The sequence below is a fragment of the Streptomyces sp. ISL-43 genome (assembly GCF_018614195.1).
Taxonomy (GTDB): Bacteria; Actinomycetota; Actinomycetes; order Streptomycetales; family Streptomycetaceae; genus Streptomyces.
Map to the genome: position 1 here is coordinate 1 of NZ_JAGGOT010000023.1, position 114,264 is coordinate 114,264.

Consider the following 114,264-nt stretch of genomic DNA (forward strand, 5'->3'; position numbering starts at 1 on the left):
CTGTGCGGGCATGGACATCAGCAAGAAGGACGCGAAGGTGTGCGTGCGCACCCCCAGCACGCGGCGCCGGGGCACCTTCACCACCAGCACGACCACCTGGGGTGCCACCACGAACGCGGTCCTGGAACTGCGCGAGCATCTGCTCGCCGCGGACGTCACGCTGGTGGTGATGGAAGCGACATCGGACTATTGGAAGCCGTTCTACTACCTGCTGTCCGAGGGCTTGAACGTGATCCTGGTCAACGCCCGGCAGGCCAAGAACCTCCCCGACCGCAAGACCGACGTCTCCGACGCGGCCTGGCTGGCCCAACTGGGCGCCCACGGACTGCTGCGGGCCTCCTTCGTGCCTCCCGAACCGGTCCGGGAACTACGCGACCTCACCCGGACCCGCACAACCGCCACCCGCCAGCGCGGCCAGGTCGTCCAGCGCCTGGAGAAGCTGCTGGAGGACACCGGCATCAAACTCTCCTCGGTGGCCTCCGACATCATGGGCGTCTCCGGCCGGGCCATGCTGGAGGCCCTGATCGCCGGCGAGCACGTCCCACAGGTCCTGGCCGAGCTCGCCAAACGCAAGCTTCGCAACAAGATCCCCGAACTCACCGAGGCCCTCACCGGACGCTTCCGTGAACATCACGCCTTCCTGACCCGGCTCCACCTGGACCATTACGACCAGCTCACCGTCATGATCGACCAGCTCACAGAGCGGATCGACGAGGCGATGGCGCCCTTTCGTCCCGCACTGGCCCTCCTCGACACCATCCCCGGAATCAACCGGGCCGTCGCCGAGGTGATCATCGCGGAGACCGGAGGCGACATGAGCCGGTTCGACTCCGCCAAGCATCTCGCCTCCTGGGCCGGGGTCTGCCCCGGTCACCACGAGTCCGCCGGCCGCACCAAGAACACCAAAGTCCGCCCCGGCAACCCGTATCTCAAAGGCGCCCTCGGTCTGGCCGCCCTCGGTGCCGCCCGCACCAAGGACACCTATCTGTGGGCCCGCTACAAACGCCTGACCGCCCGCCGCGGCCCCATGAGGGCACTGGTCGCCGTCGAACACTCAATCATCACCGCGATCTGGCACATGCTCACCGACCACAAGCCCTACAACGACCTCGGCGGAACCTACTTCACCCAACGCGACCCCGAACGGGCCACCCGCCGCGCGATCACCCAGCTCAACCAGCTCGGCTACACCGTCACCCTCAACCCGATGGAAACCGCGGCCTGACCCCGAACCGGACACCCGGCAGCCACCAACGGCCACCGGGGACCCAGCCATGCCCACACCCACCCTGACCTGCTGCTATTTACGCGTCAGAAGGGGTTGGACTCTGGCGAGTCCGACCCCTTCTGCCTTCCCTGCTGACTTGGTGCTGACTTTTCAGCTGCTTCGTGGCGGTGTGAGTTTGTCGAGGTCAAGGCTGATCTCGAAGGGCACCGGACGTTGGAGGGTGCCCCGGAAGATGCCGGCGGGCGCGTAGACGCCGGTCGGTTCGTCGAGCTCGTAGACGTGCACGACGGGTGCCCCGCCCTCGTCCTCGATGCACCAGTAGTGTGCAATGCCGGCCTCTGCGTACTTGCGAAGTTTTACTGTGCGATCGCGGTGGGCGGACTCGGGGGATACGGCCTCCACGACGAGCTTTACGTCCTCCGGGGCGTACCAGGTGCGGTCGGGGTCATAGGGCAGGTCCGTCAGCAAAAGGTCCGGCTCGGGGCGGTTGCGGGCATCGAGGCGGATCGTCATCTCCCGCTCGACCTCGAAGCCGGTCGGCGCCTGCGCCATGAGCGTGGTGGTCAGGGCGGTGACGAGGCGGCCGTGCCAGGACCGCTGTGGCGACATCATGAAGACGAGGGCTCCGTCGATGAGCTCGGTGTGGCGGGGTGCCTCGGGGAGGCGGTCCAGGTCCTCCGCGAACCAGCCTTCCGCGCGCGGCGGGCGCATCCAGTCGGGCAGTGCGGTCATGGCTTCACGGTAGCGGCTACGGCCGCGTCGCGTGGGTACAGGTCAGAAGGGGTCGGACTCTGTCGAGTTCGACCCCTTCCGCATTCCCGTGCCGACTCAGGCGTGGGGGACCGCCGTGGCGAGGACCACCTCGAATTCCTCGAGGCTGCGGGTGGCCACGCGGGCCTTGGCCGTGACCTCTCCGCGGACCGCCGCGACGGCGCCACGCGATGCCACAAGTGCGTCGCGGTCGGTGTAAAGCGCGCCGACAGCGGCTCTGCCCCGGTCGCGGTCGATGAGCAGGGAGATGCCGGCCAGTCCGGGGATCTTCTGGACCTTGGGTAGTGAGGTGTGGCGGAACGTGTCCACCAGCAGGTCGATGTCGGTCGGCTCGACGTCCATGCGGACCAGCCGGAACCCCGCGCCGGGCCCGAGGGCCTCTGCGCGCCGGGCGACCGCCGCTTCCCAGTTGTCGACCGTCATGGTCTGCGCGAAGGGCGCCATCAGCTCGGCCCGCCGCTTGCTCAGGTTCTCGTAGCTGGCCTGCCGGGAGGCTTCGTCCTCCCACCACGATCCCACCAGGAGCTTGCCGAGCTCGCGGTCGGCGAACAGCCCCATCCCGCGAAAACCCGGCTGCGCCGACAGCAGCTCGCGCCCCTCGGTTCGGAGCGCCTCGGCAACCCCGTCGAGCTTGGCTGGATCACCCGTTGCATAGATGCTGCGAACGTACATAGCGCCCTTTCCTGCCTTCCGGTGGCCCCTTGCGGGCTCGTGTTCCCCACTTCATGCGATGGCCGGGGCGGATGGGGGGCAACGTGGCAGGGGCATTCAGGTGAAGAGGCGGGCCGTCGCTGGGCGCTCGTGGCTTCCTGTGGAGCCACTGGGCGACGAGTCGGAATCTTCGTGAGACGGTCTCTGTGACGGTGCTGATTCTGTGCTGACTTGGAGCGGTGGGGAGCGCGTTTCCGCAGGTGGGAGCGCTGTTGTGAACATTCCGCTTCAACATCTGACGATCCATCAAGAAATGTGCCCGGCCCGCTTGTTGATGGGTCGGGCACAGGAGTCTGTCCGCGTGGAGTCCTCGTCCCGCGAAGCGCTGAGGCGGTGGTGACGGGTCTGGTCGGTACGACTGTGGCCGGCGTTCAGACCTTGACGACCTCTACGGCGGGGCCGCACAGGAGCGTCAGGTCCTCGGGATCGGAGGTCAGGACGGTGACCGGCTGGGGCGCGGTGCGGGCGATGACGGCGACGGCGGCGGCGATGGCGTACTTGTGGCCGTGGAGACGGTGGGTACGCAGGAGGACCGCGGCCTGGTCGGTGATCTCCTTGGTGACGTCGTGAACGTCGACGCGGGAGAGAATCCACTTGATGCGGGCGGGGTGGCTGCGCTCGCAGTCGGCCTCGAGGGTGGTCATGGCGCTTGTGGCCACGCGGACGCCCTCCTCTGATGCCGCTTGGACCAGGGCCACGACGGCGCGGTCCTTGCGGTAGAGCTTCGAGAGGCCTGCGCTGTCGAGCAGTAGGGTGCCAGGCATCAGGCGGCGGCCCCGCCGACCTGTCGGTGGTCATGGCTACTGCTCATGGTGCCGATGACTTTTTCAGCTGCTTCGGGGCGGCGTGAGCTTGTCGAGGTCCAAGCTGATCTCGAAGGGCACCGGGCGCTGGAGGGCGCCCCGGAAGATACCGGCGGGCGCGTAGGTGCCGGTCGGTACGTCGAGCTCGTAGACGTGCACGACCGGCGCCCCGTCCTCGTCCTCGATGCACCAGTAGTGCGGGATGCCGGCCTCCGCGTACTTGCGAAGTTTCACGGTCCGGTCGCGGTGGGCGGACTCAGGGGAGACGACCTCGATGACGAGCTGGACGTCCTCCGGTGCGAACCAGGTGCGGTCAGCGTCGAACTCGGCCGTCGTCACCAGCAGGTCCGGCTCGGGGCGGTTGCGCGGGTCGAGCTTGATCGTCATCTCGCGGCCGACTCTGGTGTCGGCGGGGACCTGCTCCATGAGTGCGACTGTCAGCATGGTGACGAGGTGGCCGTGCCACCAGCGCTGGGGCGACATCATGAAGACGAGGGCTCCGTCGATCAGCTCGGTGTGGCGCGGCGCTTCCGGGAGGCGGTCCAGGTCCTCCGCGAACCAGCCTTCCGCGCGCGGCGGGCGCATCCAGTCGGGCAGTGCGGTCATGAGCCAACCCTAGCGATTGCGGCCGTCAAGAGGGCGCGTTGTGCCGCTGATCCATAATCGGCGCATGGATGTCGCCGGGATACTCGAGGCCGCCTCGCTGCTGGTGCCCGAAGGGGTGGCCACCGACAACGACATCACCGTTTCCGATGTCTGGGACTACCTCGCGCACGACGAGTGGGAAGTGGCGCTCGACCTGCTCCAGGAGCTGGGTCGCGGATGGACCGCGCCGACGGGTTTCTGGGAGGAGCTGGAGCTCGCGGCCGGAATACCGGGGCTCGAACGGAGCCGGGAATGGTGCTCGTGGCGGGGTGCTGAGGTGCGCGTGGGTGTCATCCGGGCCGAACTGGCCCTCTGCCCGGCCGGTGAGACGTTCCGGCGTACGCCGATTCCCGGAGCCGGGGTGCTACGGCCGATGTGGGACATCGGCAACCGGACGGACGACGGAGCGCGTGAACTGGACATCGCCCGGCTGTGGGTCGAGTTCGCTGGTGACCTCGCACCCGGCGCTCGGGCTCCGGTGCGGCTCCTGCCCCTGACCGCGGCGCGGTGGAGGCATCTCGGCCCGGGCGACCGGATCACGTTGTACGAGACCGCGGTGGCGGGCGGGACGGCGATGATCTTGGAGGTCCAGCCTCCGTCGGCGTGCGAGGAGCGCGCGGCGACGTGCTGATCCTGTGCTGACCTGGACGCCTCAAAGTCGCGTCTCCGCAGGTGGGAGCGTTGTCGTGCGCGTTCCGCTCCTCCGGGAGTCGGCCCCTTGTTGATTCCCGTGCCGGGATGGCGCTGGGGATGTCCGGCCGTCCATCAGTCATTCGGCCGGCCGGGAGGGCGCGAGGAGTGGTACGTTATCAGGTACCACTTGAGGGAAGAGGTCAGGTCATGTCCATAACTGCGAGCGAAGCCCGCAAGGCTCTCTTTCCGTTGATCAAGAAGGTCAACGACGACCACGAGGCCATCGAGATCGTCTCCAAGCACGGCAATGCCGTACTCGTCTCGGCCGAGGACTATGCGGCGCTGCGCGAAGGCTCCTACCTGCTGCGTTCTCCGGCGAACGCCCGCCGGCTGCTCAAGGCGTACGAGAACGCCCTGGCCAACATCAACGTGTCGGAGCGCGAGCTGATCGATCCGGACTCGGCGGATGCTGGTGCGGGTGCCGCGTGAGGCTCGTCTTCGAGGATCAGGGCTGGGAGGACTACACGTCCTGGCTCAAGAAGGACCGCAAGACGCTCGCCCGGATCAACAAGCTCGTCGAGGACGTCAAGCGTGACCCGTTCTCGGGAATCGGCAAGCCCGAGCCGCTGAAGTATCACCTGCCGGGCGCCTGGTCGCGGCGGATCGACGATGAGCACCGCCTCGTCTATCTGGTCACGGACAAGGAGATCGTCATCCTCGCGGCCCGGTACCACTACTGACCGCTGAGCGTTCGGGGGCGGCGCTCCTATGCTGGTGGAAGGGGCGTGAAGGGAGTCGCCCGTGGGTGAGTGGAGCGGGGTCGCGCTCGGCCGGGCCAGGGAGGCCGTCTCCCAGGAGGCGTGGGGTGACGCCTATCGGGCCTTGGACGCCCTCGACCACGGCCGGCTGGACGCCGACGATTACGCCGCGCTCGCCGACGCCGCCTGGTGGACCAGCCGCATCGAGGAGTCCGTCGCCGCCCGGACGAAGGCGTACGCCGGCTATGCGGCCAGGGGCGACGCGCGGCAGGCCGGGTACAGCGCCTGGATGCTGTTCTACGAGCACCGGCTGGCCGGGCGTACCGCCTCGGCCGCCGGATGGCTGCACCGGGCCCGCGAGCAGCTCGGCGTCGAGCCGGAATGCGTCGAGCAGTGTTACATCGCCTGGGCCGACGCCGAGGAGGCGCAGGAGCGTGGGGACTTCGGTGCGGCGACGGACCACGCGCGCGGGATGGGAGAGATCGCGGAGCGCTGCGGCAGCGCCGATCTGCTCGCCCTGAGCAGGCTCGCCCGGGCGGGCGTACTGGTGGCCGGGGGCCGGGTCGCCGAAGGGCTCGAACTGCTCGACGAAGCGATCTGCGCGGCCACCGCGGGTGAGCTCAGCGCCTTCTTCACCGGCTGGACCTACTGCCTCGGCCTGATGAGGTGCATGGCCTGCGCCGACTTCGCGCGGGCCGCCGAATGGACCGACGCGGCCATGGCGTGGTGCGCCGCGATGCCGCAGGAGAACAACTTCCGGGGACTGTGCCGCGTCCACCGGGTGGAGGTGCTGGAGCTGCGCGGCGGGTGGGCGCGGGCCGCCACCGAGGCCGTCCGGACCTGCGAGGAGCTGCTGCCGCAGGACGCGTCGATCGCGGCGGGCGCGGTGTACCTCGTGGGGGAGATCCAGCGCAGGCGCGGAGAGTTCGCGGCCGCCGAGACCTCCTATGCCCGGGCCCACGGGCTCGGCCTGGATCCGCAGCCGGGCCGCGCGCTGCTCCTGCTGGCCCAGGGCAGGGCCGCGGCCGCCGAGGCCGCGGTGGACGTCGCCCTGGCGTCCGGTACGGAGGGCCGAAGCGTCCTCGGCCGCGTACGGCTGCTCGCGGCTCAGACGGAGATCTCCCTCGCCCTGGGGCGGCTCGACCGGGCCGGGGCGGCGGCGGACGAGCTGACGGGCCTCGCGCAAGAGTGGCGGCGGCGCCGCCGGTCCGACCGCACCCCGGTGCACGCGGCCGCGGCCGCCGCGGCCGGGGCGGTCGCCTTCGCCCGGGGCGACCCCGGGCGGGCGCTGCCACTGCTGCACCGCGCGCTGGAACTCTGGCTGGAACTCGGGGTTCCGTACGAGGTCGCGCAGGTCCGCATGACCCTGGCCGCCGCGGAGCGGGTGGCCGGCGACGAGGAGAGCGCCCGGCTGGAGCTGCGGGCCGCCCACGCGGCGTTCGAGAAGCTGGGCGCGGTGCCCGACGCCCGCAGGGCGGCTGCTCTGCTCCGGCTGCCGGGGCAGCTCACCGCCCGGGAGGTCGACGTGCTGCGCCTGGTCGCGGCGGGGCGGAGCAACCGGGCCATCGCCGCCGAGCTCACCATCAGCGAGCACACCGTGGGCCGCCATCTCAACAACATCTTCGCCAAGATCGACGTGTCGTCCCGGGCCGCCGCCACCGCGTACGCGTACACCCACGGACTGATGTGAGGGGAGGGGCGGACGGGCCGGCCGGAGGGCGGATGGGCTGTTCGGCCCATCCGGGATTCGGCGAAATGGGTTCTTTCGGCGATGAGGGTCCACCTTGCCTCCGCCTACAAAGGGATGGAGACCCGCAGGGAAGGCGGTGGGAGCCATGAACACCTTCACACCCACCTTGGACGGCGCACTCGTGCGGCAGCTGCGCGAGGCCGTGCACGGCGAGATCCTCCAGCCCGGCGACCCCGGCTACGACGAGGCGCGCAAGGTCTACAACGCGATGCACGACATGTCGTCACGGCCGACGGAACCTTCCTGACCTGTACGGAGGAGCGGAATGCGGACCTCTTCTGGGCGCTGCGCGGCGGAGGCGGCAACTTCGGAGTCGTCACCTCCTTCTCCTACCGGCTGCACCCCGTGGCCGACATCCTGGGCGGGCCCACGTTCTACCCGCTCGACGGCGATGTCCTGCGCCGCTACCGGGACCTGGTCGCCGAGTCCGGGGAACGGCTCGGCCTGCTGGGCTACGTGGGGCTGGGTCCGCCGGTCCCGTTCCTGCCGGAACGCTGGCACGGACGGCCCCTGTTCGGCGTGGTCGCCTGCTGGACCGGCCCCGAGGCGGAGGACGACGCGGTGCGCGCCCGCCTCGACCGCCTCGGCCCGGTCATCGGCCGGCACATGGGGCGCATGCCGTACCCCGTGATCAACACCCTCTTCGACGAACTGCTGCCGGCGGGCCTCTTCCACTACTGGAAAGGCACGTTCAGCAAGGGACTGTCGGACGGGGCCGTCGACGCGTACGTCGAGTACGGTGCCGCGACCCCCTCCATCCAGAGCGCGACCGTGATCTTCCCGATCGACGGCGCCTGCCACCGGGTGGCACCGGAGGCGACCGCGTTCGCCTACCGTGACGCCGATTTCGCGACCGCCCTCAGTCCGACCCTCACCACGCGTGCCGAGTGCGAGGCGAACAAGGACTGGGTGCGCAGGTTCGTCGCGGCGCTGGAGCCCCATTGCCTGGCGGGCGGCTACGTCAACTTCATGGACCACGACGACCAGGGCCAGGACCGGGTCCGGGCCAACTACCGGCAGAACTACGACCGTCTGGCGGCGGTCAAGCGGCGCTACGACCCGGGCAACCTGTTCCGCCTCAACCACAACATCCCCCCGACCCCGACCCCGACGGTCAGTGGTGATCAGGTCTCGTAGATGCGTGGAGCGGTGCCGGCGCCTCCAGGGATCGCGGGTCGGGGGGCGGTTGTACCCCGACCATGGATTTCCGTGTCAGGGCGTCGGCGCCGTGGTGGGGCGGCGGAGGGTGTGGGCTGCCGGGAGGAGGGTGCAGAGGGTGGCCAGGGTGGTGCAGACGGCGGCCACCGCCGCCATCGGGAGCCAGGGGACCACGATCGGCGAGTCGACTCCGAGGACGGCCAGGGCGGCGCGCATGCCGGCCAGGTTGAGCGCCGTGACGGCCGTGCCGAGGAGGGCGCCGACCACGGCCGTCAGGAGGGACTCGGCGGTCGTCACGGCGAGCACCTGGGAGCGGGTGGCGCCGGCCAGGCGGAGCAGGCGCAGTTCGCCGGCCCGGTCGGAGGTCGCCATCAGCAGGGTGTTGGCCAGTGCGATCGCCGTGTAGACCAGCGCGATGCCGAGGACCAGGACGAAGCCGAGGACGGTGAAGCGGTTGGTGCGGGGGTGCGTCGCCGTCACCCAGTCGGCCTTCGTGCGCACCGCGGAGTCCCAGCGGGCCGCCGCCTCGCGGACCGAGGCGGCCGCGGCCGCCGGGCCCGCCGATGCCTTGACCTCGATGCGGGAGACCTGCGCGCCCGGGGCGTTGCGCGGGGTGACGTAGGCGCCGTTGTTGCCCGTGCCGGTCCGCATCACGGCCACGATGCGCAGATGCGTGGCCGTGCCGTCCGCCAGCCACAGGGGGACGGAGTCCCCGACCGTGTGCTGCCACCACTCCTCGGTCACCACGATGCCGCCGTCGTCCAGGTCCGCGACCGACCCGGCCACCACCGGCAGCCGGGAGACCTCCGCCAGCGCCGCCGGATCGACCGCCGAAGCCTCCGTCGGGACCTTCACGTAGCCCTCCTCCAGCACCGTCAGCTCGGTGTCGGCCACGGACAGGGCGGCCGCGCCGGGGATGTCCGGGTGCTGCGGCAGCCGCCCGCCGGTCAGCACCCAGTCCGCGCCCGTCCGGGTCCGGGTCTCCACCGTCTTCGCCTCGCCCAGGGTCAGGGCCGAGCCCATCAGCGACCCGGTCAGCGCGACCATCACCAGCACCGGCGACGCCACCGCCGCCGTCCGGCGGATCCCGGCCGAGGCGTTCGCCCGCACCAGCCGGCCCGCGTAGGAGGTCAGCCGGACCGGGAGCCACATCAGCAGCCGTATGACGGGCCGTACGAGCACGGGCGCCAGCAGACCGCACGCGGAGATCAGCAGCATCGGCTGCCAGGTGTACGTCTTGCGCTTGAGCAGGCTGCCCGGGTCGGAGCCGAGGCGCCACCCGACGAAGGCGACCGCGAACAGCAGCAGCCCGGCCCCGGCCGCCCACCGGCCCGGGGTCATCGGCCGCTCGTCCGTCGCGGCCTCGCGCAGCGCCTCCAGCGGACCGACCCGGCCGGCCCGGCGGGAGGCGGCGTACGCCCCCGACAGCGCGACCAGCAGTCCGGTCCAGAACGCCGCGTGCAGCGGCCAGGTCTGGTCCCCGATCACGTACGAGGCGGGCGCCAGCCCCTTGGACACCGTCCACCGCGCCATCAGCGGCGCACCCGCCCTGCCCAGTACGAGACCCAGCGCGGCCCCGGCCAGGCCGACGGCCGCCGCCTCCGCCATCACGAGGCGCCGAAGCTGCCCGGGCGTCGACCCCGCCAGCCGCAGCAGCCCCAGCTCGCGCCGCCGCTGTGCCACGGCGTACGAGAACGTCGACGCGACCACGAACACCGAGACGAACGAGCTGACCCCGCCCGCCGTGCCCAGCATCGAATTGACGCCCGCCACCTCGACGCCCGTCGGCAGCGACGCCGACGCCGCGAGCCCCAGCCCCATGACGGTCATCAGCGCGACCCCGAGGGACACCGCCACGAACGTTCCCACCTGTGTCACCCAGCGCCGCCGCAGCGACCTCAACGCGATTTTCAGCATGGCCCCAGCCAACCGCCGCCCCCGCGCCCGGTCAGCGGGGCAGGGGCGAGTCCCGAAGGTAGGGCCAGCACTACCGCGCGGCGCCCGGCCCGCCGCCTACCGTGGCCGCATGCCGCCATGCCTCCTCGTCCCCGACCCGGGCCGGTACCTGCGCTCCGCCCGACCCTGGCGCGCCGCCGCCTACCTGCTCGGCGGCGGCCTCAGCGGCGCCCTCACGTTCACCGTGCTGCTGCTGCTCGCCGTCTTCGGGACGGTCCTGTCCGTCGTCCTCGTCGGGCTGCCGCTGCTGGCCGGGCTCGCACTGGCCGGAGTGCCCTTCGCGGCCCTGGAGCGCCGCCGGCTGCGGCTGGTCGATCCCGTGCCCGTACCCGACCCGCACCGCGATCCGGACCGTACGGGGCTCACGGCGTGGGCGCGCACCCGCTTCCGCGAGCCGGCGACCTGGCGGGAACTGGGCTACGCGCTGCTCGCCGCCACGGTCCTTTGGCCGTTGGAGCTGCTCGCCGTCGGCGGCGCCCTCTTCGTGCCCGCGAACCTCATCGCCACCCCCGTCCTGCTCGCCCTCGACGGGGAACAGGTCAACCCCCTCGCCTTCCACGGCATCACCAGCTACGCGGTGGCCCTGCTCTGCGCCGCCGCCGGACTGCTGCTGCTCCCCCTCCTCCTCTACGGGCTCGGCGTGCTGGCGAGCGCCCGCGCCGCCCTGGCCCGGCTGATGCTCAGCCCCGGCCGGTCCGATCTCGCCGTCAAGGTCACCGAGCTGACCAGCTCCCGGGCCCGGCTGGCGGCCGCCTTCGACGCCGAGCGCCGGCGCATCGAGCGGGACCTGCACGACGGCGCCCAGCAGCGGCTCGTCGCGCTCTCCATGACCCTCGGCCTGGCCCGCCTCGACGTGCCGCCCGGCAGCCCGCTCGCCGGACAGCTCGCCGCCGCGCACGCCGAGGCCGGGCAGGTGCTGACCTCGCTGCGCGAGCTCATCCACGGCATCCACCCGCAGGTCCTCACCGACCGGGGGCTGCCCGACGCCGTCGCCGACGTCGCCGACCGCTCACCGGTCCCCGTCGACACCGACTTCGACCTCCCCGGCCGGCTGCCCGAACAGGCCGAGGCCGCCGGGTACTTCTTCGTCAGCGAGGCCCTCGCCAACGCGGCCCGGCACAGCGGGGCGAAGCGGATCACCGTCACCGGCCGCCACGACGGGACGCGCCTCACCGTGGAGGTCGCGGACGACGGCCGCGGCGGCGCGGACGCGGCGCGGGGGAGCGGACTGACCGGACTGGCCGACCGGGTGTCGGTCGTGGACGGCAGACTGACCCTGACCAGTCCTCCCGGAGGCCCGACCCTGCTGCGTGTGGAGATCCCTTGCATCCCGAGCGTTCCGGTGGAACCGAAGCTCCCGTAGCGGCCGGCGGCCCCGGCCGTACGTCGCTGCGCGTCGTCCTCGCCGAGGACTCCGTCCTGCTCCGCGAGGGCCTCGTCGGCCTGCTCACCCGCTTCGGGCACCGCACGGTGGCCGCCGTCGGCGACGCGGACGAGCTGGAGGCGGCCGTCGCCGAGCACCGGCCGGACATCGTCGTCACCGACGTGCGGATGCCCCCGGACCACACCGACGAGGGGCTGCGCGCGGCCGTGCGGCTGCGCGGGATCCGGCCGGACCTGCCCGTCCTCGTCCTCTCCCAGTACGTGCAGCGCTCGTACGCCGCCGAGCTGCTCGACTCCGGCGACGGGACGGCCGTCGGGTACCTGCTCAAGGACAGGGTCGGGCAGGTCGAGGAGTTCCTCGAAGCGGTCGCCCGGGTGGCGGCCGGCGGGACGGTGGTCGACCCCGAGGTCGTACGCCGGCTCATCAGCCGCCGGCGCGATCCGCTGGAGCGGCTGACGGCCCGGGAGGGGGAGGTCCTCGCGCTGATCGCCGAGGGCCACTCCAACGCCGAGGTGTCGCGCCGGCTCACCGTCTCCGAGGCGGCGGTCGGCAAGCACATCGGGAACATCTTCATGAAGCTCGACCTGCCCCCGGCGCAGGAGTCCCACCGCCGGGTCCTCGCGGTCCTGGCCTATCTGCGGGGCTGACCGACGGCCGGGCCCGCCGCGCCGGGCCGGACGCGGCTCAGAGGCCGCGGACCGAGGCGACCGTGAACTCGGTCGGGGCGCCGGTGGAGGGCATGGGCCCGCCGTCCTTGTCGAACTGGGAGCGGACCACCAGGGTGCGGCCCGGCACCTGGACCAGGGTGGTCGGGATCTGGAGCGAGACGTCGGTGACCGTGCGGACCAGGCGGGCCCGGGTGCCGTCCGCCGAGACCTGCCAGCGGCTCAGGGTGTTGCGCGTGTTCTGGGCCGCGCGCAGGACGCCGCCGGGGGCCAGGTCGAGGCCGTCGGCGGTCTTCAGGTCGCCGCCGGTCAGGATGGTGCGGGAGACCTCGCCCGAGCGGAGGTCGATGCGGAACAGATCGCCCGCCGTCATGTCGACGGTGAGCAGGAAGCGGCCGGCCGGGTCCGCGGCGATGCCGTTGAGGTTGAAGCTGCCCGCCGGCGACGGGGTGAGCCGCCCGCTCAGGTCGTACGCGGGCAGCAGCGGGCCGGAGCCGGCGGCGAGCTGGGCCGGGGTCACCCGGTAGACCACCGCGCGGACGCTGTCGGTGAGGTACGCGGTGCCGTCCGGGGTGACGGCGAGGTCGTTGAGGAAGCGCGGGTCGCTGCCGGGGATCTCGAAGTGGGCCAGGCGGGCCCCCGAGCGGGTGTCGTACACCGAGACGCCCGAGGTGGAATCGGTCACCCAGAGCCTGCCCCGCGCGTCGACCCGCAGCCCGTTCGCGGTGTGGCGGCCGTCGGTGCCCGCGGGCAGGAAGACCTCCGCCGCGCGCCCGCCGGAGCGGGCCCGGTAGATGGTGCCGTCCGTGTACGAGCCGACGTAGACCGTGCCGGTGCGGGGGTCGGCGGCTATGCCTTCCGGGAAGACCTTCGCGCCGGGGAGGGTGAACGCCGTGGAGATCCGCGCGTGCGAGCCGCGGCTGTCCGCTGCCTGACCGGGCGCGGCCCGGCCTGTCGAGCCCTGGCCCGCCGAGGCCTGGGCGGCTGCCGGGGCCGCGCCGAGGGCGAGGGTGGTGGTGAGGGTGAGCAGGGCGGAGGGCAGGAGCTTCTTCATCATCGGATGTCCTCTTCGGTGTAGGTGTACACGAAGATAAGTTAGGGCTCTAATGCCCGCAAGGGCTTTATGATGCGGGAATGACCTCCATGCCCGCCGAGGAGCGCATCGGCTCCCACATCAAGCGCGCCGAGCAGGCGCTCCTCGGGGCCAAGAACACGGCGGTGAAGCCGGCCGCAGTAACGGTTCCGCAGTACGCCGCGCTGCTCTGGCTCTCCGAGAAGCCCGGGATCTCCGCCGCCGCGCTCGCGCGCCTGTGCGGGGTGACGCCGCCGACGATGAACACCGTGCTGAAGAACCTCCAGGAGCGCGGGCTCATCGAGCGGACCCCGCACGAACTGCACCGCAACGTCCTGGAGACCCGGCTCACCGGCGAGGGGCGCTCCGTGATGGAGGTGGCCGACGCGGGGGCGGTCGCGGTGGAGCGGGCGCTCGCCGCCGAGTTCACCGGGGAGGAGCGGGAGTTGCTGATCCGGCTGCTCGGGCGGTGTGCGCGGGCACTCGACGGCCTGAGGTGATTCCAGTGGGCCCGGTTCCGGACGCCTGAGATTCAGGGCCGGTCTTTGCGCTGTTTTGGAACTGTTCGGGGGATTCACACATCAGGACTAGGGGGATCCCAGTTCGTTCTGTCCCACCGGGGGGCAGTCATGACCGTACGGAGCGAAGTTCGTGCACCAGAACCCGCAGCGCCCGCGGCCCGATGACGAGCCGTACCAGCAGGACCGGCAAGACCGGCAGGACCCGCAGGAGCAGCAGGACCCGCAGTACCCGCCCGCGCGGGAACACCGGCAGTCGCCGCAGGGCCCGTACGTCCCCCCGCACATATCCGAGCCCCCCGCCGGCCCCGGCCGCCGGCGCTCCCGCCGCACGGTGTGGATCGGCGCGGCCGTCGCCTTCGCGCTCCTCCTCGGCGGTGGCGGGTTCGCCGCCTGGAAGCTGGACTGGTTCTCCGGCAACGGCTCCACGGTGAGCTTCGGCAAGACCCCGCCGGCCGCCGGCACGGACACCGCGGAGAAGACCCCGGACGAGGCCCCGAAGAGCTCGCCCACGCCGACCGGAGACCCCGACGTACAGCTGGAGACCGGCCCGAAGGCCGAGTTCAAGCAGACCACCAAGCTGGACGACGGCACGATCATCGCCAAGACCCGCCTCGCGGGCGCCAAGTCCGGCTTCGAGGGCGACGTATGGGTGTGGACGCCGAAGGAGTACGGCGACCCGAAGTACGCCAAGAGCGGCTTCCCGGTCCTCATCGCGCTCCCCGGCGGCAACGGCTACCCGTCCAACTACTGGTCCGACCGCAGCCTCGGCCTCCAGAAGGCCATCAGCGAGGGCGTCCAGGCCGGTACGAGCCTGCCCTTCATCGTGATCATGCCGGTGCTGAACCCGGACGCGAAGTACTACTACGACGGCTCCGACATCCCCGGCCAGCCCAAGATGGGCACCTGGATCGCCGAGGACGTCCCGGACTTCACCCGCGCCAACTTCCGTACGTACAAGTCCCGTGACGGCTGGGCCTTCATGGGCTCCTCCTCCGGCGCCTTCGTCGGCATGAAGCAGGTCCTCCAGCACCCGGACAGGTTCAAGGCCGTGATCGCCAGCGGCGGCGAGATCGTTCCCGACTCCCCCTTCTGGAAGGGCCACCAGGCGGAGATGGATGCGAACAACCCCGAGAAGCTGGCCCAGAAGCTGATCGACTCGGGCGGCCCCGAGGTCTACATCAACTTCCAGATCGGGACGAAGGAGAGCGGCAAGCAGCGGATGACGCAGTTCCAGGAGAAGTACGCCAAGGGCCCGGTCAAGATGACCATCCGCGACATCCAGAACGGCGAGCACAACGGCTGGCACTACGTGCGCGGCATGAAGGAAGGCTCGCTGGAGTGGATCAGCAAGGTCCTGAAGGGGCCGAAGCCCGAAGTCGGCTGACCGGCCCGCTCCGGCCGCTCCGGCGGGCTCCGCGCGTCACCCGGGTGGCCCTCGCCACGTCCGCCCGTCCCAGGCAACCCAGCCGGTCGTTCATACCTCTGTTAAGGATGTAAGGGCGACCGATCGGTCCAACCCGCGTTCGCGCGGGGGCGCCGGAGAAGAACGGGAACATTCCGTGCACCAAGACCAGCAGGGTGACGGCAGCGCCACGACCGGGGGCGGCAGTGCCAAGAGCGAGGGCGCCGGCGCCACCGACGGCGGCGGCCGCCGCCCCAGGCGCCGCCTGCGCCTGATCCTGATCGGTGGGGGGCTCGGCCTCACCCTCGCGGCCGGCGGCGGGGCCGCGTACCACTACGGCCTCTTCTCGGGCATAGGCGATCCCGTCTCCTTCGGGAAGTCCCGGACCGCGGCCTCCACCGCCTCCGACGTCAGACCAGGCGTGAGCATGCCGACCGGGCCGAAGTCCGAGTTCCTGCGCACCTCCCGGCTGCCGGACGGCACGCAGATCGCCCGGACCACCCTGACCGGCGCGAAGTCCGGCTTCACGGGTGACGTATGGGTGTGGGTGCCGAAGGAGTACGACGACCCGGCGTACGCCGAGAGCGCCTTCCCGGTCCTGATCTCGCTCCCCGGCGGCCGCGGCTACCCCACGAACTACTGGGGGACGGGCCCCGGGCTCGGCCTCCAGAAGGCCGTGAGCGACGGGGTGAAGGCAGGTACGAACCTGCCGTTCATCCTGATCATGCCGGTGCACAACGCCGATACCAAGCACCACTTCGACGCCTCGGACATTCCCGGAGAGCCCAAGATGGGCACCTGGATGGTCGAAGACGTCCCGGATTTCGCGAAGGCCAATTTCCGGACCTTCACCTCCCGCGACGGCTGGGCCTTCATGGGCTCGTCGGCGGGTGGATTCGGCGCCTTCAAGCACGTCCTGAAGTACCCCGACCGCTTCAAGGCGGCCATCGCGAGCGGGGTCGACATCGTCCCCGATTCCCCGCTGTGGAAGGGGAACACGCAGGCCATGGACGAGAACAACCCCGAGAAGCTCGCCGAGAAGCTGATCAAGGCGGGTGGCCCGGACGTCTACGTCAACTTCCAGATCGGCACCAAGGAGAGCGGCCGGGAGAAGGCCGAGCAGTTCATGAAGAACTACGGCAAGGGTCCCGTGCACACCACGCTGCAGGTGATCCAGGATGGTGAGCACAACGGGAAGTCGTACGTACGCGGGATGCGGGAGGGCGCACTGGAGTGGATCAGCAAAGTGATGTCCGCACCGACGCCGAAGCAGCGGCCGGCCGGGGACGCAAGCGCGAGCGGGGCCGCCCCGCGATGAGCGCGGGGGCCAAGGGGATCGCCTCCGCCGCGGTCGCCGGGGTCGCCGCGGTGCTGGCCGTGGTGTTCGTCAAGAACGCCGACGGCTACGAGGACCGGCACGTGCTCCCCTTCCCCACCGTCGGGGTGCTCATGGCCAACGGCGAGCACTGGTGCACCGCCAGCGTCGTCGACAGCCCGCAGGGCAACGTCGTCGCCACGGCCGCGCACTGCGTGGCCCCCGCCGGCGAGGACGGGCAGCCGGGCGAGGTCGCGCACGACGGGCTGGCCATCGGAGAGCTCGCCTTCGCCCCCGCCTTCTCCGGGGAGGGCTCCGGGAAGCACCCGCTCGGGGTGTGGAAGGTGCGTTCCGTCCAGGTCGACGAGCGCTGGACGAAGTGGGGCGAGGACACCGCCGACTTCGCCTTCCTCGCCGTCGAACCGGACGCGGACGGACGGAGCCTGCAGGAGGTCGTCGGACGCGACGAGGCGGCCAAACCCGCCTGGACCTCCGGCTACGACCGCGAGGTGACCGTCGTCGGCTACCCGGAATCGCAGCACAACCCCGAGAACAAGCCCGTCGCCTGTACGACGCAGAGCCGTCACGACGAGGACGACCCCGCCATGCTCTACATCAACTGCTCCGGTTTCTGGACGGGGACCAGCGGCAGCCCGTGGATCGCCGACCGGGGCGGGCCGGGGCGGCCGGGGCAGCTGATCGGGGTCCTCAGCGGCGGGGACACGGACGTGGACTCGACGGCCGCGCTCTTCGACGGGCGCGCCAAGGCGCTGTACGAGCGGGCCGCGAAGAGCTGAGAGCCGGGGCCGGGCGCGGCGGCGCCGGTCAGGTGCGGCGTTCCGTGCTCACGATCACGCACACCGCCGCCACGACGATCGCGCCGCCGAGCAGGATCGGCCAGGTCAGGGCCTCGTCGAGGATGAGCCAGCCGAGGGCTACGGCCACGACCGGATTCACGTAGGCGTACGTGGCCACCAGCGAGAGCGGGGCCGCCCGCAGGAGCCAGACGTACGCGGTGAAACCGACGAGCGAGCCGAACAGCACGAGGTAGCCGAGGGCCAGCCAAGCGGTGGTGGGGTACGAGGTGAGGTCCAGGCCGTGCTGCTCGCCGCGGCACAGCCCGACGAGGATCCCGGCGGCCCCGCCCGCGAGCATCTGGTACGCGCTGCCGGTGAAGGGGTCGGCGGGCAGGTTCAGCTTGCCCGTCGAGAACGAGCCGAGCGCCCAGAGCACCGAGGCGCAGAGCACCAGGAGCACCCCGCCGAGCTCGATCTCGCCGCCGAGGCCCGGGCTGGTCAGGACGGCGAGCCCGCCCAGGCCCAGCAGCACCCCGGTCAGGGTGCGGGGCGAGGGGCGGTCGCCGGAGCCGGCGCGCAGGAGGACCAGCCACATCGGTACGGCGGCGACCAGGAGGGCGGCCAGGCCGGAGGGCACCGTGGTCTCGGCGAGGACGACGAGGCCGTTGCCGCCGAGGATCAGGAGCAGGCCGACGAGGGCGGCGGAGGCCACCTGGGCGCGGGTGGCTTTGAGCGCGGCCGGTCCGCGGCGCCAGGCGACGATGCCGGCGAGCAGGGCGCCGGCGGTGAGGAAGCGGGCCCCGGCGGAGAAGAAGGGGGGCATGGTCTCGACGACGATCCGGATGCCGAGGTAGGTCGAACCCCAGACGACGTAGACGAGGGCGAGGGCGATCCAGACGCGGGTCGTTGAGGTGGGCATGACGCGGAGCCTATGTCGTTGGCCGTTGCACACATCGGGTGGGCCGGCCGGTCACGCCTCGGGCGCGGCCAGACCCGACTTGGCGCCCGCGCCGCACAGGGGGAGCACCGCGGTGCGCTCGTGGAGGGGGTTGCCGGGCGCGCCGGGGCCGACCGCGGCCCAGCAGGCGGCGGCGGTCGGTTCCACGAAGAGGCCGCGCCGGGCCAGGTCGAGCTGGGCTTCGCGGACGCGGTCGTCCGGGACGGTCAGGAAGGTGCCGCCGGACTTGCGGACGGCCGCCAGGATCTGCCGGGCGCGCGGCGGGGCCGGGATGGCGATGCCCTCGGCCACCGTCGGGAGCTGGGGGACCGCTTCGGCCTCCTCGGCGCCCGCGTGGAAGGCCGAGGCCAGCGGGGCGACCGCCGCCGACTGGACGGCGATCAGCGCCGGCGGGCGGACCCCGCGGCGGGCCAGCTCCTCCGTCGCCAGTGCGGCGCCGAGCAGCAGCGTGCCGTTGCCGACGGGGACCACCAGCACCTCGGGGAGGTGGCCGCCCAGCGCCTCCCACACCTCGTAGACGTAGGTCTTGGTGCCGTGCAGGAAGTACGGGTTGAAGACGTGGCTGGCGTAGAAGACCCCGGGGAGGTCGGCCGCCTCGCGTGCCGCCACCGCCGCCGCCTCGCGGCCGCCCGGCACCACCCGGACCGTCGCGCCGTGCGCGCGCATCTGCTCCGTCTTCTTCGGCGAGGTGCCCTCCGGCACGAAGACCTCGCACGTGAGGCCGGCCCGCGCGCAGTACGCCGCGAACGCCGTCCCCGCGTTGCCGCTGCTGTCCGCCACCACCCGCCGGGGGCCCAGCCGTCGCGCGAGCTCCGCGAGCATCACCGCGCCCCGGTCCTTGAACGACAGCGTGGGCATCAGGAAGTCGAGTTTGGCGTGCACGCGCTCCGCCAGCGGCACCAGCGGGGTGTTCCCCTCCGCCAGGGACACGGAGTACGCGCCGGGCAGCGGCAGCGCCGGGCCGTACCGCCAGAGGGAGTTGGGCCCGGCCGCCGGTTCCAGGGGGGCGGCCGGATCGGGGGTGAAGTCGAGGTCCCACGGTCCGCCGCAGACCGGGCAGCACCAGGGCGCCGTCCGGACGTCCGCGAGCGTGCCGTCCTCGGAGCAGACGTAGCCGGGGAGTGCGTGCGTCATGTGCGGAACGCCTTTGCTCGTTCATGGCTTGCGTATGGCACGGATGTTACGCGCCCGCTGTCCTCTTGTGGGGAGCCGAGGCGGTGGGTCAACCTTTCAGGAGCGGCGGCCTGTTGGGTCGAATGCCGCATGGCTGCCTCGCCATGCGCATTGTCATGGCCATGACTAAACCTCTCGGCCGGGACAGCCGCGCACCCCCCGCAGCGCACCACCTATGAGGAGGACCCTCACATGTCCGTGATGCGTCACACCCGCCGGAAGATCGCCGGCATCGGCGCGAGCGCCACCGTGGCCCTCGCACTCGGCGTCGCCGCCGCGTTACCCGCCTCGGCGGCCTCGGACGCCCCTCAGGGCGTCATCGAGAACGCCGGTGCCGTGGGCACCGTCTCCGGCAGCTACATCGTGACCCTGAACGACTCCGCCGCCCGCTCCACCGCCGAGAGCGGGAAGGCCGTCGCCAAGCGGTACGGCGCGAGGATCGACCGGACCTACAGCGCCGCCCTCAACGGCTACTCCGTCGAGGTCTCCGAGGCGCAGGCCAGGAAGCTCGCCGCCGACCCCGCCGTCAAGTCGGTCGTGCAGAACCGCGTCTTCACCGTCGACGCCACCCAGCCCAACCCGCCGTCCTGGGGCCTGGACCGCATCGACCAGAGCGCCCTCCCGCTGAACCAGAGCTACACCTACCCGGACAAGGCCGGCGAGGGCGTCACCGCCTACATCATCGACACCGGCGTCCGCATCACCCACCAGGACCTCGCCGGCCGCGCCTCCTACGGCTACGACGCCATCGACAACGACAACACCGCGCAGGACGGCCACGGCCACGGCACGCACGTCGCCGGCACCGTCGCGGGCACCTCGTACGGCGTGGCCAAGAAGGCGAAGATCGTCGGCGTGCGCGTGCTCGACAACAGCGGCTCCGGTACGACCGCCCAGGTCGTCGCCGGCATCGACTGGGTGACCCAGCACGCCGTCAAGCCGGCCGTGGCGAACATGTCCCTCGGCGGCAGCGCGGACTCCGCGCTCGACACCGCCGTGCGCAACTCCATAGCCAGCGGCATCACTTACGGCGTCGCCGCGGGCAACGAGTCCACCAACGCGAGCACCAAGTCCCCGGCGCGCGTGACCGAGGCGATCACCGTCGGCGCCACGACCAGCAGCGACGCCAAGGCGAGCTACTCCAACTACGGCACGGTCCTGGACCTCTTCGCCCCCGGCTCGAGCATCACCTCCTCGTGGGGCACCGGCGACACCGCCACGAACACCATCTCGGGCACCTCGATGGCGACCCCGCACGTCGTCGGCGCCGCCGCGCTCCACCTCGCGGCCAACCCGACGGCCACTCCGGCCCAGGTCGCCACGGCCCTGGTCAACGCGGCCACGCCGAACGTCGTGACCAGCCCCGGCACCGGCTCCCCGAACCGCCTGCTCAACGTCGGGAACTCCACCACACCGCCGAACCCGGGCACCCGCTTCGAGAACACCGCGGACTACGCGGTCAACGACAACGCCACCGTCGAGTCGCCGATCACCGTCAGCGGGATCTCCGGCAACGCCCCGGCCACGCTGAGCGTCCCGGTCGACATCAAGCACACCTACGTCGGTGACCTGCGGGTCGACCTCGTCGCCCCCGACGGCACCGTCTACAACCTGCGCAACCGCACCGGCGGCAGCGCGGACAACATCATCCAGACCTTCACGGTGAACGCCTCGGCCGAGGTGGCCAACGGCGTGTGGAAGCTGCGGGTCGCGGACCTCGCGAACATCGACACCGGAAAGATCGACTCCTGGGCGCTCCAGTTCTGAGCGGAGCGGAGCAGGGCACGGAAGGCGGCACGGACCGCGCCGTGAAGTGAGGGGGCGGTGAAGCGCGGGGGCGACCGTTTCGGCGGCCGCCCCCGCTGCGTACTATTCGCGCATTCGTTCGCTCATAGCCCTGAGCGAACGCTTCCGTCGCCGCCACCGCCATGCCTTGATGGAGCACCCCACCCCGTGACCCACCAGCCCCCGCACGTCTGGCCCGCCCCGCCGCCGACCCCGCCGCCGTACGGGTACCCGTACGGCCCGCCCGCGCTCAACGGCTTCGCGCTCGCCTCGCTGCTCGTCGGGCTGCTGTGCTTCCCGCCGCTGGGCGTCGTCTTCGCGGTCGTGGCCCTCGTGCAGATCGCGAGGAAGGGCGAGCGGGGCAAGGCGCTCGCCGTGTGCGGCCTGGTGCTCTCGCTGGTGATGACCGCGGTCATGGTCTTCGCCGTGGAGAGGGCCGCCGGCACTCTCTTCGAACGGGCCCGCGCGATGGGGGCTATGGAACCGTACGAGGACGTCGAGGGCGAGCTCGCCGACATCGGCGAGATGCGTGTCGGCGACTGCTTCAACGTCCCCGGCGGGGACCTGCTCGACGAGGACCCCTTCGTGTACCGGATCGCCTGTACGCAGGTGCACGACGCCGAGGTCACCTCCTCGACCTCGCTGAGCGGCGCGCGGTTCCCCGGTGAGGACGAGCTGAAGAAGTCGGTGACGGAGTCCTGCTGGCGGGCGCAGGACGCGTACGCGATGGACACGTGGGCGCTGCCCCCGTACGCGGAGATGTTCTACTTCGCGCCCTCGCGCGGGACGTGGGGCGACGGCGACCGGCGGGTCCTGTGCGTGATCGGCACGGCGGAGCAGGAGCACCGGGGCAGCCTGCGCAACGACGCCGCGATGCTGAAGCCGGAGCAGGTGACCTTCCTGCACGCCATGAACGAGACCGAGCTGGTGCTGGCCCGCTCGCCCGACGCGGACGTCGACGACGCGCTGGACGAGTACCGGGCGTGGGCGCGGGACGTGGAGCAGGCGCTGGCCGACGAGTCGCGGATGCTGGACGGGGCGAAGGCGCGCCCCGAACTGGCCGGGCCGGCGGGGGTGCAGCGGGAGCGGGTCGAGGCGGCGCGCAAGCAGTGGCGCAAGGCGGTGGGCGAGACGACCGGGGACGGGTTCGCCGACGCGTGGGACCGGGCGCTCGCCGAGCTGCCCGTCGAGCCGGAGAAGACACTGCGGGGGGCGTACGGGCTGTCGACGACCGTTCCGGAGTGGCTGGAGGAGTCCGAGGGGGACGCGCCGGACCCGCCGGGCACCTCGCCCGGTCCGAGCCGGAGGCCGTCCGTGGAGGCCGCGTGATCGTCACGCGGGGTAACGTGCGGCGGTGTCCCTGAACGCGTGGGTTTGAGTGACCTGGCTTCATCACTTCGGGTGAAACTCTGGCCCTTGCTTGCGGTGTAATACCGTCGGTTGCCAGGCTGTAGCTGTCTGTCAACCTGATGGGAGTGGCCAGTGACTTTCGGCGAGCAGCCGGCCTATCTGCGCGTCGCCGGGGATCTGCGACAGAAGATCGTCGATGGGTCCCTGCCTCCGCACGCCCGGCTGCCTTCACAGGCCCGGATCCGCGAGGAGTACGGGGTCTCCGACACCGTGGCCCTGGAGGCGCGCAAGGTCCTCATGGCGGAGGGCCTGGTCGAGGGCCGGTCCGGGTCCGGGACGTACGTGCGCGAACAGCCCGTCCCGCGGCGCGTCGCCCGCTCCGGCTACCGCACGGGCGGGGCCTCGACCCCCTTCCGGCAGGAGCAGGCGGAGGTGGGCGCGCGGGGTACGTGGGACTCCAGCAGTGAACAGGTCGACGCCCCGGCGGACATCGCGGAGCGGCTCGGCGTCGAGCCGGGCGCGCGCGTGATGCGGACGCGGTACGTCTTCCGCGACGCGGGCGAGGCGATGATGCTGTCGACCTCGTGGGAGCCGCTCGCCGTGACCGGCCGGAGCCCGGTGATGCTTCCCGAGGAGGGGCCGCTGGGCGGGTCCGGGGTGGTGGACCGGATGGCCGCCATCGACGTGGTCGTGGACAACGTGGTGGAGGAGGTCGGCGCGCGGCCCGGCCTGGCGGCGGAGAGCCTGCTGCTCGGGGGGGTCCCGGGGCACGTGGTGCTGGTGATCGGGCGCACGTACTTCGCGTCCGGCCGGGCCGTGGAGACCGCGGACGTCGTCGTCCCGGCCGACCGGTACCGCCTGGCGTACCACCTGCCGGTGCGGTAGCCGTTGCGGGCGCCGTAACCCGCGGGCCCTGCCCGGGGGTTACGGCGGCGCGAGGGCCCCCTCGCCCGGATGCGCGCCCCCTCCGCCTCGCGCCGACGGGGCCGGCTGCCGCAGCAGGCACGGCCTTTTCGGGACATACGCCGGGACATGCCCCGGGCCGTGCGCCGAGGTCCTCTCGACCTTCCCCGCGGCCGGACTCGCGCGCCCCCTCTGCCCGTTGATCGCGTGGGCGCCGAAGAAGAAGCGCTGCCCGGCCGGGTCGGACACCGTCGCCGGGCCTGGCACGCCGGTCGCGGACGCCACCGCCGCGCACCTCCGCTCCGTCCGCGAGCGCGCGTACGGACTCCCCGCCGCCGGCGGCAGCCCCGTCCGGTCCGGCCCGATCTGCTCGCTCTGTTGTTCCCTCGACGCGACCTGCGGGGACGCCTGCCGAACGGCGGGCCGTGCGCGGGCTCTGAACCGGCGTGCACGGCCCACTCGTACGCATGGCCGGATGAGTACGCCTGCGAGGTACCTCTTCGTGAAAAAGCGTATCCGCTGAGTAAAGGTCGGGCGTAGGCTCGGGCATATGCGCAATGCGGTTTCCCGGGCAGGTACGTCGGCGGAGGGTGAAACGCGATGAACGACAGCGGTGCCCTGCTCCCGTGGCTGGTCATACGGCAGGACGACAACGGCAACCGCTACCGGGTGGGCCGGTACCCGACCCGGGCCGAGGCCCAGAAGGTCGCCGACAGCCTCGAGGACAGAGGACACAAGCAGCTCTACTGGATCGAGCGGCTCGTCCACGGCAGCACCGCCGGTCGGACCGCCACGACGAACTGAGCGGCGCGGCACTCCCGCCGCCGCTGCCTTAGGCTCCGCCCATGACTGTACGAGTGGTCGTGGGCGGAGCCCTTTGTCATGAGGGCCGCCTGCTGGCGGCCCGCCGCAGCGCGCCCCCGGAGCTCGCCGGCCGCTGGGAGCTGCCGGGCGTTCATTAGGCAAGTCCTTTGTCGGGAAGTGTGTTGTCGGGCTCCGGGCGGGCCCTGTGGCGAGTCCCGATAGGGTCACATGCGACCGGAATGCGGATGAGCGGAAACGGGACATTGTCAGTGCTGATCGACACGGTGGCCTGGGTGCGGATAGAGAACGGCCGCATCCTGTGCGCGCGTCCGCGCGGAAAGGATGTCTTTTACATCCCCGGAGGCAAGCGCGAGGGGGCGGAGAGCGACCTCGAGACCCTGCTGCGTGAGATCAAGGAGGAGCTCACGGTTCCGCTCGACCCGGACACTGCCGTCCACGTGGGCACGTACGAGGCCGGTGTCCCTGGGCTCCCTGAGGGCACGCTTGTGCGGATGGCCTGCTACACCGCCGATTTCCAGGGGGTGATGTCTCCGAGCAGTGAGATCGAGGAGATGGCCTGGTTCTCGTATGCGGACCGGGACTTGGTGCCGCCCGTCGATCGGTTGCTCTTCGATGACTTGAAGGTCGCGGGTTATCTGGTGTGAGAAGCGTGTCCCGAGGCGAGGGGAAGGCCGCTGGGAAGTCCCTGGACGTGCGCGAGCTGCTGCAGTCGGCGTCTCTACTGGTTCCGGAGGCAGTCGCGACCGAGAACGACATCACGGTGAACGATGTCTGGGAGTACCTCGCGCACGACGAGTGGGAGGTGGCTCTCGGCCTGCTGGAAGAACTCGGTGACGTCCGCGCGTTGCCGCTGGCCTTCTGGGAGACGCTCGCCGAAGCGGCGGAACAGCTGTGGCTTCCCCGCAGCACGGCCTGGTGCCACTGGCGTTGCGCCGAGGCCCGCAACGGGGTTGTCCGCGCGGATCTCGAACTCCGCCCGGCCTCGGAGGCACGGCGCACGACGCCCATCGACGGTGCGGGTGTTCTACGGCCGATGTGGGACATCGGGAACCGGATGCCGACGGGGGAGTCGGCATGGAACATCGCCGGCTTGTGGGTCGAGGGGGAGCCCTTCCTCGTACCTGGTGGACGCGCCACGGTGCGGCTCGTGCCGTTCTCCCCTGCCCAGTGGGAGCACGTCACCCCCGGCATGCGGATTGCCATGCACGAGGACCGGACCGTGGCTGGGGTAGCCGTCGTACGGGAAGTCCGTCTCTCTGCTGATCGGACGAGCGGCGGATGAGACACGTCTCGCCGGGGCGGCGTGGTGCGATGAGTTCAGGCGTGTGAGCCTGGACGCCGGCGGGCCGGCAGGGCGGTTACGCGCGCGGGCCCGGAGCCTTCACGCACCGCGTGCAGTTCCAGGTCGAGTTCGGCGACAAGGCGTCGAAGACCTGCGGTGATCTCGCGCTCATTGGCCAGCGCGGATGCGGTGTCCGCCAACTTCTGCTTCAGCTGGGAGTTCTCGTCAGCCAGTGACCGTGCGACCGCAGGTGTGTGCTGCTGTGCTCGTGCACGGGCCTGGAACTCTTCGACGCGGTCCTTGTGGTCTCCGTAGACGGCGTCCCGGCGCAGGCCGGATTCGCGCAGCAGCTCCGTGACGGTGAGGCGGCCGGACTCGGAGTGCAGAGGGGTGCCTTCCAGAAGGCGGTCGGCGGCGGTTCGGAGCGCGGAGCGTTCGGCGTTGAGGTCGCGTGGACGGCGGGTGGTCATGCCGGGTCTCCTTCCGTGCGGTGCTGCTCGTGGCGGTGGACGAGAGCGGCAGTGCGTTCGGCTTGTGCCGCAGCCCGGTCGCGCAGGGGCCGGGGCGCCAACGGGTCGGCCGCGTTCGCCTGCGATGCGCGGAGATCCTGTTTGCGACGGGCGATGTCCCGGTCGGTGAAGGCGAGGTTGGTGCAGGTGGACCGGCACTCGCTCTCGTCGGGGCCGGCCGGTTCAGGCAGGCCCTGGGCGAGGCGGGCCGTGCGGCAGGCCGCTGTCTCGGGCCGCCAGACGCAGGTCATGCCCTCGCCGTGGTGCACCTGAGGGTCGGTGCTGGCCAGGAGGCGCGCGGCGCTGCGGGGGCTGATGACCGTACGGCCCGGGAAGTCGGCCGTGCCGGAGACTCTGCGGCGGTATTCGTCGGCGGACGGTCCGCTGACGTGCTCGCCTGCGGCGAGCCGACGGGCGTCCTCGCTGATCTGTTCCAGGACGAGTTCGAGTTTCTCGACTGCAACGTCCTGGAGCCATTCGGTGTCCGGTGCGCCGGCGTAGTTGAGCGTCACTTTGGTGTCGACGTGCCCGTACTGGAGGGCGGCGGCGATCAGTCCGCGCGGGCGGCGGACGATGAACCGGGCCAGGGTGCGGCGGAAGCGGCTGGCGTTGAGGTTCCCGGCGGGATCGTCGGGGATGGGGACGCTGCCGTCCGCGCGGCAGAAGGACTGGTTCACCCAGGCGGCGAAGTCGGCGATGTCCCGATTGGCTGACTCGCAAGTCCGGGCGTGTGTCGCGGACGGACGGAAGCTGCCGGGACGGAGCTGCGCCGGGAAGAGATGGGGCTGCTCGTGCAGCGACTCCAACAGTGCGATGGCCTCATGTACGGCGTCGACGACCACCCAGGGGCGTGTGGGCTCGACCCGTTCGGGAGTGTCGGGCGCCCGATCGTACCCCTTGCCCCGGTGGCCGTGCACGACGAGCTGTCCGGTCGTCTCGTCCGCACCACGGCAGCCGCGGCGTAGTGCCAGCACCTCGCCGGGGCGCATCCCGGACAGGTAGCAGACGACAGTGAACAGGGCCCCGGTCAGTCGGCGCCACAGCCCGGGCAGCTCCCCGACCGTGAGGGGAGTGTCGCGCCACGGGCGCCCCTGGATCTGCCCTGTGATCGCCCCCACCGTGCTGTGCTCGGCTACGGTCACGTTCTGCTGGGTCAGCCAGCGCTTCTGGGCCAGGCCGAACTGGCTCCTGTCGTCCAGGCCGATGAGCCGCCGCACATGGCCGTAGTTGATCTCCGGCGCCCCGGGGCCGGGCGTTCCCGGCAGGGGCGTGCCGGTGCGGCGGCAGAAGTCCACGTAGGTGTGCAGGCGGGGACCCGCAGCTCCGGAATAGATCTCCTGGGACGGGTGCTCTCCCCGGCACAGCTGGGTGTACTCCTGCCAGGCATCGCGGATGTCCGGGCCGATCTGCTCCACCATGAGCAGCGCCCAGGCGAGCAGCGCCTCCATGGTGTCGTCGTGGATACGGGGACGCTTGTTCTCACCGCCGACCGCCCGCAGGCCGACGAGTTCGTTGGCGGTCCGCCCGGACCAGGGGAATCCCGGAGTGAGACGGCATGCGGCGGGCAGCACGTCGCGGAAGAGCCAGAGGGTCCGTACCGCACCCAGGGCGTCGGCCTTCCGGCCGGGCGACGTGGTCGTCCTCAGGACGTGGCTCAGATAGGTGTCGAGGTCGTGGCCGGTTACGTCGCTGATTCGCCCGAGGCCCTGGCCGTGCATCCAGCGGGCGAACAGCTGCAGGTCGCAGCCGAGCCCAGGCATTGAGCCGATGCCGATGTATTCGGCGGACCGCTGACGGCCCCCCGGTTCCACCGGCTGTGGGTGGTCGAGCACGGCCAGGAAGACAGTGCGGAACTGGCGGCGGAGTGATGCGGGGAAGGCGAGGAGGTTGAGGCTGCCGACTTGCGTGTGCGCGTCGCGGTGAGCGGGACGAATGTGCCAGACATCGTCGCCGAAGCGGGAGAGCCGGGCGGGGTCGGTGCCGAGCCGGACGGGCCGGTTGCGCAGAACGGGCGTGTGAGCGTCCGGCCAGGGCACCGGAACGGCTTCGGGTAGGGCTGAGGAATGCGCTGGGGTGGTCATCGCAGGTCGGTCCGTCCTTCCAGGAGCGCGTCGATCAGGGCGGTGTGCCGAGCCGTGACAGTGGAGCGCGCGGCTGCCTGCTCGGCGGTGCTGTAGTGGTCGAGGATGTTCCGCAGCCTGGCCAGCGGCAGCGCGTAGCGAGCCTGCCATGTCTGGGGATCCAGGTTCGGGTGGAGTGCCGCCAAGCGGTCGTGCAACGCGATCTGCGCGGGCAGTTGGTGCGGCAGGGCACGCGCGTTGGAGCAGTTCAGGCAGCCGTTCAGGAACGAGGCAGGGCACGCTTCGCCGACGGGCGCGTGAGGGCTCTCACGGTGGTCGCGGCAGGCGACGACGCCGGTGTCCCGTTCCCCGGAGGCCATGCTCTTCAGAATCTCCGGAGCGAGCCCGGCCTCGGCGGCTGCTGTGTCCGGGGCCTGGTCGGCGAGCGAGAGCAGTCGTGGAGAGAACACCACGACCTCGGCAGCGGTGCGGGCCTTCGTCACCTGTTCCTGCAGCGCCTCGGCCACTACCTTCTGGCTCTGCTCGCGCACCGTGCGGCTGCGCCGGAGGTAGTGGTCGCGCAGGGTGTTCCGGCTGTGCGACACCGGGCGGCGCTGGATCTCCAGCGCCGTCTGGCGGACGCGGCGTACGTCGATCCCCGGCCGCCCCTCCTCGCCGTCACGGGTGACCGGCGGGAACCCCCGGGACCTGGCCCACCGCTCGACACGGATCTCATCCGACCAACAAGATCCCTGCCGACCCCGGTCGTTGACGCGCCGATTCACGAAGGCACCGGTGCTGGCCGTGATCCACCGGGCGGGGGCGGTCAGTTCAAGCAGCAGGTCGTAGACCCGCAAGGGGGAGTGGAACAGCGGATCGTCTCCGTGTCCCTGCTCCAGGGCGGAACGCAGGGACACGGGCAGATCCTCGACGGCGGCCACCCGGTGGTCCTGCTCGGGGCCGCGCCGAGGTTTGCGCTGTTCCACCAGCGCCACAGGCAGGGTTCCGACGCCGCCGTCCGCCCGGCGGTACACTGCGGGCCACTTCGCCACCGTGCCGAGGTTCTCGGCGGTCAGCGCGGCCAGGAGCAGGGCGAAGGCGCTGGCCTCCTGCTGGGACAGCGAGAGCATGCGCATCACCGCGACCACGCCGCCGTGCCGCTTGACCTCGGGAGTTCCTCCTCCATCACGTCCGCGCGGCAGGTCACCGCCGGTGGCGAAGATGTCCAGCAGATAGCCCAGTTCGGCCTCGGCGCTGCCCGGCTCCAGCTCGCCCGCGCGGAACCGCTCCAGGAGCCGCAGGCCGCCCCGGATCCGGTCCCGGCACTGCCGGACATCCCGCCGCAGCGCGGTCATGATCCGCTGCCAGTCACCTTCGGAGTACGCTGTGACCCGCTCGGACACCTTCAGGACGGGGAGCCGGGTCTCGAACAGCTCGCGTCGCGCGGTTCCAGGGAGCTCCACGCAGCCGCGCAGTGCGATCCGAAGACGGGCCACGCAGCTCCGACGAGTCTGCGGATCCTCGTACCGGGACGTGAAGGCCCTGATGTGCTCAGCCGTGATGTCCGAGGGCCGCCCCGGCGACGGTTCGCACCGCGCGAGCGCCTGGGCGAAGTCTCGGACGACCTGGTAGCCACTACGGAAGGACTTCGCGTGCTTCACGCCGCTGCGGGCACCTGCCCGCTCGGCCAGCCGTCGCACCAGCCAGTCCCGAACAGGCTCGGCGACCGGCAGGTCGGAGCAGTCGAACCGGACGGTCCGCCCGGTGCTCTCCTCGTGGAACAGCACCACCGCCCCCGAAACCCCGCCAGGCAGTCGCTCGGGCGGTGACCAACCGGACGGCGGCAGCGCCGCCCGGCGCCCGCCCCTCACCGCGCCGTCCCCGCCGCGACGACGGGACCCACGACCGACCCGCCGTGCCGTGCGAAGATCCGCACCAGTGTGTCCACGCCCGACTTCTCGTCGTCGTCCAGCAGCGCCATCAAGTATGAGACCTGCAGGCCGGTGAAGGGTTCCAGGTAGTACTCGCGTGTGGTGTCGGAGTGTCGATGCCCGAGCAGCATGGCCAATTGCAGCCAGATGTCGCCGAGTTGGTCGCGGAAGTCCTCAACCTCGTCCGGGGCGAAGCCCTCCAGGCGGCGCTCCTCCAGGAGCGAAAGGATCGAGAACCACTTCAGGGCGAAGGAGTGTCGGCACATGTGCGGTGTCGCCCAAAGCGGGCACTCGCGCCGCACCTGCTCGCGTTGTTCCCGGTTCAGCCGCCTCTCCGGATCGGTCTTGTGCAGCCATGCCTCGGTGACCCGCCGGTTCGCCGCGTCGAAGGTGTCCTCCCAGCTGTGTGGCTTCTTCGGCAGGCCGTTTGCTGACAGCCACACCCAGAGCGGCTCCAGGCCCTGCGGCGTACGCCGGTAGAGGAGACGACGGTCGTCCGGCGTCAGCTCGTCCAGGGCCAGGGTTTCCGATCCGTCCGTGATGGCCACACGCACCTGCCGGGCACGGGGCTCGTGGCCGGTGACGATGCGCGCACCGGAAAGTCGCTCGTACCGGCCCTCCCGCTGTGCGCGACGGACCACCTCGGCCCGGGACCCCTCCACCGGATCGAGGTATCCCTCGACCGACCGCAGTACCTGGCGGGGGATCCAGTACGTCCGTCCGTTGCGGCCTCCCTTGGCGCACTGGGCCGCGAGCCACGCCGTGCCCATTCGCTCGCTGCCCGGGGCCGAGAGCTCGACGTCGAGGACGCTCGCCCATTCGCGAAGCCGCAGCCCGGTTCCGTACAGGCCGTCGACGAAGGCGGTGTCCCGGTCCTCGTTGAAGCCGCCGGCCTGGCGGCCGGGACGCCGCACACCGTCGAAGCCGTAGCCGCGAAGTCCGATGTCGCGCCACTGCTCCAGCGCATCTCGCAGGAGCCACTTCACCTGGCGGTTCGTCGCGCCAGCCGGGCGCAGCGGGTCGCGGCGCCCGCGCCCGTACGCCTGCCGGGTCGGCGTGTCGTCGTCGGCTCGCACCGTGGTGACAGGGTTCGTGACGCCGAACCGGGAGGCCGCCCAGGTGTAGAAGCTGTTGAGACCGGCCCGATCGGTGTCGAACGAGGTGGCGCGCACTCGCTCTGCGTTCCGGGCGTCAGTGATGCGCCAGTCCTTGAACGCCTCGACATCGCGGACCGTGGCCCGGTCCCACGTCGTCCCGAGGGCATCCAGGAAGTCCAGCCACACCACGAGTGTGTAGGCATAGCGCCGCCAGGTGCCCGGCTGGGAGGTGGCCATGCGCCCCTCCCGGAAGAAGAGGTTGATCCGAGAATCCGGGCGGCCCGACGGCGGCAGGATGACGGGGGTGCCGTGGCGGGCTCCGTTGCGGGCGGCTCTGGTGTGCAGATCGCCGAGATCAGGGAGCTGGGGATCTGAGGTGACGGGTGGTGGGCTGGTGAAGTCGTAGAAGTCGACGGTCCAGCGTTCCAGGGTGTTCACGTGCGCGGCTCCGAGGTGTGAGCGTAACGAAGCGACAACTGAGAGTAGCCTAGAGAACGGGCGGCAAGACCGAGCCGGGCGAGTCGGGGCCCGAGGCGCTCGTACGGGAACTGCGCGAGGAGCTCGGCGTCGAGACCGAGGCGCTGGAGCGGATCCCGGGGGAGTGGCCGCTGAAGCCCGGCCTCGTCCTGCACGTGTGGACGGCCCGGCTGCTCTCCGGCGACCCGGTCCCGCTGGAGGACCACGACGAGCTGCGCTGGCTCGGGCCCGACGAGCTGGACTCGGTGGACTGGCTCGACCAGGACCGCCCGGCGGTCGTCGAGGCGGGCCGCAGGCTGGAGGCCGGAGCCACAGGGGCGGGTGCCAGAGGGGCGGGTGCCGCCGGAGCGGCTCACGGGGGCGCGTGACGCGCATGCTCTAGGCCGTCTGCGCCACAGTGCGCCGGTCCGTGGGAGACCGAGTGGTACGACGCCGCGAATATCGGGTATGTCGCTATTAATCCCTATCTCGTACTTGTCCCCCGTGGTTCTGTCCCTGTCGAACCGGACTGGGGTCGCCAGCCGGCCCGGGAAGTGATCGGCGTGATCGACACAGACGGTGAATGCGCCGAATGGGCCTTCCCCGCCGAACCGGGTGCCGTCCGCACCGCACGTCACGCGGTGCGCGGCACCCTTCGCGACTGGGGCCTGGACGCCGTCGGCGACGTCACCGTCCTGCTGGTCAGCGAGCTGGTCACCAATTCCCTGCGCTACGCCTCGGGCCCCATCGGGGTCCGGCTCGTACGGCGCAATCCGGCCGCCGCGGGGGCGCCCTCGGTTCCGGCACTTCTCGTGGAGGTTTCCGATCCGCTTCCGGATCCGCCCCGCGAACGGGTCGCCGAGCCCGAGGACGAGGGGGGTCGCGGGCTGCATCTGGTGGCCGTCTCGGCGCAGCGCTGGGGGACCCGGCACGGGAAGTCGGGCAAGACCGTGTGGTTCGAGTTGGCGATTCCTGGTGAGTAACAAGGTGAAGGACAGCTGACGATCACACGGCTTGGCTGAAAAACAACGGGATCCTTTTGTGATCGCGAAGGCCGTGTCGTACGGGGCCATGGTGCTGAATACTTCGGTCATGGCCGGTCCGGTTGCGGTGAGCTGGAGGGGACGGTCGCGTGAGCGAGATACCTGTACAGGCACATCAGGCGCGTGAGGCCCGTGTGCCCGGTGAGGCTGTGCCCGGGGAGACCTGGCACGACTCCCTGTGGCACAGCAGCCCGCCTGGCTCGATATACGACTACATAAAGGTCGCTTCCTTCTCGATCGGACCCGACGGGCTGATCGACCAGTGGAGTCTGCGCGCGGAGGAGCTCTTCGGGCTGACCCCGGCGCAGGCCGTCGGCCGCGACCCGGTCGACGCCTTCATGCCGCCCGAGCTCCGCGCCGACGGCCACCGCAGGGTCGCCGGAATTCTCGATGGCAAGGAATGGACGGGCCTGATCCCCTTCCGTATCCCCGGCGGCGACGGCAAGCACGGCGTGGCCGAGATCTATGTAATGCCCACCCGTACCGAATCCTCCGAGCGGGCAGCGCTCTGCGTCGTGGTCGACGTACGGGCGCTGCGCCGGATCGAATCCGATCTGGCCGCCTCGCAGGCGATATTCGGCCAATCTCCCTTCGGTTTCCTGCTCTTCGGTACGGACCTCACCGTGCAGCGCGCCAACCGCCGCTTCGCGACCGTCTTCGGCGGCGACGCCGAGGAACACCGCGGCCGCACCGTCCACGACTACCTGCCCCCGCACGAGGCCGACCGGATGGCCGAGGCCCTGCGCAGGGTCCTGGAGACCGGCGAATCCGTCACCGACCTCCAGATCACCGGCGCGGCCCCCGGCAGCCGGGAGCACCGCCACTGGTCCATCAACCTCTACCGCGTCCACGGCGGCACCGGCCGTCCCGTCGGTGTCGCCGGCCTCGGCACCGACGTCACCCGCCGCCACCTCGCCGCCCGCGAGGCCGCCGGGGTCCGGCGCAACCTGGCCCTCCTGAACGAGGCCGGACACCGCATCGGCAACTCGCTCGATCTGGAGACGACCGCCCGCGAACTCCTCGACGTCACCGTCCCGGGCTTCTGCGACCTGGCCGCCGTCGACCTCTACCAGGGGCTGCTGCTCGGCGACGACGACCGCCCCGCCCGCCCGCAGGGCCCGGGCGTACCCAGCCTGCCCGGCCCCGGCCGGGCGCCCTCGGCGCCGCTGCGGCGGGTCGCCTTCGCCTCGGCGGTCTCGGACGCGCCGCTGTCGGGTCCGGGGGCGCTGGTCTCCGTAGGGGAGACCCACCGCTACCCGGCAGGATCGCCAGGCGCGCTCGCGCTGCGGACGGCGCGGCCGCGGCTGGTGGAGGGCGGCGGACCGGAGTCCGGGGACCTCGTGCAGTCCACGCTCGTCGTGCCGCTGGTCGCGCACGACACGGTGGTCGGCCTCGCCCAGTTCTCCCGTACGAAGGGCAGCGAGCCCTTCGGCGAACGCGACCGGGCGGTCGCCGTCGAGCTCGCCGCGCGGGCCGCCGTCTGCATCGACAACGCGCGGCTCTACCGGCGCGAGCACGAGCGCGCGCTGATGCTGCAGCGCAGCCTGCTGCCCCCCGGGGACCCGGAGGCGGCCGGGCTCGACATCGCGTGCCGGTACCTGCCGGGCAACGCGGCCACCGAGGTCGGCGGCGACTGGTTCGACGTCATCGAGCTGCCCGGCCACCGCACGGCGCTGGTCGTCGGCGACGTCATGGGCCGGGGGCTGCGCGCGGCCGTGGCGATGGGTGAACTGCGCACCGCGGTGCGCACGCTCGCGCTGCTCGACCTGGAACCGGCCGAGGTGCTCACCGCGCTCGACGAGGTCGCGCGCGGACTCGGCGCGCCCGGCGGCTCCCAGCAGGCGTCACGGGCCGCACTGCACTCGCGGGACGCCGACCGCTCGGAGGTCTACCTCGCGACGTGCGTCTACGCCGTCTACGACCCGGTGACGCGGCGCTGCACGATCGCCAACGCGGGCCACATGCCGCCGGTGCTGGTGGAACCGGTGGAGGAGGGCGGCGAGCCGCGGCCCGGACTGCTGCTGGAGATCCCGCCGGGGATGCCGCTGGGAGTGGGCGGGGAGCCGTTCGAGGAGGTCGAGGTCGAACTCCCGGAGGGCGCGCTGCTCGCCCTGTACACGGACGGCCTGGTCGAATCGCGCGACCACCCGCTGGAGGAGGGCCTGCGGGGCCTGCGGGACGCGCTGGCCGACCCCGCGCGACCGCTGGAAGAGGTCTGCGACCACGTCCTGAACACGCTGGACACCCGGCACGGGGAGGACGACATCGCCCTGCTGATGGCCCGCGTCCAGGGCCTGCCCGTGGACGCGGTCGGCGACTGGCAGCTGCCGCGCGAGGCGCGGTCGGTGGGCCGGGCGCGGGAGCTGGCGCGGGCGAAGCTGCCGGCGTGGGGCCTGGAGGGGCTGCTCGACACCACGGAACTCCTCGTGAGCGAGCTCGTCACGAACGCCCTGCGGTACGGCGAGGGCGAGATCCGCCTGCGCCTCCTGCTGGACCGCACGCTGGTCTGCGAGGTCTGGGACGCGAACCTGGTCCAGCCGAGACGGCGCCGCGCACGCGACACGGACGAGGGCGGCCGCGGCCTCCAGCTGGTCGGCCTGCTCTCGGCGGGCTGGGGCACCCGCCGCACCCACCGGGGCAAGACGGTCTGGTTCGAGCTCCCCCTCCCGGGCGCGGTGGCGGAGTCGGTGACGGAACTGTCGGCGGAACAACTGCTGAGCATGTACGGATGAGCGCCGCCGGATGAGCGCCGCCGGATGAGCGCGGCCGGGCAGCGCGCCCCGGGCCGGCCGCTGCCGGACCGGGGAGGGGAGCGCGGGGGCGAGGGGCGGGCTCAGGCGGCCTTGCCGGACTTCAGGGCGGCCAGGCGGGCTTCGATCTCCGAGGTCTTGCCCAGGTCGTCCAGGGACTCGAACTGGGCGTCCAGCGAGGAGGCGGCCAGCTCCTGCTTGCCCAGTGCCATGGCCTCCTCGCGCCGGACCTTCTCCTCGAAGCGGTTGAGGTCGCTCGTCGGGTCCATCACGTCGATGTTCTTGACCGCGTCCATCATCGTGTTCTGCGCCTGGGCCGTCTTGGCGCGGGCCACCAGTTCGTCGCGCTTCGACGTCAGTTCGGTCAGCTTGTTCTTCATCGAGTCCAGGCCCGATTTCAGCTTGTCGACGACCTCGGTCTGGGCGGCGATCGTCGGCTCGGCCGTCTTCGCCTCCTTCTCCGACTGCATCTGGCGGCCGAGGGCGACCTTCGCGAGGTTGTCGAACTTGTCCGCGTTTTCGGCGGCCCCAGCGGCTCCAGCGGCTCCGGCGGCTCCAGCGGCCCCCGAAGCCCGCAGCTCATCGGCCTTCTTGCTCGCCGCCAGGGCCTTGCCGCCCCACTCCGCGGCCGCCTCCACGTCCTCCTTGTGGTCCGCCTCCAGCATCCGCAGATTGCCGATCGTGGTGGCGACGGCCTGCTCCGCCTCCGCGATGTTGTTCGTGTAGTCGCGGATCAGCTGGTCCAGCATCTTCTGCGGGTCCTCGGCCTGGTCCAGCAGGGAGTTGATGTTGGCCTTGGCGAGCTGGGTGACGCGGCCGAGGATGGTCTGCTTGCTCATGTTCGCTGTCTCCTTGGGGGAACGAGGGGAAGGGGGAGTGGGGTCCGTCAGAAGCGGCCGCCGCCGCCCATGCGGCCGCGGGTCCCGCCGCCGCCGAAGGAGCCGGGGCCGCGGCCGCCGCCCCCGCCGAAACCGCCGCCGCCCCCGCCCCCGAAGCCGCCGCCCCCGCGGCCGCCGCCCAGGATTTCGCCGAGGATGATCCCGCCGAGCACCGCGCCGCCCATGCCGCCGCCCTGCCGCCGGCCGCCGCCGTACGGGTTCTGGTACCCCCGTACGTCCTGCTCGGCCAGCTGCTGCGCCTGCCGCGCGAGCGAGTCCGCCTGCTGGGCTTCGGCCAGGGCGCCCGCCGGGTCCGAGCCCGCCAGGGACGTGGACCGCTCCAGGTGGCGCTGCGCCTCCGCCAGCCGGGTGCGGGCCTGGCTGGCGACCGCGCCCCGGCTGGTGGTGATGTAGTCCGTCGCCGCGCCGATCGCGCTGCGGGCCGTGAGCAGGGCCTGGTCGAGCAGGGCCGCCGCCCGCTGGCGCCCCGACTCGCGCTCGCGCGCCCCGGCCAGCGCCTCGTCGAGGGCCGCGTCGGCCTCCTCGACGCGGCGCAGGGCGTCCATCGGGTCGTACCGGCCCGCGCCCTGCTCCTGGCGTACGTCGGCCAGTACGGCTTCCGCCCGGCTGATCCGGCCGCGCAGATCGGCGGTGGAGGTGCCCTCGGTGGTACCGGTCAGCAGGCCGCGCGCGTCGGCGAGGTCGGTTTCCGTCTCGTTGAGCGCGCCCGGCAATTTCCCCGCGGCTTCGGCCAGTTCCTGCGCGCGCCGCTCCACGGCGTCGACGAGGGTCGCGGCCTGGTCGACGGCGCCCTCGGCGGCCCGCACGTGTACGGCGGCCTTGCCGTTGTCGCCCGCGCCGATCGCGGCGCGCGCCTCGCCCAGGCTGGTCGTCGCGAACAGCAGCCGGTCCTTGGCCTGTTCGGGGTTGGACGCCACGGGGCCGGCCGCCGAGTCCGCGTACTGCCGGCCGAGCGCGGTGAGGGTGGCCTCCGCCGTCGTCGTACGGCCCGTCAGGGCGCGGAAGTGGCTCTCCACGGTGGCGAGGGCCTCCGGGGCGTTCTTCTCCAGGTCCCGCAGCCGGTCGAAGTCCTCGGACTCGGCGTCGAGCCGCCGGCTCGCCTCCATGCAGCGGGCCACGATCTCGTCGAGCATCCGGCGCCGGGTGGCGTCGTCCTCCGGGTAGGCGTCGTCGAGCTGCTGGCGCAGCCGGAACGCGGCGGTCAGCTCGCCCTTCCCGTACTCCACGGCCTCGGTGAAGGCCGACACGGCCCCCTCGCCGAACTGGGCGGTCGCGAAGCCGAGTTCCTCGGTGCTGGTGCGGATGGCGTCGTCGGTCTCCACCAGCAGGGCCTTGGCCCTGGCGTCCAGTTCGGGGAGGGGCAGCTGCGCCGGCGTCGCGCCCTGGCCGCCCCAGCCGGCGCCGGTCCGCGTACCGGCGCCGCCCGGACGCCGCTTGCGGCGGGAGTACGCGTACGCCCCGAGGGCGCCGGCCGCGCCGACGGCGACCACCGGGAGGACGAAGTCCCCGGCGCCGCTCTCGCCGCTCTCGCCGCTCTCGCCGCCGCCCGGGTCGGCCGCGCCGGGGGTGATCGCGGGCACGGGCACGGGCAGCCCGCCGAGGACCGCGTCGTAGCCGTTCGCGGCGCCGATCGCGGCGCCCGCCCAGTCGTTCTGCCGGAGCGCCGGCTCGATCGCGGTCTGCGCGACCGCCGCGAGCTGCTCCTTGGTGAAACCGGATTCGACATCGGCCGAATAGGCGTACTGCCGGGACCCGGTGCCGATGGCGAGCAGGACGTCGTTCTGGCCGAGGCCGTTCTTCTCGGCCGTGGCGTCGGCCCAGCTCTGCGCGGAGCGGTCGGAGAAGTCGTGCACGTACGTGACGAACAGCTGGATCTTCCGGTCGGCGTACAGCTTGTCCAGCGCGGCCGTGACGGCGGCCTTGCGGTCGCCCAGGGCGCCCACGCGGTCGGTGATCTGGCCCTGCGCGGACAGGGTGACGGGGTCGTCCGCCCGGGCGGACGGCGCCGCAGCCGTGGCCCAGCCGCCCAGCACCAGGACGGCGGCGGCCAGGATGAGGGTGGCCCGGAGGGATATGGCGGCGGTGGTGCGTCTATTCGGCGGCGTCACATTTGGGAGAGTATGGGCCGTTCCGCGCCCCCGCACCCGGAGATCGCCGCGCCCCGGGACCCGGGCTCGGCCCCCGCGCGGTCACGGCAGGGCGTACGCCGTGAGGTCGGGGCGGAAGAGGATGAGGCGGGCGCCGACCAGGACGGTGTCGCCGGGTGCGGCGAACGCTGCCGCAGGATCTCGCCCGTGGCCGCCCGCGGCGCGGTCGCATCCCCCGGCGCCCCGGCCGGCCCATGCCGCCCTGGCCGAGCCGCCGGTCGAGGCGGTACCGGTTCGCCGGCTGATCCCCCACCCGCACCGCGAAAGCCCCCTGACATCACGTCGACGACGTGGTTCAGGGGGCCTTCTGTCGTGCCAAGTGAACAGCTGGGGGCGGCTATTGGCCGGAACGCCTCCGGATCTTGCTTCCCAGCCACACCAGCGGGTCGTACTTGCGGTCCACGGCCCGCTCCTTCAGCGGGATCAGGGCGTTGTCGGTGATCTTGATTCCCTCGGGGCAGACCTCCGAGCAGCACTTGGTGATGTTGCAGTAGCCGAGCCCGTGCTCCTCCTGGGCCGTGCGCTTGCGGTCCAGGCCCGCCTCGGCCGCCGCGTCCAGGGGGTGCATGTCGAGCTCCGCCACCCGCATCAGGAAACGGGGTCCGGCGAAGGAGGTCTTGTTCTCCTCGTGGTCACGCACCACATGACAGGTGTCCTGGCACAGGAAGCACTCGATGCACTTCCTGAACTCCTGCGAGCGCTCCACGTCCATCTGCTGCATCCGGTACTCGCCCGGCGCCACCCCGGCCGGCGGGACGAAGGATGGGACCTCGCGCGCCTTCTGGTAGTTGAAGGACACGTCCGTCACCAGGTCGCGCACGATCGGGAAGGCCCGCAGCGGGGTCACCGTGATCGTCTCCTCGCGGGAGAAGGTCGACATGCGCGTCATGCACAGCAGCCGCGGCCGCCCGTTGATCTCCGCGCTGCACGAACCGCACTTGCCCGCCTTGCAGTTCCAGCGCACCGCGAGGTCGGAGGCCTGGGTGGCCTGGAGGCGGTGGACGATGTCCAGGACCACCTCCCCGTCGTGCACCTCGACGGTGAAGTCGCGCAGCTCGCCGCCCTCCGTGTCGCCCCGCCAGATCCGGAACGCGGCATCGTAGGTAGTCACCCGTAGAGCTCCTCTTCGGCGAGGTACTTGACCAGCTCTTCCTTCTCGAAGAGCGCGAGCAGGTCGGATCGGATGGGGTCGGTGCGCACCCGGGTCAGCGCGATCCGGGCTCCGTCGCCCCTGTCCCCGGGAGCCGGGTCGACCGGCCGGCACAGCAGGTTCACCGGCCGCCAGGACCGCTCCATCGCCGGACAGTCCTCGCGGGTGTGCCCGCCCCGGCTCTCGGTGCGCTCCAGGGCCGCGCGGGCCACGCATTCGCTGACCAGCAGCATGTTCCGCAGGTCGAGCGCCAGGTGCCAGCCCGGATTGAACTGCCGGTGTCCCTCGACCCCGGCCCGCGAGGCCCGCAGCCGCAGGGTCTTGAGCCTGTCGAGCGCCTCGGCCATCTCGCCCTCGCGGCGGATGATGCCGACGAGGTCGTTCATGGTCGTCTGGAGTTCCTGGTGCAGGGTGTACGGGTTCTCCGCGCCCTCGTCGGCATGGAACGGAGCCAGCGCCTCCGCGGCCGCCGCGTCCACCCGGGCCTGGTCCACGACCGGCAGCCGGCCCGCCTCAGCGGCGGCGTACTCGGCCGCGTGCAGCCCGGCCCGGCGGCCGAAGACCAGCAGGTCGGAGAGGGAGTTCCCGCCGAGCCGGTTCGAGCCGTGCATGCCGCCCGCCACCTCGCCCGCGGCGAAGAGCCCGGGCACCCCGACGGTGGCGGCGGTGTCCGAGTCGACCGCGATACCGCCCATCACGTAGTGGCAGGTCGGGCCGACCTCCATCGGCTCGGCGGTGATGTCCACGTCCGCCAGCTCCTTGAACTGGTGGTACATCGACGGGAGCCGCCGCTTGATCTTCTCGGCCGGCATCCGGGTGGACACGTCCAGGAAGACCCCGCCGTGCGGGGACCCGCGTCCCGCCTTGACCTCGGAGTTGATGGCGCGGGCCACCTCGTCGCGGGGGAGCAGCTCGGGCGGGCGCCGGTTGTGGTCCGGGTCCTCGTACCAGCGGTCGCCCTCCTCCTCGGACTCCGCGTACTTCTCCTTGAAGACGTCCGGGACGTAGTCGAACATGAACCGCTTGCCCTCGCTGTTGCGCAGCACCCCGCCGTCGCCGCGCACCGACTCGGTGACGAGGATGCCCTTCACGGAAGGCGGCCAGACCATGCCGGTCGGGTGGAACTGCACGAACTCCATGTTCAGCAGGGGCGCCCCGGCGAGCAGGGCCAGCGCGTGGCCGTCGCCCGTGTACTCCCAGGAGTTCGAGGTGGTCTTGAAGGACTTGCCGATGCCGCCCGTCGCCAGCACGACCGCCGGGGCCTCCAGGACGAAGAAGCGGCCGGTCTCGCGCTCGTAGCAGAAGGTGCCCGAGACCCTCTCCCCGTCCTTGAGGACCCTGGTGACCGTGCACTCCTGGAAGACCTTGAGCCGGGCCTCGTAGTCCCCGTACTCCTTGAAGTCCTCCTGCTGCAGCTGGACGATCTTCTGCTGGAGGGTGCGGATCAGTTCCAGGCCGGTCCGGTCGCCGACGTGCGCCAGGCGCGGGTACTCGTGCCCGCCGAAGTTGCGCTGCGAGATCTTCCCGTCGGGCGTGCGGTCGAAGAGCGCGCCCCAGGTCTCCAGCTCCCAGACCCGGTCCGGGGCCTCCTTGGCGTGCAGCTCCGCCATCCGCCACTGGTTGAGGAACTTGCCGCCGCGCATGGTGTCGCGGAAGTGGACCTGCCAGTTGTCTCCCTCGTTGACGTTGCCCATGGAGGCGGCGATGCCGCCCTCCGCCATCACGGTGTGGGCCTTGCCGAAGAGGGACTTGCAGATCACGGCCGTACGGGCACCGCGCTCCCGGGCCTCGATCGCGGCCCGCAGTCCGGCGCCGCCCGCGCCGACCACGACCACGTCCCACTGCTGCCGTTCCACTTGAGCCATCTCAGAAGATCCTCGGGTCGGTGAAGGCGCCGCTGGCCACCAGGTACACGTAGAAGTCGCAGGCGGCGACGCTGATCAGCGAGGCCCACGCGAGTTGCATGTGACGGGAGTTGAGGCGGCTGATCCAGCCCCACAGGCGGTAGCGCACCGGGTGCTTGGAGAAGTGCTTGAGGCGACCGCCCATGATGTGCCGACAGGAGTGGCAGGACACCGTGTAGGCCCAGATCAGCGCGATGTTGACGACGAACAGCAGCGTCCCGAGGCCCATGTGGCCCCACTCGTATTGCTCGTCGCGGAAGGTCAGCACCGTGTCGTAGGTCAGGATGCCCGCGACCGGAACCGCCGCGTAGAAGAAGTAGCGGTGCATGTTCTGGAAGACCAGCGGGAAGCGGGTCTCACCGCTGTACGAGGCGTGCGGCTCGGCGACGGCGCAGGCGGGCGGCGAGGCCCAGAAGCCCCGGTAGTAGGCCTTGCGGTAGTAGTAGCAGGTCAGCCGGAAGCCCAGCGGGAAGATCAGGATCAGCAGGGCGGGGGACAGGCCCCACCAGCTGCCGAAGAGGTCGAGGTTGGGGCCTCCGCGCATCTCCTGGCAGTTCTCCGCGAGACACGGGGAGTAGAAGGGGGAGACGTACGGGGCCGCGTAGTAGTCGGCGTTGGCGAAGGCCCGCCAGGTCGAGTAGACGATGAAGGCGAGCAGCCCGGCCGCGGTGCCGGCGGGCGAGAGCCACCACCGGTCGGTCCGCAGGTGCCGGGCTGCGATCGCGGCCCGCGAGGCGTCGTGGACGCCGCCGGGCCGCTGGGATGGTGGTTGGGTGCCTGTGGCCAAGAGGGACTCCGGGTGGAGTGATGAGGGGTGGCCCAGGAGACCCGGCCGCCGTCACTGTGCGCGACGGACGGCCGGGTCCGGTGGGTTGTGCGCGGACGCTGGCCCTGTGGGTCCGGGTCAGGGAGCGTGGCGGTCGCGGGCGCCGAGGCCCTCGTCGTCGGAGTCCGTCCACAGCGAACTGTCGTACGGGGTGTCCGGGACGCTGACCATCGGGCCCTGACCCTGGCCCGGAGGCCTGGCAGCTGCCGGTGCCTGCCGGGCGACGTCCTGCTCCAGCCGCTCCACGGAGCGGACCAGCTCGTTCAGGTTGCGTCGTACGGCGGTCAGATCATCTTGCAGGGACATGACTTGCCCTCACTTCCGCAGGTGCGGTGGCAACGCTCATGTGCGCCTGCGAGTGTCGCGCCTCCCGTCCCCGCTTGTGAAGGGACGTGCAGCGATTGCGGGCGCGCAGGCGCGAACCGTGCGCCCCTCCTGACTCCATTTTCATCCCTCTTACGAGGGAACGCCCGTCCGGAGCGCAAGCCGGATTGGTCCGCACGGGTGGGGTTCGCGGCGTGGCGGGGGTCTGCTGCGGTGGGCGCGGCAGGGCGTCGATTTCAGTGGGTTTCGGCACCCAGTGTGATCAGCTCCATATACCGCCGAACGTGATCAAGGCCCCCTCCTTTTCACGACTCTTCCCCCACGCCCCGCCCCGGAGGTACCACCCATGTCCCAGAGAAGGCGCAGGTCCTTGGCGCTCCTGACCTCGGGAGTTCTTGCACTGCCGCTGCTCGCGGGCTGCGGCGCGGGTGACGAAGAGGGCGGCCCGGCCGCCGCCGGACAGGACATCGCGACGACCGCCCGCGACAAGGTCGCCGACGGCGGGGTGCTGCGCTGGGCCGTGGACGCCCTGCCCGGCACCCTCAACACCTTCCAGGCCGACGCGGACGCCACCACCAACCGGATCGCCGGAGCGGTACTGCCCCAGCTGTTCGTGCTGGACGGCAAGGGGCGCCCGGTGGCCAATCCCGACTACCTGGAGAAGGCCGAGGTCGTCGAGCGGGAGCCCAAGCAGGTCGTCCTGTACAAGCTGAACCAGCAGGCGGTCTGGAGCGACGGCCGCGAGATCGGCGCAGCCGACTTCGTCGCCCAGTGGCGGGCCCTGAACGGCAAGGACTCCGCGTACTGGACGGCGCGCAACGCCGGCTACGACCGGATCGAGAAGATCGAGCGCGGCAAGACGGACCTGGAGGTCAAGGTCACCTTCATCAGGCCGTACGCGGACTGGCGCTCCCTCTTCTCCCCCCTCTACCCCAAGCAGGTCATGGGCACCCCGGAAGCCTTCAACGAGGGCGCCCGGGGCACCCTCAAGGTCACCGCCGGCCCCTTCGCGCTGGGCGCCATCGACAAGAAGACCGGCACGGCCGCCCTGACCCGCAACCCGCGCTGGTGGGGCCGCCCCGCGAAGCTCGACACCCTGGTGCTCACCGCCGTGCCCCGCGCGGAGCGGCCGGCCGCGCTGGCCGCCGGCAAGCTCGACCTGGCCGAGATCGACCGCACCGGCGCCGACCGGATCGCGCTGGCCCGCCGCGAGTCCGCCAAGGCCGACGGCGCCCACGGCCCCGCCGCCTCGGTGACGGCCGCGCAGGCCACCCTGTCGTGGGCGTTCGCCTTCGGCGCGGACGAGGCCAAGGCCAGGAGCGAGCAGGAGACCCGGCAGAAGAACGCCGAGGCGGTGAAGCGGTACGCCGATGAGCAGGGCGCCCTGCGCTCCTTCACCGTCCGCAAGTCGCTGGAGCCGACCTACACCCAGCTCGCCTTGAACGGGGCATCCGGCCCGCTCGCCGACGAGCGCGTGCGCCGCGCCGTGGCCCGCGTCCTGGACCGCCAGGCGCTCGCCGACATCGTCCTCAAGCCGCTCGGCCTGCCCGCGAAGCCGGTCGGCAGCCACCTGGCGCTGGCCGGGCAGCAGGCGTACGCCGACAACAGCGGCGCCCTCGGGGGCCAGGACACCCAGGCCGCGCAGGCCCTGCTCTCGGACGCGGGCTGGCGCCGGGGCGGCAAGATCACCGAGCCCCCGGCCGCCAAGGCGGGTGCGGAGGCCGCGAAGGAGACGGACGATTCGAAGATCCCGGCCGGCCCGGGCACCGGCAACGACGGCCTCTACATCGTCGGCCAGGACGACGAGCGCAACGGAGAGGGCCGGACCGACGACAAGCCGGCGGCCGGGGCCCGGGCCGCCGGGGCCGCGATGAAGGCCGACCACCCCGACGCCCGTCCCGAGGGCCCCGAGAACCCGGCCGGAGTGGGCCTTCCCGAAGGCGCGTACGGCTACGACGGGGAGATCGTCGACGCCGACTCCTTCGCCCGCGGGACCCAGCCCTCCCCGGTGCTCGCCCCGGCCCCCTTCGCGGCCCGGCAGGAACAGATGCTGCGCGCCCAGGCCGACGCCGTGGACGACGGCAAGCGCAACCCGGCCCTGGACGCCGAAGCCGCCGGCGAGCCCGCCGACCCGGCCAAGGCGAGCACCGTCCCGGCCCCCGCCAAGCAGGCCGTACGCACCTCCGGCTCCATGCTGGCCAAGGACGGCAAGGCCCTGAGCCTGCGCTTCGTCCTGCCGTCCGGGCCCGGCTCGGAGGCCCTGCGCACGGTCGGCGAGCGGATCGCCCAGATGCTCCACAAGGTCGGCGTGCAGACGGAGCTGACCAAGGTGGCCGACGAGAGCTTCTTCAAGGACCACATCGCCTCCGGCCAGTACGACCTGGCGCTCTACTCCTGGCCCGCGACCGCCTACCCCGCGACCGACGCCCGGCCGATCTTCGCCAAGCCGGAGCCGGCGGCCGACGGCTCGCTGCTGGTCGAACAGAACTACACGCGGGTCGGCACCGACCACATCGACCAGCTCTTCGACCAGGCGGCCGGCGAGCTGGACGAGGAGACGTCCCGCGACCTGATGCGCAAGGCGGACGCCCGGATCTGGGCCGCGGCCGGCTCCATCCCCCTGTACCAGCGCCCCGAGCTGGTCGCCGTGAAGCCGGCCCTGGCCAACGCGGGAGCCTTCGGCCTCGGAGCGCCCCGCTACCAGGACATCGGCTGGAAGAAGCCGCCGACGGCCAATGACAAGAACGAAAAGAAGAAGTGATGACGAAGAGGTGCATCCCAGGTTGAACCGAGGGTCCGAACCTCAGATGTGACTCAAGTCCCTTGCCCGCCGGATCACCGGCGGGCAAGGTCGTGGATACCCGTTGACCCGCGTGTTTTCAGGCAGTACCGGCGGCCGAGACCCCCCACCCCGCACTCGGCTCCGCTCAGTCGTCCGGCCTCTTGACAGACCCCCCGGCAGGCGGTTCCCGCCATCCGGCGTACGATGGGGTAAGGCCGTGGCAGGTTTTCCGCCCGGTCGAGGCGCGCGTGCCGGACCGTACGCGTCGCCATCCACGATCCCGGGAGAAGCGCCGAAGTGCCCACGCGCCACGACATCCGTAACGTCGCCATCGTCGCCCACGTCGACCATGGCAAGACGACCATCGTCGATGCCATGCTCAAGCAGGCCGGTGCCTTCGCCGCCCACCAGCACCTCGACGACCGCATGATGGACTCGAACGACCTGGAGCGTGAGAAGGGCATCACGATCCTCGCCAAGAACACGGCGGTGAAGTACCACCCGAAGGACGGGTCGGCCCCGATCACCATCAACATCATCGACACCCCCGGCCACGCCGACTTCGGTGGTGAGGTCGAGCGCGGTCTGTCGATGGTGGACGCCGTCGTCCTGCTGGTGGACGCCTCCGAGGGTCCGCTGCCCCAGACCCGTTTCGTCCTGCGGAAGGCTCTGCAGCAGAAGCTGCCGGTCATCCTCTGCATCAACAAGACGGACCGTCCTGACTCCCGGATCGACGAGGTCGTCAACGAGACGTACGACCTCTTCCTCGACCTGGACGCGGACGAGGAGCAGATCGAGTTCCCGATCGTCTACGCCTGTGGCCGTGACGGCGTCGCCTCGCTGACCAAGCCCGAGGACGGCACCGTCCCCCCGGACAGCGACAGCCTGGAGCCGTTCTTCTCCACCATCCTGGCCCACGTCCCCGCCCCGGTGTACGACGAAGAGGCGCCGCTGCAGGCCCACGTCACCAACCTGGACGCCGACAACTTCCTCGGCCGCATCGCCCTGGTCCGCGTCGAGCAGGGTGAGCTCCGCAAGGGCCAGACCGTCGCGTGGATCAAGCGTGACGGCACGATCTCCAACGTCCGCATCACCGAGCTGATGATGACCGAGGCGCTCACCCGCAAGCCGGCCGAGGTGGCGGGCCCGGGTGACATCTGCGCGGTGGCCGGTTTCCCCGACATCATGATCGGCGAGACCCTGGCCGACCCGGAGAACCCGATCGCGCTTCCGCTGATCTCGGTCGACGAGCCGGCGATCTCCATGACCATCGGTACGAACACCTCCCCGATGGTCGGCCGCGGCGGCAGCGGCAAGGGTGCGGACGCCAAGTCCGCGGTCAAGGACCGCAAGGTCACCGCCCGCCAGGTCAAGGACCGCCTCGACCGCGAGCTGGTCGGCAACGTCTCGCTCCGCGTGCTCGACACCGAGCGTCCGGACGCCTGGGAGGTCCAGGGCCGTGGTGAGCTCGCGCTCGCCATCCTGGTCGAGCAGATGCGCCGCGAGGGCTTCGAGCTGACCATCGGCAAGCCGCAGGTCGTCACGCAGGAGATCGACGGCAAGGTGCACGAGCCGGTCGAGCGCATGACCGTCGACGTCCCCGAGGAGCACATGGGCGCGGTCACGCAGCTCATGGGCGTCCGCAAGGGCCGCATGGACAACATGTCGAACCACGGCTCCGGCTGGGTCCGCATGGAGTTCGTCGTCCCGTCGCGCGGCCTCATCGGCTTCCGTACCGAGTTCCTGACCGGTACGCGCGGTACGGGCATCGCCCACTCGATCCACGAGGGCCACGAGCCGTGGTTCGGCCAGCTGGTCACCCGTAACAACGGTTCGCTGGTCGCCGACCGCTCCGGTTCGGTCACGCCGTTCGCGATGATCAACCTGCAGGAGCGCGGCGTCCTGTTCACCGAGCCCGGCACCGAGGTGTACGAGGGCATGATCGTCGGCGAGAACTCGCGCTCCGACGACATGGACGTGAACATCACCAAGGAGAAGAAGCTCACCAACATGCGTGCGGCTTCCGCGGACAACACCGAGAACGTGGTGCCGCCCCGCCGCCTCTCCCTGGAGCAGTCCCTGGAGTTCTGCCGCGACGACGAGTGCGTCGAGGTGACCCCGGAGGCCGTCCGCATCCGCAAGGTCGTCCTGGACCAGAAGGACCGCTCGCGCACCGCTTCGCGCGCCAAGTCCGGCAAGTAGTCGCGTAGGACCTAGGTCACACTTGGGTCCTGCCCGTACGTGCCTTTGTGAACAGCCCTCCTCGTCACGGTGTACGTGACGAGGGGGGCTGTTCGCTTTTGTCAAGCGGATTATTTCGGTCCGGTGTCCGCATACCGACCGTGACACTCCGGAAGAAGAGCTAACAGTCCGTTTCGTTCATGTCTGTCTCCTATCCGTTTGTCCGGATTTCGGGTTTTAGCCGTAGTGCGATGTTGTGAAAACGAGACCACTTAAGTGTGGTTTACGGTCTGGGAGTCCCTGAGGATGGCTCCATTGAGCTCGGGTCAATGGGTCACACGCTGTGGGGAGCGTCGACTCACGAGCACACTCGGGACACTGGTCCTTATCGCCGTCAGGGGTGTCGGCGAAACACACCGGTGTCCTTCACATCAGACAGTGGACTCATGAGGAGGAAACCCATGCGCGGTGCCAAGAGCGCCAAGTGGGTAGCGGGCGCGATTGTCGTCGCCCTGGCAGCGACTGCCTGTGGCGGTGGCGACAAGGGTGATAACGCCGCCAAGGGTGAGGTTGACCCGAACGGCATCTACTCGGTCGAGGTGGGCGAGCCCGAGAAGCTCCTCCACCCGGCCGACACGATGGAGTCCAACGGCTCGATCGTCATGTCGGGTCTGTTCTCGCAGCTCGTCGACTACGACGCCGACGGCAAGCTCGTCATGGTGAACGCCGAGTCGGTCGACTCCAAGGACAGCAAGCTCTGGACCGTCAAGCTGAAGTCGGGCTGGACCTTCCACGACGGCACCAAGGTGACCGCCGAGTCCTACGTCAAGGCGTGGAACTGGGCCGCGAACATCAACAACAAGCAGGGCAACGCGTCCTGGTTCGCCGACATCAAGGGCTTCGAGGCCCTGCACCCCGAGGCCGAGGGCGCCAAGCCCACCGCCGAGGCGCTCGAGGGCCTGAAGGTCGTCGACGAGAACACCTTCACCATCGAGCTCGCCAACGCGGTGCCGTACTTCGCGTACAAGCTCGGCTACGAGGTCTTCTCCCCGCTGCCCGAGGCCTTCTACAAGGACCCCGCGGCCGCCGGTGAGAAGCCGGTCGGCAACGGCCCGTACAAGTTCAAGTCGTGGGAGCACAAGAAGCAGATCGAGCTCTCCCGCTTCGACGACTACAAGGGCGAGAACAAGGCGAAGAACGGTGGTGTGGTCCTCAAGAACTACTCCACCCTCGAGACCGCCTACGAGGACCTGAAGTCCGGCAACGTCGACGTCCTGCGCCAGATCGGCCCGAAGGACCTCCCGGTCTACCGTGGCGACCTCGGTGACCGCGCCGTGGACCAGCCGTACTCGGCGATCCAGACCCTGGCCGTCGCGTTCTACGCCGACCAGTGGAAGACCCCGAAGCAGGTCAGCCCGAAGGTCATCCAGGGCCTGTCGATGGCGATCGACCGCGCGACCATCACCAAGACCGTGCTCCAGGGCACCCGTGACCCCGCCACCGGCTGGGTCGCCAAGGGCGTCCTCGGCTACACGCCTGACGGTTCGGGTGACGTCGCCAAGTTCGACCCCGCGAAGGCCAAGGCGCTCATCGCCGAGGGCGGCGGCGTCCCGAACAACGAGATCTCCATCCAGTTCAACTCGGACGGCGGTCACAAGGAATGGGTCGAGGCCGTCTGCGGCAGCATCACCCAGGCCACGGGCGTCAAGTGCACCGGCGACGCCAAGCCCGACTTCCAGGCCGACCTCCAGGCCCGTAAGTCCAAGCAGGTCAAGTCGTTCTACCGCTCCGGCTGGGTCCTCGACTACCCGGTGAACGCGAACTTCATCAGCGACCTGTTCCGCACGGGCGCCGGCGGCAACCAGGGTGGCTTCACCAGCCCTGAGCTCGACGCGAAGATCGCCGCGGCCGACACGGCCCCGAGCCTCGACGAGTCCGTGAAGGCCTACCAGGCCATCGAGAAGGACCTCGTCAACTACATGCCGTCGATCCCGCTCTGGTACTACAAGGTCAACGCGGGCTTCTCGGAGAAGGTCCAGAACGTGAAGTACGCCCAGGACGGCGACCCGATCCTTGAAGGGGTCGAGGTCAAGAAGTAAGTCCCACAGCGTAATTCCTTTCGACGGATGTGGGCCGGCGGGGAGCCGGCCCACATCCGGGCCTATATGCAGCGCCCCGGGGGGCCCTTTCGCGACGCAGTGACGATCCCGTCACGTGCGTGCGTGGCGAAAGGGCCCGTCCGGCTGCGCCTGCCGCATCTTCTACGGAGGCATGATGGGGCGCTATGTCGCACGACGACTGCTCCAGATGATCCCGGTCTTCTTCGGGACGACCCTGCTCATCTTCTTTATGGTGTACAGCCTGCCCGGCGACCCCGTGGCCGGACTCTTCGGGGACAAGGGCACCGACCCTGCCACGCTGGCCGCACTGCGGCACGAGCACGGCCTCGACAAGCACATCATCGTGCAGTACTGGGACTACATCAGCGGCATCCTGTTCCACTTCGACTTCGGGTCCCAGATCCGCAGCGGACGTGAGATCACCGATGTCATCGGAAGCGCCTTCCCGGTCACGCTCCGGCTGGCTTTCCTGGCGTTCGCCATCGAGATCGTTCTGGGCCTCACGCTCGGGATCGTCGCCGGCCTCAAGGCCGGCAAGCTGGTCGACAACCTGATCCTGATCCTGACCCTGCTGATCATTTCGATGCCGGTCTTCGTACTCGGCTTCATCGTCAAGTCGGTGTTCGCCTTCCAGCTCGGCTGGATCGCGCCGAACGTCAGCATCAACGAGACCTGGGGCGAGCTGCTCGCGCCGGCCATCGTGCTGGGTTCGCTGTCGCTCGCCTACGTGGCCCGCCTGACCCGCACCTCGATGGCCGAGAACCTGCGCGCCGACTACGTGCGCACCGCCGTCGCCAAGGGTCTGCCCAAGCGCCGCGTCATCGGTGTGCACCTCATGCGCAACTCGATGATCCCGGTCGTGACCTTCCTCGGCACCGACATCGGCGCCCTCATGGGCGGCGCCGTCGTCACCGAGGGCATCTTCAACGTCAAGGGCGTCGGCGGTCTGATCTACGACTCGATCATCCGCCGCGAGGGCCTCACCGTGGTCGGTGTCGTCACCGTCCTGGTCGTCGTCTACCTCATAGCCAGCCTGCTCGTCGACCTCCTCTACGCGGTCATGGACCCGAGGATCCGGTATGCCTGATCTGACCCAGACCGAAACCGTGACGGCCGAGACCCCGTCGGCGCCCGGCGCCCCGGTGGCACCGGTGAAGGCCGAGAAGGCACGCAGCCTGTGGGGCGACGCCTGGGCCGACCTGCGCCGCAACCCGTACTTCCTGGTCTCCTCGGTGCTGATCCTGGTCCTCCTGGTCATCGCCACCTTCCCGAGCTGGTTCACCAGCGTCGACCCCACCAAGGGCGACCTGATCAACCACTTCCTCGGCAAGCCGGAGATCTCCAAGGTCGGTTCGCCCGAGTGGCTCGGCTACGACGGCCAGGGGCGCAGCGTCTACGCGCGCCTCATCTACGGCACCCGGGCCTCGATCATCGTCGCCGTCGCCGTGACCGCGATCGTCACCGTGGTCGGCTCCCTCACGGGAATGATCGCCGGTTACTTCGGCGGCATCACGGACGCGATCATGTCGCGCGTCACCGACATCTTCTTCGGCATCCCGTTCCTGCTCGGTGCGATGGTCGTCCTCCAGGCCTTCACCAAGCGCACGGTGTGGACGGTCGTCTTCGCCCTGGCGTTCCTCGGCTGGACGCAGATCAACCGCGTCATGCGCGGCGCGGTCATCACCGTGAAGCAGGCCGACTACGTGCACGCCGCGAAGGCGCTGGGCGCCGGCACCCCCCGGATCCTGTTCCGGCACATCCTGCCGAACGCCATGGCCCCGGTGATCGTGGTCTCCACGATCGCGCTCGGCGGGTACATCGCCGCCGAGGCGACCCTGTCCTACCTGGGCCTGGGCCTCGCGTCCCCGACCATCTCGTGGGGTGTGGACATCTCCGCCGGTGCCGCGCAGATCCGAGTGGCGCAGCACATCCTGCTGTACCCCTCGATCATGCTCAGCATCACCGTCCTCGCCTTCATCATGCTCGGCGAAGCGGTACGCAACGCCCTCGACCCGAAGCTGCGCTGAGGAGGGCGTAAGTGATCACCATGGACAACACCTCCAGCGTTCCCTCCCCGCGTGACGGGGACCCGCAGACGCCGCTCCTCGAAGTGCGCGACCTGCACGTCGAGTTCCACACCCGCGACGGTGTGGCCAAGGCCGTCAACGGCGTCAACTACAGCGTGAGCGCCGGCGAGACCCTCGCCGTCCTCGGCGAGTCCGGCTCCGGCAAGTCCGTGACGGCGCAGGCCATCATGGGCATCCTCGACATGCCGCCGGGCAAGATCCCGCAGGGAGAGATCCTCTTCCGCGGCCAGGACATGCTCAAGATGAGCTTCGAGGAGCGGCGCAAGCTGCGCGGCCAGAAGATCGCCATGATCTTCCAGGACGCGCTGTCCTCGCTGAACCCGGTGCTCACCGTCGGCTACCAGCTGGGCGAGATGTTCCGCGTCCACCGCGGGCTGTCGAAGAAGGAAGCCCGCCAGAAGGCCATCGAGCTGATGGACAAGGTCAAGATCCCGGCGGCGAAGGAGCGTGTGGACGACTACCCGCACCACTTCTCCGGCGGTATGCGCCAGCGCATCATGATCGCCATGGCGATCGCGCTGGAGCCGGACCTGATCATCGCGGACGAGCCGACCACGGCCCTCGACGTCACCGTCCAGGCCCAGGTCATGGACCTCCTCGCGGAGCTCCAGCGCGAGCTCAACATGGGCCTGATCCTGATCACCCACGACCTCGGCGTCGTCGCCGACGTCGCGGACAAGATCGCGGTCATGTACGCCGGCCGGATCGTCGAGACCGCTCCGGTCCACGAGATCTACAAGCGCCCGGCGCACCCGTACACGCGCGGCCTGCTCGACTCGATCCCGCGGCTGGACCAGAAGGGCCAGGAGCTCTTCGCGATCAAGGGCCTCCCGCCGAACCTGCTGCGCCTGCCCTCCGGCTGCTCGTTCAACCCGCGCTGCATCGCCGCGCAGGACATCTGCAGCTCGGAGATACCCATGCTCCAGCCCGTCAGCGAGCAGGACGGCACCGAGCTTGTCGGTCGCCACAGCGCGTGCCACTTCTGGAAGGAGCAGATCCATGGCTGAGCTCACCAAGAACGCCCCCGAGCGCGAGCCGATCCTCCAGGTCCGCAACCTGGTCAAGCACTTCCCGCTGACCCAGGGCATCCTGTTCAAGAAGCAGGTCGGCGCGGTCAAGGCCGTCGACGGCATCTCCTTCGACCTGTACCGGGGCGAGACCCTCGGCATCGTCGGCGAGTCCGGCTGTGGCAAGTCCACCGTCGCCAAGCTGCTGATGAACCTGGAGCGCGCCACCGCCGGCGAGGTCTTCTACAAGGGCCAGGACATCACCAAGCTGTCCGGCAAGGCCCTCAAGGCCGTCCGCCGCAACATCCAGATGGTGTTCCAGGACCCGTACACCTCGCTGAACCCGCGCATGACGGTCGGCGACATCATCGGCGAGACCTACGACATCCACCCCGAGGTGGCTCCCAAGGGCGACCGGCGCCGCAAGGTGCAGGAGCTCCTGGACGTCGTCGGCCTGAACCCGGAGTACATCAACCGGTACCCGCACCAGTTCTCCGGCGGCCAGCGCCAGCGCATCGGCATCGCCCGGGGCCTCGCGCTCAACCCGGAGATCATCATCTGCGACGAGCCGGTCTCCGCGCTCGACGTGTCGGTGCAGGCCCAGGTCATCAACCTGATGGAGAAGCTGCAGGAGGAGTTCAACCTCTCCTACCTCTTCATCGCGCACGACCTGTCGATCGTCCGGCACATCTCGGACCGCGTGGGCGTCATGTACCTCGGCAAGATGGCCGAGATCGGCACCGACACGCAGATCTACGACCACCCGACCCACCCTTACACGCAGGCACTGCTCTCCGCCGTGCCGGTGCCGGACCCGGATGCCCGCGAGGGCCGCGAGCGGATCATCCTCACCGGTGACGTCCCCTCGCCGGCCAACCCGCCGTCGGGCTGCCGCTTCCGCACCCGCTGCTGGAAGGCCGAGGAGAAGTGCTCCGTGGAGGAGCCGCTGCTCGCCGTCCCGGAGCGCTTCCAGGGCTCGAAGTCGCTGGCCGCGCACGACTCGGCGTGCCACTTCGCGGAGGAGAAGGCCGTTCTGGCCGTCTGACCTCCCGCGGACGACGCACCAAGGGCGCCCGGTACCGGATCCTCTCCGGTACCGGGCGCCCTCGCGTTCGTACCCGCCGTGTGGGGAAAGCCGGTTGCGGGCCCGCCCCCGCCGGTCCGAGAGTGGTCCGATGACCGACCTGCTGACCGTACGGCCCGCCGGGCCTTCAGACGCCGGGGACATCTGCGGCCTCCTCAACGCCGTCGACCTCATCGAGATCGGCCGCCCGGAAACCGATCTCGCCGCCGTCGAGGCCGACCTGCACCACCCGGACGTCGACCTGGCCAGGGACTCCTGGCTCGCCTTCGAGGGCGGCCGGCTCGTCGCCTACGCCCTGGTGTGGGCCGACTCGGGCCCCGGCCGCGTCGACTGCGAGCACTACGTTCTGCCGGGGCACCGCGCCGCCGCCGTCCGGCTGTTGGAGCTGACGGAGGTCCGGGCCCGAGAGCTCGCCGGCGGCGCCCCCGCCGCCTCCCTGCGGCTCCAGCTCAACGTCGAGCCCACCCTCGACCCCGACGTGCTGCCCGGCCGGGGCTACCGCACCGTGCGCCGCTACCAGGTGATGACCCGCTCCCTGGACCCGGCCGAGGCGCCCCCCGCCCCTCCCGCCGGGCTCACCCTGCGTCCCTGCGACGGGGACGCGGCGCAGCGCCGCCGTGCCCACGCCCTGATCGAGGAGACCTTCGCCGAGCACTTCGGCCACGTGGAGCGTCCGTACGAGCCCTGGCTGGACCACATCGACGGCCGCGGCCTCGACTGGTCGCTGGTGTGGATCGCGAGCCTGCCCGCGCTGGGCGACGTAGGGGTCCTGCTGACCCGCGACGACCGCACCAGCATGGGCTGGCTCAGCCACCTCGGCGTCGTCGAGGACGCGCGCGGCCGGGGAGTCGGCGGCTTCCTGCTGCGCCACGGCTTCGCCGCCTACGCGGCGCGCGGCCGCTCCACGGTGGGCCTCGGCGTGGACACCGGCAACGAGACCGGCGCGCTCGCGCTGTACGAGGCGCACGGGATGGCCGTGTACTACGCGGTGGACACCTGGGAGCTGGTGCTGTGACCGGCAGACCTCCCCGGCCGCGGCACCGCCTTGCACTCGCAGGGGTGACAGGCGGGGGACGCGAGGGTGCAATCGGTCCAACCATGAGTGTGCGGGACCCCGCATAGGGTGACATTGGGCCCTAAGTGAGTCTTGGGATCCAGTAGGAGGCACTCCATGCGCGGAGCCACCCACGCCAAGTGGGCCGCAGGTGCGGTGGCCGTCGCCCTCGCGGCGACGGCCTGCGGCGGCCAGGAGGACGGCGGCGGGGGCGGTGGCGGTGGCGCGGGAGTCGTCAGCTCCTCGTGGGGTGACCCGCAGAACCCGTTGGAGCCCGCCAACACCAATGAGGTGCAGGGCGGCAAGGTCCTCGACATGCTCTTCCGCGGTCTGATGCGCTACGACCCGAAGACCGGGGCGGCCAAGAACATGCTCGCCGAGAAGATCGAGACGGCCGACAGCCAGAACTTCACCATCACGCTGAAGGACGGCTGGAAGTTCAGCAACGACGAGCCGGTCACCGCCCAGTCCTTCGTGGACGCCTGGAACTACGGCGCGGACGTCTCCAAGAAGCAGAACAACGCGACGTTCTTCTCCGACATCGTCGGCTACGCGGACGTGCACCCGGCGAGCGGCGACCCCAAGTCCAAGACCATGTCCGGCCTGGTCGTCAAGGACGCGAAGACCTTCACGGTCGCCCTCAAGGAGAAGTTCTCCACCTGGCCCCAAACCCTCGGCTACCAGGCCTTCTCCCCGCTGCCCAAGGCCTTCTTCACCGACCATGCCGCCTGGCTGGACAAGCCCGTCGGCAACGGCCCGTACACGGTGGACTCGTACACCAAGGGCACGGGCATGAAGCTGCGCAAGTGGGACGGGTACACGGCTGAGGACAAGGCGGTCAACGGCGGTGTGGACCTGAAGGTCTACACCGACAACAACACCGCCTACACCGACCTGATCTCCGGCAACCTCGACCTGGTCGACGACATCCCGGCGCAGCAGCTCAAGAACGTCAAGAACGACCTCGGCGACCGGTACATCAACCAGCCGGCCCTCATCATCCAGACCCTCACCTTCCCGCTGTACGACCCCCAGTGGAGCAAGGAGGGCATGGAGAAGGTCCGCATCGGCGTCTCCCGGGCGATCAACCGCGACGAGATCACCAAGCAGATCTTCAAGGAGACGCGCACCCCCGCCATGGACTGGACCTCCCCGGCGCTCGGTGAGGAGGGCGGATTCAACGCCAAGATCTGCGGTGAGGCCTGCGCGTTCGACCCCAAGGAAGCCAAGCGGCTCATCCAGGAGGGCGGCGGCCTCCCCGGCGGCAAGATCACGATCACTTCGAACGTGGACACCGGCTCGCACCGCGAGTGGATGGACGCCGTCTGCAACAGCATCAACAACGCGCTGGGCGAGGGCCCGGTCTGCACGGTCAACCCGATCGGCACCTTCGCCGACTTCCGCAACCAGCAGAGCGCCTTCAAGCTGACCGGCCCCTTCCGCTCCGGCTGGCAGGCCGACTACCCGCTGATCCAGAACTTCCTGGAGCCGCTCTACTACACGGGCGCCTCCTCCAACTACGGGAAGTTCAGCAATCCGGACTTCGACAAGCTCGTCGACGAGGCGAACCGGGAGAGCGACGCGGCGAAGGCGGTCGCGAAGTTCCAGGAAGCCGAGAAGATCCTCGCCGCACAGATGCCGTCCATCCCGCTCTGGTACCAGAACGGCAGCGCGGGCCACTCGGAGCGGATCTCGGACGTGGCGCTCAACCAGTTCAGCGTCCCCGTGTACGACCAGATCAAGGTCAGCTGACCCGCCTACGGATCGAACCTGGAGCAGTCCATGGGACGTTATGTGATCCGGCGACTGCTCCAGATGATCCCCGTGTTCATCGGCAGCACGTTCCTGATCTTCTTCATGGTGTATGCGCTCGGTGACCCGGTCGCCGCCCTCTTCGGCGACAAGGCCCCCGACCCCGCCACCGCCGCGCGCATCCGCAAGGACCTCTACCTCGACCAGCCCCTGTGGAAGCAGTACCTCCACTACATGGGCCAGATCTTCAAGGGCGACTTCGGCACGGCCTTCAACGGCCAGAAGGTCACCGCGCTCATGGCCTCGGCCTTCCCGGTGACCCTGCGCCTGACCATCGTCGCGATCCTCATCGAGATCATCGTCGGCATCACCTTCGGCGTGATCAGCGGACTGCGCCGGGGCAAGGCCGTCGACCACACCCTGCTGGTGCTCACCCTCGTCGTCATCTCGGTGCCGACCTTCGTGACGGGCTACCTGCTCCAGTTCGTCTTCGGCGTCAAATGGGGATGGGTGCGGCCCACCGTCTCCCCGGACGCCCCGTTCAACGAGCTGATCCTGCCCGGGGTCGTCCTCGCGCTCGTCTCCCTCGCCTACGTCACCCGGCTGACCCGCACCTCCATCGCCGAGAACGTCAAGGCCGACTACGTCCGCACCGCCGTCGCCAAGGGCCTGCCCAGACGCCGGGTCATCACCCGCCACCTGCTGCGCAACTCCCTGATCCCCGTCGTCACCTTCATCGGCACCGACATCGGCGCCCTGATGGGCGGGGCCATCGTCACCGAGCGGATCTTCAACATCCACGGCGTCGGCTACCAGCTCTACCAGGGCATCCTGCGCAACAACTCCCCGACGGTGGTCGGCTTCGTGACCATCCTCGTCATCGTCTTCCTGCTGGCGAACCTGCTCGTCGACCTGCTCTACGCGGTCCTGGACCCGAGGATCCGTTATGCCTGAGCCCGAGCGTCCCGCCTACGATCCGCTGGGACCCGGCGCCCACGAGGCCATCGCCCCCACGGGCCAGGGAGGCGCCATGGACCTCGCGCTGGAAGAGGCCGAGAGCCTGGGGGAGGGACTCGGGGGACCCCCCGCCGGACCGCGGGAGAAGGCCCGGTCCCTGTGGTCCGACGCCTGGCACCAGCTGGGCCGCAACCCCGTCTTCATCGTCTCCACGCTGCTGATCCTCTTCCTCGTGGTCATCGCGATCTGGCCCCAGCTCATCGCGAGCGGCGACCCGCTGAGATGCGACCTGTCCAAATCGCAGGAGGGCTCCTCCCCGGGCCACCCCTTCGGCTACGACACCCAGGGCTGCGACGTGTACACCCGCACCGTCTACGGGGCCCGCGCCTCCATCACCGTGGGCATCTGCGCCACCCTCGGCGCTGCCCTCCTCGGCTCGGCGCTCGGCGGGCTCGCCGGCTTCTTCGGCGGCTGGGGCGACTCGCTGCTCTCCCGGGTCGCCGACATCTTCTTCGGCATCCCCGTGGTCCTCGGCGGCCTGGTCTTCCTGTCCGTGGTCACCAGCACCACCGTCTGGCCCGTCGTCGGCTTCATCGTGCTGCTGGGCTGGCCGCAGCTGGCCCGCATCGCCCGCGGCTCGGTCATCACCGCCAAACAGAACGACTACGTCCAGGCCGCGCGGGCGCTCGGCGCCGGCAACGCCCGGATGCTGCTGCGGCACGTGGCGCCCAACGCCATCGCGCCCGTCATCGTCGTCGCCACCATCGCGCTCGGCACCTACATCGCCCTGGAAGCCACCCTGTCCTTCCTCGGCGTGGGCCTGCGCCCGCCGACCGTCTCCTGGGGCATCGACATCTCCAACGCCGCCTCCCAGATCCGCAACGCCCCGCACATGCTGCTCTACCCGGCGGGCGCGCTCAGCGTGACCGTGCTCGCGTTCATCATGCTCGGCGACGCGGTGCGCGACGCCCTCGACCCCAAGCTGCGCTGAGGAGCCCCGTACATGCTGCTCGAAGTGCGCGACCTGCACGTGGAATTCAAGACGCGCGACGGGGTCGCCAAGGCCGTCAACGGTGTCGACTACTCGGTGGACGAGGGCGAGACGCTCGCCGTGCTCGGCGAGTCCGGATCGGGCAAATCGGTGACCGCGCAGGCCGTGATGGGCATCCTCGACATGCCGCCCGGCCGCATCGCCGGCGGCGAGATCCTCTTCAAGGGCAAAGACCTGCTGAAGATGAAGGAGGAGGAGCGCAGGAAGATCCGCGGCGCCGAGATGGCCATGATCTTCCAGGACGCGCTGTCCTCCCTCAACCCGGTCCTGAGCGTCGGCGCCCAGCTCGGCGAGATGTACGAGGTCCACCGCGGGATGTCCCGCAAGGACGCCAGGGCCAAGGCGGTCGAGCTGATGGACCGGGTGAAGATCCCGGCGGCGAAGGAGCGGGTGGGGGACTACCCGCACCAGTTCTCCGGCGGTATGCGCCAGCGCATCATGATCGCCATGGCGATGGCGCTGGAACCCTCGCTGATCATCGCCGACGAGCCGACCACCGCCCTCGACGTGACCGTCCAGGCCCAGGTCATGGACCTGCTCGCCGAGCTGCAGCGCGAGCTCAACATGGGCCTGATCCTGATCACCCACGACCTCGGCGTCGTCGCCGACGTGGCCGACAAGATCGCGGTAATGTACGCCGGCCGGATCGTCGAGTCGGCCCCCGTCCACGAGATCTACGCCGCGCCCGCGCACCCGTACACGCGCGGCCTGCTCGACTCGATCCCGCGCCTGGACCAGAAGGGCCAGGAGCTCTACGCGATCAAGGGCCTGCCGCCCAACCTGCTGGCCATCCCGCCCGGCTGCGCCTTCAATCCGCGCTGCCCGATGGCGCAGGCCGTCTGCCGCACCGACGTCCCGCCGCTGGCCGAGGTCGAGCCGGACCGCGCCAGCGCGTGCTTCTTCTGGAAGGAGTGCCTCGGTGGCTGAGTTCAAGGGGGCCGGTGAGTCCATCCTCGAAGTGACCGACCTGGTCAAGCACTACCCGCTGACCCAGGGCATCCTCTTCAAGAAACAGGTCGGCGCCGTCAAGGCCGTCGACGGGGTCTCCTTCGACCTGCGGGCCGGTGAAACCCTCGGCATCGTCGGGGAGTCGGGCTGCGGCAAGTCCACCGTCGCCAAGATGCTGGTCAACCTGGAACGCCCGACGGCGGGCGCGATCACCTACAAGGGCGAGGACATCGCCAAGCTGTCCGGCCGGGCCCTGAAGGCCGTCCGCCGCAACATCCAGATGGTCTTCCAGGACCCGTACACCTCCCTCAACCCCCGGATGACGGTCGGCGACATCATCGGGGAGCCGTACGAGATCCACCCCGAGGTGGCCCCCAAGGGCGACCGGCGCCGCAAGGTGCAGGAACTGCTCGACGTGGTCGGCCTGAACCCGGAGTACATCAACCGGTACCCGCATCAGTTCTCCGGCGGGCAGCGCCAGCGCATCGGCATCGCCCGCGGCCTCGCGCTCCGGCCGGAGATCATCGTCGCCGACGAACCGGTCTCCGCACTCGACGTCTCCGTTCAGGCCCAGGTGGTCAACCTCCTGGAACGCCTGCAGAGCGAGTTCAACCTCTCCTACGTCTTCATCGCGCACGACCTCTCGATCGTCCGGCACATCTCCGACCGGGTCGGCGTCATGTACCTGGGCCGGATCGTCGAGATCGGCACCGACAGCCAGATCTACGACCACCCCACCCACCCGTACACCCAGGCCCTGCTGTCCGCGGTCCCCGTCCCGGACCCCCGGGCCCGCGCCCACCGCGAGCGGATCATCCTTTCCGGCGACGTCCCCTCCCCGGCCAATCCGCCCTCGGGCTGCCGCTTCCGCACCCGCTGCTGGAAGGCCCAGGCCCGCTGCGCGACGGAGGTCCCGCTCCTGGAGATCCCGTCCTTCCTCCCGGGCGGCCCGACGGCCCACCCCTCGGCCTGCCACTTCGCGTCGGAGAAGCAGGTGCTCCCGCCGTCCGGCGGCCCGCCCCCGGCAACGGGACGGCTGTCCAAGGGGTGACCGCGGGGCCCCCGGCACCGCTCATTTCCGGCCACAGCTGCGGTCGCTGTCACAACTCGGTTTACATGCAGGCAACTTGACCGTTTCTGCCCCGAGATATGGGCCGGGCAGCCTGAGTTCCGTGCGGCCGTGCGGGTGCCGACAGCCGGCCGGGGAGGCGTACAGGCTCCCCGGCCGGCCTTCCTGTGACCCCGGACATGCGCGGCGTGCGCCCCTCGTGCTGCCGGAATCGATCGACGCGCTAGCACGGATAGTTATGATCCGTAGCGGACGGTGGGTATGACTCTGCCGTGCACGGAGTCGCGAGTACGCGTACCGATGTCCGCTCGACGTGGAGGTGAAACGCCGTGGCACTATCGATCTCGGCCGTGGTGCTACTGGCGATCGTCGTCTTCCTGCTGGTCCGGCGGTCGGGCCTGAAGACGGGTCACGCGGTGGTCTGTGTGCTGCTGGGGTTCTACCTGGCGAGTTCGACCATGGCCCCGACGCTCTCCCAGCTCACCTCGAACGTGGCGAGCATGATCAGCGGGCTCAAGCTCTAGAGCCCGCCTCCACGGATCTCGCGGGGCCCGCGGGCGTCCGGGCGGCGCCTTGTGGGGTTCCGGGCGCGAGGTCCTCGTAGTCTTGCCCCCATGAACGGTCTTCCCGCCCGTCGGCTCCTGCTCGTGCACGCGCACCCGGACGACGAGTCGATCAACAACGGCGTCACCATGGCCAAGTACGCGGCCGAGGGCGCCCACGTCGCGTTGGTGACCTGCACGCTCGGCGAGGAGGGTGAGGTCATCCCGCCCGGCCTCGCCCACCTGGCGGCCGACCGCGAGGACACCCTCGGCACCCACCGCGTCGGCGAGCTCGCCGACGCCATGCGGGAACTGGGCGTCACCGACCACCGCTTCCTCGGCGGCCCCGGCCGCTTCCGGGACTCCGGGATGATGGGCGCCGAGCAGAACCACCGGCCCGGCGCCTTCTGGTCCGCCGACGTGGACGAGGCCGCCGCGTACCTCGTGGAGGTGATCCGCGAGCTGCGCCCCCAGGTCCTCGTCACCTACGACCCGCAGGGCGGCTACGGCCACCCCGATCACGTCCAGGCCCACCGGGTCGCCACGCGCGCAGCCGAACTGGCCGCCGAGTCCACGTACCGCCGCGACCTCGAAGGGCCGCACGCGATCGAGAAGCTCTACTGGAACCGCGTCCCGCGCTCGGTCGTCGAGGAGGGCTTCGCCCGGCTGCGCGCGGCCGGGGGCGAGGCGCCCTTCCCGGGGCTGGCCCAACCGGACGACGTACCGGGGGTGGTGGCCGACGAGCGGATCACCGCCGAGATCGGCGGGGACGGGACCGCCGGCGAGGCGTTCGTGGCCGCCAAGTCCGCCGCGATGCGGGCGCACGCCACGCAGATCGCCGTGGACGGGCCCTTCTTCGCGCTCTCCAACGACCTGGCGCAGCCGCTGTTCGCCCGCGAGTACTACGAGTTGGCGGCCGGCTCGCCGGGCGCCCCGGCGGGCGAGCGCGAGCGCGACCTCTTCGCGGGGGTGCGGGTGTGAGCGGTACGTGGACACCGGGGCGGATCGCCGCTCTGCTCGTGCTGTTGGCGGCGGGCGTGCTGACCGGAGCGGCCGGCTGGCTCGTGGTGGACCTGTGGTTCCCGGGCGGGCTGGTGCTGGCCCTCCTCGCCCTCTTCGGGCTGTTCCTCGGCGGCCGCCTCGCCCTGGGAACCGGGATCGGCGTGGGAGCGGGCGCCGTCGGCTGGTTCCTCGCCTACGTCATCCTCAGCGTCCCCCGTGCGGAAGGGGACTTCCTGTTCAGTTCGTCCGGAATCGGTATGTACGCCTACCTTTTGGGCGGAGTGGTGCTCGCTGTGATGTGCGCCACGATCAGCGGACCGGGAGAGCGGCCGATTTCGGCCGCCCGGCCCGCCAAGTGACGTGCCGTCGGACGATTTCGGCGGGCTGACGAGCCGCTCCGCGGACTTGTGGCGGGTGCTCCGGGGCGCTCGCGGGGGGCGCAAAGGGGGTCAAGAGGAACCCTTCGCTCCCCGCGGCTGAGTGCGTGCGGGCGGCGGCCAGTATGGTGGACGGGCCGCCGAGCTGCCCGCGCACGGTATGACGGGCGGCGGAGCCAATCGGGAGAGCCTGCCTTGAGTCGTGAAACCGCGAGTTCGTCCTCCGGGCCCAACGGGCGCGGTGGAGCCGCCTACCCCTCGGGAACACCGCCGTATGGAACCGGCCAGTACCCGTCCACGGACGCTGCGGCGACCACCCCGGAGGAGAGTTCTGTGACCGTACCGCCTGCCAAGCCGTCCGCGGCCGATTCCGACGGGCCGAAGACGGAGACCACCCTGACGACCCGGATCCGGATCAACATCCCGGGTTCGCGGCCGATTCCGCCCGTGGTCGTCCGCACGCCCATGCCCGAAACCGAGGCCGAGCCGAAGCCCGCACCGGCCGCCGCACCGGCGCCCGCGCCCGAGCCGGCCGCGCCCGGCCCCGAGGATTCGGCCAGCAACTGGTTCGCGCCGCGCCACGACACGCCCGCGCAGGGCTTCGCCCAGCCCCCGGCCGGGCCGCGCCCGCCGGCGCCCGCGGGCCCCGGCACCGGCCTCGCCGTCGGCCCCGGCCGGATGTCCGGCCAGGCTCCGGCGGCGCCCGGCGCGCCGCGCTACGACACGCCCGTGCAGGGCTTCGCCCAGCCCCCGGCCGGGCCGCGCCCGCCGGTGCCCGTGGGCCCCGGCGGTGCCCGCGGCCCCGGCGTGGGCTCCGCCCCCGGCGGCGGCTCCGGCTTCGCCGCGCTGCCGGCCGGCTCCGGCGGTCCCCGTCCGGGTGCCCCCGGCGGCCCCGGCTTCGGTCAGGGCCCCGGTCAGGGCCCCGGTCAGGGCCCCGGCCCCGGTCAGGGTCCCCGCCCCGGCGGGCCGCAGCAGCCCGGTGGGGGCGCCTCGTACGGCTCCGGACCCGTCTCCCCGGCCCTGGGAGCCCCCGCCTGGCCCGGCGAGGCCGGCCCGGCCACCCCGCCCGGCGGCATTGCCACCGGCCCGGGGATGCCCGGCTACGGCTCCGGCCCCGCCGGGCCGACCGGCGGGCCCGTGCTGGGGACCGTACCCGTCGGCGAGTCGCGGGAGGCCGGCTGGCCCGGCCCCGAGCTGGACGCCACCGGGCACCCGGCGGCGGTGCCCGCTCCCGCCCCGCGCCCCGCCATGGGAGCGGGCGCGCCCCTCCCGACCGCGAAGCGCAAGGTCCCCGCCAAGCCCGCCAAGAAGAAGGGCCGCAACAAGCTGGTCCTCGCCGCCGGCGGCCTCTTCGCGCTGTTCGGCGTGGCCTACGGCGCGGGCCTGCTCCTCAACCACTCCGACGTCCCCAAGGGCACCACCGTCCTCGGCGTCGACATCAGCGGCACCCGCGACGAGGCCGTCGCCAAGATCCAGACGGCCTTCGGCAACCGTGCCGCCGCCCCGCTCCAGCTCATGGTGGGCGGCAAGACGGTCGAGCTGAAGCCCGAGAAGGCCGGCCTGAGCCTGGACAGCCAGACCACCGTCCGCAACGCGGCGGGGAGCGACTACAACCCCGTCACGGTCATCGGCTCCCTCTTCGGCAGCGAGCGCGCCGCCGAACCCGTCGTGCCGACCGACGACGAGAAGCTGCAGGTCGCCCTCCAGGAGCTGGCCGGCGCCGCCGGTTCCGCCGTCGAGGGCACCATCACCTTCGATACCGGCAAGGCCGTCGCCGTCCCCGGCAAGCCCGGTTCCACGCTCGACGTGGACGGCTCCACCGACCTGGTCGTCAAGGCCTTCCGCGCCATGATCGCCACCGGCAAGTCCGACCCGGTCGAACTCCCGGTCACCACCAAGGACCCGGTCGTGGACCAGGCCGAACTGGAGCGGGCGATGAAGGAGTTCGCCGAGCCCGCGATGTCCGCCAACGCCACCGTCAAGATCGGCACCAAGCCCATCGCCTTCGGCGCCAAGTCCCTGCCCAAGATCCTCAGCATGCAGGTCGTGGACGGCCACCTCGTCGAGAAGTACGACCTGGAAGCGCTCAAGTCGACCTACGGGAACACCTTCGACGGCATCCTGATCACGCGCGGCACCGGCGAGAAGACCGCCGTCACCCCGCAGGACGTCGCCGGAGCCCTCGGCAAGGCGCTGCGCGGCAAGACGCCCGCGGAGCGGACCGTGGTCGTCGACACCAACGCGAGCTGATCCGGATCCGAACCGCATCGACAAACCGCTGACCAGAGCCCCTTCCCGGAAGCCGGGGAGGGGCTCCGGCGCATCCCCGTCACCCCCGCCGCATGACAACCGTCATGCACCTCCCACGATGCGGGACACTGCCGCGCGGACCCCCGTACGGGGGAATCTCGATCCATGAAGACGAAGACCACGGCGACGCGGTCCAGCGCCGCCACGCAGCCCGCCGCCGGCAACCGCGCCGGAGCCCCCGTGGTGCGAGGCACCGCATCCGACGCCGCGCGCTGATCCACCGGGGACTACAGGACAGCCCTTAGTTGAGCAGGGCCCTGGCCGACATCGCCTCCGCGCGGATACGGGCCGCCGACGGCGGGTCGATCACGTCGACGACCAGCGCGTACGCCTCCATCTCCGCCGCGCCCGACGCGAACTCCCCCCGCTCCACGAGCAGCTTCGCCCGCTCGTACCGCAGCGCCGCCGGATGCGACGGCAGGAGCAGCGCCAGGTCCAGCGCCCACAGCGCCACCCCCGAGTGCTCGGGCCGCGCCGAGGCCCACGCCCGGATGTTGTTCAGGATCCGCCGGACGATGTCCAGCGTCCGCGCGGCGGTCCGCGGCCCGGCCGCCAGCTCCGCCGGACCCGCGCCCAGCGACGCGCCCCCCGCGAAGGGGTCGACGACCACGCCCTCCTCCGGATCCCCGAAGCCCACCACGAAGTGCCCCGGCAGAGCCAGCCCGTACACCGGCGCCCCGGCCCGCCGGGCCACCTCCAGCCAGACCACGGACAGCAGGATCGGCAGCCCCCGGCGCCGCCGCAGCACCTCGTGCAGGAACGAGGACGAGAGCCGGTCGTAGTCGGCCGGGGTCCCGTGGAACGCCAGCTGACCGCCCAGCAGTCCGGTCACCGCCGAGGCCCACGCGCGAGCGCCCCGCAGCCCGTACGGCAGCATCCCCGCCAGCCGGTCCAGCTCGATCTGCGCCCAGTCCATGACCCGTTCGTCGAGCTCGGGGTCCCCCTCCGCGGCGAGCAGCAGGCACAGCACGGCCAGGTCCGGCCGCTCCGCCCGCGCCTCCGCGGCGAACTGCTCGCGCCACGACGAGGTCACACCGCCGCCCCGCGGTAGTGGTGGTAGCTGTGGTGCGCCGAGAAGCCCATCCCGTCGTACAGCGCCCGCGCCCCCGCGTTGTCGGTCTCCACCTGGAGCCACGCCGCCGACGCGCCCTCCTCCAGCGCGCGCCGCGCCAGCGCAGCCATCACGGCCGTCGCCAGGCCGCGCCGCCGGTGCTCCGGATCGACCTCGACCGCCGCGAAGCCGGCCCACCGGCCGTCCACCACGACCCGCCCGATCGCCTGCCCGGGCAGCACCGCGAACCACACCGAGGGCCCTGCCGTCAGCACCCGGCGGGCCGTCTGCGGGTCGCGCACCCGCCCGTAACGGCCGAGCCACTCCTCGTCCGGGGCCCGGGTCAGAGTCACGTCCCCGACGGCGGGAAGAGCCGCGTCGTCCACGTCGGCCAGCGCCGCCAGCCCGCCGGTCGACACCTGAGCCGAGACCTCGCGGACCCAACCCCGGTCCTCCAGCGCCGCGCACAGCACCTCCTGCGTGCCCGCGGCCCCCGTCGCGGCCTGGACATAGGCCGGAAGTCCTCTTTCCGCGTACCAGGAGGTCACTCGCGCGAGTGCATCGTCCAGCGGCATCCCCGGGTCGCCGAGCGGCAGCACGGAGTTGGCCCGGCGGGTGAAGCCCTCGGCCGCGCGCAGCGTCCACTCGCCCAGCGGCTCGCTCTCCAGCGGCACCCAGGCCCGCGCGGCTGCCCTCGCGAGCTCCTCGAAGGAGGCCGCCGGACCCCTGCGACGGGCCGGCGCGGCCGGTACGACCTTGCCCGCGACCAGCGCGGATTCCGCGATGCGGACGGACTCGCCGGTCTTTCGTGTGATCGTCAGCACACCCCTGTTCCAGGATGTGAGAACCCCTACCGTGTCCGTGAAAGCGAAGGCCCCGCCGGACTCGCCCTCCACCCGTCGTACAGAGACTCGTTTGCCCACGTCAGCGGGTGTAATCCGGATCTCCAGCCGTCCACCGGCAGTGATTTCCACAGCTCTGTCCGCCCCTCCTGTTCGGATCGTGCCCGGGAACGGAGATACTAGAGGCGGGCATCGACGACGCCGCGCTCCCGCGCGATATGGAAAGCCCTACCGAGGAGGAACGAGAGCGTGACCTACGTCATCGCGGAGCCTTGTGTCGACGTCAAGGACAAGGCATGCATCGAAGAGTGCCCCGTCGACTGCATCTACGAGGGCCAGCGGTCCTTGTACATCCACCCGGACGAGTGCGTCGACTGTGGTGCGTGTGAGCCGGTCTGCCCGGTCGAGGCCATCTTCTACGAGGACGACACTCCGGAGGAGTGGAAGGACTACTACAAGGCGAACGTCGAGTTCTTCGACGAGCTCGGTTCGCCCGGTGGTGCTTCCAAGCTCGGCCTGATCGAGCGTGACCACCCCTTCATCGCAGCGCTTCCGGCGGACATCAACCCGAGCCACTGACGGTCGGTACCGCCTGAACCGCCACCTCGGTCCCGTCCGGCTCACAGCCGGACGGGACCGAGGTGTTTCACCCACGCAACGAACACACGCACGGAACACCTGGAAAGCGAAAAGAGCGCATCGTGGCCGCAGTCTCAGCCCGTCTTCCCGTCTTCCCCTGGGACAAGCTGGAGCCGTACAAGGCGACGGCGGCGGCCCACCCGGACGGCATCGTCGACCTGTCCGTCGGCACACCCGTCGACCCGGTGCCGCAGCTGATCCAGCGCGCCCTGGTCGAGGCCGCGGACTCCCCGGGCTACCCCACGGTGTGGGGCACGGCCGCCCTGCGCGACGCGATCACCGGCTGGGTGCGCGGCCGCCTGGGCGCGAGCGCCGCCGGGCACCGCAACGTCCTGCCGGTCGTCGGCTCCAAGGAGCTGGTGGCCTGGCTGCCGACCCAGCTGGGCCTCGGCGCCGGCGACCAGGTGGCGTACCCCCGCCTCGCCTACCCGACGTACGAGGTCGGCGCGCGGCTGTGCGGCGCCGAGCCCGTGGTCTACGACGATCCCACCACCGATCTCGACCCGGCCCGCGTGAAGCTGCTGTGGCTCAACTCCCCGTCCAACCCCACCGGTGCGGTCCTCCCCAAGGAGGAGCTCGTACGGATCGTGGCCTGGGCGCGCGAACACGGGATCCTGATCTTCAGCGACGAGTGCTACCTGGAGCTGGGCTGGGAGGCCGAGCCCGTCTCCGTCCTGCACGACGATGTCTGCGCGGGCTCGTACGAGGGCATCGTCAGCGTGCACTCGCTCTCCAAGCGGTCCAACCTGGCGGGCTACCGGGCGGCCTTCATCGCCGGTGACGCCGAGGTCCTCGGCGAGCTCCTGCAGATCCGCAAGCACGGCGGCATGATGACCCCGGCCCCGGTGCAGGCGGCCACGGTGGCGGCGCTGGGCGACGACGCGCACGTCGAGGAGCAGCGGGCGCGCTACGCGGCCCGCCGCGAGGCGCTGCGCAGGGCCCTTCAAGCGCACGGCTTCCGCATCGAGCACAGCGAGGCCAGCCTGTACCTGTGGGTGACCAGGGACGAGCCCTGCTGGGACACGGTCGCCCACCTCGCGGCGCTGGGAATCCTGGTCGCGCCGGGCGACTTCTACGGCGAGGCGGGCGCGCGCTTCGTCCGCGTGGCCTTCACGGCCACGGACGAGCGCGTCGAGGCGGCGGTCAAGCGGCTGGCGCTCTAGATCGTCTCTTTCCCGGCCGCGAGTCGGCTGTGCACGGCCCGAGGGGGCCGGGAGTTCGTGCTCCCGGCCCCCTCGGTGTTCGTGCGGACGGCTGCTAGCCGAGCGGCACACCGCCGGGCAGTCCGCCCGGCAGTCCGCCCGGCAGGCCCGCGGGGAGCCCGCCGAGGAGGGCGCCCGCCGTGCCGGTCAGGTCGCCGGGGGCGGCCGGGAGGGCCTTGGTGGCGGTGCCCGCGGTCTCCGTGGCGGTCGTGGCGGCGTCACCCGCGGCGTCACCGGCGGTGTCACTCGCGGCGGCCGGCGCGTCCTGTGCGGTGAGCGCGCCCAGCTGCGGCACGGACTCCAGGCCCGCGGCGCTGGCCGCGCCGGCCGCACCGACCACGGGAGCTGCCCCGGCTGCGAGGAGCAGCGCGGTACGGGCGATCCGGCGGGTCAGGGGGAGGGACATGTTGCTCCTAAGCGGTAGCGGCTGAGTACGCCGGTACAACCGCTCTCGGGGGGCGGTGAGTTGCGGAGCAGGTAGGTAAAGGATCAGTAACGCATCGTTTAATCGGCTTCCGGGACAACCGCATTGGATGCGCGCCGACCTGCGCTTGTGCGTCCGCCAGGGCCCTCCGGTCCGATGTACGAGTCACCCCCGCACGGGGGACGCTTCGCACGCCCGAGCGGGCGGCTCAGGCGCGCAGGAAGATCCGGATCCGGCCCGGACCCGCGTCGAGGGGATCCCCGGCGCCCGCCTTGGCCCCCGTACCGCCCGTGCGCTGCCAGTCGCCGCCGTCCTCGCCCGCGATCCAGGCACCGGAGACGTACGAGACCCGCGTGATCCCCAGCTCACGGGAGTTGGCCACCGCCCACTGCGAGAGCACCTGCCCGGAGCGCACCGCCGCCTCGCCGCCGTCGCCCTTCGCGACCAGGGTCACCTCGGCCGCACCCGCGGTCCCGGCCGGCTCCGCCGGCATCGTGTGCGGCCCGCTCTTGCCGATCAGCCGGGACAACTCCGCCCGGACCTCGGCCGGATCGCCGGCCTGGGCGGGCGCGGGCCCGGCGCACTCCAGGTGCCCGCCGCCGGTGAAGGCCGTCGTCAGGACGGTCGCGTCCGGCTCGTGCTTCGCGTACGCCTGCGGGAAGGCGCTCAGCTGCACCTTCTGCGCCGCCACCGTCAGCGGAAGCCGCGAGTACCCCTTGACCTCGGCCAGCCGCTCGTAGAAGATCCCGGCCGAGTACACCGGGTCCATGATCTGCGCCGGCGTGCCCCAGCCCTGCGAGGGCCGCTGCTGGAACAGGCCGAGCGAGTCCCGGTCGCCGTGGTCGAGGTTGCGCAGCGCCGACTCCTGCATGGCCGTCGCCAGCGCGATCGTCACCGCCCGGTCCGGCATCCCCTTGGAGACGCCGACGGCGGCTATCGTCGCCGCGTTCGCCGCCTGTTCCGGGGTCATCTCGTAGTGCCGGCCCTTGCCGCCCTTGCCGCCGCCCATGGCGTTGACCGAGGCCGTGCAGTACGGCGCACCGCCGCCGCCGTTCGAAGCGCGCTGCACGACGAAGTAGCCGGCGACCGCCACCAGCACGAGGAAACCGGCAGCCCAGCGGAGCGGGCGCCGACGGCGGCGGGGGCGGGGCTGATCGGTCTGCGACACGCCGCCCACCGTACTGGAGCCGCCCCGCGGGTCCATCGGCCGGACGGACACGGCTTCGCCGCAGCCCGTGGGGTTAGGGTCAGCTCCATGTCCCCATCCGAGCTGGACCTCACCCAGGACGCCGCCGAGCTGACCGCCCGGCTCGTCGACATCCCCTCCGTGAGCGGCGACGAGAAGGTACTCGCCGACCTCGTGGAACACGCGCTGCGCGGCCTCCCGCATCTGGCCGTGGACCGCTTCGGCAACAACGTCGTCGCCCGCACCCACCTGGGCCGCGCCGAACGCGTCGTACTGGCCGGGCACCTCGACACCGTGCCGATCGCCGGCAACGTGCCCTCCCGCCTCGACGAGAACGACATCCTGTGGGGCTGCGGCACCACCGACATGAAGTCGGGCGTCGCCGTGCAGCTGCGCATCGCCGCGACCGTGCCGGAGCCCAACCGCGACCTCACCTTCGTCTTCTACGACCAGGAAGAGGTCGCCGCCGACCTCAACGGCCTCGGCAAGGTCGCCGCAGCCCACCCCGACTGGCTGACCGGCGACTTCGCCGTCCTGCTGGAACCGTCGAACGCCGAGGTCGAGGGCGGCTGCCAGGGCACCCTGCGCGTCCTGCTCCGCACGGCCGGCGAGCGCGCCCACTCCGCGCGCAGCTGGATGGGCTCCAACGCCATCCACTCGGTGAGCCCGATCCTGGCCAAGCTGGCGGCGTACGAACCCCGCAAGCCCGTGATCGACGGCCTCGAGTACCACGAGGGCCTCAACGCGGTCCGCATCGAGGGCGGCGTCGCCAACAACGTCATCCCCGACGCGTGCACGGTGACGGTCAACTTCCGCTACGCCCCGGACCGCAGCGAGGCCGAGGCGCTCGCCCACGTACGGGAGGTGTTCGCCGACTGCGACATCGCCGAGTTCGTGATCGACGACTCCTCGGGCGGCGCCCTCCCCGGCCTCGGCCACCCGGCGGCGGCGGCCTTCATGGAGGCGGTCGGCGGCCGCGCCATGCCGAAGTTCGGCTGGACGGACGTCTCCCGCTTCAGCGCACTGGGCGTCCCGGCCGTCAACTACGGCCCGGGCGACGCCCTGCTGGCCCACAAGGTCGACGAGCGCGTGGAGACGAAGGCGATCCTCCACTGCGAGGAACGACTCCGCGCCTGGCTGACCTCCTGAATTCCGCTTCTCGTCACCTTTGTGCGCCTACCCTGATCCAACGATCAGCAGGAGGGAGCACATCATGGGCAACCACCGTAACTCCGACGGGGACGCTCGTCGTCGGCCCGAGGAGCAGCAGCTCGGGCCGGTGCTGAGGAGGCGGGGCCAGGTGCAGGCGGGCAGTACCACGGACCAGCGGCTGCTGGATTCGGCCGGGCCCTCCGAGTGGGTGCACACCGATCCCTGGCGGGTCCTGCGCATCCAGTCCGAGTTCATCGAGGGATTCGGCACGCTGGCGGAGCTGCCGCCGGCGATCAGCGTGTTCGGCTCGGCGCGTACGCCGGCGGGATCGCCGGAGTACGACGCGGGCGTACGGATCGGCGGAGCGCTCGTCGAGGCGGGCTTCGCGGTGATCACGGGCGGCGGCCCGGGTGCGATGGAGGCGGCCAACAAGGGCGCGCGGGAAGCCAACGGCATCTCGGTGGGGCTGGGCATCGAGCTCCCCTTCGAGCAGGGGCTCAACGAGCACGTGGACCTGGGCCTGAACTTCCGGTACTTCTTCGTCCGCAAGACGATGTTCGTGAAGTACTCGCAGGGCTTCGTCGTCCTGCCGGGCGGCCTCGGCACGCTCGACGAGCTCTTCGAGGCCCTGACCCTGGTTCAGACGCAGAAGATCACCCGCTTCCCGATCGTGCTGTTCGGCACGGAGTACTGGAGCGGGCTCATCGACTGGCTGCGGAACACGGTCATCGCCCAGGGCAAGGCCTCCGAGCGCGACCTCTACCTCTTCCACGTCACGGACGACGTGGACGAGGCGATCGCGCTGGTGACGAAGGAAGTCGGCAAGTAGCCGGCCGGTACGGGCGCCACCCGTAGGCGCACCCCCCCGGCGGGCGACCGCCGGGGGTCGCCCGACGGCCGGTCGGGCCGGGGGCTCAGGCCAGGCCGCGGCGGGCCACTGCCGGGGGGCGGTGGCCCTGGATCGAGCGGACCATGTCCAGGATCTGCTTCGTTTCCGCGACTTCGTGGACGCGGTAGACCTGGGCGCCGAGCCAGGCCGAGACGGCCGTGGTGGCCAGGGTGCCCAGGAGGCGTTCCTTGACGGGCTTGTCGAGGGTCTCGCCGACGAAGTCCTTGTTCGACAGGGAGACCAGAACCGGCCAGCCCGTCTCGGTCATCTCCGCGAGGCGGCGGGTCGCCTCCAGGGAGTGGCGGGTGTTCTTCCCGAAGTCGTGGCCCGGGTCGATCATGATCGCGTCGCGGCGCACGCCGAGTGCCGCCGCGCGTTCGGCGAGGCCGACCGTGACGCGCAGGATGTCCTCCATCACGTCCTCGTACGAGGTCCGGTGCGGCCGGGTCCGCGGCTCGACCCCGCCCGCGTGGGTGCAGACGATGCCGGCGCCGTAGCGCGCGGCGACCTCCGCGAGCTTCGGGTCGACACCACCCCACGCGTCGTTCAGCACGTCCGCGCCGGCCTCGCAGACGGCCTCGCCGACCTCGTGCCGCCAGGTGTCGACGCTGATCACCACGTCCGGGTGGCGGCGCCGCACGTCGGCGACGAAGCCGACCGTGCGCCGGGCCTCCTCGGCCGCGTCCACGTGCTCGCCGGGCCCCGCCTTGACCCCGCCGATGTCGATGATCGCCGCGCCCTCGGCCACCGCCTGCTCGACCCGGTCCAGGGCCGGCTCGTCGCGGAAGGTCGCGCCCTGGTCGTAGAAGGAGTCAGGGGTCCGGTTCACGATGGCCATGATCACCGGCTCGTGGGTGTCGAACTCGCGCCTGCCCAGTCGCAGCATCCTGCTCTTTCCTCCTTCGGCGGCCTTTGCGCCTCGCCTGCGACCTTAACCTGGTGGCCGGAATCTCTCAGGGGAGTTGATCGTGTTCGCGTTCTTGCTCATCGCGCTGGTCGTGGTCGTCGCTGCGGTCACCCTGGCAGTGGCCGGCGGGGGATCCGAGGCCGTCCTGCCGGAGGCCGAGCCGGACCGCGTGTCCGACGCCCTGCCGGAGAACCGTCCCGTCGTCCGGGCGGACATCGACGATCTGCGGCTGCCCGTCGCTCCGCGCGGGTACCGGATGGCCGAGGTGGACGACGTACTGGAGCGGCTGGCGGCGGAGCTGGCGGAGCGGGACGCGCGGATCGCGGAGCTCAGCGCCGCCGTGGCGGCCGGGGCCGGCTCCGTGGGTCTGACCAAGGCCGCCGAGCAGTGACCGGGGTCCTCGCCGGTCCCGACGGCGGGCTGCGGTGCCCCTGGGGGCTGGCCACCGAGGACTACATCGCCTACCACGACACCGAGTGGGGCCGGCCGGTCCACGGGGACGACGCCCTGTATGAGCGCCTGTGCCTGGAGGCCTTCCAGTCGGGGCTGTCGTGGCTGACGATCCTGCGCAGGCGCGAGGGGTTCCGGGCGGCGTTCGCGGGCTTCGAGATCGGCAAGGTCGCGGAGTTCGGCGCGGCGGACGTGGAACGGCTCCTCGGCGACGAGGGGATCATCCGCAACCGGGCGAAGATCGAGGCGACCCTCGCCAACGCGAAGACCCTGGCCGGGTGGGGGGCGGGGGAACTGGACGCCCTGATCTGGTCCCACGCGCCGGCGCCGGGGCGCGCCGCTCCCAAGGACACCGCGGAGATACCGGCGGTGACTCCGGAGTCGACGGCGCTGGCGAAGACGCTGAAGAAGGCGGGCATCCGCTTCGTCGGCCCGACGACTGCGTACGCGCTGATGCAGGCCTGCGGGCTGGTCGACGACCACCTGGTCCGCTGCGTGGCGCGCGGCCCGTCCTGACGGCGCCCGGGCCCCGCGGGGCCGGGGACCAGGGCGCCGGGCCGGACCCCGCACGGCGGGAACCACGGCCGGGCCCCACGGCCCGGACAGGGCCGGGGGCAGCGGCAGCGGCAGGCAGGGGTAGGAAAGGGACGACCTAGCGGCCCAGGTACTCCGGAGCCTGCTTCGCGAGGAAGGCCGCGACCGCGATGCCGTGGTCCTCGGAGGCTCCCGCGCGGGCCTGGAGGGTGTCCTCGTGCTCCAGCGCCTCTTCGAGTGACCGCGAGGCCCCGTACGCCAGGGACTCCTTCAGGGCCGCGTACGCGACCGTCGGGCCCTGTGCCAGGCGCCGGGCCACGGCCGCGGCCTCCTCGGCGAGCTGCTCCGAGGGGACGACGCGGTTCGCGATGCCGAGGTCCAGCGCTTCCTGGGCCTTCACCGAGCGGGGGAAGAACAGCAGATCGGTGGCGCGGGACCCCCCGATCAGACGAGGCAGCGTCCACGAGACGCCGGAGTCCGCGGTGAGGGCGACCCCCGCGAACGAGGTGTTGAAGGACGCGGTGTCCGCGACCACGCGGAAGTCCGCCGCCAGCGCGAAGCCGAAGCCCGCGCCCGCCGCGACGCCGTTCACGCCCGCCACGACCGGCTTCGGCATCTCCGTCAGCGCGCGGACGATCGGGTTGTAGTGTTCCGAGACCGTGCTCATGGTGACCGAGGAGCCGTTCTCGCGGTCGGCCGCCAGGGAGCCGATGTGCTCCTTGAGGTCCTGGCCGACGCAGAACGCCCGGTTGCCGGCGGCGGTGAGCAGGACCGCCCGTACCGCCGTGTCCGAGGCCGCCGCCCGGACCGCGTCGCGCAGCGCGACCTTGGTCTCGGTGTTCATGGCGTTCATGGCTTCCGGACGGTTGATCGTGATGGTCGCGAGTCCGTCGGTCACTTCGTAGAGCACGCTGTCGGCCATGGCGGGGGTCCCCCTTCGTCGCGGGCTGGCTACCGGCCGGTACCGGCCGGTGCAAGGGTCAGCATGGCGGACCGGAACGCGGTCGCACATGTGATGTGCGTCAAACAAAGCGGACGGCTGGCGTGGTGTGCGGCGGCGAAGTATCGCAGGCGGGTCCCCGAAATGAGTGGTTTTGGTCGAGCGCGTTGCACAAGCGTTCCCGGCCGATGTTGGTCATCGGGTCCTGACATGCGGGATAATGGCCTGGAAGCAATGTGTTCGATGCCGGGTATTAGGCGCCTGAACGGGGCCGTCGGCTGACGATGAGCTGGTTTCAGGAAGGGGAACGAGCATGGCGGCCATGAAGCCGCGGACGGGCGACGGCCCGCTCGAGGTCACCAAGGAGGGGCGGGGCATCGTCATGCGCGTACCGCTCGAGGGCGGCGGTCGGCTCGTCGTCGAGCTGACTCCGGACGAGGCGGACGCCCTGGGTGACGCCCTGAAGAAGGTCGTCGGCTAGCCCTCGCGAGGGTACTGACGCACCGACTGAAATCTCTGCACTGCCCCGGTCGCACACCGCGCCCGGGGCAGTGTTGTATACGGGCCCCGGATCAGGGGCCGGGTGCCCGGGGGTTGCGGGCGTCCACGAGGTCGCGTGCCTTACGGGGCCGCGTGTCGCGGCGGGGCGGAGCGGTGGGGTCCGCGCTCAGCGCTCAGCGCCGGACCGCGCACAGCAGGCCGTCGCCCACCGGCAGCAGGGCGGCCTCCAGGGCCGGGCTCTCGCGGACGCTGCGCAGCAGCTCGCGGACGCGGAGCACCTCCAGCGGCTGGGCCGCGGAGTCGACCGTACGGCCGTCGGAGAAGACCCCCTCGAAGCAGACAAGTCCGCCGGGGCGCAGCAGGCGCAACGATTCGGCGAGGTAGTCGAGGGACTCGGAGGGGTCTCCGTCGCAGAAGACGAGGTCGTATCCGCCGTCCGCCAGCCGGGGCAGCACGTCGAGGGCGCGGCCCGGGATGAAGCGGGCGCGGTTGCCGGCGAAGCCCGCGGCGCGGAAGGCCTGGCGGGCGAAGGCCTGCCGGTCGGCTTCGGGATCCACCGTGGTCAGCACCCCGTCCGGGCGCATTCCGTGCAGGAGGTGGATGCCGGACACGCCGGTTCCGGTGCCGATCTCGGCGACGGCCTTGGCGTCCGCGGTGGCGGCGAGCAGGCGCAGCGCGGCCCCGGTGCCGGGGGAGACAGAGCGCAGTCCCGCATCCCTGGACCGGTCGCGGGCCCATCGCAGAGCGTCGTCTTCGGCGACAAACGCGTCGGCGAACGCCCAGCTCGTCTGCCGGTTGCCGGTAATGACCCTCTCCTGTCCCCATAGTTGGCGCAACGGTGACTGTATCCGCTGGAGTCGGGAACCCGCAGATGGGACCGGGCGTTGAGAGCACTGGAGGCACAAAGGCGGTCCGGGACCCGAGACCCGTGCAAAGTTACTGCAAAAATGCTTATCCGGAGCTGACGGGAGGGGTGGCTATGGTAGGGAATCCGCTGGACACCACCAGAGCCGACAGGGGAGGTGCGGCTGCGCCTGTGGATCGTGGGGGTGTTCTCAGACGCCTCTTCTGGTCGGCCGGTGAGCCGAAATCCGTGACCTACATTGCTGACCGCTTCCGCACCGCAGACACCGCAACCACCGCGAGCTTTGCCGCCGATGCGGGCTCCCAGGCGTGGACACCTCCCTCGTGGGAGGAGATCGTCAGCACGCACAGTGCGCGGGTCTACCGCCTGGCCTACCGCCTGACGGGCAACCAGCACGACGCCGAGGACCTGACGCAGGAAGTCTTCGTCCGCGTCTTCCGCTCGCTGTCCACGTACACGCCCGGCACCTTCGAGGGCTGGCTGCACCGGATCACCACGAACCTGTTCCTGGACATGGTCCGCCGCAAGCAGCGCATCCGCTTCGACGCGCTCGCCGACGACGCCGCCGAGCGGCTGCCGAGCCGTGAGCCGTCCCCGCAGCAGGCGCTGCACGACACCCACTTCGACGCGGACGTGCAGCAGGCGCTGGACACCCTCGCGCCCGAGTTCCGCGCGGCCGTGGTGCTGTGCGACATCGAGGGCCTGTCCTACGAGGAGATCGCCGCCACGCTGGGCGTGAAGCTCGGCACCGTGCGCAGCCGTATCCACCGAGGCCGTTCGCACCTGCGCAAGGCGCTCAAGCACCGGTCTCCCGAGGCCCGTGCGGAGCAGCGCGCGCTGGCGGGAGTGGCTGTGGGCGCGCCCGGCGCAGGGGGAGAGGGCGGAGCCGAGTGAGCGGGATCAGTCCGTCCCCGTCGCCTGCCGAACAACACCTGGGCGACCGGCTCGCCGCCCTCGTGGACGGGGAGTTGAGCCACGACGTGCGCGAGCGGGTGCTGGCGCACCTGGCGACGTGTCCCAAGTGCAAGGCCGAGGCCGACGCGCAGCGGCGCCTGAAGGCCATGTTCGTCGAGAGCGCGCCGCCGCCGCTGTCCGCCGGGCTGCTGGCGCGGTTGCAGGGACTGCCGGGAGGCAGCCCCGAAGGTCCGTCGGGTCCCTTCGGCCCGCCGCCGGGCTCCGATCCCTTCTCCTCCTTCGCCTACGCGCCCCCCGCGGCGGCCCCGGCGCCCCAGCCCGGCTTCCGGATACACGAGGTGGGCCGGCCCAGGCGCCGCTTCGCGTTCGTGGCCGCCGGAGCGGTGTCGCTCGCCGCGATCGCGCTGGGCGGCTCGCTGCCGATGGACGCGATCGAGCCCAACGCCCGGGGCGAGGCCCCCGCCGCGCGTCCGGGCCCGGTGGTGCCGGTGTTCGACACGGTGGTCCGGGAGAACCGGCTGCCGAACCCGGGCGCCGTCCCGACGCTGCGCTCGACCCTGCCCGTGGCCTCCGCCCCGGTCTCCCCGTCGCCCTCGGCCCGGCCGGTGTCCCTGTCCCGCTGACGGCCTGTGGCGTCCCGCTGACGTCCCGCCGACCGGGCCGCCCCTCGGGGGCCACCCGCGAGGATGCCGGGGCCGCGGCGTGCGCCGGGAAGGCGGGAAGCCGTTGTGTGCGCCCCGCCGGTGGGGTGGGGGCGGGACCTGGTTGAATCGGCGGCACATGCCGCCCCGGTGGCCGGCGGAGCCAGGTACGCGGGGAGCGCCCATGTCCGACAGTCAGCAGACCGATCCGGCCCCGGCTCCGGTCCCGGTGCCCCGCTGGTGGAGCCGTCCCGGGGAGCCCGCCGAGGCGCGCGAGGCACCCGTACCGTCCCCGCGGGCCGGATCGGACGCCGACCAGGACACCGGCCGGGAAGCCGCCCAGGACACCGACCAAGACGCGGCACCCGCCCCGGCTCCCGTGCCCCGGTGGTGGAGCCGGCCCGACGGGCCGGTCGAGCTGCGCGAGGCACCCGTACCGCCCCCGCGGGCGGCGTCGGGCGACGCGGATCCCGAGACAGGGCCGAAGTACGACCCCTGGACCGCCGGGCCGCTGCAGACGGTCGACCGGGGCAAGGCGGGGCCCCGCCGGATCCGGCTGCGCCGGAGCCTCGCCCTCGGCATCGGGGCCGCCCTCCTCGCCGGCGGCGTCGGCGGCTACCTCGGCGTCCTCGCCGAACGGCAGGCCAACACGCGCCTGGAGCTCCCGCAGGCGGCCTCCGCCGCCGACAGGGGCCGGGCACCCGACAGCGTCGCCGGAATCGCCGCCACCGCGCTGCCCGGCGTGGTGACCCTGCACGTCAAGGGCGCGCAGAGCAGTTCGACGGGCACCGGCTTCGTCCTCGACGGTCAGGGCCACATCCTCACCAACAACCACGTCGTCAACGGCGCCCAGAACATAACGGTCACCTTCAGCACCGGCGAGAGCGTCGCCGCCGAGCTGGTCGGCGGCGACACCGGCTACGATCTGGCCGTCGTCAAGGTCACCGGCGTGCGGGGCCTGCGCCCCCTCGCGCTCGGCAACTCCGAGAACGTCGAGGTCGGCGACCCGGTCGTGGCCATCGGCGCCCCCTTCGACCTCTCCAACACCGTCACCGCCGGCATCATCAGCGCCACCGGCCGCCCCATCACGGCCGGCGGCGACAAGGGCGACGGCAGCGACGTCAGCTATGTCGACGCGCTCCAGACCGACGCCCCCATCAACCCGGGCAACTCGGGCGGCCCGCTCCTCGACGCCAAGGCCCAGGTCATCGGCATCAACAGCGCCATCCGCGGCGGCGGGGACGACGGTGACGGCGGCGGCGAGGGTTCGGGGCAGCAGCGCGGCAGCATCGGCCTCGGGTTCGCCATCCCCGTCAACCAGGGCAAGCGCGTCGCCGAAGAGCTCATCCGCACCGGCCGCGCCACCCACCCCGTCATCGGCGTCACCCTCGACATGGAGTACTCCGGCGACGGGGCCCGCGTGGGGGACAAGGGCGAGGGCGGGAAGCCGGCCGTCACCGCCGGCGGGCCGGGTGCCCGTGCGGGGATCAAGCCGGGCGACGTGATCACCAAGGTCGACGGCGTACGCGTACACGGCGGCGACGAGCTCGTCATCAAGATCCGGGCCCACCGGCCGGGTGATCCACTCACCCTCACGGTGCTGCGCGAGGGCCGGGAGCGCACCCTGGAAGTGGTCCTCGGGTCGGCGAACGGATCGTGACGGGAGAGTGAAAGCAGGGCCGGTCCGGCAATCGGCCGGTCCTGGTGTATTGGCCTGCGGACCCGGCCGGGTACCGTGGGTCCGGCCGGACGTGAAGAGAGCCGAGGAGCGGCAAGGTGTTCAACGACATAGGCGCACTCGAGCTGGTCACGATCGTGGTGCTCGCCATTCTCATCTTCGGCCCGGACAAGCTGCCCAAGGTCATCCAGGACGTCACGGGCGTCATCCGGAAGATCCGCGCGTTCTCGGACAGCGCGAAGCAGGACATCCGCTCCGAACTCGGCCCGGAGTTCAAGGACTTCGAGTTCGAGGATCTGAACCCGAAGAACTTCATCCGCAAGCAGCTGACGGAGAACGAGGACCTCAAGGAGATCCGGGGCAGCTTCGATCTCCGCAAGGAGCTCAACGACGTCACCGACGCGGTGAACGGCAAGGAGGCCGACCCGGCCCCGGCCGCCGCCGGCGGCTCCGCCGCGCCCGCGCCGGGCGCCGGACCCGACATGGTGAAGAAGTCCGCCACCCCGGCGCAGGACCAGCGCGCGCCCTTCGACGCCGACGCCACCTGACGCCACCCGATACCACTCGCGCGCCTGCCTGCCCGGCGATCCGGGGTCCGATGGCTATCCTCCATGAGTCCGGACCCAGGACGCCCGAGCGAGGGGGTCCCCCCCAGCGACGCGAGGGGGAGGGCCGTTCCGGACCCCACGGAACGAGAGGCCGCTCAAATGGAGACGACGCGCAGTAGCCGGGTAGGCGCGCAGCCCGCCGAGGCATCCGCACCCCCGCAGACCGACCCGCAGGAGCATCCACAGCCCCAGGACGCGGCCGCCGCGCCGGTCCCGGCGGCCCGCCGGGCCGCGGAGGGCTACCTGCGGGCCGACTTCCCCTGGTACGGCCTGGACGGCGCCTTCACCGGCCCGCGCTGGCTCATGCAGGTCGGCACCGGCGCCGACGGCAGCGTGGAGCACGGCTCCACCGGCCACGGAGACGAACCCTCCGCCCGGGGCGAGATCGCCACCGGCGAGAAGGAGCGCTTCGCGGTGGTCGTCACCGTCGCGAGCAACCCCCTGCGCCGCAGCGGCGACGGCACCGGCGTCCTGGAGGCCACCTCGGTCTCCTCGGCGGCCTGGCTGGCCGGCTCGGGACTGCTGGCCTACAGCTGGCCCGGGCAGATGGACCACAGCCTGCGCGACGACTGGCTCGACCAGCAGACCGAGGCGGCGTGGGAACTGGCGGACGCGCTCGACGGCGAGGACTGGTCGACGCTGTCCCTGCCGGTGGATGGGGAGCCGACGCCGTTTCACTACCGTGAGTCGGAGTTCGGGTGGGTGCTCGCGGGTTCCACCGGGAGCGGAGTCCACCTGGGTGCGTACGGGCGGGGGATGAGCGCGTACGGGCTCGGGTTCTCGGTCATCGGGGACCTGGCGGCGTACGAGTGACCCGGTAAGGGAAAGGGCACCGCCTGGCGGCGGTGCCCTTCGTGGTGCCGTTCGCGCTGCGCTGAGCGTCAGAACTTGTTGCGCGGGGTGATTCCCAGGGACATGCCCGCCAGGCCGCGGGCGCGGCCGCCCAGCTTGCCGGCGATCGCGCGCAGTGCCGCGCCCGCGGGGGAGTCGGGGTCGGACAGGACGACCGGCTTGCCCTCGTCGCCGCCCTCGCGCAGGCGGACGTCGATCGGGATCGAGCCGAGCACCGGCACCGTCGCGCCGACCGTCTTGGTCAGGCCGTCGGCGACCTTCTGGCCACCGCCCGAGCCGAACACGTCGACCATCTCGTCGCAGTGCGGGCACGGCAGCCCGGACATGTTCTCGACGACGCCGACGATCTTCTGGTGCGTCTGCACGGCGATCGAGCCGGCCCGCTCCGCGACCTCGGCCGCCGCCTGCTGCGGGGTGGTCACGATGAGGATCTCGGCGTTGGGCACCAGCTGGGCCACGGAGATCGCGATGTCGCCGGTACCCGGCGGCAGGTCGAGCAGGAGCACGTCCAGGTCGCCCCAGAACACGTCGGCCAGGAACTGCTGGAGTGCTCGGTGGAGCATCGGACCGCGCCACACCACCGGCGCGTTGCCCGGGGTGAACATGCCGATGGAGATGACCCTCACGCCGTGCGCCGACGGCGGCATGATCATGTTCTCGACCTGGGTGGGGCGGCCCTCCACGCCGAGCATGCGCGGCACGCTGTGGCCGTAGATGTCGGCGTCGACGACGCCGACCTTGAGGCCGTCGGCCGCCATCGCCGCGGCCAGGTTGACGGTGACCGAGGACTTGCCGACGCCTCCCTTGCCGGAGGCGACCGCGTAGACGCGGGTCAGCGAGCCGGGCTGGGCGAAGGGGACCTCGCGCTCGGCGGTGCCGCCGCGCAGGGTCGTCGCGAGCTCCTTGCGCTGCTCGTCGCTCATCACGTCCAGCGTGACGGCGACCGAGGTGACGCCGGGGACGCGCTGCACGGCCTCGGTGACGAGGTTGGTGATGGTCTCGCGCATGGGACAGCCCGACACGGTCAGGTACACGGTGACGGCGATCGCGCCGTCATCGCCGATGTCCACCGATTTGACCATGCCCAGCTCGGTGATCGGCCGGTGGATCTCGGGGTCGTTCACCGTCGCCAGCGCGTCCAGGATCGCGTCCTGCTCGGGTACGGCAGCGGCGGAGGCGGAGCTTGTGTCGGTAGCCATGCCCCGATGGTACGGCGCGGTAGCGGGCCTCGGGAAAGGCCGTCAGCGGTCGCCTTCGTCACTCTCTGCGGGGAATAGCCGCCGCTCGTCCATCTCTTTGATCAGGTCCTGGAACTCGGAGCGGATCCAGTCGCGCGTGGCGACCTCGCCCAGGCCCATCCTCAGGGCCGCGATCTCCCGCGTCAGGTACTCGGTGTCGGCCAGGGAGCGCTCGTTCTGCTTGCGGTCCTGCTCCAGGTTGACCCGGTCCCGGTCGTCCTGCCGGTTCTGCGCGAGCAGGATCAGCGGAGCCGCGTAGGAGGCCTGGAGCGACAGCATCAGCGTCAGGAAGATGAAGGGGTACTGGTCGAAGCGCAGGTGCTCCGGCGCGAAGATGTTCCACAGCACCCAGACGATGATGACGACGGTCATCCAGACGATGAACCGGCCCGTGCCGAGGAACCGCGCCACCCGCTCCGACAGCCGCCCGAAGGCCTCCGGGTCGTACTCGGGCAGCAGCCGCCGGCGTGCCGCGCGCGGCAGGTCCAGCCGCGCGCGCGAGCGCGTCAGGGCGCTCGCCCCGGTGGACTGGCCGGCCTTCGCCCGCTCGCCGCGCTCGAAAGAGGAACGTTCCGCCCGCTCCGCGGCCGCCTCCGACAGCCCGAACTCGCGGGCCTGGGTCCGCGCCTGTTCGCGCCGCTCCCGGATCTGCGCCCGGCGCCGCTCGCGTGCCTGCTCGCCGCGCCCCCGTTCAGTGGCCACGTACGGCCCCTTCCGCGCGCTCGGAGTCCTCGGAACCCTCGGGGCCCTCGGAGTGGAAGTCCGTCTCCCGCCAGTCGTCCGGCAGCAGGTGGTCCAGTACGTCGTCGACGGTCACCGCACCCAGCAGCGAGCCGCTCTCGTCGACGACGGGCACCGCGACCATGTTGTACGCGGCCAGGTAGCTGGTCACCACCGGCAGCGAGGCGTCCGGGCGCAGCGGCGGCAGGCCGGTGTCCACGATCGAGCTGACCAGTGTGAACGGCGGGTCGCGCAGCAGCCGCTGGAAGTGCACCGTGCCCAGGTACTTGCCCGTGGGCGTCTCGTCCGGCGGCCGGCACACGTACACCTGCGCCGCCAGCGCCGGCGACAGGTCCGCCTGCCGTACGCGGGCCAGCGCGTCGGCGACCGTCGCGTCGGGCCGCAGCACGATCGGCTCCGTCGTCATCAGACCGCCCGCGGTGTTCTCCTCGTACGACATCAGGCGCCGCACGTCGGCCGCGTCGTTCGGCTGCATCAGCGTCAGCAGCCGCTCCTTGTCTACCTCGGGCAGCTCGGACAGCAGGTCGGCCGCGTCGTCCGGGTCCATCGCCTCCAGGACGTCGGCCGCACGCTCCTCCTTCAGCTTCCCGAGGATCTCCACCTGCTCGTCCTCGGGCAGCTCCTCCATGACGTCCGCGAGCCGGTCGTCGTCGAGGGCGCTGGCCACCTCGGCGCGCCGCTTCGGCGTCAGGTGGTGCAGCACGTTCGCGACGTCGGCCGGGCGCATCTGCTCGAAGGTGGCGACCAGGTTCTCGGCGCCCTGCCCGTGCTCCTCCAGCGAGAAGCCCGTGACCGCCGACCACTCCACCGTCAGGGTCTCGCCGCGGCGGCGCAGCGCGCCCGCCTTGCCCTTGCGCACGAAGATCCGGTCGATCTCCCAGTCCCGGCGGGCCGGCAGCTGCTGGATGGCCACGTCCAGGACGGTGACCTCCTCGTCGTCGGCGACCAGGCGCACCCGCCGGTCGAGCAGTTCGCCGAGGATCAGCCGCTCGGTGGGGCGCTGTTCGAAGCGCCGCATGTTGACCACGCCCGTGGTGATGACCTGGCCGGACTCGACGCCCGTCACCCGGGTCATGGGCAGGAAGATCCGGCGCCGGCTGACGACCTCGACCACCAGGCCGAGCAGCCGCGGCGGCCGGCCGCCCACGCGGAGCATCGCGACGAGGTCGCGCACGCGGCCCACCTGGTCGCCGTTGGGATCGAAGACGGGCACACCCGACAGATGCGAGACGAAGATCCGTGGGGCGCCTGCCGCCATCCGAGCGCCTCCTACGAGCGTGCGTCATCCGTCGATCACCGGTACTGCCGTCCCTCAGGTTAGCCCGTGCCGCGCACAACCTCCTGGTGGGGCCGTCCGCACGGGCGTCCCCACGGCCCCCGCGCGGGGGCCGCGCGGGGGCCCGCGAACGGGCGGGTACGCTGCCAGCTGCTCGCAGACGACCGACGAGAGGCACCTGCCCGTGACCGCCTATTCCCCCGCCGTACGGCTGCGCCGGGCCGCCTTCGTCGGTGCCCTGTGCGCGGGCCTGGCCGTCGCCGCCACGGGGTGCGGGGCGGACCCCGACGAGGGCACGAACGGGGTCGGCAAGCTGCCCGCCGACCAGATCGAGGGCAAGTCCCAGGCGGCCGTCACCGGGGCGAAGTCGGTCCACCTGTCCGGCACCCTCGTCAGTGGCGGCAAGTCCTTCACCCTCGACATGCGGCTCGGCGCCGACGGCGGATCCGGCGAGGTGAAGGCGCCGGACGACACCACCTTCCAGCTTCTGCGGGTGGGCGAGCAGCTCTACCTCAAGGCGGGCGCCGCCTTCTGGGGCCAGTCCGAGGCGGCCGGCAAGCTCGGCGACAAATTCGTCAAGGTGCCCGAGGGCGACCCCTCGTACAAGCAGTTCCGCGGCTTCACTGACATGCAGGTCCTGCTGGACGGGCTGCTCGGGCTCGACGGGACGCTCGCCAAGGGCGACTACACCAAGGTCGGGCACACCCGGGCCGTCCAGGTCACCGCGGACGAGGGCAAGGGCGGCAAGCTCTCGGTCTCCCTGGAGGGCACGCCCTACCCGCTGCTCATGGAACGCGCGGGCGGCGCCGGCCGGGTCGTCCTCGCCGAGTGGGGCAAGCCGGTCGAGCTCACCGCGCCCACGCAGGATCAGACTGTGGACTACGGGTCCCAGCTGCCGACGACCAAGGAGCAGGGGGCCGATTCCACCCAGCCCGCGCCCAAGGGCTCCGGCCAGGGCACGGCCCCGAAGCGCTGACCCCGGGCCGGGCGGCGAACCCGGCGGGGCCGGCGGACCCGGCCGGCAGGACCTAGGCCCTGTCGTCGACAGGGCCTAGCGGGCCGCCTTCTTCCGCTTGAACAGCAGCTTCGGCAGCCCGGCCGGCATGGGCCGGCGGGTCGTCGCGGGAGAGCCCAGCGGAGCGGCGGCCAGCGAGTCCTCGGGCAGTCCGTCCCGCACGGACAGCGGCTCCAGGCGCAGCAGCCGGCACTCCCGCGCCCACCGCTCGGTCATCCGCTCCGAGTCGGGCGCGTTGAGCCGCTTGCCCTTGAGCTCGGCCACGGCGGCCTGCCACGGCTCGCTCTCGGGCACGAGCTCGCGTACGGTCGCCGTCCACGCGACCAGCCGGCCGCCCTTGTCCTTGCTGCGCACGGTCACCTCGGCGGCCGCCCCGTCCGCGAGCCCCGGGAACGGCTGTTCCCCGGGACCGTCGCCGAGCACGTGCGCCGCGCCGTCCACCCAGGCGTGCCACAGGCCCCGGTCGGCCCCGGTGCCGCGGACCCAGATGAGACCGGACTTCTTGGTGGCCTCCTCGACGAGGGCCAGATCGAGCGCGCTGAGAGTCATGCGCACAGGGTAGCCAGCGGCGCGTGCGCCGCTACAGCCAGCCGTGGCGGCGCAGTGCGCGGTGGATGGTGAAACAGCTCCCGGCGATGGCGGCCATCACCATCGGATAGCCGTAGCGCCAGTGCAGTTCCGGCATGTTCTCGAAGTTCATCCCGTACACGCCGCAGATCATCGTCGGCACGGCGATGATCGCCGCCCAGGAGGTGATCTTGCGCATGTCCTCGTTCTGGGCGACGGTCGCCTGCGCCAGATTGGCCTGGAGGATGGAGTTCAGCAGCTCGTCGAAGCCGACGACCTGCTCGTGGACGCGCGCCAGGTGGTCGGCGACGTCGCGGAAGTACTTCTGGATGTCCGGGTCCACCAGCCGCATCGGCCGCTCGCTGAGCAGCTCCATGGGCCGCAGCAGCGGGGAGACGGCCCGCTTGAACTCCAGGACCTCGCGCTTGAGCTGGTAGATGCGGCCCGCGTCGCCGCCGCGCGCACTGCCTTTGGCGGGGGCGGCGAAGACGTCGCTCTCGACCTCGTCGATGTCGTCCTGGACGGCCGAGGCGACGGCGATGTAGCCGTCGACGACGTGGTCGGCGAGGGAGTGCAGAACGGCGGACGGGCCTTTGGCCAGGAGCGCCGGGTCGTCCTGGAGCCGGTGGCGCAGTCCCCTGAGGGAGCCCTGGCCGCCGTGCCGGACGGTGATGACGAAGTCGGGGCCGGTGAAGCACATCACCTCGCCGGTCTCCACCACCTCGCTGGTGGCGGTGAGTTCGGCGTGCTCGACGTAGTGGATCGTCTTGAAGACGGTGAAGAGGGTGTCGTCGTAGCGCTCCAGTTTCGGCCGCTGGTGCGCGTGCACCGCGTCCTCCACGGCGAGCGGGTGCAGGCCGAACACGGCGGCGATCCCCGCGAACTCGCCCTCGGTCGGCTCGTGCAGGCCGATCCACGCGAAACCGCCGTCCTCGCGGACCTGGCGCATCGCCTCACGGGGCGTCAGGCAGGTGCGGCCCAGGGCACGCCGGCCGTCGCGGTAGACCGCGCAGTCGACCACCGCGCTGTTGGCGGACGGGTCGCGGGTGGTGTCGTAGCCGGGCTGGACGGGGGTGGACCTGCGCAGCGCCGGACGGACGGCGGCACGGAGGTAGGGCAGCATCGACATGGCAGGCTCCTTCGCGCGCACGGCTGCGGACCGTACGGGTGGGAGGTCCTTCCGGAGAGCACGGTCCGCCGCGGCGGGCAGGCCGGGGCGGGCGGAAGGAGACAGGACGGGAGGACAAAGTTCTGCCGTCGCTCTTCGACTGATCCGAGCGTGCGGATCAAAGGGGGCGCGAGGCGCCCGTCAGGGAAGTGGAAGAGCGATTGGTACTGCACGATCGACTTCGATCCACCGCAGCCCCACCTCCTCCGGCCGGTCCCCCGTGGGGGACGTCCTGTCGCCGGGGCACTGAAACTTCTCTTCTGAGAGCGTCCCCGACCAACGGTCAACGATATCAGCCGACGGATGGTCAAGACCCGCCCTTTACCCGGCTGATACGAGTTCTATGCTCGTTCCATGGCAGAAATTCTGGCCCTTGTGGAAGCCCGGCTGCGTGGTGCGCTCGGCGAGCCCGACGCCCGCGCCGCCGTCACCTTCCTGGGCACCGACCGCATCGAGGTCCTGCGCTTCACCGAGGGCGACCTCGTGCGGTACGCGACCCTCGGCATGTCCGCCCACCCGATGACCGACCCGACGGCGGTGGTCGCCGATCCGGTACGGGGCCCGCGCGCCGAGCTCGTGCTGACCGTCCGGGGCGGCCTCGCGCCCACCGACAAGCTGCTGCGGCCACTGGCGGTGCTCGCGGCCGCCCCGCAGGTGGAGGGGCTCATCGTGGCCCCCGGGGCCTCGCTCGACGTGGGGGAACCCCTCTGGGACGGGGCGCCGTTCACCTCCGTGCTGGTGGCGGAGCCGGGCGGGCTGGTGGAGGACGTCGAACTGGCGGACCCCATGGACCCGGTCTCCTTCTTCCCCCTCCTGCCGATGACGGCGAACGAGGCGGCGTGGAAGCGGGTGCACGGCGCGGCCGCCCTGCAGGAGCGCTGGCTCGCGCGCGGCACGGATCTGCGGGACCCTCTGCGTACGGCAGTCGCACTGGACTGATCGTCCGGCCACCGGGCCGCCCGGACGGGTGATCGCGTCTTGACGGGGCGCGCGGCGGGGAGGAGCGTGGCTTCTTATGAGGGGCGAACCGAGTTGCCCGAAGTGCGGTGGCAGGGTCAGGGCGCCCGGCCTCTTCGCCGACTCCTGGCAGTGCGCCCTGCACGGCACCGTGCATCCCCTGCAGCCCGTGATCCCGCCGAGCGTCGAAGGCCTGAACGTGGTGGTGAACCGGGCGCAGGTGCCGGTCTGGATGCCGTGGCCGCTGCCCGTGGGATGGCTGTTCACCGGGGTGGCGGCGGCCGGTGACGACCGCAGCGGCGGCCGGGCCACCGCCGTGGCCTGCTCGGGCCCCGGCCCGCTGGGCGGCATCGGCGAGCTCGTGCTGATCGCCGAGGAGCTGGGCGTCGGCCTGGGCGCGCGGTTCGCGGGCCTCGACGCCCCCGATCCGGGCCCCTTCATGAACGTCTCCGCCCCACCGCACGCCAAGGTCGTCGCGGCGGGCCGCCCGACACCGCTCTGGCACGTCACCGGAGTCCCCGACGACCGGGCCGTCTTCGCGGGCGAGGCCCGGGGGTTGTGGCTGTGGGCCGTCGTCTGGCCGGAGCAGTCGGGCCTCCTGATGTACGACGAGCTCGTCCTGACGGACCTGCGCGAGGCGGGAGCCGAGGTCGAGCTGCTGCCCTGCGGGGCCCTGAGCCCCCGCATCCTCTCCGCTTGACGCGCGGACTGCGTCCGTCGACCCCGGGCGCGGGCGGGCCGGTGGAGGCCCGCGTCGGGAAATGTGAGCGGTATCCTGGAGTGTCCCCCGTTCGAACGAACCACCCTGGAGCTCGGCTGTGCGCATCGACCTGCACGCGCACTCCACGGCCTCGGACGGTACGGACACCCCCGCCGAGCTCGTGCGGGCCGCGGCCGCCGGCGGGCTCGACGTCGTCGCACTGACCGACCACGACACCGTCGCCGGCTACCGCGAGGCGATCGAAGCGCTTCCCGAGGGGCTGACCCTCGTCACCGGCGCCGAGCTGAGCTGCCGCCTCGACGGCGTCGGGGTGCACATGCTCGCCTACCTCTTCGATCCCGAGGAGCCGGAGCTCTCCCGCGAGCGGGAGCTCGTGCGCGACGACCGCACCCCGCGCGCGCAGGCCATGGTCGGCAAGCTGCGCGGCCTCGGCGTGGACATCACCTGGGAGCAGGTGGGCCGGATCGCCGGCGAGGGTTCCGTCGGGCGTCCGCACATCGCCGCCGCGCTCGTCGAGCTCGCCGTCGTCCCCACCGTGTCCGACGCCTTCACCCCGCTCTGGCTCGCCGACGGCGGGCGCGCGTACGCCGAGAAGCACGAGCTCGACCCCTTCGACGCGATCCGCCTGGTCAAGGCGGCCGGCGGGGTCACCGTCTTCGCGCACCCGGCAGCCGTCAAGCGCGGCCAGTGCGTCCCCGAGGACGCGATAGCCGCACTCGCCGCCGCCGGGCTCGACGGCATCGAGGTCGAGCACATGGACCACGACGAGACCACCCGCGTGCGCCTGCGCGGTCTGGCCGGCGACCTCGGACTGCTGACCACCGGGTCCAGCGACTACCACGGCAGCCGCAAGACCTGCCGACTCGGGGAGTACACGACCGACCCCGAGATCTACGGCGAGATCACGCGCCGTGCCACCGGGGCGTTCCCGGTCCCCGGCGCCGGTGGACGCGTGCGCGGCTGACCGCTGCCGCCGCTTCGCCCACACCGCCCCTTTTTCGTGACACCCCTCTCCTGCAAGGCATCACTGTGCTCGATTTCGCCGTCTTCGGATCCCTCTTTCTCACGCTTTTTGTGATTATGGACCCTCCGGGGATCACGCCCATCTTCCTCGCGCTGACCTCCGGCCGCCCCGCCAAGGTGCAGCGCCGCATGGCCTGGCAGGCGGTCTGCGTCGCCTTCGGCGTCATCGCCGTCTTCGGCCTCTGCGGCCAGCAGATCCTGGACTACCTGCACGTCTCCGTGCCGGCCCTGATGATCGCGGGCGGTCTGCTGCTCCTGCTCATCGCGCTCGACCTGCTGACGGGCAAGACCGACGAGCCGCAGCAGACCAAGGACGTGAACGTCGCGCTCGTCCCGCTCGGCATGCCGCTGCTCGCCGGGCCCGGCGCGATCGTGTCGGTGATCCTGGCCGTACAGAAGGCCGACGGACTCACCGGTCAGCTCTCCGTCTGGTCCGCGATCGTCGCGATGCACATCGTGCTGTGGGTGGTGATGCGGTACTCGCTCGTCATCATCCGCGTGATCAAGGACGGCGGCGTCGTCCTCGTGACCCGGCTGGCCGGCATGATGCTCTCCGCGATCGCCGTCCAGCAGATCATCAACGGCGTGCTCCAGGTGATCCGCACCTCGTAGCGCCCCGGGCCCGCGCCCGCCGCGCATGCGAACGCCCCCGCACCGGGACCGGTGCGGGGGCGTTCGTGTGTATGGCGGCGGACGGGTTCGTCAGTTGGACGCGGTCTCGGCCGGTCGGATCAGGATGCGCTGGCCGATGGCCGCGGCCTGCTGCACGATCCGGTTGACGGAGGCCGCGTCCACGACGGTGCTGTCCACGGCGGTTCCGTCGACGTCGTCCAGGCGCAGAATCTCGAAGCGCATGGGGCTTCTCCCTTCGTCAGTGTTTCTCCTTGTACAGGGTTAACGAAGTGTAAGCCGCAAACATTCCCTACGCTAAGGAAATTTTTTCGTTGCCTAACTACTAACCGGTACCGGAGTCAGTCAGAGGGCCTCGGAGCCCCGGCGGGGGAGCCCCAGAACCGGGCCAGCGCGGCCGCCGTGGCCGCCGGATCCTCGGCGTTCGGCGAGTGCTCCGTCCCCGGGATCACCACCCGCCGCGCCCCCAGCCGTCGCGCCATGTCGTCCATGGACTCCACCGGCCACACCGGGTCCGACGCCCCCGACAGCACCAGTTTCGCCAGCCCGGGCGCCGCCGCCGCGAGCTCGCCGATCCGGTCCGGCTCGTCGATCAGGGCCCGGCCGGTCGTGATCAGCTGCTCCGGGACCGTCCCGACCCACCGCTCGCGCAGGAACAAGGCGAGTTCGGGAGAGTCGGGAGCCTGGTCGCGCGGGTCCATGGAGCGCATCGCCGCCCAGATGCCCGGCATGTCGCCGCCCATCGACTCCAGCGCCGAGACCAGCAGCTTCGTACGGGCCCGCTGCTCCTCGCAGACCGCGCCCGGGCCGCTGCTCAGCAGCGTGAGGCTGGCGTACGGGGCCGGATCGCGGACCACGGCCGCCCGGGTGATGAGCCCGCCCAGCGAGTGCCCGACCAGGTGCACCGGGCCGGCGCCGAGGGCGGCCGTCTGCGCGAGGACGTCGCGCGCCAGCTCCTCCAGGGCGTACGGGGCCTGCGTGCGCGGGCCGCCGCTCTCGTGCTGGCCGCGCCCGTCGACGGCGACGACCCGGTACCCGGCGCCGGCCAGCGGCGCGAGGAGGCCGATGAAGTCCTCCTTGCTGCCGGTGTAGCCGGGGACCAGCAGGGCCGTGCCGCGGACCGGCCCGTCGGGCGCGGCCTCGTGCACGGCGAACTCGCCGCGGGCGGTGGCCAGGCGGTACGCGCGGGCCGAGGGCGGCAGGATCAGGATCGGCGGCTTGCTCATGGGCCCGAGGTTACCGGCCCGTACAGCCGTACGGGCAGCCGCCGGCGCAGCCCCGCACGGAGTCCGGGTACGCCGATGGCCCCGGCCCCCGGGAAAGGGGGTCGGGGCCATCGGCAGGGCGTTACGCCTGCGGGGTCTCCACCGCGACGGCTGCCTTGCGGGTCCGGGTGCGCTTCGGCTTGACCGGAGCCTCCTCGGCGGCCGGAGCGGCGGCCTCGGCGGCCGGAGCCTCCGGGGCGACAGCGGCGACCTTGCGGGTCCGGGTGCGCTTCGGCTTCGCCGGAGCCTCCTCGGCGGCCGGAGCGGCGGCCTCGGCGACCACGTCGGCCACCGGAGCGGCGACGGCTGCCTTGCGGGTCCGGGTGCGCTTGGGCTTGACCGGAGCCTCCTCGGCGACGGCGACGGCGACGGCGACCGCGGCCACCGGGGCCTCGACCACGGCGGCCTGGGCGACGACCTCGACCACGGGGGCGGCGACCGGAGCGGCCACTGCCTTGCGCGGGGCCCGAATGGTGCGACGCGCCCGGACCGGCTCGACCGGCGGGGCCATCTGGAAGTCCGTCTCCGGCTCCGCGACGAACGGCGCCAGGGGTTCCAGGGCAGCCGGGGCCGCGGCGACGAAGGTGGCGGCCGGAGCTGCCGACCGGGTCCGGCGGCGGCGCGGCTTGCGCGCCTCGTCGGCGGCCGGGGCCTCGGGAGCCTCGACGACGGGGGTGACCGGGGCGATCTGGGCGGTCACCGGGGCCATGACCTCGGCACCCTGATCCGAGCCGCCACGGGTACGGCGGCGCTGGCGCGGCGTACGGGCGGGACGCTCCTCGGCAGCCGGGGCGGCGGCACCGCAGCCGTCGCGACCGCCGTCGCGGCCGCCGTCGCGGCCGTTGTCACGACCGCCATCGCGACCGCCATCACGACCGCCATCGCGACCGCCGTCGCGGCCACTGTCACGACCGCCGTCGCGGCCGCCACGGCCACCGCGGCCGCCGGTCTCGCCCAGGTCTTCCAGGTTCTCGGCCTTCAGGCCGGCCCGCGTGCGCTCGGCGCGCGGCAGGATGCCCTTGGTGCCGGCCGGGATGTTCATCTGCTCGTACAGGTGCGGGGACGTGGAGTACGTCTCCACCGGGTCGTGGAAGTCCAGCTCCAGCGCCTTGTTGATCAGCTGCCAGCGCGGGATGTCGTCCCAGTCGACCAGGGTGACGGCGATGCCCTTCTTGCCCGCGCGGCCGGTGCGGCCCACGCGGTGCAGGAAGGTCTTCTCGTCTTCCGGCGTCTGGTAGTTGATGACGTGGGTGACACCCTCGACATCGATACCGCGCGCGGCGACGTCGGTGCAGACCAGCACGTCGACCTTGCCGTTGCGGAAGGCGCGCAGAGCCTGCTCGCGGGCACCCTGGCCCAGGTCGCCGTGGACGGCGCCGGACGCGAATCCGCGCTTCTCCAGCTGCTCGGCGATGTCGGCCGCGGTGCGCTTGGTGCGGCAGAAGATCATGGCGAGCCCGCGGCCTTCGGCCTGCAGGATGCGGGAGACGAGCTCCGGCTTGTCCATGTTGTGCGCGCGGAAGACGTGCTGCGTGGTGTTGGCGACCGTCGCGCCCTCGCCGTCCTCCGAGACGGCGCGGATGTGCGTCGGCTGCGTCATGTACCGGCGGGCCAGTCCGATGACCGCGCCCGGCATGGTCGCCGAGAACAGCATGGTCTGACGCTTCGGCGGCAGGTAGCTCATGATCCTCTCGACGTCGGGCAGGAAGCCCAGGTCGAGCATCTCGTCGGCCTCGTCCAGGACCAGGGCGCGGATGTGCGACAGGTCGAGCTTCTTCTGCCCGGCCAGGTCGAGGAGGCGGCCCGGGGTGCCGACGATGATGTCGACGCCCTTCTTGAGCGCCTCGACCTGCGGCTCGTAAGCGCGGCCGCCGTATATGGCGAGGACGCGGACGTTGCGGACCTTGCCCGCGGTGAGGAGGTCGTTGGTGACCTGGGTGCAGAGCTCGCGGGTCGGAACCACCACGAGGGCCTGCGGGGCGTCGGTCAGCTTCTCGGGCTTGGCCCGGCCGGCCTCGACGTCCGCGGGGACGGTCACGCGCTCCAGCAGGGGAAGGCCGAAACCGAGCGTCTTGCCGGTACCGGTCTTGGCCTGGCCGATGACGTCCGTGCCGGAAAGGGCGACGGGGAGGGTCATCTCCTGGATCGGGAAGGGGGACACAATGCCGACGGCCTCAAGGGCTTCGGCCGTCTCGGGAAGGATCCCGAGGTCTCGGAACGTAGTCAGGGTGCTGCCTCTTCTGTGAGACGCGGCGCGAGGCGGCGAAAGGGGGTCGTACCGTGCTGGGCTTGCAGTACTACGCCCACCCAGATTTCGGGCGGGCCGTGCAAAGCTGCGCGGGACCACGAGCCTTCGCTCAGGCGCTTTATGCCGCTGAGGGGGCCCCTCGCGGGACGCGGTGCGTATGAACGTACGCATCTCGCCGAGGGCGGTCGGGTGGAGCCGATCGGGCCACCGACCGGGCATCCTCATTCGGATGGCCCGCCGAGTGTTCGGCAGGCGCATTACCACTGTACCCCGGAATCTCGCAGCTGTGTCGGGTGAATTCACCAGGTAGGCGCGTTTACGTGGACTGAGCAGGTGGTTCGCGGTCCGTTTCGGCGAGCTATTGTGCGGAGCATGTCGACCGTTGAAAACGCATCGCCCGCCGACGAAAGCGCCCCCGCTGAGGCGGCCGGAATCGCCGCCCAGGACTGGGCCACGGCCTCCGCCTCGCCGCAGTACCGCGCCGCTGTGGTGGACCTCCTCGGGGCGCTCGCGTACGGCGAACTCGCGGCCTTCGAACGCCTCGCGGAGGACGCGAAACTCGCGCCCACGCTCGGCGACAAGGCCGAGCTCGCGAAGATGGCCTCCGCCGAATTCCACCACTTCGAGCGGCTGCGCGACCGCCTCGCCGCGATCGATGCCGACCCCACCGCCGCGATGGAGCCCTTCGCGAAGGGCGTCGACGACTTCCACCGCCAGACCGCGCCCTCGGACTGGCTGGAAGGCCTGGTCAAGGCGTACGTCGGCGACTCGATCGCCAGTGACTTCTACCGCGAGGTCGCCACCCACCTGGACACGGACACCCGCGGGCTCGTCGTGAGCGTGCTCGACGACACGGGCCACGGTGGCTTCGCCGTCGAGAAGGTGCGCGCCGCGATCGAGGCCGACCCGCGCTGTGGCGGCCGGCTCGCGCTGTGGGCCCGCCGGCTCATGGGCGAGGCGCTGTCGCAGGCGCAGCGCGTGGTCGCCGAGCGCGACGCGCTCTCCACCATGCTGGTCGGCGGCGTCGACGGCATGGCGGCCGGCTTCGACCTCGCGGCCGTCGGCGAGATGTTCGCCCGGATCACCAAGGCGCACACCAAGCGCATGGCGGCCCTGGGCCTCGCGGCGTAAGCACCCCTGCCCGCACATACGCCGGCCCCTGCGCGGGATCTTTCGCGCAGGGGCCGGCGTATGTCCGTCGTGCGTCTGTCAGTGGGGCCGGTCAGCCCCTCGTCGGAACCGAAAACGGAGTCCGGGGGGACGGCCTCCCGGTGCGCTGGGCGGGCCGCAGCAGCAGCGACAGGACCACCGCGGAGACCAGTACGCCGCCGATGAACGTCGCGAGCAGGGTGTTGTGCCCGGGGCCCAGCGAGGTGTGCGTCAGATAGGCCCCGAAGAGCGCGCCGGACACCCCGCTCACCAGCACCGTCCGCGCGTCGGGCAGCCGCCGGGCGAACACTCGGACGGCCGCCCCGGACAGGGCGAGGCCCAGGAGAGCGGAGCCGAGCGCCTCGATCAGCAGCATGGGGGTTCCTCCCAGAGTGACGGGGGCGTACGGGGGTGGTGTCTCACTGCGGTCCTACCCGAAGCGGAGGACACGGAAACGGCCCGGTGGAGTCATCCACCGGGCCGTTCCCGACGATCTGCGGTGCGCTGCTCAGAGCGCTCCGAAACCGACCTTGCGCACGTTGGGCTCGCCCAGGTCGACGTACGACAGGCGGTCGGACGGCACCAGGACCTTGCGGCCCTTGATGTCCGTGAGGCTCAGCAGCGGCGCCGAGCCGGACAGGGCGGCGGCGACGATGGTCTCCAGCTCCTCGGCACTCAGGTCGCTCTCGAGCACGATCTCCCGGGGTGCGTGCTGCACGCCGATCTTGACCTCCACGGCCTTGTCCCTCCGACGGTCCGGTTCGCGCGATCAGCCGCGCCGTTACCCGGTCCACATTAGCCCGGAGAGGCGAGGTGTCCGCCGCGCGGCGGAAACGCTCGCAGCGAACAGCTGCCGGTCAGCCCGGCTCGGACGTCCGTTCAGACGTCCGTCGGGTGCAGCGGGAAACCGGCGATTCCGCGCCATGCCAGGGAGGTCAGCAGTCCCACCGCGGTGTCGCGTGCGACCGGGCTCTCGCTGGAGAGCCAGTACCGGGCCACGACCTGCGAGACCCCGCCCAGGCCCACGGCCAGCAGCATCGACTCGTCCTTCGACAGGCCCGTGTCCTCGGCGATGACGTCGGAGATGGCCTCGGCGCACTGCAGCGAGACGCGGTCGACGCGCTCGCGCACGGCCGGCTCGTTCGTCAGGTCCGACTCGAAGACCAGCCGGAAGGCGCCGCCCTCGTCCTCGACGTAGGCGAAGTACGCGTCCATGGTCGCGGCGACGCGCATCTTGTTGTCGTTCGTCGACGCCAGCGCGGTGCGCACGGCGAGCAGCAGGGCCTCGCAGTGCTGGTCCAGCAGCGCCAGGTAGAGGTCGAGCTTCCCCGGGAAGTGCTGGTAGAGCACCGGCTTGCTGACCCCGGCGCGTTCGGCGATGTCGTCCATCGCCGCGGCGTGGTACCCCTGCGCGACGAACACCTCCTGGGCCGCGCCCAGGAGCTGGTTGCGCCGGGCCCGGCGCGGAAGTCGCGTGCCCCGCGGACGCGCTGCCTCGGTCTGCTCGATGGCTGTCACGCCGCCTCCCACTTTCTCTAGAACACAGTGCGCCTTGCGCCGCGCCGCCATCGTACTTTTCGGTAACCGAATCTGGAGGGTTCAAGCCGAGTTTTCTCGCGGTACGGACCGCCGGTTACCCGCCGGAGATGCTGGTCAGCGCTGGCCCGGCGGCGGCTCCGTGGCGGTTCAGCGGTAGTCGTCCTCGTCCAGGGCCACCACCCGGGCCTGCTCCACGGCGTCCCCGTCGGCGGCTTCGTCGATGTCCACCTCGGTCAGCGGGTCGTCCTCGCGCGGGTTCAACTCCGCGTTCTGCTCCGCCGCGTCCGCCTCGGGCGCCTCCGGGTCGAGGGACTCCCGCAGCTCTGCCTGGAAGGTTTCCGGTTCCGCAGGGTCGACGGTCATGGGACTCCCCTTTCCACACCTATGAGCCTAGGAGGATCGCGGATACCCCGCTAGGCGGCCCGGTAAGCATCTGTGACCGCGAACACAGGAGGCGGGGCGTGATCGTCTCGTAACATTGCCCCATGTCTTCGACCGAGCTGCCGGGTGTACGGTCCACCGCCGCGTCGTCTTCCCAGGTGGGAGCCGTGCGGGTGGCCGAGGGAGAGCGGCTGCGCACCGACCGGCTGCCCGGGCTGGAAATGCACGTACGGGCCCGCCCGCCGGTCCGTGCCGGCCTGCCGCCCGCGCTATTCGTACACGGGCTCGGCGGGTCCTCGCAGAACTGGTCCGCCCTCATGGCCCGGCTCGCCGCCTCCGTCGACGGCGAGGCCCTGGACCTGCCCGGATTCGGCTGGTCCCCGCCGCCCGCCGACCGCGACTACTCCGTCACCGGGCTCGCGCGCTCCGTCATCCGCCACCTCGACGCCGCCGGGCGCGGGCCGGTACACCTGGTCGGGAACTCCCTCGGCGGAGCCGTCTGCACGCGGGTCGCGGCCGTCCGGCCCGACCTGGTGCGCACGCTGACGCTGGTGTCCCCGGCCCTGCCCGAGCTGCGCGTACAGAAGACGGCGGTGCCCACCGCGCTGCTCGCCGTACCCGGCATGGCCGGGATCCTCGACCGCCTCACCCGCGGCATGAGCGCCGAGCAGCGCACCCGGGGGGTGACGGGCCTCTGTTACGGAGACCCCTCACGGGTGACGTCAGAGGCGTTCGCGGCGGCCGTCGAGGAGATGGAGCGCCGGCTCGCGCTTCCGTACTTCTGGGACGCCATGACCCGCTCCTCGCGCGGCATCGTCGACGCGTACACCCTCGGCGGCCAGCACGGGCTGTGGCGCCAGGCGCAGCGGGTCCTGGCCCCGACGCTCCTGGTCTACGGTGGCCGGGACCAGCTCGTCTCGTACCGTATGGCGCGCAAGGCCGCCGCGGCCTTCCGGGACTCGCGGCTGGTGTGCCTGCCCGAGGCCGGGCACGTGGCGATGATGGAGTACCCCGAGGTGGTCGCGGCCGCCTTCCGGGAGCTGCTGGAGGACGCGGGCGACGTGCGCGACACCGAGCCGGTCCCGGATGTGGATGCGGATACCGACGAGGACGGCAAGGGCTGAGGACCGTGGGACGACATAGTCGCAAGGAGCCGGCACCGACGGCTCCAGGCCCCGGCCATCCGGAACCGGACGCGCGGACGGCCCCCGCTTCCGCCCCGGCCGCCGGTGCCCGCACGTGGGCCGAACCCACCGTCACCCACCAGGGATACGTGCCCGCGCCCCGGCCCGAGCCGATGGCCGGCGCGCGCGGCGGCCATCCGCAGCAGTACGAGCCCGGCGGCGGCTGGGGCGCGGGCATGCGGCCCAGCCCCGCGACCGGGTCGGCGGCCGTTCCCGGTGCCGTGTACGGGGACTGGCGCGGGGCGCCGCGCGGCGGGCCCGCGCCGGCCGGCGCGCACACCGCGTGGCCGGCGCGCGAGAGCGACACCCCGGCCTTCGGCACCCCCGCGGTCGGCTTCCCGCAGGTCACCCTGGACTCGCCGGTCACCGCCACGGGCGCGCACCGCCGGATCACCGTGCCCGAGGACGCCCGCACGGCCACTGGTCCGCAGAGCCGGGTCTCCGTGCCGGAGGACGCCCGCACCGCCACCGGTTCGCACCGCCGGATCACGGTGCCCGGCCACGGCGAGGCCTTCGCCCCGGCCGACCCCGTCACCTCGACGGGGTCCCACCGCCGGGTCCGCGTCCCCGAGGACGCGCTCACCTCGACCGGCTCGCACCGCCGGATCCCCGGGCCCCGCAAGCCGGTCGCCCCCGCCGCCCCGGAGCCGTGCTCCGGCTCCGGCTCCGGCCGGGGCGTGAAGGTCCGCACCTACACCGGCATGGCCGCCGCGGCCGTCACCACCGTGCTCGCCGTCGTCGTCGCGGGCCAGGTGGCCTCCGAGGACGACCGCGGCACGACCGCCGCGCGCGCCTCCGACGACGCCAACAGCCACTCCGCCCAGGGGAACTCCGCCGCCTCCCGCTCCGAGGGCCGCCCGACGCCACAGGTCTCCGGGGCCGTCCAGGCCGCGCCGGAGCTCTCGTACGAGCAGAAGATGGCGCAGCGGCTCCCGATCGACGAGAAGCTGAAGGGGCCGGGCGCCTTCGACACCGTGCCCGGGCTGGCGCCGGCCACCGGCAAGGGCCGGAAGGTCCGCTACCGGGTCGATGTCGAGCAGGGGCTCGGCCTGGACCCGCAGCTGTTCGCCGAGGCCGTCCACCGCACCCTGAGCGACGACCGCAGCTGGGGGCACGGCGGCGCGATGACCTTCGAGCGGGTGCCGGGCGGCGAGGCCGACTTCGTGATCACGCTCGCCAGCCCCGGGACCACCGGAGTCTGGTGCGCGAAGTCCGGGCTGGACACCACCATCGACAACGTCTCCTGCGACTCCGCTTCGACCGACCGCGTGATGATCAACGCGTACCGCTGGGCGCAGGGCTCGGCGACGTACGGCGCGGACGAGATGTTCGCCTACCGGCAGATGCTGATCAACCACGAGGTCGGGCACCGGCTCGGCCACGGGCACGTGAACTGCAGGACACCGGGCGCGCTCGCGCCGATCATGCAGCAGCAGACGAAGTCCCTGGACGTCAACGGAATCGAGTGCAAGCCCAACCCCTGGGTGTTTCCCGGCAGTTGATCAAGCGCGTTGTCGGGCCGGCCGGTGGCCGGCAATCGTTCTCCGCATGTCGCACCGTCACACCGTCGCCGGCGCTCGCCGCCGAGCGCCGACTCGGCCGGCACCGGCTCGCCGCACCCCGCCCCAACAGGGTGCTCGCAGGGGCCTAAGGGCTGTCCCGTAATCCCCGGCGGGCGCACGACGACAGCTATGGCACCTCGCCGCGTTGTCGGAACGCCCGAATACGCCCAGTATGCGGATGCTCCTCCGCCTTGCGGGGCGCCGCATCTGACGCCGCGCGCTGATCCACCGGGGATTAGCGGGACATCCCGTAGGTAGTTCTTAGCGTGCTCGAACGCGAACCGTACGTGAAAGTTACGACTCTTCACCCCTTCCGGTGGCGCGACGGACAACCGTCCGTCGCGCCTTCGGCATATCCGCTTGAGTTCGTATCCGGCGGGTCGCCGGACCGACGGAGACCGCCTGCAACGGGAGATCGGGGGTGCCACTCGTGCGGATCGGACTGCTTACGGAAGGTGGTTATCCGTATGCGACGGGAGAGGCCAGGCTGTGGTGTGACCGGCTCGTGCGCGGGCTCCCGCGGCACGAGTTCGAGCTCTACGCCCTGAGCCGCAGCGCCGAACAGGAGGGGCGCGGCCGGGTGCCGCTGCCCGCCCACGTCACCCGGGTCAGCACCGCCCCGCTGTGGGCGCCGGCCGACGACGGGCGCAGCTACGGGCGCCGCGAGCGCCGCCGCTTCGCCGCCGCCTTCACCGAACTGGTCCGGGGGATCTGCGGGGCCGACGCCGGACGGTTCGCGGACGGACTGTACGGGCTTGCCGAACTCGCCTGGGAACAGGGGGGGTTGTGCGCGGCACTGCGTTCCGAGACGGCCGTGCGGGCGGTGGAGTCCGCCTGCCGGGCCCCGGGCGCGAGCAGGACGGTACAGCGGGCGCAGGTGGCGGACCTGCTGGAGTTCGTGGACGAACTGGAGCGACTGCTGCGGCCGTTGTCCCTGGACTGGTACGAGGGCCTGCGCGAGGTCGACGTCTGCCACGCCGCGGCCGGCGGGGTGGCGGCGCTGCCCGGGCTGCTGGCCAAACGCTTCTTCGGAGTGCCGCTCCTCGTCACCGAGTACGGCGTCCAGCTCCGGGCCCACTACCTGGAGCACTCCTCGCAGGACGAGCGGCCGGCCGTACGGGCCCTGCTCGCCGCGTTCCACACCCGGCTGGCCGGCGAGATCTACACCCAGGCCGACCTGCTCACCCCCGGCAACGCCCACGCCCGGCGCTGGCAGGAGCGCTGCGGGGCGTCGCGCGAGCGGCTGCGCACGGTCTACCCCGGGATGGAGGCGGACCGATTCGCCGCCGTCGGCGAGGACCCGGCCTCCGGGGACCCCGACACGCTCGTGTGGGTGGGCCGGATAGAGCCCGCCAAGGACCTGATCGCCCTGCTCCACGCCTTCGCCGAGGTGCGCAAGGTCGCTCCGCGCACCCGGCTGCGGATCTTCTCGACGGCCGTTGCCGCGGGGGCGGCGGCCGTCCAGTACCTCGCGGACTGCCGCTCGCTGGCCGCGCAGCTCTTCCCGGACGAGGCGGCCGACGCCCACGCGGTCGGCGAGAGCCCGGTCACCTTCGAGGAGATCGGCGGACCCGAGGCCCCCTCCCCGGCCGACGCGTACGGCGCCGGGCGGGTGGTGGTGCTCTCCTCCGTCATCGAAGGCTTCCCCATCGCCCTGGCCGAGGCCATGTTCTGCGGCCGGGCCACCGTGTCCACCGACGTCGGCGCCGTCTGCGAGGTGATCGGCGGGACCGGACTCGTGGTGCCGCCGCGCAATCCGCGCGCGCTCGCCGAAGCCTGCGTCGCGCTGCTGAGGGACCCCGAGCGGGCCCAGCGGCTCGGGGCGGCCGCCCGGGCGCGGGCCCTGGAGCTCTTCACGGTCGAGCAGAACGTCACCGCCTTCCAGGAGTCCTACCTGTGGCTGCTCGCCCGCGGCCCCGCCCGGCCCGACGCGGCCGACGCAGGCGTGCCGTTCGCGCAGCCGCCGGAGGCCAGGGTCCCCGGTCACTGGGCCACCCCCACATGGGCCGCGCTCCCGACGCCGGCGGCCGCCGCGTCGGCCCCGGTCCCGGGCGCCGGACCCGTCGCGAGTTCGGAGGCCGCCGTATGACTTCCCCGCCCCTGGACGAAGCCGTTCCCGCCGGCCCGGCGCCGCGCCGCCGGGCCGGCGTGGATCCCGTCAAAGCGCTGCTCCACCGCCACCGGGAGCTCTGCGAGCGAGCTGTGGATCCGCTGGAGATCGCCGCCGGACTGGAGGCGCACGGCATCACCGACCGCACCGCCGCCCGGTTCCGGCACCGGGACGTCTTCTCCCTCGCGGAGGAGCTCTACGCCCGGACCCCCCGCGCGCAGACCCCGCCCGCCCCGCACACCGGGATCCCGGTCGGCCCCAAGGCGGTACGGGGCTTCGGCTACGCGCTGCTGCCCGCGGCCCTCGCCCTCGCGGCCGCCGCCGCCGGGGTGCCCTGGGCCGGGGCCGTCGCGGTGCTCGCCACCGTGGCCGCCCTCGGGTGGCCGGGCCGCGCCGCCGGGGGCCGCTTCCCCGCCCCGGTGTACCTGCTCGCCGCGGCAGCCCTCGGCTGGGCCGTCCACCGGCACGGGACCCCGCTCGGCCTCGCCCTGGCCGCGGCCGTCGCCCCCGCGCACCTGGCCGGCGCCGTCTTCGCGGCCCGCGCCCGGCGGCGGCTCGCCGGGAGCCGGGCCCTGGAGGACTTCGCCGACGGGGTGCGGCCGCTGCTCTTCGGCACGCTCGCGCTGTTCACCGCCGCCGCCACGGGGGCGGCCGCGCTGGCCGGGGCACCGATGCCGGTGGCCGTACCGCTCGCAGTGCTGCTGTTCCTGACCCGGCTGCTGCTCGGCCACGGCGCCCCGCGCGGGGCACTCGCCGCGGCACTGGCCCTCGGCCTCGCCCTGCTCCCGATCCCGGCGGCGCCGTTCGCCGCCGCCGCGGGACTCCTCGTACCCGCCGTCCTCGCACTCTCGCGGGCCTCCGCGCACGCGCGGCCCTGAGCCGCCCGGGCCCTCCGGAAGCCGACACCGAAGTACCCGTACCCCCGTACCGACCCACCAGCTAGGAGAAACAGGACATGACCGGCCAGCCAACCAACCAAGGGGCCGCGCGATGAGGGTGCTGCTGATCGGAGCCAACGGTTACCTCGGACGCTACGTCGCGGACCGCCTGCTCGCCGACCCCGCGGTCCAGCTCACCGCGCTCGGCCGCGGCGACGACGCCGACGTCCGCTTCGACCTCGCCACCGGCAGTCCCGGCGCCCTCACCCGGTTCCTCGACGCCGTCCACCCCGGCGTCGTCATCAACTGCGCGGGCGCAACCCGCGGCGGTGCCCGGGAACTCACCCGGCACAACACCGTCGCCGTCGCCACCATCTGCGAGTCGCTGCGCCGCAGCGGCTGCGGCGCCCGGCTCGTCCAGCTCGGCTGCGCCGCCGAGTACGGGCCCAGCCAGCCCGGGTCGTCGACGGCCGAGGACGCCGTGCCCAGACCTGGCGGGCCGTACGGAGTCAGCAAACTGGCCGCCACCGAGCTCGTGCTGGGCTCCGGGCTGGACGCCGTCGTCCTACGGGTCTTCTCGCCCGTCGGACCCGGTACCCCGGCCGGGTCCCCGCTCGGCCGGCTCGCCGAGGCCATGCGGCGCGCGATGCAATCCGGGGACGGCGAGCTCAAGCTCAGCGGGCTCGGCGTCCAGCGCGACTTCGTCGACGTGCGGGACGTGGCGCGGGCGGTGCACGCCGCCTCGCTGTCGGCGGCCCAGGGCGTCGTCAACATCGGCACCGGGCGCGCGGTCCGGCTGCGCGACGCCGCCGCCGTGCTGGCGCGGGTCGCCGGCTACGGAGGCTCGCTGCACGAGCTCGACGTACCGCAGCACGGTCAGCATCCGGGGGCGCACGGCCATCCGGGCCGGCCGCAGGGGCTCGCCGCCATCGGCTCCCCGCGCTCCGAGGCCACGGCCGAGCAGCTGGCCGCGGCGGCGGCGCAGCCCCCGTACCCCTACCCGGACGGCTGCGGAGCCTGGCAGCAGGCGGATGTCCGTACCGCCCGCGACCGGCTCGGCTGGCGGCCCCGGATCAACCTGGAGGAGTCCCTCGCCGACATCTGGATGGAGGCGGCGTGCCGCATCTGACGACTCCGGCGGCCGGGGCGGCCACCGAGACGGGCCGCGTGGGCCTCGGCGTCCCCGGCTACGCGCACCCGCTGCTGGCCCCGGTGGAGTGGGCGGAGCTGACCCGGCCCGGGACGCCGCTGCACTGGGCCGTCCTCAACGTCGCGGACGGGCCGGGCGGCCGGCCCGACCCGCACTGCACGGAGGCCGCCGCGAAGCTCCGCGGCGCGGGAGGCGTGGTCCTCGGCCATCTCGCGATGCGAGACGGGGAACGGTCCTTCGGGGAGCTCGTCTCCGACGCCCACCGCTTCCGGGACTGGTACGGGGTCGGCGGCTTCTACCTCGCGGACGCCCCGGCCGGAAAGGCGGAACTGTCCTCCGTGCGGCGGGTCACGGACACCCTGCGGGGGCTCGGGGACGGCCTGCGGATCGTCCTCGGACACGGCACCCACCCGTACGAGGGCTACGTGGAGAGCGCCGATCAACTGGTCACCTTCTCCGGGACCTGGGCCGACTACCGCTGGTCGCAGGTGGCGGAGTGGACGGCGGACCATCCGCCGGAGCGGTTCTGCCACCTCGTCCACGGGGTGCCGCGCACGCACCTGGAGGAGGCGGTCCGGATCGCCCGCTGGCAGGGCGCGGGCACCATCTGGTTCACCGACCGGCGAGGGGCCGCCGACCGGGACCCCTGGGCGTCGATGCCCGGGTACTGGGACGAAATCGTCTCGCGGATCGGACCGGGTGTCTCGGAATGAAGGAGGGCGTGGCAGTGTTACGGGAAGAACCACCGTTAAGACTTAATCATCTACGGAGTCCCCGTGTCGCTGCCACCCCTGGTAGAGCCAGCTGCTGAGCTCACCGTTGACGAGGTCCGTCGGTACTCCCGCCACCTGATCATCCCCGACGTGGGGATGGACGGCCAGAAGCGCCTGAAGAACGCCAAGGTGCTGGCCGTGGGCGCGGGCGGCCTCGGCTCGCCCGCCCTCATGTACCTGGCCGCGGCCGGCGTCGGCACGCTGGGCATCGTGGAGTTCGACGAGGTCGACGAGTCGAACCTGCAGCGCCAGATCATCCACAGCCAGGCGGACATCGGCCGTTCCAAGGCCGAGTCGGCCCGCGACAGCGTGCTGGGCATCAACCCGTACGTCAACGTGGTCCTTCACGAAGAGCGGCTCGAAGCCGAGAACGTGATGGAGATCTTCAGCCAGTACGACCTCATCGTCGACGGCACGGACAACTTCGCCACGCGCTACCTCGTGAACGACGCCTGCGTGCTGCTGAACAAGCCGTACGTGTGGGGTTCGATCTACCGCTTCGACGGCCAGGCCTCGGTCTTCTGGTCCGAGCACGGCCCGTGCTACCGCTGCCTCTACCCGGAGCCGCCCCCGCCGGGAATGGTCCCGAGCTGCGCCGAGGGCGGCGTGCTGGGCGTGCTCTGCGCGTCCATCGGGTCCATCCAGGTCACCGAGGCCATCAAGGTCCTCACGGGTGTCGGCGAGGCGCTGGTCGGCCGCCTGATGATCTACGACGCCCTGGAGATGCAGTACCGCCAGGTCAAGGTCCGCAAGGACCCCGACTGCGCGGTCTGCGGTCCGAACGCGACCGTCACCGAGCTCATCGACTACGAGGCCTTCTGCGGCGTCGTGTCGGAGGAGGCCCAGGAGGCCGCGCTCGGCTCCACGATCACTCCCAAGCAGCTCAAGGAGTGGATCGACAACGACGAGCCGATCGAGATCATCGACGTCCGCGAGATCAACGAGTACGAGATCGTCTCGATCCCCGGCGCGAAGCTGATCCCCAAGGGCGAGTTCCTGATGGGCACCGCCCTGCAGGACCTGCCGCAGGACAAGCGCATCGTCTTGCACTGCAAGACGGGTGTCCGCAGTGCGGAAGTCCTCGCGGTCCTGAAGTCCGCGGGCTTCGCGGACGCGGTGCACGTCGGCGGCGGCGTCATCGGCTGGGTCCACCAGATCGAGCCCGATAAGCCGGTCTACTAAGCGCTCACCGAAGGGGCCGTATCCCGTTGCGGGGTACGGCCCCTTCGTCGTCCCTAGGCGGCGGTGCAGACGGTGTTGCCGGGCGGCACCTTCCCGTCCAGCAGGTAGGAGTTCACCGCCTGCTGCACGCACGTGTCGCCGCTGTTGTACGCACCGTGCCCCTCGCCCTTGTAGGTGAGCTCCACGCCGATGCCGGGGCCGAGCCGCTCCACCATCTTGCGCGCACCCTCGTACGGGGTCGCCGGGTCGCCGGTGTTGCCGATCACCAGGATCGGCGCCGATCCCGGGGCGGACACGTCCGGGGTGTTCCAGGCGCCCGCGACGGGCCAGTCGGTGCAGCTCATCATGGCCCAGCCGAGGAAGTCCCCGAAGACGGGCGAGGCGGCGCGGAAGTCCGGCAGCTTCGCCTTCGTCTGCGCCAGGGTGTAACGCTCTTTGGAGTCCGCGCAGTTGATCGCCGTGTTCGCGGCACCGATGTTGCTGTACCGGCCCTGCTGGTCGCGCCCGTTGAGCGCGTCCGACAGGGCCAGGAGCAGCTGCCCCTGGCCGCCCTCGGCCTCGTCGAGACCCTGTTCCAGCAGCGGCCACAGCTCCTTGGAGTACAGGGCCTGGGCGATGCCGTTGGTGGCGGAGCTCTCGGTGAGCTGCCGGTCGCCGATGCCGGTGATGGGCTTGGCCGCCAAGGCCTTCTGGAGCTTGATGACGTTCGCCTCGATCTCCTTGGCGGTGCTGCCCTGGAGGCGGCAGGCGTCGCCGCGGTTCACGCAGTCCTGGGCGAAGTTGCCGAGCGCGAGCTGGAAGCCCTTGGCCTGGCCGAGCGCCCCCTCCTCGGAGGTCTTGGTCGGGTCGACGACGGCGTCGAAGACGGCCCGGCCGACGTTCTTGGGGAAGAGGTGGGCGTAGACCCCGCCGAGCTCGGTGCCGTAGGAGATGCCGAAGTAGTGCAGCTTCTCGTCGCCGAGGGCCTGGCGGATCCGGTCCAGGTCGCGGGCGGCGTTGTCCGTGCCCACGTACGGCAGCACCTTCCCGGAGTTCTTCTCGCAGGTGTTCTGGTACTCCTCGATGTTGGCGAGGAAGGCCTTCTCCTCCTGCGGGGTCGCGGGGGTGGAGTCGGAGGCGTAGTACGCGTCCAGCTGCCGGTCGTCCTCGCACTTCACGGGCGCGCTGCGGCCGACGCCGCGCGGATCGAAGCTGACCAGGTCGTACCGATCGCGCAGGGCCGCGTACTCGCTCGCCGCGCCGGGCAGGGTGCTGATGCCGGAGCCGCCGGGGCCGCCGAAGTTGAAGACGAGCGATCCGATCCGCTGGTCCTTGTCGCGGGCCTTGGCCCGGATCAGCGCGAGCTCGATCGTCTCGCCCCCGGGCTCGGCGTAGTCGAGGGGTACCTCGAGGACGGCGCACTGCCAGTCCTTGCCGGGCACCTGCCCGCCGCCCTCGGCCGCGGTGGGGGCGGAGCATTCCCCCCACTTGAGCTTCTTGGCCCCCTGCGCGGCGCCGTCCTTGCCCCTCTTCTCCTCGCCTCCGCCGTCGGAACAGGCACTGGTGGCGAGCAGCGCGGCGGCGGTGACGGCGGCAGCGGCGACCCGGAGGGCGTTTGTCGGCATGTCACCATCCTGTGGGCGGCCCCTCCGGCGCGCCCCCGCGCTGACCCATCCGGGTCATGTCGCTCGTGTCCTCCCCTTGCCCGGACGAGCGGTCACTGCGCCGCCGTCGCCGCGGGGATGTCCACGCGGGCGGCCCTGTGTGCCGGCCAGAGGGAGGCGAGCAGCGCGCCGGCGAGGGCGAGCAGCACCCCGAGGGCGAGCCGTCCCCAGGGGATGACCAGGGCGTACCCCACGACGTTCTCCTGGAGGGTGCGGCCCAGCGCCCAGCCCATGAAGACGCCCATGACCGTACCGACGACCGCGCCGAGGGCTCCGACGAGCAGGGCCTCCATGCGGATCATCCGGGTCACTCCGGCGCGGTCCAGGCCGATGGCGCGGAGCGTGCCGATCTCCTTGCGACGTTCGAGTACGGACATCGCGAGGGTGTTGGCGATGCCCAGCGCGGCGATCACCAGGGCCATGCTGAGCAGGGCGTAGAAGACGTTCAGCTGGTCGCCGATGCCGCTGGTGTCCTCGGCCCGGATGCCGTCCCGGTCGAGGACGGACAGGGCGGGGTTGTCGCCGAGCGCCTTGATGACGCTCGCCCGCGCGGCCCGGCCGGGTCCGCCCTTGGTGGCGACGACGATCGAGTCGGTGGCCGGCGCGGAGTCGTAGCGGGCGACCAGGGAGTCGGGTGCGGTGATGCTGGGCAGCAGATTGCTCTGCTCGTCCGCCCGGTAGACGGCGCCGATCACGACCTCGCCCCGCTCGTCCTGCCGCTTGAGAGGAAGGCGCTGACCGACCTTCCAGCCGTTGGTCCTGGCCTTGAAGTCGGCCACGGCGATCCGGCCCTCGGCGAGGCTGTCGAGGGAGCCCTCGATCACCTCGTAGCGCAGGAGGCGGCCGATGGTGGCGGGGTCGACGCCGGTCAGGACGGAGGAGACGCCGGCGAGCTGGTATCCGGTGGACTGGTCGAGCGGGCTGTAGGCGGCGTCCGGCAGCTTCTTGAGGGGCTCGGCGGTGGCCGGGGTCATCCGCTGGCCGCCCGGGGCGGCCTTCACCAGGTAGTCGGCGGTGAAGTCGCGGGTGGTCGCGCCGTCGAGGTACTGGGTGGCGGAGGCCCCGAGGACGGACAGGCCGGAGGCGAGCGTGAGGGCAATGGCGAGCGCCGCGGCGGTGGCGCCCGTACGACGGGGGTCGCGCACGGTGTTGCGGGCGGCGAGGTCGCCGTGCACCGGGTTCAGACGGATGAGCAGCGGCCGGAGCAGGGCGACGAACGGCCGGGACAGGAGCGGGATGAGGCCGATCGCCCCGGCCAGGGTGAGGGCCGCGCCGAGGCCGATGACCGTCCGGGCGTCGCGGCCCGTCGTGAGGGCTCCGTACATCACGGCGGCGGCGCCGGTGAGCACCAGCGCGGTGCTGACGCCGGTGCGCAGGGAGCCGGCCCGCGCGGGCGCCGCCGGCTCGGCCGCGCTGAGCGCGGCGACGGGCGGGATGGCCATGACCCGGCGGATCGGAACCCATGCGGCGATCACGGGGAGCGCGGTGCCGACCACCAGCGCGATGATCACGGTGGCCGGGAGGAGGACCAGCGGGGCGGCCGGGCTGTCGGCGGGGGCGAAGACCGCCTGGAGCAGGGAGGCGACCCCGGTGCCGGCCATGATGCCGGCCACGGAGGCGATCACGCCGACGAGGACGGATTCGGTCAGCAGGATGCGGCGCACCTGCCCCCGCGAGGCGCCGACGGCCCGCATCAGGGCCAGCTCCCGGGTGCGCCGGGAGACCAGCATGGTGAAGGTGTTGGAGATGAGGAAGGCGGCTACGAACAGGGCGACCGCCGCGAAGCCCAGCATGATCTGGCTCATGGTGTCGCTGCTGCCGGAGGCGAGGTTCGCCTGGAGCCGGGCGAGCTGGGCACCGGTGATCGCGCTGCTGTCCTTGGGCAGCACCGGTTCGACGCGGTGCAGGAGCTGGATCACGTCGGTGCCGGGTGCGGCCGTGATCTCGATGTTCGTGTACCGGCCGGGCTGGAGGAACAGCCGCTGGGCGAGGGTGTCGCCGAAGAGCGTCAGGCTGCCGCCGGGGGTGAGCTTGGACCCGTCGGTGCGGAAGACGCCGCTGAGTGTGTACGAGTCGGCGCCCGTGCCCGTGCCCACGCGCACGGTGTCACCGACGCGGTAGCCGCCCTTGGCGGCGGTGGTCTCGTCGAGGGCGACCGTGTGGTCGCCGGTCGGGCCGGACCCCTTGGTGAACCGGTAGGCGGGGTCCGTTGCCCGCTGGTCCGGGGCGTAGTTGCCGCCCTTGCGGAACTCGCCGTTGCCGAGCGGCCGGCCCTCGTGGTCGGCGACGGCGGCGAATCCGCTGACGCGGCCCGCGACGGCGGCGACCCCGGGGACCTCGGCCAGGGTGGCCGCGGTGCGGGCGTCGAGGGTGGCCGGCGGGGCGCCGGGGAGGGTGCTCGGCGCGACGTTGAGGGAGATGCGGTCGTAGCCGGCGCTCGCCCGGTCGACGGCGGCCCGCTTCATGCTGTCGCCGTAGACGAGGCTGCCGGTGACGAAGGTGACCCCGAGCATGACCGCGAACACGGTCATCAGCAGGCGGGCCTTGTGCGCGAGAACGTTGCGCAGGGCGGTACGGAACATGGGGTGTGGATCCTGGGGGGCGGGCTCGGCGGATGCGAGCGGGCGAGCGGGTGGCTGGTTCGGTGCCGGTGCCGGTGCTGGTGCTGGTGCTGGTGCCGGTGCGAGAGCGGGTCAGCTCGTGCGCGAGCGGGCGTCGAACGCCTTCATCCGGTCCAGGACCCGGTCTGCGCTGGGCCGCGTCATCTCGTCGACCAGGCGGCCGTCGGAGAGGAAGACCACGCGGTCGGCGTAGGCGGCGGCGACGGGGTCGTGGGTGACCATGACGACGGTCTGGCCCAGCTCGCGCACCGAGTCGCGCAGGAAGCCGAGGACCTCGGCCCCGGCGCGGGAGTCGAGGTTGCCGGTGGGCTCGTCGCCGAAGATGACCGCGGGGCGGGAGACCAGGGCCCGGGCCACCGCGACGCGCTGCTGCTGCCCGCCGGACAGCTGTCCGGGGCGGTGGCCGAGGCGATCGGAGAGGCCGATCTTGGAGACCACGTGGTCCAGCCACTGCCGGTCGGGCCGGCGGCCTGCGATGGTCAGCGGCAGCGTGATGTTCTCCCCCGCGGTCAGCGTCGGCAGCAGGTTGAACGCCTGGAAGATGAAGCCGATCCGGTCTCGGCGCAGCTGGGTGAGCTGTTGGTCGTTCAGCGTGCCCAGTTCGGTGGTGCCGATGCGGACGGAGCCGGAGCTGAACGAGTCGAGCCCGGCGGCGCAGTGCATCAGGGTGGACTTGCCGCAGCCGGAGGGACCCATGATCGCGGTGAACTCGCCCTCGCGGAAGGAGACGCTCACGCGGTCCAGGGCGACGACGCGGGTGTCGCCGCTGCCGTAGACCTTCGACAGGTCGGTGGCGGCGGCCGCGATCCCGGTCGGTGCGTGCGGTGCGTGCGGTGCGTGCGGCGCGTGCGGGGCAAGGGGGGCGGCGTTCACGGTGGACTCCTCTTCGAGCGCGGAAGGGTGCGCTTCGAAGGGTGTCCGGGGAAGGTATCGGAGCCTGGGTCGCCGTGTATCGGCGTCTGCTCCGCTTCGTATCGGTTGGGTGGGGCCGGGCGGTCAGTACGGCAGGCGCAGGGTGGCGACGGCGCCGCCGTCCAGGGCGTTGTCGAAGCGCAGGTCGGCGCCGAGGAGCGTGGCCTGGCCCAGGGCGATGGTCAGGCCCAGGCCGTGGCCCGAGCCGCGCTCGGCCCTGCCGGTGTGGAAGCGGCGGGGGCCGTCGCGCAGCAGGTCCGCGGGGAAGCCGGGGCCGTGGTCGCGTACGACGACGGTGCGGCCCTCGACTGTGACCTGTACCGGAGTGGCGCCGTGCCGGTGGGCGTTGACGACGAGGTTGGCGACGATCCGTTCGAGGCGGCGCGGGTCGGTCTCCACGGTCTCCACGGTCTCTGCGTGCTCCGCGGGCCGCGCGTGCTCCGCGTCGGTGACCGCGACCTCGGTGTCGAGACCCGTGCGCGTCACCGCCTCGGAGACGACCGCGCCGAGCGGGACACGGGCGTGGACCGGCTGTTCGGCGCCCGCGTCGAGGCGGGAGATCTCCAGCAGGTCTTCGACCAGGCCGCGAAGGTCGCGCACCCGGGCTCGGAGCAGGTCCTCCGTCTCACCGGCCGGCAGCAGATCGGCGGCCGCCAGCAGACCGCCGACGGGGGTGCGCAGTTCGTGGGCCACGTCGGCGGTGAACCGGCGCTCGGTGCGCAGCCGTCGGCTGAGGGTGTCGGCCATGAGGTCGACGGTGGCGGCGATGTCCGACACCTCGTCGCGGCCCTTGGTGGGCCCGGTCCGGGCGTCCAGGTCCCCGGTGGAGATCCGGCTCGCGGTCTCGCTGACCCGTCGCAGCCGGCGGGCGAGCAGCCCGGCTCCGTAGACCGCCAGGGGCGTGGCCGCCGCGAGGGCGATCAGGGAGGCCACGGCCATCGTCACGTCGAGCCGGCGCAGCTCGTGGAGCTCCGGGCTCATGTTGACCCGGACCGCGAGGACCGCACCGCCCGGGCCGTCGACCCGCTGGGCGGCCCAGAAACTCGGCCCGAGATTCCCGTTGACGTGCCCGTCGTAGGCCGTGTGCCGTTTGTGGTCGTCCGGGTCCCGCAGCGCGGCGGGCAGTCCGGCCGGATCGAGCTCGGCTCCGTCCGTGAGGGTTCCGGTGCGCCGGTAGGTGTCCATGGCCGAGTACAAGGTGTTGAAGGCGCGCATGTCGGCCCGGCTGCGGATGTCCTCGGCGGTCCAGAGGTGTACGAGCACACCGACCGCCGCCGCGACCAGGCACGCCGTGGCCGCGGCCAGTGCGGTGATCTTCCAGCGCAGGGGAAGCCGGTCGGGGCGCGGCCGGGGGAAGGGGGACACCGGTCTCAGCGCTTGAGCTTGTAGCCGAAGCCGCGGACCGTCTCGATCCGGTCCCGGCCGACCTTGGCGCGCAGCCGTTGTACGCACAGGTCCACTACGCGGCTGTCGCCGTCCCAGCCGTAGTCCCAGACGTTGCGCAGCAGGGTGTGCCGCTCCAGCACGATGCCCGGGTGGGCGGCGAACTCCAGCAGCAGCTTCAGTTCGGTCGGTGTGAGCGCCACCGGGCTTCCGGAGACGGACACTTCCAGGCCGCCGGTGTCGATGCTCAGGTCCCCGAAAGTCAGCAGCTCTCCCTCGGACGGCGCGGGCCCGTCGCCCGCTCCGCCCTGCCCGGGTGCCGGGGCGGGGGCGTAGGTGGCCCGCCGCAGCAGCGAGCGGATGCGGGCCACGAGCACGTTGGTGTCCACGGGCTTGACCACGTAGTCGTCCGCCCCGGCCTCCAGACCGGCGACGATGTCCAGCCCGTCGCCGCGGGCCGACATCATGAGGACGGGCACCAGACTGCTCTCCCGGACCCTGCGGCACAGGCCGATCCCGTCCAGACCGGGCAGCATCACGTCCAGGATCAGCAGGTCGAAGCTGTCGTCGCGGAAGAACTCAAGGCCGGTGAGACCGTCGGCAGCGGCCTTCACCTGGTAGCCGTAGCGCTCCAGGGCGACGGTGAAGGACCGGCGCATCAGGTCGTCGTCCTCCACCAGCAGCACGCGAACGGATCGCGCGGCGGCGGGAGCCGGAGGGGAGGAGGACACGGGCGGATGACTCCTGGTCGGCGGACGGGTGGCTGAAAGGAACGATATGGCAGCGGCGAGCGTGGCCCCCTGCGCCACGGCCCGGCGCACCGATGAGATGGATAACCGAGCGCTCCCTGATACCCGCCGGATACAGAGGCGGAGCCTTACGGCCGCGCCAGGACCTGCCGGGCCGCCGCGCGGCCCGTCGCGACGCAGGCGGCCACGCCGACGCCCTCGTAGGCCGCGCCGCACAGGGCGATGCCGGGGAGCTTGCCGGCGGCTTCGCGGATGCGGGCGACGCGGTCGCGGTGGCCGACGCCGTACTGGGGCAGGCCGCGGTCCCAGCGGGTGACGCGGGCGGCCAGGGGCTCGCCCATCGGGCCCACCGCGTGGTGGAGTTCGGCGATGGCCGAGCGGACCAGGTGGCGGTCGGGGCGGCCGAGCAGCTCGTCCTCGCCGATGCGGCCGACGGACGCGCGCAGCACGAAGGTCTCGGGGGCCGCGTCGCGCAGCCAGGACCACTTGTTGGAGAGGAAGGACGCGGCCTTCAGGGTGTGGCCGTCGACCGGCGGGACGAGGAAGCCATTGCCCTCGGGCAGGAAATGGGCCTGGGCGCGGGAGAAGGCCATGGTGATCACGGCCGTCGACGCGTGCGGGATCGAGGAGAGTTCGGCCTCCGCGAGGGGGGAGTGGGG

105 protein-coding genes and 3 pseudogenes (1 of these 108 only partly in view) are annotated in these 114,264 nt (G+C 71.8%); 65 read left to right on the forward strand and 43 right to left on the reverse strand.

The genetic code is table 11. The features are described from left to right. Positions 1-1,225 (forward strand): IS110 family transposase (locus J7F03_RS13105; RefSeq protein ID WP_214949076.1); only part of this gene is annotated, 1,225 nt, incomplete at its 5' end. Positions 1,226-1,378: 153 nt separating this feature from the next. On the opposite strand, the gene J7F03_RS13110 is transcribed toward J7F03_RS13105, so the two are convergent. The 4 genes from J7F03_RS13110 to J7F03_RS13125 form a co-directional block, all read right to left on the reverse strand. Then, positions 1,379-1,960 carry a Uma2 family endonuclease gene (locus tag J7F03_RS13110; RefSeq protein WP_214949078.1) on the reverse strand — a complete coding sequence of 194 codons (582 nt, stop codon included), beginning with the start codon at positions 1,958-1,960 and terminating at the stop codon, positions 1,379-1,381. 96 nt (positions 1,961-2,056) lie between these two features. Next, positions 2,057-2,671 (reverse strand): antibiotic biosynthesis monooxygenase, encoded by a 615-nt coding sequence (locus J7F03_RS13115; RefSeq protein WP_214949080.1) that lies wholly within the window; start codon positions 2,669-2,671, stop codon positions 2,057-2,059. A 410-nt stretch (positions 2,672-3,081) separates the two neighbouring features. Next, positions 3,082-3,474, reverse strand: a complete 393-nt coding sequence (locus tag J7F03_RS13120) for a DNA-binding protein (protein ID WP_214949085.1) — start codon at positions 3,472-3,474, stop codon at positions 3,082-3,084. Positions 3,475-3,537: 63 nt separating this feature from the next. Then, the gene (locus J7F03_RS13125; protein WP_214949086.1) at positions 3,538-4,119 is read right to left on the reverse strand and encodes a Uma2 family endonuclease; all 582 of its coding nucleotides are present in this window, start codon (positions 4,117-4,119) and stop codon (positions 3,538-3,540) included. A gap of 64 nt (positions 4,120-4,183) precedes the next feature. Here J7F03_RS13125 and J7F03_RS13130 point away from each other — a divergent pair, with 64 nt between their 5' ends. The 6 genes from J7F03_RS13130 (at position 4,184) to J7F03_RS42325 (ending at position 8,436) form a co-directional block, all read left to right on the forward strand. After that, positions 4,184-4,789, forward strand: a complete 606-nt coding sequence (locus J7F03_RS13130) for a hypothetical protein (RefSeq protein WP_214949087.1) — start codon at positions 4,184-4,186, stop codon at positions 4,787-4,789. A 209-nt stretch (positions 4,790-4,998) separates the two neighbouring features. Next, positions 4,999-5,280, forward strand: a complete 282-nt coding sequence (locus tag J7F03_RS13135) for a type II toxin-antitoxin system Phd/YefM family antitoxin (protein WP_214949088.1) — start codon at positions 4,999-5,001, stop codon at positions 5,278-5,280. After that, positions 5,277-5,531: a Txe/YoeB family addiction module toxin gene (locus J7F03_RS13140; RefSeq protein WP_214949089.1), complete on the forward strand. Its 255-nt coding sequence runs from the start codon at positions 5,277-5,279 to the stop codon at positions 5,529-5,531. The genes J7F03_RS13135 and J7F03_RS13140 overlap by 4 nt, the downstream gene beginning before the upstream one ends. 61 nt (positions 5,532-5,592) lie before the next feature. Further along, positions 5,593-7,239 carry a LuxR family transcriptional regulator gene (locus J7F03_RS13145; protein ID WP_214949090.1) on the forward strand — a complete coding sequence of 549 codons (1,647 nt, stop codon included), beginning with the start codon at positions 5,593-5,595 and terminating at the stop codon, positions 7,237-7,239. Between the two features lie 145 nt (positions 7,240-7,384). After that, complete coding sequence (locus J7F03_RS40985) at positions 7,385-7,546, forward strand: hypothetical protein (RefSeq protein WP_251071852.1); 162 nt, start codon at positions 7,385-7,387, stop codon at positions 7,544-7,546. A 98-nt stretch (positions 7,547-7,644) separates the two neighbouring features. Beyond that, positions 7,645-8,436, forward strand: coding sequence for a BBE domain-containing protein (locus tag J7F03_RS42325; protein WP_308379442.1), 792 nt, complete (start codon positions 7,645-7,647; stop codon positions 8,434-8,436). A gap of 75 nt (positions 8,437-8,511) precedes the next feature. Here the strand turns inward: J7F03_RS42325 and J7F03_RS13155 are convergent, their stop codons facing one another. Continuing rightward, positions 8,512-10,374, reverse strand: coding sequence for an FtsX-like permease family protein (locus J7F03_RS13155; RefSeq protein ID WP_214949092.1), 1,863 nt, complete (start codon positions 10,372-10,374; stop codon positions 8,512-8,514). 109 nt (positions 10,375-10,483) lie between these two features. Between J7F03_RS13155 and J7F03_RS13160 the strand changes: the two genes are divergently transcribed. Then, a complete protein-coding gene (locus J7F03_RS13160) occupies positions 10,484-11,776 on the forward strand; it encodes a sensor histidine kinase (protein WP_214949093.1) in 1,293 nt (430 codons plus the stop codon). 26 nt (positions 11,777-11,802) lie between these two features. Beyond that, the gene (locus J7F03_RS13165; protein ID WP_214949428.1) at positions 11,803-12,444 is read left to right on the forward strand and encodes a response regulator transcription factor; all 642 of its coding nucleotides are present in this window, start codon (positions 11,803-11,805) and stop codon (positions 12,442-12,444) included. A gap of 37 nt (positions 12,445-12,481) precedes the next feature. Here the strand turns inward: J7F03_RS13165 and J7F03_RS13170 are convergent, their stop codons facing one another. After that, positions 12,482-13,519, reverse strand: coding sequence for an SMP-30/gluconolactonase/LRE family protein (locus J7F03_RS13170; protein ID WP_251071853.1), 1,038 nt, complete (start codon positions 13,517-13,519; stop codon positions 12,482-12,484). Between the two features lie 77 nt (positions 13,520-13,596). Between J7F03_RS13170 and J7F03_RS13175 the strand changes: the two genes are divergently transcribed. The 4 genes from J7F03_RS13175 (at position 13,597) to J7F03_RS13190 (ending at position 17,569) form a co-directional block, all read left to right on the forward strand. After that, complete coding sequence (locus J7F03_RS13175) at positions 13,597-14,034, forward strand: MarR family winged helix-turn-helix transcriptional regulator (RefSeq protein ID WP_214949095.1); 438 nt, start codon at positions 13,597-13,599, stop codon at positions 14,032-14,034. Positions 14,035-14,338: 304 nt separating this feature from the next. Then, the gene (locus tag J7F03_RS13180; protein ID WP_214949430.1) at positions 14,339-15,439 is read left to right on the forward strand and encodes an alpha/beta hydrolase-fold protein; all 1,101 of its coding nucleotides are present in this window, start codon (positions 14,339-14,341) and stop codon (positions 15,437-15,439) included. Between the two features lie 175 nt (positions 15,440-15,614). Next, positions 15,615-16,775, forward strand: coding sequence for an alpha/beta hydrolase-fold protein (locus tag J7F03_RS13185; protein ID WP_308379444.1), 1,161 nt, complete (start codon positions 15,615-15,617; stop codon positions 16,773-16,775). Then, on the forward strand, positions 16,772-17,569 hold the full coding sequence (locus tag J7F03_RS13190; protein ID WP_214949097.1) for a serine protease: 798 nt from the start codon (positions 16,772-16,774) through the stop codon (positions 17,567-17,569). Before J7F03_RS13185 ends, J7F03_RS13190 begins: the two co-directional genes overlap by 4 nt. Positions 17,570-17,597: 28 nt before the next feature. Here the strand turns inward: J7F03_RS13190 and J7F03_RS13195 are convergent, their stop codons facing one another. Together J7F03_RS13195 and J7F03_RS13200 are read right to left on the reverse strand one after the other, a co-directional pair. Then, positions 17,598-18,488, reverse strand: a complete 891-nt coding sequence (locus tag J7F03_RS13195; RefSeq protein ID WP_214949098.1) for an EamA family transporter — start codon at positions 18,486-18,488, stop codon at positions 17,598-17,600. Between the two features lie 51 nt (positions 18,489-18,539). Next, the gene (locus J7F03_RS13200) at positions 18,540-19,661 is read right to left on the reverse strand and encodes a pyridoxal-phosphate dependent enzyme (RefSeq protein ID WP_214949099.1); all 1,122 of its coding nucleotides are present in this window, start codon (positions 19,659-19,661) and stop codon (positions 18,540-18,542) included. 231 nt (positions 19,662-19,892) lie between these two features. Here J7F03_RS13200 and J7F03_RS13205 point away from each other — a divergent pair, with 231 nt between their 5' ends. From J7F03_RS13205 to J7F03_RS13235, 7 genes and pseudogenes are all read left to right on the forward strand, one after another. After that, positions 19,893-21,467 (forward strand): S8 family peptidase, encoded by a 1,575-nt coding sequence (locus J7F03_RS13205; protein ID WP_214949100.1) that lies wholly within the window; start codon positions 19,893-19,895, stop codon positions 21,465-21,467. Positions 21,468-21,653: 186 nt separating this feature from the next. Further along, complete coding sequence (locus tag J7F03_RS13210) at positions 21,654-22,814, forward strand: DUF4190 domain-containing protein (RefSeq protein ID WP_214949101.1); 1,161 nt, start codon at positions 21,654-21,656, stop codon at positions 22,812-22,814. A gap of 153 nt (positions 22,815-22,967) precedes the next feature. After that, entirely contained in the window at positions 22,968-23,720 is a 753-nt protein-coding gene (locus J7F03_RS13215; RefSeq protein ID WP_214949104.1) for a GntR family transcriptional regulator, read from the forward strand. 618 nt (positions 23,721-24,338) lie between these two features. Further along, entirely contained in the window at positions 24,339-24,542 is a 204-nt protein-coding gene (locus tag J7F03_RS13220) for an SPOR domain-containing protein (protein ID WP_214949106.1), read from the forward strand. Positions 24,543-24,583: 41 nt separating this feature from the next. After that, positions 24,584-24,691 (forward strand): annotated as a pseudogene (locus tag J7F03_RS13225) (DNA mismatch repair protein MutT); the annotation flags it as partial. A 96-nt stretch (positions 24,692-24,787) separates the two neighbouring features. Then, positions 24,788-25,207 carry an NUDIX domain-containing protein gene (locus tag J7F03_RS13230; protein WP_214949108.1) on the forward strand — a complete coding sequence of 140 codons (420 nt, stop codon included), beginning with the start codon at positions 24,788-24,790 and terminating at the stop codon, positions 25,205-25,207. Positions 25,208-25,248: 41 nt separating this feature from the next. Then, positions 25,249-25,845: a hypothetical protein gene (locus J7F03_RS13235; RefSeq protein WP_214949433.1), complete on the forward strand. Its 597-nt coding sequence runs from the start codon at positions 25,249-25,251 to the stop codon at positions 25,843-25,845. Between the two features lie 35 nt (positions 25,846-25,880). Here the strand turns inward: J7F03_RS13235 and J7F03_RS13240 are convergent, their stop codons facing one another. The 4 genes from J7F03_RS13240 to J7F03_RS13255 all read right to left on the reverse strand — a co-directional run bounded on the left by J7F03_RS13240 (position 25,881) and on the right by J7F03_RS13255 (position 31,880). After that, positions 25,881-26,315 carry a hypothetical protein gene (locus J7F03_RS13240; RefSeq protein WP_214949110.1) on the reverse strand — a complete coding sequence of 145 codons (435 nt, stop codon included), beginning with the start codon at positions 26,313-26,315 and terminating at the stop codon, positions 25,881-25,883. Then, on the reverse strand, positions 26,312-28,390 hold the full coding sequence (locus J7F03_RS13245) for an integrase (protein WP_214949112.1): 2,079 nt from the start codon (positions 28,388-28,390) through the stop codon (positions 26,312-26,314). Before J7F03_RS13245 ends, J7F03_RS13240 begins: the two co-directional genes overlap by 4 nt. Positions 28,391-28,431: 41 nt before the next feature. Further along, complete coding sequence (locus J7F03_RS13250) at positions 28,432-30,204, reverse strand: hypothetical protein (protein ID WP_308379448.1); 1,773 nt, start codon at positions 30,202-30,204, stop codon at positions 28,432-28,434. Between the two features lie 77 nt (positions 30,205-30,281). Next, positions 30,282-31,880 carry a site-specific integrase gene (locus J7F03_RS13255; protein ID WP_308379450.1) on the reverse strand — a complete coding sequence of 533 codons (1,599 nt, stop codon included), beginning with the start codon at positions 31,878-31,880 and terminating at the stop codon, positions 30,282-30,284. A gap of 59 nt (positions 31,881-31,939) precedes the next feature. Here J7F03_RS13255 and J7F03_RS13260 point away from each other — a divergent pair. The 3 genes and pseudogenes from J7F03_RS13260 to J7F03_RS13270 form a co-directional block, all read left to right on the forward strand. After that, positions 31,940-32,287 (forward strand): annotated as a pseudogene (locus tag J7F03_RS13260) (NUDIX domain-containing protein); the annotation flags it as partial. A gap of 165 nt (positions 32,288-32,452) precedes the next feature. Beyond that, complete coding sequence (locus J7F03_RS13265; protein WP_214949116.1) at positions 32,453-32,881, forward strand: ATP-binding protein; 429 nt, start codon at positions 32,453-32,455, stop codon at positions 32,879-32,881. 149 nt (positions 32,882-33,030) lie between these two features. After that, positions 33,031-35,673, forward strand: a complete 2,643-nt coding sequence (locus J7F03_RS13270) for a SpoIIE family protein phosphatase (protein ID WP_374104321.1) — start codon at positions 33,031-33,033, stop codon at positions 35,671-35,673. A 101-nt stretch (positions 35,674-35,774) separates the two neighbouring features. Here J7F03_RS13270 and J7F03_RS13275 read toward each other — a convergent pair whose 3' ends face one another. From J7F03_RS13275 to J7F03_RS13300, 6 genes are all read right to left on the reverse strand, one after another. Then, complete coding sequence (locus J7F03_RS13275; RefSeq protein ID WP_214949118.1) at positions 35,775-36,530, reverse strand: PspA/IM30 family protein; 756 nt, start codon at positions 36,528-36,530, stop codon at positions 35,775-35,777. Between the two features lie 47 nt (positions 36,531-36,577). Continuing rightward, a complete protein-coding gene (locus J7F03_RS13280) occupies positions 36,578-38,698 on the reverse strand; it encodes a TPM domain-containing protein (protein WP_374104322.1) in 2,121 nt (706 codons plus the stop codon). A gap of 376 nt (positions 38,699-39,074) precedes the next feature. Then, on the reverse strand, positions 39,075-39,848 hold the full coding sequence (locus tag J7F03_RS13285; protein ID WP_214949119.1) for a succinate dehydrogenase/fumarate reductase iron-sulfur subunit: 774 nt from the start codon (positions 39,846-39,848) through the stop codon (positions 39,075-39,077). After that, positions 39,845-41,752, reverse strand: coding sequence for a fumarate reductase/succinate dehydrogenase flavoprotein subunit (locus tag J7F03_RS13290; protein ID WP_214949120.1), 1,908 nt, complete (start codon positions 41,750-41,752; stop codon positions 39,845-39,847). The genes J7F03_RS13285 and J7F03_RS13290 overlap by 4 nt, the downstream gene beginning before the upstream one ends. A 1-nt stretch (position 41,753) precedes the next feature. After that, on the reverse strand, positions 41,754-42,578 hold the full coding sequence (locus J7F03_RS13295; RefSeq protein WP_214949121.1) for a hypothetical protein: 825 nt from the start codon (positions 42,576-42,578) through the stop codon (positions 41,754-41,756). 117 nt (positions 42,579-42,695) lie between these two features. Beyond that, positions 42,696-42,923, reverse strand: coding sequence for a hypothetical protein (locus tag J7F03_RS13300; RefSeq protein ID WP_214949122.1), 228 nt, complete (start codon positions 42,921-42,923; stop codon positions 42,696-42,698). A 364-nt stretch (positions 42,924-43,287) separates the two neighbouring features. Here J7F03_RS13300 and J7F03_RS13305 point away from each other — a divergent pair, with 364 nt between their 5' ends. The 17 genes from J7F03_RS13305 (at position 43,288) to J7F03_RS13385 (ending at position 65,204) form a co-directional block, all read left to right on the forward strand. Next, positions 43,288-45,702 carry an ABC transporter family substrate-binding protein gene (locus J7F03_RS13305; RefSeq protein WP_214949123.1) on the forward strand — a complete coding sequence of 805 codons (2,415 nt, stop codon included), beginning with the start codon at positions 43,288-43,290 and terminating at the stop codon, positions 45,700-45,702. Positions 45,703-46,020: 318 nt separating this feature from the next. Next, on the forward strand, positions 46,021-47,925 hold the full coding sequence (gene typA / locus J7F03_RS13310; protein WP_214949130.1) for a translational GTPase TypA: 1,905 nt from the start codon (positions 46,021-46,023) through the stop codon (positions 47,923-47,925). 440 nt (positions 47,926-48,365) lie between these two features. Continuing rightward, entirely contained in the window at positions 48,366-50,003 is a 1,638-nt protein-coding gene (locus J7F03_RS13315; RefSeq protein ID WP_214949132.1) for an ABC transporter substrate-binding protein, read from the forward strand. A 175-nt stretch (positions 50,004-50,178) separates the two neighbouring features. Then, the gene (locus J7F03_RS13320; protein ID WP_214949440.1) at positions 50,179-51,111 is read left to right on the forward strand and encodes an ABC transporter permease; all 933 of its coding nucleotides are present in this window, start codon (positions 50,179-50,181) and stop codon (positions 51,109-51,111) included. Further along, on the forward strand, positions 51,104-52,051 hold the full coding sequence (locus J7F03_RS13325) for an ABC transporter permease (RefSeq protein ID WP_214949134.1): 948 nt from the start codon (positions 51,104-51,106) through the stop codon (positions 52,049-52,051). Before J7F03_RS13320 ends, J7F03_RS13325 begins: the two co-directional genes overlap by 8 nt. Positions 52,052-52,071: 20 nt before the next feature. Continuing rightward, complete coding sequence (locus J7F03_RS13330; RefSeq protein ID WP_251071876.1) at positions 52,072-53,118, forward strand: ABC transporter ATP-binding protein; 1,047 nt, start codon at positions 52,072-52,074, stop codon at positions 53,116-53,118. Next, the gene (locus tag J7F03_RS13335) at positions 53,111-54,163 is read left to right on the forward strand and encodes an ABC transporter ATP-binding protein (protein WP_214949138.1); all 1,053 of its coding nucleotides are present in this window, start codon (positions 53,111-53,113) and stop codon (positions 54,161-54,163) included. Before J7F03_RS13330 ends, J7F03_RS13335 begins: the two co-directional genes overlap by 8 nt. A gap of 130 nt (positions 54,164-54,293) precedes the next feature. Continuing rightward, positions 54,294-55,217 (forward strand): N-acetyltransferase, encoded by a 924-nt coding sequence (locus J7F03_RS13340; RefSeq protein WP_214949139.1) that lies wholly within the window; start codon positions 54,294-54,296, stop codon positions 55,215-55,217. Between the two features lie 156 nt (positions 55,218-55,373). Continuing rightward, on the forward strand, positions 55,374-57,008 hold the full coding sequence (locus J7F03_RS13345) for an ABC transporter substrate-binding protein (RefSeq protein WP_214949140.1): 1,635 nt from the start codon (positions 55,374-55,376) through the stop codon (positions 57,006-57,008). A gap of 30 nt (positions 57,009-57,038) precedes the next feature. Further along, complete coding sequence (locus tag J7F03_RS13350) at positions 57,039-57,962, forward strand: ABC transporter permease (RefSeq protein ID WP_214949141.1); 924 nt, start codon at positions 57,039-57,041, stop codon at positions 57,960-57,962. Then, on the forward strand, positions 57,955-58,956 hold the full coding sequence (locus J7F03_RS13355; RefSeq protein ID WP_214949142.1) for an ABC transporter permease: 1,002 nt from the start codon (positions 57,955-57,957) through the stop codon (positions 58,954-58,956). The genes J7F03_RS13350 and J7F03_RS13355 overlap by 8 nt, the downstream gene beginning before the upstream one ends. 12 nt (positions 58,957-58,968) lie before the next feature. Next, positions 58,969-59,943, forward strand: a complete 975-nt coding sequence (locus J7F03_RS13360; protein WP_214949143.1) for an ABC transporter ATP-binding protein — start codon at positions 58,969-58,971, stop codon at positions 59,941-59,943. Further along, positions 59,936-61,015 carry an ABC transporter ATP-binding protein gene (locus J7F03_RS13365; RefSeq protein WP_214949144.1) on the forward strand — a complete coding sequence of 360 codons (1,080 nt, stop codon included), beginning with the start codon at positions 59,936-59,938 and terminating at the stop codon, positions 61,013-61,015. The genes J7F03_RS13360 and J7F03_RS13365 overlap by 8 nt, the downstream gene beginning before the upstream one ends. 347 nt (positions 61,016-61,362) lie before the next feature. Beyond that, positions 61,363-61,557: a hypothetical protein gene (locus J7F03_RS13370; RefSeq protein WP_214949145.1), complete on the forward strand. Its 195-nt coding sequence runs from the start codon at positions 61,363-61,365 to the stop codon at positions 61,555-61,557. A gap of 90 nt (positions 61,558-61,647) precedes the next feature. Beyond that, positions 61,648-62,556 (forward strand): N-acetyl-1-D-myo-inositol-2-amino-2-deoxy-alpha-D-glucopyranoside deacetylase, encoded by a 909-nt coding sequence (mshB, locus tag J7F03_RS13375; RefSeq protein WP_214949150.1) that lies wholly within the window; start codon positions 61,648-61,650, stop codon positions 62,554-62,556. After that, positions 62,553-62,936, forward strand: coding sequence for a DUF6113 family protein (locus tag J7F03_RS13380; RefSeq protein WP_214949151.1), 384 nt, complete (start codon positions 62,553-62,555; stop codon positions 62,934-62,936). Before mshB ends, J7F03_RS13380 begins: the two co-directional genes overlap by 4 nt. A 351-nt stretch (positions 62,937-63,287) precedes the next feature. Further along, complete coding sequence (locus J7F03_RS13385; RefSeq protein WP_308379454.1) at positions 63,288-65,204, forward strand: hypothetical protein; 1,917 nt, start codon at positions 63,288-63,290, stop codon at positions 65,202-65,204. 301 nt (positions 65,205-65,505) lie between these two features. Here J7F03_RS13385 and J7F03_RS13390 read toward each other — a convergent pair whose 3' ends face one another. Together J7F03_RS13390 and J7F03_RS13395 are read right to left on the reverse strand one after the other, a co-directional pair. Then, entirely contained in the window at positions 65,506-66,297 is a 792-nt protein-coding gene (locus J7F03_RS13390; protein ID WP_308379456.1) for a transglutaminase-like domain-containing protein, read from the reverse strand. Next, positions 66,294-67,289: a GNAT family N-acetyltransferase gene (locus J7F03_RS13395; RefSeq protein WP_214949156.1), complete on the reverse strand. Its 996-nt coding sequence runs from the start codon at positions 67,287-67,289 to the stop codon at positions 66,294-66,296. The genes J7F03_RS13390 and J7F03_RS13395 overlap by 4 nt, the downstream gene beginning before the upstream one ends. Positions 67,290-67,406: 117 nt before the next feature. On the opposite strand from J7F03_RS13395, the gene fdxA reads away from it, so the two are divergent. Then, positions 67,407-67,736: a ferredoxin gene (gene fdxA, locus J7F03_RS13400; protein WP_030868357.1), complete on the forward strand. Its 330-nt coding sequence runs from the start codon at positions 67,407-67,409 to the stop codon at positions 67,734-67,736. A gap of 122 nt (positions 67,737-67,858) precedes the next feature. Further along, positions 67,859-68,959, forward strand: a complete 1,101-nt coding sequence (dapC, locus tag J7F03_RS13405; RefSeq protein ID WP_214949163.1) for a succinyldiaminopimelate transaminase — start codon at positions 67,859-67,861, stop codon at positions 68,957-68,959. A gap of 94 nt (positions 68,960-69,053) precedes the next feature. On the opposite strand, the gene J7F03_RS13410 is transcribed toward dapC, so the two are convergent. Both J7F03_RS13410 and J7F03_RS13415 read right to left on the reverse strand, forming a co-directional pair. Further along, the gene (locus J7F03_RS13410; protein WP_214949164.1) at positions 69,054-69,404 is read right to left on the reverse strand and encodes an ATP-binding protein; all 351 of its coding nucleotides are present in this window, start codon (positions 69,402-69,404) and stop codon (positions 69,054-69,056) included. 226 nt (positions 69,405-69,630) lie between these two features. Then, positions 69,631-70,590 carry a hypothetical protein gene (locus J7F03_RS13415; RefSeq protein ID WP_214949165.1) on the reverse strand — a complete coding sequence of 320 codons (960 nt, stop codon included), beginning with the start codon at positions 70,588-70,590 and terminating at the stop codon, positions 69,631-69,633. Between the two features lie 87 nt (positions 70,591-70,677). On the opposite strand from J7F03_RS13415, the gene dapE reads away from it, so the two are divergent. After that, positions 70,678-71,757: a succinyl-diaminopimelate desuccinylase gene (dapE, locus tag J7F03_RS13420; RefSeq protein WP_214949166.1), complete on the forward strand. Its 1,080-nt coding sequence runs from the start codon at positions 70,678-70,680 to the stop codon at positions 71,755-71,757. Between the two features lie 64 nt (positions 71,758-71,821). Further along, positions 71,822-72,589: a TIGR00730 family Rossman fold protein gene (locus J7F03_RS13425; RefSeq protein WP_214949167.1), complete on the forward strand. Its 768-nt coding sequence runs from the start codon at positions 71,822-71,824 to the stop codon at positions 72,587-72,589. Between the two features lie 85 nt (positions 72,590-72,674). Here J7F03_RS13425 and folP read toward each other — a convergent pair whose 3' ends face one another. Continuing rightward, entirely contained in the window at positions 72,675-73,535 is an 861-nt protein-coding gene (gene folP / locus J7F03_RS13430) for a dihydropteroate synthase (protein WP_214949168.1), read from the reverse strand. Positions 73,536-73,611: 76 nt separating this feature from the next. Between folP and J7F03_RS13435 the strand changes: the two genes are divergently transcribed. Then, positions 73,612-73,947, forward strand: coding sequence for a DivIVA domain-containing protein (locus J7F03_RS13435; protein WP_214949169.1), 336 nt, complete (start codon positions 73,612-73,614; stop codon positions 73,945-73,947). Next, positions 73,944-74,522: a DNA-3-methyladenine glycosylase I gene (locus J7F03_RS13440; RefSeq protein WP_214949171.1), complete on the forward strand. Its 579-nt coding sequence runs from the start codon at positions 73,944-73,946 to the stop codon at positions 74,520-74,522. The genes J7F03_RS13435 and J7F03_RS13440 overlap by 4 nt, the downstream gene beginning before the upstream one ends. A gap of 136 nt (positions 74,523-74,658) precedes the next feature. Here J7F03_RS13440 and J7F03_RS13445 read toward each other — a convergent pair whose 3' ends face one another. Next, positions 74,659-75,462, reverse strand: coding sequence for an enoyl-CoA hydratase/isomerase family protein (locus tag J7F03_RS13445; protein WP_214949173.1), 804 nt, complete (start codon positions 75,460-75,462; stop codon positions 74,659-74,661). A gap of 331 nt (positions 75,463-75,793) precedes the next feature. Between J7F03_RS13445 and J7F03_RS13450 the strand changes: the two genes are divergently transcribed. Beyond that, a complete protein-coding gene (locus J7F03_RS13450) occupies positions 75,794-75,961 on the forward strand; it encodes a DUF3117 domain-containing protein (RefSeq protein ID WP_003966491.1) in 168 nt (55 codons plus the stop codon). 193 nt (positions 75,962-76,154) lie between these two features. Here J7F03_RS13450 and J7F03_RS13455 read toward each other — a convergent pair whose 3' ends face one another. After that, complete coding sequence (locus J7F03_RS13455) at positions 76,155-76,817, reverse strand: O-methyltransferase (RefSeq protein ID WP_214949175.1); 663 nt, start codon at positions 76,815-76,817, stop codon at positions 76,155-76,157. Positions 76,818-76,960: 143 nt separating this feature from the next. Between J7F03_RS13455 and sigE the strand changes: the two genes are divergently transcribed. The 5 genes from sigE (at position 76,961) to J7F03_RS13480 (ending at position 81,501) form a co-directional block, all read left to right on the forward strand. Further along, positions 76,961-77,740: an RNA polymerase sigma factor SigE gene (sigE, locus tag J7F03_RS13460; RefSeq protein ID WP_214949183.1), complete on the forward strand. Its 780-nt coding sequence runs from the start codon at positions 76,961-76,963 to the stop codon at positions 77,738-77,740. Then, complete coding sequence (locus tag J7F03_RS13465) at positions 77,737-78,384, forward strand: anti-sigma factor (RefSeq protein ID WP_214949184.1); 648 nt, start codon at positions 77,737-77,739, stop codon at positions 78,382-78,384. The genes sigE and J7F03_RS13465 overlap by 4 nt, the downstream gene beginning before the upstream one ends. A 202-nt stretch (positions 78,385-78,586) precedes the next feature. Further along, positions 78,587-80,062, forward strand: coding sequence for a S1C family serine protease (locus J7F03_RS13470; protein WP_251071854.1), 1,476 nt, complete (start codon positions 78,587-78,589; stop codon positions 80,060-80,062). A 116-nt stretch (positions 80,063-80,178) separates the two neighbouring features. Beyond that, entirely contained in the window at positions 80,179-80,628 is a 450-nt protein-coding gene (locus J7F03_RS13475; protein WP_214949185.1) for a sec-independent translocase, read from the forward strand. 159 nt (positions 80,629-80,787) lie between these two features. Beyond that, on the forward strand, positions 80,788-81,501 hold the full coding sequence (locus J7F03_RS13480; RefSeq protein WP_214949186.1) for a hypothetical protein: 714 nt from the start codon (positions 80,788-80,790) through the stop codon (positions 81,499-81,501). A gap of 68 nt (positions 81,502-81,569) precedes the next feature. Here the strand turns inward: J7F03_RS13480 and J7F03_RS13485 are convergent, their stop codons facing one another. From J7F03_RS13485 to J7F03_RS13495, 3 genes are all read right to left on the reverse strand, one after another. After that, positions 81,570-82,739, reverse strand: coding sequence for an Mrp/NBP35 family ATP-binding protein (locus J7F03_RS13485; RefSeq protein ID WP_214949187.1), 1,170 nt, complete (start codon positions 82,737-82,739; stop codon positions 81,570-81,572). 42 nt (positions 82,740-82,781) lie between these two features. Continuing rightward, complete coding sequence (locus tag J7F03_RS13490; protein ID WP_374104329.1) at positions 82,782-83,378, reverse strand: DUF1003 domain-containing protein; 597 nt, start codon at positions 83,376-83,378, stop codon at positions 82,782-82,784. 91 nt (positions 83,379-83,469) lie between these two features. Beyond that, entirely contained in the window at positions 83,470-84,777 is a 1,308-nt protein-coding gene (locus J7F03_RS13495) for a magnesium transporter MgtE N-terminal domain-containing protein (RefSeq protein WP_214949193.1), read from the reverse strand. A 202-nt stretch (positions 84,778-84,979) separates the two neighbouring features. Here J7F03_RS13495 and J7F03_RS13500 point away from each other — a divergent pair, with 202 nt between their 5' ends. After that, positions 84,980-85,771 carry a hypothetical protein gene (locus tag J7F03_RS13500; protein WP_214949195.1) on the forward strand — a complete coding sequence of 264 codons (792 nt, stop codon included), beginning with the start codon at positions 84,980-84,982 and terminating at the stop codon, positions 85,769-85,771. A 75-nt stretch (positions 85,772-85,846) separates the two neighbouring features. Here J7F03_RS13500 and J7F03_RS13505 read toward each other — a convergent pair whose 3' ends face one another. After that, on the reverse strand, positions 85,847-86,359 hold the full coding sequence (locus J7F03_RS13505; protein WP_214949197.1) for a hypothetical protein: 513 nt from the start codon (positions 86,357-86,359) through the stop codon (positions 85,847-85,849). 31 nt (positions 86,360-86,390) lie between these two features. After that, positions 86,391-87,506 carry a magnesium and cobalt transport protein CorA gene (locus J7F03_RS13510; protein ID WP_214949199.1) on the reverse strand — a complete coding sequence of 372 codons (1,116 nt, stop codon included), beginning with the start codon at positions 87,504-87,506 and terminating at the stop codon, positions 86,391-86,393. Positions 87,507-87,899: 393 nt separating this feature from the next. Here J7F03_RS13510 and J7F03_RS13515 point away from each other — a divergent pair, with 393 nt between their 5' ends. The 4 genes from J7F03_RS13515 (at position 87,900) to J7F03_RS13530 (ending at position 90,858) form a co-directional block, all read left to right on the forward strand. After that, on the forward strand, positions 87,900-88,484 hold the full coding sequence (locus J7F03_RS13515; protein ID WP_214949201.1) for a suppressor of fused domain protein: 585 nt from the start codon (positions 87,900-87,902) through the stop codon (positions 88,482-88,484). 76 nt (positions 88,485-88,560) lie between these two features. Next, a complete protein-coding gene (locus J7F03_RS13520; protein ID WP_214949203.1) occupies positions 88,561-89,202 on the forward strand; it encodes a DUF6758 family protein in 642 nt (213 codons plus the stop codon). A gap of 118 nt (positions 89,203-89,320) precedes the next feature. Next, the gene (locus tag J7F03_RS13525; RefSeq protein WP_214949204.1) at positions 89,321-90,187 is read left to right on the forward strand and encodes a PHP domain-containing protein; all 867 of its coding nucleotides are present in this window, start codon (positions 89,321-89,323) and stop codon (positions 90,185-90,187) included. Positions 90,188-90,252: 65 nt separating this feature from the next. Further along, on the forward strand, positions 90,253-90,858 hold the full coding sequence (locus J7F03_RS13530) for a MarC family protein (RefSeq protein ID WP_214949205.1): 606 nt from the start codon (positions 90,253-90,255) through the stop codon (positions 90,856-90,858). 90 nt (positions 90,859-90,948) lie between these two features. Here J7F03_RS13530 and J7F03_RS13535 read toward each other — a convergent pair whose 3' ends face one another. The 3 genes and pseudogenes from J7F03_RS13535 to J7F03_RS13545 form a co-directional block, all read right to left on the reverse strand. Next, entirely contained in the window at positions 90,949-91,101 is a 153-nt protein-coding gene (locus J7F03_RS13535; protein ID WP_214949206.1) for a hypothetical protein, read from the reverse strand. Positions 91,102-91,217: 116 nt separating this feature from the next. Next, positions 91,218-92,102, reverse strand: a complete 885-nt coding sequence (locus J7F03_RS13540; protein ID WP_214949207.1) for an alpha/beta fold hydrolase — start codon at positions 92,100-92,102, stop codon at positions 91,218-91,220. A gap of 133 nt (positions 92,103-92,235) precedes the next feature. Beyond that, positions 92,236-94,614 (reverse strand): annotated as a pseudogene (locus J7F03_RS13545) (DEAD/DEAH box helicase); the annotation flags it as partial. Between the two features lie 147 nt (positions 94,615-94,761). On the opposite strand from J7F03_RS13545, the gene J7F03_RS13550 reads away from it, so the two are divergent. Beyond that, positions 94,762-95,520, forward strand: a complete 759-nt coding sequence (locus tag J7F03_RS13550; RefSeq protein ID WP_214949211.1) for a ferritin-like fold-containing protein — start codon at positions 94,762-94,764, stop codon at positions 95,518-95,520. A 91-nt stretch (positions 95,521-95,611) separates the two neighbouring features. On the opposite strand, the gene J7F03_RS13555 is transcribed toward J7F03_RS13550, so the two are convergent. From J7F03_RS13555 to J7F03_RS13570, 4 genes are all read right to left on the reverse strand, one after another. Then, positions 95,612-95,914 (reverse strand): hypothetical protein, encoded by a 303-nt coding sequence (locus tag J7F03_RS13555; RefSeq protein ID WP_214949212.1) that lies wholly within the window; start codon positions 95,912-95,914, stop codon positions 95,612-95,614. Between the two features lie 132 nt (positions 95,915-96,046). Continuing rightward, entirely contained in the window at positions 96,047-96,274 is a 228-nt protein-coding gene (locus tag J7F03_RS13560) for a DUF3107 domain-containing protein (protein WP_112448729.1), read from the reverse strand. Positions 96,275-96,417: 143 nt separating this feature from the next. After that, the gene (locus tag J7F03_RS13565) at positions 96,418-97,056 is read right to left on the reverse strand and encodes a TetR/AcrR family transcriptional regulator (protein ID WP_214949215.1); all 639 of its coding nucleotides are present in this window, start codon (positions 97,054-97,056) and stop codon (positions 96,418-96,420) included. Positions 97,057-97,224: 168 nt separating this feature from the next. Continuing rightward, complete coding sequence (locus J7F03_RS13570; protein ID WP_214949217.1) at positions 97,225-97,440, reverse strand: hypothetical protein; 216 nt, start codon at positions 97,438-97,440, stop codon at positions 97,225-97,227. 122 nt (positions 97,441-97,562) lie between these two features. Here J7F03_RS13570 and J7F03_RS13575 point away from each other — a divergent pair, with 122 nt between their 5' ends. The 7 genes from J7F03_RS13575 (at position 97,563) to moeZ (ending at position 106,297) form a co-directional block, all read left to right on the forward strand. Next, positions 97,563-98,582, forward strand: coding sequence for an alpha/beta fold hydrolase (locus tag J7F03_RS13575; RefSeq protein ID WP_214949219.1), 1,020 nt, complete (start codon positions 97,563-97,565; stop codon positions 98,580-98,582). A gap of 5 nt (positions 98,583-98,587) precedes the next feature. After that, on the forward strand, positions 98,588-100,144 hold the full coding sequence (locus tag J7F03_RS13580) for a DUF3152 domain-containing protein (protein WP_308379463.1): 1,557 nt from the start codon (positions 98,588-98,590) through the stop codon (positions 100,142-100,144). Between the two features lie 490 nt (positions 100,145-100,634). Continuing rightward, entirely contained in the window at positions 100,635-102,293 is a 1,659-nt protein-coding gene (locus tag J7F03_RS13585) for a DUF3492 domain-containing protein (protein WP_214949221.1), read from the forward strand. After that, entirely contained in the window at positions 102,290-103,192 is a 903-nt protein-coding gene (locus J7F03_RS13590; RefSeq protein ID WP_214949223.1) for a hypothetical protein, read from the forward strand. Before J7F03_RS13585 ends, J7F03_RS13590 begins: the two co-directional genes overlap by 4 nt. A 112-nt stretch (positions 103,193-103,304) precedes the next feature. Continuing rightward, positions 103,305-104,321: an NAD-dependent epimerase/dehydratase family protein gene (locus J7F03_RS13595; protein WP_214949225.1), complete on the forward strand. Its 1,017-nt coding sequence runs from the start codon at positions 103,305-103,307 to the stop codon at positions 104,319-104,321. Then, positions 104,309-105,055, forward strand: a complete 747-nt coding sequence (locus J7F03_RS13600; protein WP_214949227.1) for a spherulation-specific family 4 protein — start codon at positions 104,309-104,311, stop codon at positions 105,053-105,055. The genes J7F03_RS13595 and J7F03_RS13600 overlap by 13 nt, the downstream gene beginning before the upstream one ends. Positions 105,056-105,118: 63 nt before the next feature. Then, entirely contained in the window at positions 105,119-106,297 is a 1,179-nt protein-coding gene (gene moeZ / locus J7F03_RS13605) for an adenylyltransferase/sulfurtransferase MoeZ (protein WP_214949229.1), read from the forward strand. Positions 106,298-106,350: 53 nt separating this feature from the next. On the opposite strand, the gene J7F03_RS13610 is transcribed toward moeZ, so the two are convergent. The 6 genes from J7F03_RS13610 to hemG form a co-directional block, all read right to left on the reverse strand. Further along, positions 106,351-107,901 carry an alpha/beta hydrolase gene (locus J7F03_RS13610; RefSeq protein WP_214949230.1) on the reverse strand — a complete coding sequence of 517 codons (1,551 nt, stop codon included), beginning with the start codon at positions 107,899-107,901 and terminating at the stop codon, positions 106,351-106,353. 92 nt (positions 107,902-107,993) lie between these two features. Next, positions 107,994-110,522 (reverse strand): ABC transporter permease, encoded by a 2,529-nt coding sequence (locus J7F03_RS13615; protein WP_214949231.1) that lies wholly within the window; start codon positions 110,520-110,522, stop codon positions 107,994-107,996. A gap of 111 nt (positions 110,523-110,633) precedes the next feature. Then, positions 110,634-111,434: an ABC transporter ATP-binding protein gene (locus tag J7F03_RS13620; protein WP_374104324.1), complete on the reverse strand. Its 801-nt coding sequence runs from the start codon at positions 111,432-111,434 to the stop codon at positions 110,634-110,636. 123 nt (positions 111,435-111,557) lie between these two features. Further along, positions 111,558-112,838, reverse strand: a complete 1,281-nt coding sequence (locus J7F03_RS13625) for a HAMP domain-containing sensor histidine kinase (protein ID WP_308379465.1) — start codon at positions 112,836-112,838, stop codon at positions 111,558-111,560. Positions 112,839-112,843: 5 nt separating this feature from the next. Then, positions 112,844-113,587: a two-component system response regulator CseB gene (gene cseB / locus J7F03_RS13630; protein WP_308379466.1), complete on the reverse strand. Its 744-nt coding sequence runs from the start codon at positions 113,585-113,587 to the stop codon at positions 112,844-112,846. A 146-nt stretch (positions 113,588-113,733) separates the two neighbouring features. Further along, a protein-coding gene (gene hemG, locus J7F03_RS13635; protein WP_308379468.1) for a protoporphyrinogen oxidase crosses the window boundary here: on the reverse strand, positions 113,734-114,264 show its 3' end. The gene runs 765 nt beyond the window's last position; only the last 531 of its 1,296 coding nucleotides appear in the window; its start codon lies off the right edge, out of view — the gene reads right to left on this strand; it ends in the stop codon at positions 113,734-113,736.

What these genes read in the sequence shown, in the direction of transcription:
- J7F03_RS13110 (WP_214949078.1), bottom strand. Translation starts at nt 1,960, where the DNA reads ATGACCGCACTGCCCGACTGGATGCGCCCGCCGCGCGCGGAAGGCTGG.
- J7F03_RS13115 (WP_214949080.1), bottom strand. Translation starts at nt 2,671, where the DNA reads ATGTACGTTCGCAGCATCTATGCAACGGGTGATCCAGCCAAGCTCGAC.
- J7F03_RS13120 (WP_214949085.1), bottom strand. Translation starts at nt 3,474, where the DNA reads ATGCCTGGCACCCTACTGCTCGACAGCGCAGGCCTCTCGAAGCTCTAC.
- J7F03_RS13125 (WP_214949086.1), bottom strand. Translation starts at nt 4,119, where the DNA reads ATGACCGCACTGCCCGACTGGATGCGCCCGCCGCGCGCGGAAGGCTGG.
- J7F03_RS13130 (WP_214949087.1), top strand. Translation starts at nt 4,184, where the DNA reads ATGGATGTCGCCGGGATACTCGAGGCCGCCTCGCTGCTGGTGCCCGAA.
- J7F03_RS13135 (WP_214949088.1), top strand. Translation starts at nt 4,999, where the DNA reads ATGTCCATAACTGCGAGCGAAGCCCGCAAGGCTCTCTTTCCGTTGATC.
- J7F03_RS40985 (WP_251071852.1), top strand. Translation starts at nt 7,385, where the DNA reads ATGAACACCTTCACACCCACCTTGGACGGCGCACTCGTGCGGCAGCTG.
- J7F03_RS13155 (WP_214949092.1), bottom strand. Translation starts at nt 10,374, where the DNA reads ATGCTGAAAATCGCGTTGAGGTCGCTGCGGCGGCGCTGGGTGACACAG.
- J7F03_RS13160 (WP_214949093.1), top strand. Translation starts at nt 10,484, where the DNA reads ATGCCGCCATGCCTCCTCGTCCCCGACCCGGGCCGGTACCTGCGCTCC.
- J7F03_RS13170 (WP_251071853.1), bottom strand. Translation starts at nt 13,519, where the DNA reads ATGATGAAGAAGCTCCTGCCCTCCGCCCTGCTCACCCTCACCACCACC.
- J7F03_RS13175 (WP_214949095.1), top strand. Translation starts at nt 13,597, where the DNA reads ATGACCTCCATGCCCGCCGAGGAGCGCATCGGCTCCCACATCAAGCGC.
- J7F03_RS13190 (WP_214949097.1), top strand. Translation starts at nt 16,772, where the DNA reads ATGAGCGCGGGGGCCAAGGGGATCGCCTCCGCCGCGGTCGCCGGGGTC.
- J7F03_RS13195 (WP_214949098.1), bottom strand. Translation starts at nt 18,488, where the DNA reads ATGCCCACCTCAACGACCCGCGTCTGGATCGCCCTCGCCCTCGTCTAC.
- J7F03_RS13200 (WP_214949099.1), bottom strand. Translation starts at nt 19,661, where the DNA reads ATGACGCACGCACTCCCCGGCTACGTCTGCTCCGAGGACGGCACGCTC.
- J7F03_RS13205 (WP_214949100.1), top strand. Translation starts at nt 19,893, where the DNA reads ATGTCCGTGATGCGTCACACCCGCCGGAAGATCGCCGGCATCGGCGCG.
- J7F03_RS13220 (WP_214949106.1), top strand. Translation starts at nt 24,339, where the DNA reads ATGAACGACAGCGGTGCCCTGCTCCCGTGGCTGGTCATACGGCAGGAC.
- J7F03_RS13230 (WP_214949108.1), top strand. Translation starts at nt 24,788, where the DNA reads ATGAGCGGAAACGGGACATTGTCAGTGCTGATCGACACGGTGGCCTGG.
- J7F03_RS13240 (WP_214949110.1), bottom strand. Translation starts at nt 26,315, where the DNA reads ATGACCACCCGCCGTCCACGCGACCTCAACGCCGAACGCTCCGCGCTC.
- J7F03_RS13275 (WP_214949118.1), bottom strand. Translation starts at nt 36,530, where the DNA reads ATGAGCAAGCAGACCATCCTCGGCCGCGTCACCCAGCTCGCCAAGGCC.
- J7F03_RS13290 (WP_214949120.1), bottom strand. Translation starts at nt 41,752, where the DNA reads ATGGCTCAAGTGGAACGGCAGCAGTGGGACGTGGTCGTGGTCGGCGCG.
- J7F03_RS13300 (WP_214949122.1), bottom strand. Translation starts at nt 42,923, where the DNA reads ATGTCCCTGCAAGATGATCTGACCGCCGTACGACGCAACCTGAACGAG.
- J7F03_RS13305 (WP_214949123.1), top strand. Translation starts at nt 43,288, where the DNA reads ATGTCCCAGAGAAGGCGCAGGTCCTTGGCGCTCCTGACCTCGGGAGTT.
- J7F03_RS13315 (WP_214949132.1), top strand. Translation starts at nt 48,366, where the DNA reads ATGCGCGGTGCCAAGAGCGCCAAGTGGGTAGCGGGCGCGATTGTCGTC.
- J7F03_RS13320 (WP_214949440.1), top strand. Translation starts at nt 50,179, where the DNA reads ATGGGGCGCTATGTCGCACGACGACTGCTCCAGATGATCCCGGTCTTC.
- J7F03_RS13325 (WP_214949134.1), top strand. Translation starts at nt 51,104, where the DNA reads ATGCCTGATCTGACCCAGACCGAAACCGTGACGGCCGAGACCCCGTCG.
- J7F03_RS13330 (WP_251071876.1), top strand. Translation starts at nt 52,072, where the DNA reads ATGGACAACACCTCCAGCGTTCCCTCCCCGCGTGACGGGGACCCGCAG.
- J7F03_RS13335 (WP_214949138.1), top strand. Translation starts at nt 53,111, where the DNA reads ATGGCTGAGCTCACCAAGAACGCCCCCGAGCGCGAGCCGATCCTCCAG.
- J7F03_RS13340 (WP_214949139.1), top strand. Translation starts at nt 54,294, where the DNA reads ATGACCGACCTGCTGACCGTACGGCCCGCCGGGCCTTCAGACGCCGGG.
- J7F03_RS13345 (WP_214949140.1), top strand. Translation starts at nt 55,374, where the DNA reads ATGCGCGGAGCCACCCACGCCAAGTGGGCCGCAGGTGCGGTGGCCGTC.
- J7F03_RS13350 (WP_214949141.1), top strand. Translation starts at nt 57,039, where the DNA reads ATGGGACGTTATGTGATCCGGCGACTGCTCCAGATGATCCCCGTGTTC.
- J7F03_RS13355 (WP_214949142.1), top strand. Translation starts at nt 57,955, where the DNA reads ATGCCTGAGCCCGAGCGTCCCGCCTACGATCCGCTGGGACCCGGCGCC.
- J7F03_RS13360 (WP_214949143.1), top strand. Translation starts at nt 58,969, where the DNA reads ATGCTGCTCGAAGTGCGCGACCTGCACGTGGAATTCAAGACGCGCGAC.
- mshB (WP_214949150.1), top strand. Translation starts at nt 61,648, where the DNA reads ATGAACGGTCTTCCCGCCCGTCGGCTCCTGCTCGTGCACGCGCACCCG.
- J7F03_RS13410 (WP_214949164.1), bottom strand. Translation starts at nt 69,404, where the DNA reads ATGTCCCTCCCCCTGACCCGCCGGATCGCCCGTACCGCGCTGCTCCTC.
- dapE (WP_214949166.1), top strand. Translation starts at nt 70,678, where the DNA reads ATGTCCCCATCCGAGCTGGACCTCACCCAGGACGCCGCCGAGCTGACC.
- J7F03_RS13425 (WP_214949167.1), top strand. Translation starts at nt 71,822, where the DNA reads ATGGGCAACCACCGTAACTCCGACGGGGACGCTCGTCGTCGGCCCGAG.
- folP (WP_214949168.1), bottom strand. Translation starts at nt 73,535, where the DNA reads ATGCTGCGACTGGGCAGGCGCGAGTTCGACACCCACGAGCCGGTGATC.
- J7F03_RS13445 (WP_214949173.1), bottom strand. Translation starts at nt 75,462, where the DNA reads ATGGCCGACAGCGTGCTCTACGAAGTGACCGACGGACTCGCGACCATC.
- J7F03_RS13450 (WP_003966491.1), top strand. Translation starts at nt 75,794, where the DNA reads ATGGCGGCCATGAAGCCGCGGACGGGCGACGGCCCGCTCGAGGTCACC.
- sigE (WP_214949183.1), top strand. Translation starts at nt 76,961, where the DNA reads ATGGTAGGGAATCCGCTGGACACCACCAGAGCCGACAGGGGAGGTGCG.
- J7F03_RS13470 (WP_251071854.1), top strand. Translation starts at nt 78,587, where the DNA reads ATGTCCGACAGTCAGCAGACCGATCCGGCCCCGGCTCCGGTCCCGGTG.
- J7F03_RS13480 (WP_214949186.1), top strand. Translation starts at nt 80,788, where the DNA reads ATGGAGACGACGCGCAGTAGCCGGGTAGGCGCGCAGCCCGCCGAGGCA.
- J7F03_RS13485 (WP_214949187.1), bottom strand. Translation starts at nt 82,739, where the DNA reads ATGGCTACCGACACAAGCTCCGCCTCCGCCGCTGCCGTACCCGAGCAG.
- J7F03_RS13495 (WP_214949193.1), bottom strand. Translation starts at nt 84,777, where the DNA reads ATGGCGGCAGGCGCCCCACGGATCTTCGTCTCGCATCTGTCGGGTGTG.
- J7F03_RS13505 (WP_214949197.1), bottom strand. Translation starts at nt 86,359, where the DNA reads ATGACTCTCAGCGCGCTCGATCTGGCCCTCGTCGAGGAGGCCACCAAG.
- J7F03_RS13510 (WP_214949199.1), bottom strand. Translation starts at nt 87,506, where the DNA reads ATGTCGATGCTGCCCTACCTCCGTGCCGCCGTCCGTCCGGCGCTGCGC.
- J7F03_RS13515 (WP_214949201.1), top strand. Translation starts at nt 87,900, where the DNA reads ATGGCAGAAATTCTGGCCCTTGTGGAAGCCCGGCTGCGTGGTGCGCTC.
- J7F03_RS13520 (WP_214949203.1), top strand. Translation starts at nt 88,561, where the DNA reads ATGAGGGGCGAACCGAGTTGCCCGAAGTGCGGTGGCAGGGTCAGGGCG.
- J7F03_RS13535 (WP_214949206.1), bottom strand. Translation starts at nt 91,101, where the DNA reads ATGCGCTTCGAGATTCTGCGCCTGGACGACGTCGACGGAACCGCCGTG.
- J7F03_RS13540 (WP_214949207.1), bottom strand. Translation starts at nt 92,102, where the DNA reads ATGAGCAAGCCGCCGATCCTGATCCTGCCGCCCTCGGCCCGCGCGTAC.
- J7F03_RS13550 (WP_214949211.1), top strand. Translation starts at nt 94,762, where the DNA reads ATGTCGACCGTTGAAAACGCATCGCCCGCCGACGAAAGCGCCCCCGCT.
- J7F03_RS13555 (WP_214949212.1), bottom strand. Translation starts at nt 95,914, where the DNA reads ATGCTGCTGATCGAGGCGCTCGGCTCCGCTCTCCTGGGCCTCGCCCTG.
- J7F03_RS13570 (WP_214949217.1), bottom strand. Translation starts at nt 97,440, where the DNA reads ATGACCGTCGACCCTGCGGAACCGGAAACCTTCCAGGCAGAGCTGCGG.
- J7F03_RS13575 (WP_214949219.1), top strand. Translation starts at nt 97,563, where the DNA reads ATGTCTTCGACCGAGCTGCCGGGTGTACGGTCCACCGCCGCGTCGTCT.
- J7F03_RS13590 (WP_214949223.1), top strand. Translation starts at nt 102,290, where the DNA reads ATGACTTCCCCGCCCCTGGACGAAGCCGTTCCCGCCGGCCCGGCGCCG.
- J7F03_RS13595 (WP_214949225.1), top strand. Translation starts at nt 103,305, where the DNA reads ATGAGGGTGCTGCTGATCGGAGCCAACGGTTACCTCGGACGCTACGTC.
- J7F03_RS13610 (WP_214949230.1), bottom strand. Translation starts at nt 107,901, where the DNA reads ATGCCGACAAACGCCCTCCGGGTCGCCGCTGCCGCCGTCACCGCCGCC.
- J7F03_RS13615 (WP_214949231.1), bottom strand. Translation starts at nt 110,522, where the DNA reads ATGTTCCGTACCGCCCTGCGCAACGTTCTCGCGCACAAGGCCCGCCTG.